The organism is Nocardiopsis sp. B62 (assembly GCF_018070675.1).
Lineage (GTDB): Bacteria > Actinomycetota > Actinomycetes > Streptosporangiales > Streptosporangiaceae > Nocardiopsis > Nocardiopsis prasina.
The window spans coordinates 115,344-230,265 of the sequence record NZ_JAGPXK010000007.1; the positions used below are offsets into that span (position 1 = coordinate 115,344).

The 114,922-nt window shown below is 71.0% G+C and carries 103 protein-coding genes, 1 tRNA gene and 1 pseudogene (2 of these 105 only partly in view); 66 read left to right on the forward strand and 39 right to left on the reverse strand.

The features are described from left to right. The 3 genes from KBX21_RS10495 to KBX21_RS10505 form a co-directional block, all read left to right on the forward strand. Positions 1-323 carry the 3' portion of a protein kinase gene (locus tag KBX21_RS10495; protein ID WP_247665526.1) on the forward strand. Its footprint begins 2,146 nt before the window's first position, so 323 of the gene's 2,469 nt are visible here — the last part of the coding sequence; its start codon lies off the left edge, out of view; it ends in the stop codon at positions 321-323. Positions 324-731: 408 nt separating this feature from the next. Next, a complete protein-coding gene (locus tag KBX21_RS10500) occupies positions 732-1,511 on the forward strand; it encodes an electron transfer flavoprotein subunit beta/FixA family protein (protein ID WP_210841784.1) in 780 nt (259 codons plus the stop codon). Between the two features lie 33 nt (positions 1,512-1,544). After that, complete coding sequence (locus KBX21_RS10505; RefSeq protein ID WP_017546010.1) at positions 1,545-2,489, forward strand: electron transfer flavoprotein subunit alpha/FixB family protein; 945 nt, start codon at positions 1,545-1,547, stop codon at positions 2,487-2,489. A gap of 312 nt (positions 2,490-2,801) precedes the next feature. Here KBX21_RS10505 and KBX21_RS10510 read toward each other — a convergent pair whose 3' ends face one another. Next, a complete protein-coding gene (locus KBX21_RS10510; RefSeq protein ID WP_210841785.1) occupies positions 2,802-4,382 on the reverse strand; it encodes a PQQ-binding-like beta-propeller repeat protein in 1,581 nt (526 codons plus the stop codon). 374 nt (positions 4,383-4,756) lie between these two features. On the opposite strand from KBX21_RS10510, the gene ligD reads away from it, so the two are divergent. Both ligD and KBX21_RS10520 read left to right on the forward strand, forming a co-directional pair. Continuing rightward, positions 4,757-5,677 carry a non-homologous end-joining DNA ligase gene (gene ligD / locus KBX21_RS10515; RefSeq protein WP_210841786.1) on the forward strand — a complete coding sequence of 307 codons (921 nt, stop codon included), beginning with the start codon at positions 4,757-4,759 and terminating at the stop codon, positions 5,675-5,677. 222 nt (positions 5,678-5,899) lie between these two features. Then, positions 5,900-6,127: a DUF397 domain-containing protein gene (locus KBX21_RS10520; protein WP_082206369.1), complete on the forward strand. Its 228-nt coding sequence runs from the start codon at positions 5,900-5,902 to the stop codon at positions 6,125-6,127. On the opposite strand, the gene KBX21_RS10525 is transcribed toward KBX21_RS10520, so the two are convergent. Then, positions 6,090-6,827: a bifunctional 2-polyprenyl-6-hydroxyphenol methylase/3-demethylubiquinol 3-O-methyltransferase UbiG gene (locus KBX21_RS10525; protein ID WP_210841787.1), complete on the reverse strand. Its 738-nt coding sequence runs from the start codon at positions 6,825-6,827 to the stop codon at positions 6,090-6,092. The genes KBX21_RS10520 and KBX21_RS10525 overlap by 38 nt on opposite strands. After that, the gene (locus tag KBX21_RS10530) at positions 6,824-7,579 is read right to left on the reverse strand and encodes a class I SAM-dependent methyltransferase (RefSeq protein WP_374225715.1); all 756 of its coding nucleotides are present in this window, start codon (positions 7,577-7,579) and stop codon (positions 6,824-6,826) included. Before KBX21_RS10530 ends, KBX21_RS10525 begins: the two co-directional genes overlap by 4 nt. A gap of 137 nt (positions 7,580-7,716) precedes the next feature. On the opposite strand from KBX21_RS10530, the gene KBX21_RS10535 reads away from it, so the two are divergent. Beyond that, positions 7,717-9,732 carry a hypothetical protein gene (locus KBX21_RS10535; RefSeq protein WP_210841788.1) on the forward strand — a complete coding sequence of 672 codons (2,016 nt, stop codon included), beginning with the start codon at positions 7,717-7,719 and terminating at the stop codon, positions 9,730-9,732. Between the two features lie 3 nt (positions 9,733-9,735). Here the strand turns inward: KBX21_RS10535 and KBX21_RS10540 are convergent, their stop codons facing one another. Continuing rightward, complete coding sequence (locus tag KBX21_RS10540; protein WP_210841789.1) at positions 9,736-11,043, reverse strand: acyltransferase; 1,308 nt, start codon at positions 11,041-11,043, stop codon at positions 9,736-9,738. Between the two features lie 157 nt (positions 11,044-11,200). Here KBX21_RS10540 and KBX21_RS10545 point away from each other — a divergent pair, with 157 nt between their 5' ends. The 5 genes from KBX21_RS10545 (at position 11,201) to KBX21_RS10565 (ending at position 15,895) form a co-directional block, all read left to right on the forward strand. Beyond that, a complete protein-coding gene (locus KBX21_RS10545; protein WP_049570785.1) occupies positions 11,201-12,121 on the forward strand; it encodes a DUF3068 domain-containing protein in 921 nt (306 codons plus the stop codon). A gap of 189 nt (positions 12,122-12,310) precedes the next feature. Beyond that, the gene (locus KBX21_RS10550) at positions 12,311-13,225 is read left to right on the forward strand and encodes a decaprenyl-phosphate phosphoribosyltransferase (RefSeq protein WP_210841790.1); all 915 of its coding nucleotides are present in this window, start codon (positions 12,311-12,313) and stop codon (positions 13,223-13,225) included. Further along, positions 13,222-14,580, forward strand: a complete 1,359-nt coding sequence (locus KBX21_RS10555) for an FAD-binding oxidoreductase (RefSeq protein ID WP_210841791.1) — start codon at positions 13,222-13,224, stop codon at positions 14,578-14,580. The genes KBX21_RS10550 and KBX21_RS10555 overlap by 4 nt, the downstream gene beginning before the upstream one ends. Before the next feature lie 45 nt (positions 14,581-14,625). Continuing rightward, positions 14,626-15,378 carry an SDR family NAD(P)-dependent oxidoreductase gene (locus KBX21_RS10560; protein ID WP_210841792.1) on the forward strand — a complete coding sequence of 251 codons (753 nt, stop codon included), beginning with the start codon at positions 14,626-14,628 and terminating at the stop codon, positions 15,376-15,378. A gap of 322 nt (positions 15,379-15,700) precedes the next feature. Beyond that, entirely contained in the window at positions 15,701-15,895 is a 195-nt protein-coding gene (locus tag KBX21_RS10565) for a DUF418 domain-containing protein (RefSeq protein WP_049574473.1), read from the forward strand. 37 nt (positions 15,896-15,932) lie between these two features. Here the strand turns inward: KBX21_RS10565 and KBX21_RS10570 are convergent, their stop codons facing one another. After that, positions 15,933-17,429 carry a DHA2 family efflux MFS transporter permease subunit gene (locus KBX21_RS10570; protein WP_234003991.1) on the reverse strand — a complete coding sequence of 499 codons (1,497 nt, stop codon included), beginning with the start codon at positions 17,427-17,429 and terminating at the stop codon, positions 15,933-15,935. 82 nt (positions 17,430-17,511) lie between these two features. Between KBX21_RS10570 and KBX21_RS10575 the strand changes: the two genes are divergently transcribed. Beyond that, complete coding sequence (locus KBX21_RS10575; RefSeq protein ID WP_049574470.1) at positions 17,512-18,168, forward strand: TetR/AcrR family transcriptional regulator; 657 nt, start codon at positions 17,512-17,514, stop codon at positions 18,166-18,168. A 43-nt stretch (positions 18,169-18,211) separates the two neighbouring features. Here KBX21_RS10575 and KBX21_RS10580 read toward each other — a convergent pair whose 3' ends face one another. The 5 genes from KBX21_RS10580 to KBX21_RS10600 all read right to left on the reverse strand — a co-directional run bounded on the left by KBX21_RS10580 (position 18,212) and on the right by KBX21_RS10600 (position 23,587). Then, on the reverse strand, positions 18,212-19,222 hold the full coding sequence (locus KBX21_RS10580; RefSeq protein WP_049574466.1) for an oxygenase MpaB family protein: 1,011 nt from the start codon (positions 19,220-19,222) through the stop codon (positions 18,212-18,214). A gap of 256 nt (positions 19,223-19,478) precedes the next feature. Further along, complete coding sequence (locus tag KBX21_RS10585) at positions 19,479-20,063, reverse strand: ATP/GTP-binding protein (protein ID WP_049574463.1); 585 nt, start codon at positions 20,061-20,063, stop codon at positions 19,479-19,481. After that, complete coding sequence (locus KBX21_RS10590) at positions 20,044-20,487, reverse strand: DUF742 domain-containing protein (RefSeq protein ID WP_049574460.1); 444 nt, start codon at positions 20,485-20,487, stop codon at positions 20,044-20,046. Before KBX21_RS10590 ends, KBX21_RS10585 begins: the two co-directional genes overlap by 20 nt. A gap of 8 nt (positions 20,488-20,495) precedes the next feature. Continuing rightward, complete coding sequence (locus tag KBX21_RS10595; RefSeq protein ID WP_049574457.1) at positions 20,496-20,957, reverse strand: roadblock/LC7 domain-containing protein; 462 nt, start codon at positions 20,955-20,957, stop codon at positions 20,496-20,498. A 2-nt stretch (positions 20,958-20,959) separates the two neighbouring features. Further along, positions 20,960-23,587: a nitrate- and nitrite sensing domain-containing protein gene (locus KBX21_RS10600; protein WP_255352577.1), complete on the reverse strand. Its 2,628-nt coding sequence runs from the start codon at positions 23,585-23,587 to the stop codon at positions 20,960-20,962. Between the two features lie 466 nt (positions 23,588-24,053). Here KBX21_RS10600 and KBX21_RS10605 point away from each other — a divergent pair, with 466 nt between their 5' ends. Then, positions 24,054-25,133 carry an RDD family protein gene (locus tag KBX21_RS10605; RefSeq protein ID WP_210841793.1) on the forward strand — a complete coding sequence of 360 codons (1,080 nt, stop codon included), beginning with the start codon at positions 24,054-24,056 and terminating at the stop codon, positions 25,131-25,133. A 26-nt stretch (positions 25,134-25,159) separates the two neighbouring features. On the opposite strand, the gene KBX21_RS10610 is transcribed toward KBX21_RS10605, so the two are convergent. The 4 genes from KBX21_RS10610 to KBX21_RS10625 form a co-directional block, all read right to left on the reverse strand. After that, positions 25,160-25,561 carry a DUF3592 domain-containing protein gene (locus tag KBX21_RS10610; RefSeq protein WP_049574448.1) on the reverse strand — a complete coding sequence of 134 codons (402 nt, stop codon included), beginning with the start codon at positions 25,559-25,561 and terminating at the stop codon, positions 25,160-25,162. Between the two features lie 41 nt (positions 25,562-25,602). Beyond that, complete coding sequence (locus KBX21_RS10615) at positions 25,603-26,253, reverse strand: TetR/AcrR family transcriptional regulator (protein WP_210841794.1); 651 nt, start codon at positions 26,251-26,253, stop codon at positions 25,603-25,605. 537 nt (positions 26,254-26,790) lie between these two features. Continuing rightward, entirely contained in the window at positions 26,791-28,863 is a 2,073-nt protein-coding gene (locus KBX21_RS10620; RefSeq protein ID WP_210841834.1) for a YhgE/Pip domain-containing protein, read from the reverse strand. A gap of 52 nt (positions 28,864-28,915) precedes the next feature. Next, a complete protein-coding gene (locus tag KBX21_RS10625) occupies positions 28,916-29,761 on the reverse strand; it encodes an ATP-binding cassette domain-containing protein (protein WP_210841795.1) in 846 nt (281 codons plus the stop codon). A 229-nt stretch (positions 29,762-29,990) separates the two neighbouring features. Here KBX21_RS10625 and KBX21_RS10630 point away from each other — a divergent pair, with 229 nt between their 5' ends. Together KBX21_RS10630 and KBX21_RS10635 are read left to right on the forward strand one after the other, a co-directional pair. Next, positions 29,991-30,794 carry a M23 family metallopeptidase gene (locus KBX21_RS10630; protein ID WP_210841796.1) on the forward strand — a complete coding sequence of 268 codons (804 nt, stop codon included), beginning with the start codon at positions 29,991-29,993 and terminating at the stop codon, positions 30,792-30,794. A 40-nt stretch (positions 30,795-30,834) separates the two neighbouring features. After that, positions 30,835-31,617, forward strand: coding sequence for an endonuclease V (locus KBX21_RS10635; RefSeq protein ID WP_210841797.1), 783 nt, complete (start codon positions 30,835-30,837; stop codon positions 31,615-31,617). Positions 31,618-31,700: 83 nt separating this feature from the next. On the opposite strand, the gene KBX21_RS10640 is transcribed toward KBX21_RS10635, so the two are convergent. After that, positions 31,701-33,140 (reverse strand): GuaB1 family IMP dehydrogenase-related protein, encoded by a 1,440-nt coding sequence (locus tag KBX21_RS10640; RefSeq protein WP_210841798.1) that lies wholly within the window; start codon positions 33,138-33,140, stop codon positions 31,701-31,703. A 246-nt stretch (positions 33,141-33,386) separates the two neighbouring features. Between KBX21_RS10640 and KBX21_RS10645 the strand changes: the two genes are divergently transcribed. Further along, a complete protein-coding gene (locus tag KBX21_RS10645) occupies positions 33,387-34,313 on the forward strand; it encodes a CDP-alcohol phosphatidyltransferase family protein (protein ID WP_210841799.1) in 927 nt (308 codons plus the stop codon). Between the two features lie 94 nt (positions 34,314-34,407). Here KBX21_RS10645 and KBX21_RS10650 read toward each other — a convergent pair whose 3' ends face one another. Continuing rightward, a complete protein-coding gene (locus tag KBX21_RS10650; RefSeq protein ID WP_049574422.1) occupies positions 34,408-35,565 on the reverse strand; it encodes an acyltransferase family protein in 1,158 nt (385 codons plus the stop codon). Positions 35,566-36,031: 466 nt separating this feature from the next. Between KBX21_RS10650 and KBX21_RS10655 the strand changes: the two genes are divergently transcribed. Together KBX21_RS10655 and KBX21_RS10660 are read left to right on the forward strand one after the other, a co-directional pair. Beyond that, positions 36,032-37,891 carry an amidohydrolase gene (locus KBX21_RS10655; RefSeq protein WP_049574419.1) on the forward strand — a complete coding sequence of 620 codons (1,860 nt, stop codon included), beginning with the start codon at positions 36,032-36,034 and terminating at the stop codon, positions 37,889-37,891. A 54-nt stretch (positions 37,892-37,945) separates the two neighbouring features. Then, a complete protein-coding gene (locus KBX21_RS10660) occupies positions 37,946-38,701 on the forward strand; it encodes a M48 family metallopeptidase (protein ID WP_210841835.1) in 756 nt (251 codons plus the stop codon). Positions 38,702-38,968: 267 nt separating this feature from the next. Here the strand turns inward: KBX21_RS10660 and KBX21_RS10665 are convergent, their stop codons facing one another. Next, positions 38,969-41,128, reverse strand: a complete 2,160-nt coding sequence (locus tag KBX21_RS10665) for an elongation factor G-like protein EF-G2 (RefSeq protein WP_210841800.1) — start codon at positions 41,126-41,128, stop codon at positions 38,969-38,971. A 180-nt stretch (positions 41,129-41,308) separates the two neighbouring features. Between KBX21_RS10665 and KBX21_RS10670 the strand changes: the two genes are divergently transcribed. The 3 genes from KBX21_RS10670 (at position 41,309) to KBX21_RS10680 (ending at position 44,864) form a co-directional block, all read left to right on the forward strand. Next, the gene (locus KBX21_RS10670) at positions 41,309-42,697 is read left to right on the forward strand and encodes a CPBP family intramembrane glutamic endopeptidase (protein WP_210841801.1); all 1,389 of its coding nucleotides are present in this window, start codon (positions 41,309-41,311) and stop codon (positions 42,695-42,697) included. Positions 42,698-42,714: 17 nt separating this feature from the next. Further along, positions 42,715-43,512: an alpha/beta hydrolase gene (locus KBX21_RS10675; protein ID WP_049574407.1), complete on the forward strand. Its 798-nt coding sequence runs from the start codon at positions 42,715-42,717 to the stop codon at positions 43,510-43,512. Positions 43,513-43,574: 62 nt separating this feature from the next. Further along, positions 43,575-44,864: an MFS transporter gene (locus KBX21_RS10680; RefSeq protein ID WP_199776604.1), complete on the forward strand. Its 1,290-nt coding sequence runs from the start codon at positions 43,575-43,577 to the stop codon at positions 44,862-44,864. Here KBX21_RS10680 and KBX21_RS10685 read toward each other — a convergent pair. The 3 genes from KBX21_RS10685 to KBX21_RS10695 form a co-directional block, all read right to left on the reverse strand. Next, the gene (locus KBX21_RS10685) at positions 44,851-45,822 is read right to left on the reverse strand and encodes a hypothetical protein (RefSeq protein ID WP_049574405.1); all 972 of its coding nucleotides are present in this window, start codon (positions 45,820-45,822) and stop codon (positions 44,851-44,853) included. The genes KBX21_RS10680 and KBX21_RS10685 overlap by 14 nt on opposite strands. Positions 45,823-46,030: 208 nt before the next feature. After that, the gene (gene def / locus KBX21_RS10690; protein ID WP_210841802.1) at positions 46,031-46,582 is read right to left on the reverse strand and encodes a peptide deformylase; all 552 of its coding nucleotides are present in this window, start codon (positions 46,580-46,582) and stop codon (positions 46,031-46,033) included. Between the two features lie 43 nt (positions 46,583-46,625). Further along, a complete protein-coding gene (locus tag KBX21_RS10695) occupies positions 46,626-47,438 on the reverse strand; it encodes a nucleotidyltransferase domain-containing protein (protein WP_210841803.1) in 813 nt (270 codons plus the stop codon). An 806-nt stretch (positions 47,439-48,244) separates the two neighbouring features. Here KBX21_RS10695 and KBX21_RS10700 point away from each other — a divergent pair. Next, positions 48,245-48,922 (forward strand): sirohydrochlorin chelatase, encoded by a 678-nt coding sequence (locus KBX21_RS10700; protein WP_049574394.1) that lies wholly within the window; start codon positions 48,245-48,247, stop codon positions 48,920-48,922. Positions 48,923-49,171: 249 nt separating this feature from the next. Then, on the forward strand, positions 49,172-50,095 hold the full coding sequence (locus KBX21_RS10705; RefSeq protein WP_049574390.1) for an aminoglycoside phosphotransferase family protein: 924 nt from the start codon (positions 49,172-49,174) through the stop codon (positions 50,093-50,095). Positions 50,096-50,098: 3 nt separating this feature from the next. Here the strand turns inward: KBX21_RS10705 and KBX21_RS10710 are convergent, their stop codons facing one another. Both KBX21_RS10710 and KBX21_RS10715 read right to left on the reverse strand, forming a co-directional pair. After that, positions 50,099-50,776 carry a response regulator gene (locus KBX21_RS10710; RefSeq protein ID WP_049574387.1) on the reverse strand — a complete coding sequence of 226 codons (678 nt, stop codon included), beginning with the start codon at positions 50,774-50,776 and terminating at the stop codon, positions 50,099-50,101. After that, positions 50,760-53,292 (reverse strand): annotated as a pseudogene (locus KBX21_RS10715) (ATP-binding protein); the annotation flags it as partial. The gene KBX21_RS10710 and the pseudogene KBX21_RS10715, both read right to left, overlap by 17 nt. Before the next feature lie 151 nt (positions 53,293-53,443). On the opposite strand from KBX21_RS10715, the gene KBX21_RS10720 reads away from it, so the two are divergent. Further along, positions 53,444-54,412 carry a hypothetical protein gene (locus KBX21_RS10720; RefSeq protein ID WP_234003989.1) on the forward strand — a complete coding sequence of 323 codons (969 nt, stop codon included), beginning with the start codon at positions 53,444-53,446 and terminating at the stop codon, positions 54,410-54,412. Between the two features lie 565 nt (positions 54,413-54,977). Then, positions 54,978-55,604, forward strand: coding sequence for a hypothetical protein (locus tag KBX21_RS10725; protein WP_210841805.1), 627 nt, complete (start codon positions 54,978-54,980; stop codon positions 55,602-55,604). Positions 55,605-55,663: 59 nt separating this feature from the next. Here the strand turns inward: KBX21_RS10725 and KBX21_RS10730 are convergent, their stop codons facing one another. Further along, the gene (locus KBX21_RS10730) at positions 55,664-57,304 is read right to left on the reverse strand and encodes an FAD-binding oxidoreductase (RefSeq protein WP_210841806.1); all 1,641 of its coding nucleotides are present in this window, start codon (positions 57,302-57,304) and stop codon (positions 55,664-55,666) included. Positions 57,305-57,321: 17 nt separating this feature from the next. On the opposite strand from KBX21_RS10730, the gene KBX21_RS10735 reads away from it, so the two are divergent. From KBX21_RS10735 to KBX21_RS10750, 4 genes are all read left to right on the forward strand, one after another. Next, positions 57,322-57,918 carry a TetR/AcrR family transcriptional regulator gene (locus tag KBX21_RS10735; protein ID WP_049574374.1) on the forward strand — a complete coding sequence of 199 codons (597 nt, stop codon included), beginning with the start codon at positions 57,322-57,324 and terminating at the stop codon, positions 57,916-57,918. A gap of 52 nt (positions 57,919-57,970) precedes the next feature. Next, positions 57,971-59,506 carry a glycerol-3-phosphate dehydrogenase/oxidase gene (locus KBX21_RS10740; RefSeq protein ID WP_210841807.1) on the forward strand — a complete coding sequence of 512 codons (1,536 nt, stop codon included), beginning with the start codon at positions 57,971-57,973 and terminating at the stop codon, positions 59,504-59,506. 181 nt (positions 59,507-59,687) lie between these two features. After that, positions 59,688-60,239, forward strand: a complete 552-nt coding sequence (locus tag KBX21_RS10745; protein ID WP_210841808.1) for an ATP-binding protein — start codon at positions 59,688-59,690, stop codon at positions 60,237-60,239. Between the two features lie 180 nt (positions 60,240-60,419). Further along, complete coding sequence (locus KBX21_RS10750) at positions 60,420-61,313, forward strand: bile acid:sodium symporter family protein (protein WP_049579846.1); 894 nt, start codon at positions 60,420-60,422, stop codon at positions 61,311-61,313. A 51-nt stretch (positions 61,314-61,364) separates the two neighbouring features. Here KBX21_RS10750 and KBX21_RS10755 read toward each other — a convergent pair whose 3' ends face one another. Together KBX21_RS10755 and KBX21_RS10760 are read right to left on the reverse strand one after the other, a co-directional pair. Next, the gene (locus tag KBX21_RS10755; protein WP_049579847.1) at positions 61,365-62,012 is read right to left on the reverse strand and encodes a response regulator transcription factor; all 648 of its coding nucleotides are present in this window, start codon (positions 62,010-62,012) and stop codon (positions 61,365-61,367) included. Beyond that, positions 62,000-63,217: a sensor histidine kinase gene (locus KBX21_RS10760; protein ID WP_210841809.1), complete on the reverse strand. Its 1,218-nt coding sequence runs from the start codon at positions 63,215-63,217 to the stop codon at positions 62,000-62,002. Before KBX21_RS10760 ends, KBX21_RS10755 begins: the two co-directional genes overlap by 13 nt. 180 nt (positions 63,218-63,397) lie before the next feature. Here KBX21_RS10760 and KBX21_RS10765 point away from each other — a divergent pair, with 180 nt between their 5' ends. The 4 genes from KBX21_RS10765 (at position 63,398) to KBX21_RS10780 (ending at position 66,949) form a co-directional block, all read left to right on the forward strand. After that, positions 63,398-64,693, forward strand: coding sequence for an ATP-binding protein (locus KBX21_RS10765; protein ID WP_307869185.1), 1,296 nt, complete (start codon positions 63,398-63,400; stop codon positions 64,691-64,693). After that, positions 64,690-65,373 (forward strand): response regulator transcription factor, encoded by a 684-nt coding sequence (locus KBX21_RS10770; RefSeq protein WP_049575528.1) that lies wholly within the window; start codon positions 64,690-64,692, stop codon positions 65,371-65,373. Before KBX21_RS10765 ends, KBX21_RS10770 begins: the two co-directional genes overlap by 4 nt. Before the next feature lie 107 nt (positions 65,374-65,480). After that, a complete protein-coding gene (locus KBX21_RS10775) occupies positions 65,481-66,194 on the forward strand; it encodes an ABC transporter ATP-binding protein (RefSeq protein ID WP_210841810.1) in 714 nt (237 codons plus the stop codon). After that, positions 66,194-66,949, forward strand: a complete 756-nt coding sequence (locus tag KBX21_RS10780) for an ABC transporter permease (protein WP_247665529.1) — start codon at positions 66,194-66,196, stop codon at positions 66,947-66,949. Before KBX21_RS10775 ends, KBX21_RS10780 begins: the two co-directional genes overlap by 1 nt. 95 nt (positions 66,950-67,044) lie before the next feature. On the opposite strand, the gene KBX21_RS10785 is transcribed toward KBX21_RS10780, so the two are convergent. Then, on the reverse strand, positions 67,045-67,551 hold the full coding sequence (locus KBX21_RS10785; RefSeq protein ID WP_210841811.1) for an LURP-one-related/scramblase family protein: 507 nt from the start codon (positions 67,549-67,551) through the stop codon (positions 67,045-67,047). Positions 67,552-67,776: 225 nt separating this feature from the next. Continuing rightward, complete coding sequence (locus KBX21_RS10790) at positions 67,777-68,658, reverse strand: DMT family transporter (protein WP_307869186.1); 882 nt, start codon at positions 68,656-68,658, stop codon at positions 67,777-67,779. Positions 68,659-68,819: 161 nt separating this feature from the next. Between KBX21_RS10790 and KBX21_RS10795 the strand changes: the two genes are divergently transcribed. Both KBX21_RS10795 and KBX21_RS10800 read left to right on the forward strand, forming a co-directional pair. Then, positions 68,820-69,764 carry a LysR family transcriptional regulator gene (locus tag KBX21_RS10795; RefSeq protein ID WP_210841813.1) on the forward strand — a complete coding sequence of 315 codons (945 nt, stop codon included), beginning with the start codon at positions 68,820-68,822 and terminating at the stop codon, positions 69,762-69,764. Beyond that, on the forward strand, positions 69,761-70,471 hold the full coding sequence (locus KBX21_RS10800) for an exonuclease domain-containing protein (protein ID WP_210841814.1): 711 nt from the start codon (positions 69,761-69,763) through the stop codon (positions 70,469-70,471). The genes KBX21_RS10795 and KBX21_RS10800 overlap by 4 nt, the downstream gene beginning before the upstream one ends. 136 nt (positions 70,472-70,607) lie before the next feature. Here the strand turns inward: KBX21_RS10800 and KBX21_RS10805 are convergent. Beyond that, positions 70,608-70,679 (reverse strand) — tRNA-Arg (locus KBX21_RS10805). Positions 70,680-70,811: 132 nt separating this feature from the next. Here KBX21_RS10805 and KBX21_RS10810 point away from each other — a divergent pair. From KBX21_RS10810 to KBX21_RS10930, 25 genes are all read left to right on the forward strand, one after another. After that, complete coding sequence (locus tag KBX21_RS10810; protein ID WP_049575506.1) at positions 70,812-71,210, forward strand: response regulator transcription factor; 399 nt, start codon at positions 70,812-70,814, stop codon at positions 71,208-71,210. Beyond that, positions 71,207-72,355, forward strand: coding sequence for a DALR anticodon-binding domain-containing protein (locus tag KBX21_RS10815; protein WP_049575503.1), 1,149 nt, complete (start codon positions 71,207-71,209; stop codon positions 72,353-72,355). The genes KBX21_RS10810 and KBX21_RS10815 overlap by 4 nt, the downstream gene beginning before the upstream one ends. Before the next feature lie 161 nt (positions 72,356-72,516). Beyond that, a complete protein-coding gene (gene lysA / locus KBX21_RS10820) occupies positions 72,517-73,902 on the forward strand; it encodes a diaminopimelate decarboxylase (RefSeq protein WP_210841815.1) in 1,386 nt (461 codons plus the stop codon). 71 nt (positions 73,903-73,973) lie between these two features. Further along, entirely contained in the window at positions 73,974-75,260 is a 1,287-nt protein-coding gene (locus KBX21_RS10825; RefSeq protein WP_049575495.1) for a homoserine dehydrogenase, read from the forward strand. Between the two features lie 219 nt (positions 75,261-75,479). Continuing rightward, complete coding sequence (gene thrC, locus KBX21_RS10830; RefSeq protein WP_199776626.1) at positions 75,480-76,538, forward strand: threonine synthase; 1,059 nt, start codon at positions 75,480-75,482, stop codon at positions 76,536-76,538. A gap of 640 nt (positions 76,539-77,178) precedes the next feature. Continuing rightward, a complete protein-coding gene (gene thrB / locus KBX21_RS10835) occupies positions 77,179-78,117 on the forward strand; it encodes a homoserine kinase (RefSeq protein ID WP_307869187.1) in 939 nt (312 codons plus the stop codon). Positions 78,118-78,555: 438 nt separating this feature from the next. Then, the gene (gene rho, locus KBX21_RS10840) at positions 78,556-80,571 is read left to right on the forward strand and encodes a transcription termination factor Rho (RefSeq protein WP_210841817.1); all 2,016 of its coding nucleotides are present in this window, start codon (positions 78,556-78,558) and stop codon (positions 80,569-80,571) included. Between the two features lie 233 nt (positions 80,572-80,804). Next, positions 80,805-82,631: an L-lactate permease gene (locus KBX21_RS10845; RefSeq protein WP_210841818.1), complete on the forward strand. Its 1,827-nt coding sequence runs from the start codon at positions 80,805-80,807 to the stop codon at positions 82,629-82,631. Positions 82,632-82,828: 197 nt separating this feature from the next. Continuing rightward, complete coding sequence (gene rpmE, locus KBX21_RS10850; protein WP_049575481.1) at positions 82,829-83,038, forward strand: 50S ribosomal protein L31; 210 nt, start codon at positions 82,829-82,831, stop codon at positions 83,036-83,038. 120 nt (positions 83,039-83,158) lie between these two features. Continuing rightward, positions 83,159-84,226 carry a peptide chain release factor 1 gene (prfA, locus tag KBX21_RS10855; RefSeq protein WP_049575478.1) on the forward strand — a complete coding sequence of 356 codons (1,068 nt, stop codon included), beginning with the start codon at positions 83,159-83,161 and terminating at the stop codon, positions 84,224-84,226. Then, a complete protein-coding gene (gene prmC, locus KBX21_RS10860) occupies positions 84,223-85,086 on the forward strand; it encodes a peptide chain release factor N(5)-glutamine methyltransferase (RefSeq protein ID WP_210841819.1) in 864 nt (287 codons plus the stop codon). Before prfA ends, prmC begins: the two co-directional genes overlap by 4 nt. A gap of 85 nt (positions 85,087-85,171) precedes the next feature. After that, on the forward strand, positions 85,172-85,957 hold the full coding sequence (locus KBX21_RS10865; protein WP_210841820.1) for an L-threonylcarbamoyladenylate synthase: 786 nt from the start codon (positions 85,172-85,174) through the stop codon (positions 85,955-85,957). Between the two features lie 12 nt (positions 85,958-85,969). Beyond that, entirely contained in the window at positions 85,970-87,136 is a 1,167-nt protein-coding gene (locus KBX21_RS10870) for an MraY family glycosyltransferase (protein WP_049575466.1), read from the forward strand. 224 nt (positions 87,137-87,360) lie between these two features. After that, entirely contained in the window at positions 87,361-87,783 is a 423-nt protein-coding gene (locus KBX21_RS10875) for a hypothetical protein (protein ID WP_017546075.1), read from the forward strand. A gap of 105 nt (positions 87,784-87,888) precedes the next feature. Further along, on the forward strand, positions 87,889-88,119 hold the full coding sequence (locus KBX21_RS10880; protein WP_026129511.1) for a hypothetical protein: 231 nt from the start codon (positions 87,889-87,891) through the stop codon (positions 88,117-88,119). A 105-nt stretch (positions 88,120-88,224) separates the two neighbouring features. Further along, positions 88,225-89,055, forward strand: coding sequence for a F0F1 ATP synthase subunit A (gene atpB, locus KBX21_RS10885; protein WP_049575532.1), 831 nt, complete (start codon positions 88,225-88,227; stop codon positions 89,053-89,055). A 125-nt stretch (positions 89,056-89,180) separates the two neighbouring features. Next, positions 89,181-89,408 (forward strand): ATP synthase F0 subunit C, encoded by a 228-nt coding sequence (gene atpE, locus KBX21_RS10890; RefSeq protein ID WP_017546078.1) that lies wholly within the window; start codon positions 89,181-89,183, stop codon positions 89,406-89,408. Between the two features lie 52 nt (positions 89,409-89,460). Next, positions 89,461-90,006 carry a F0F1 ATP synthase subunit B gene (gene atpF, locus KBX21_RS10895; protein ID WP_049575460.1) on the forward strand — a complete coding sequence of 182 codons (546 nt, stop codon included), beginning with the start codon at positions 89,461-89,463 and terminating at the stop codon, positions 90,004-90,006. Continuing rightward, complete coding sequence (locus KBX21_RS10900) at positions 90,006-90,824, forward strand: F0F1 ATP synthase subunit delta (RefSeq protein ID WP_049575457.1); 819 nt, start codon at positions 90,006-90,008, stop codon at positions 90,822-90,824. Before atpF ends, KBX21_RS10900 begins: the two co-directional genes overlap by 1 nt. A gap of 65 nt (positions 90,825-90,889) precedes the next feature. Then, the gene (gene atpA / locus KBX21_RS10905) at positions 90,890-92,530 is read left to right on the forward strand and encodes a F0F1 ATP synthase subunit alpha (RefSeq protein WP_017546081.1); all 1,641 of its coding nucleotides are present in this window, start codon (positions 90,890-90,892) and stop codon (positions 92,528-92,530) included. Positions 92,531-92,533: 3 nt separating this feature from the next. Further along, a complete protein-coding gene (locus KBX21_RS10910; protein WP_049575452.1) occupies positions 92,534-93,454 on the forward strand; it encodes a F0F1 ATP synthase subunit gamma in 921 nt (306 codons plus the stop codon). Between the two features lie 5 nt (positions 93,455-93,459). Then, entirely contained in the window at positions 93,460-94,905 is a 1,446-nt protein-coding gene (atpD, locus tag KBX21_RS10915; protein WP_017546083.1) for a F0F1 ATP synthase subunit beta, read from the forward strand. A 129-nt stretch (positions 94,906-95,034) separates the two neighbouring features. Then, a complete protein-coding gene (locus KBX21_RS10920) occupies positions 95,035-95,424 on the forward strand; it encodes a F0F1 ATP synthase subunit epsilon (protein ID WP_017546084.1) in 390 nt (129 codons plus the stop codon). 55 nt (positions 95,425-95,479) lie between these two features. Next, positions 95,480-95,935 (forward strand): DUF2550 domain-containing protein, encoded by a 456-nt coding sequence (locus KBX21_RS10925; protein ID WP_234004035.1) that lies wholly within the window; start codon positions 95,480-95,482, stop codon positions 95,933-95,935. A 62-nt stretch (positions 95,936-95,997) separates the two neighbouring features. Further along, positions 95,998-96,303: an MTH1187 family thiamine-binding protein gene (locus KBX21_RS10930; protein WP_049575447.1), complete on the forward strand. Its 306-nt coding sequence runs from the start codon at positions 95,998-96,000 to the stop codon at positions 96,301-96,303. A 99-nt stretch (positions 96,304-96,402) separates the two neighbouring features. Here KBX21_RS10930 and KBX21_RS10935 read toward each other — a convergent pair whose 3' ends face one another. The 8 genes from KBX21_RS10935 to nucS form a co-directional block, all read right to left on the reverse strand. Next, positions 96,403-96,999, reverse strand: a complete 597-nt coding sequence (locus tag KBX21_RS10935; protein ID WP_049575444.1) for a cob(I)yrinic acid a,c-diamide adenosyltransferase — start codon at positions 96,997-96,999, stop codon at positions 96,403-96,405. Positions 97,000-97,305: 306 nt separating this feature from the next. Next, positions 97,306-98,733 (reverse strand): M28 family peptidase, encoded by a 1,428-nt coding sequence (locus tag KBX21_RS10940; protein ID WP_247665576.1) that lies wholly within the window; start codon positions 98,731-98,733, stop codon positions 97,306-97,308. A 344-nt stretch (positions 98,734-99,077) separates the two neighbouring features. After that, complete coding sequence (locus KBX21_RS10945) at positions 99,078-99,758, reverse strand: DUF1707 domain-containing protein (protein WP_210841822.1); 681 nt, start codon at positions 99,756-99,758, stop codon at positions 99,078-99,080. Positions 99,759-99,836: 78 nt separating this feature from the next. Then, positions 99,837-100,475 (reverse strand): response regulator transcription factor, encoded by a 639-nt coding sequence (locus KBX21_RS10950; RefSeq protein ID WP_049575433.1) that lies wholly within the window; start codon positions 100,473-100,475, stop codon positions 99,837-99,839. A 26-nt stretch (positions 100,476-100,501) separates the two neighbouring features. Continuing rightward, positions 100,502-101,791, reverse strand: coding sequence for a sensor histidine kinase (locus tag KBX21_RS10955; protein ID WP_210841823.1), 1,290 nt, complete (start codon positions 101,789-101,791; stop codon positions 100,502-100,504). Continuing rightward, the gene (locus KBX21_RS10960; protein WP_049575425.1) at positions 101,788-102,642 is read right to left on the reverse strand and encodes an ABC transporter permease; all 855 of its coding nucleotides are present in this window, start codon (positions 102,640-102,642) and stop codon (positions 101,788-101,790) included. The genes KBX21_RS10955 and KBX21_RS10960 overlap by 4 nt, the downstream gene beginning before the upstream one ends. Next, positions 102,639-103,505 carry an ABC transporter ATP-binding protein gene (locus KBX21_RS10965; RefSeq protein WP_049575422.1) on the reverse strand — a complete coding sequence of 289 codons (867 nt, stop codon included), beginning with the start codon at positions 103,503-103,505 and terminating at the stop codon, positions 102,639-102,641. Before KBX21_RS10965 ends, KBX21_RS10960 begins: the two co-directional genes overlap by 4 nt. A gap of 83 nt (positions 103,506-103,588) precedes the next feature. Then, positions 103,589-104,266, reverse strand: coding sequence for an endonuclease NucS (gene nucS / locus KBX21_RS10970; RefSeq protein WP_049575419.1), 678 nt, complete (start codon positions 104,264-104,266; stop codon positions 103,589-103,591). A 106-nt stretch (positions 104,267-104,372) separates the two neighbouring features. Here nucS and KBX21_RS10975 point away from each other — a divergent pair, with 106 nt between their 5' ends. From KBX21_RS10975 to KBX21_RS10990, 4 genes are all read left to right on the forward strand, one after another. Next, positions 104,373-105,629, forward strand: a complete 1,257-nt coding sequence (locus KBX21_RS10975) for an MFS transporter (protein ID WP_210841824.1) — start codon at positions 104,373-104,375, stop codon at positions 105,627-105,629. 56 nt (positions 105,630-105,685) lie between these two features. Then, complete coding sequence (locus KBX21_RS10980) at positions 105,686-106,900, forward strand: 3-hydroxybutyryl-CoA dehydrogenase (protein WP_210841825.1); 1,215 nt, start codon at positions 105,686-105,688, stop codon at positions 106,898-106,900. Between the two features lie 337 nt (positions 106,901-107,237). Next, positions 107,238-107,567 carry an ATP/GTP-binding protein gene (locus KBX21_RS10985; protein WP_199776697.1) on the forward strand — a complete coding sequence of 110 codons (330 nt, stop codon included), beginning with the start codon at positions 107,238-107,240 and terminating at the stop codon, positions 107,565-107,567. Between the two features lie 16 nt (positions 107,568-107,583). Further along, positions 107,584-108,315 (forward strand): alpha/beta hydrolase, encoded by a 732-nt coding sequence (locus KBX21_RS10990; protein WP_049579840.1) that lies wholly within the window; start codon positions 107,584-107,586, stop codon positions 108,313-108,315. 303 nt (positions 108,316-108,618) lie between these two features. On the opposite strand, the gene KBX21_RS10995 is transcribed toward KBX21_RS10990, so the two are convergent. Both KBX21_RS10995 and mce read right to left on the reverse strand, forming a co-directional pair. Continuing rightward, entirely contained in the window at positions 108,619-109,914 is a 1,296-nt protein-coding gene (locus tag KBX21_RS10995) for a DivIVA domain-containing protein (protein ID WP_210841826.1), read from the reverse strand. 427 nt (positions 109,915-110,341) lie between these two features. Further along, the gene (mce, locus tag KBX21_RS11000) at positions 110,342-110,800 is read right to left on the reverse strand and encodes a methylmalonyl-CoA epimerase (protein WP_049576536.1); all 459 of its coding nucleotides are present in this window, start codon (positions 110,798-110,800) and stop codon (positions 110,342-110,344) included. Between the two features lie 85 nt (positions 110,801-110,885). Here mce and KBX21_RS11005 point away from each other — a divergent pair, with 85 nt between their 5' ends. Continuing rightward, complete coding sequence (locus KBX21_RS11005) at positions 110,886-112,073, forward strand: acetyl-CoA C-acetyltransferase (RefSeq protein WP_210841827.1); 1,188 nt, start codon at positions 110,886-110,888, stop codon at positions 112,071-112,073. A gap of 106 nt (positions 112,074-112,179) precedes the next feature. After that, positions 112,180-113,139 carry a methylmalonyl Co-A mutase-associated GTPase MeaB gene (gene meaB / locus KBX21_RS11010; RefSeq protein ID WP_049576542.1) on the forward strand — a complete coding sequence of 320 codons (960 nt, stop codon included), beginning with the start codon at positions 112,180-112,182 and terminating at the stop codon, positions 113,137-113,139. 185 nt (positions 113,140-113,324) lie between these two features. Here meaB and KBX21_RS11015 read toward each other — a convergent pair whose 3' ends face one another. Further along, positions 113,325-114,922, reverse strand: the 3' portion of a protein-coding gene (locus tag KBX21_RS11015; RefSeq protein ID WP_210841828.1) for a glycosyl hydrolase family 18 protein. The gene runs 73 nt beyond the window's last position; the window shows 1,598 of its 1,671 coding nt (coding positions 74-1,671); the start codon falls outside the window, past its right edge; its stop codon occupies positions 113,325-113,327.

Below are 114,922 nucleotides of genomic sequence, written 5' to 3' on the forward strand. Positions count from 1 at the left end.
GCCTGATCTACCTGCTGGGCGGCATCCTCGTCGGGATGGTCTACGCGAGGATCATGGACGCACCGGGGGAGGGCGCCAACTACACCGGTGCCTTCGCGGTGTTCGTGATGATCCTGCTGAGCTACCTGATGCCCAGCGGGCGTGAGGCTCGTCACCAGGCGGTCTGGCTGGTGGAGCGGGCGAGGTTCAGCAACCTCTACGTGTACGTGGGAGTGGTGGTGGCCATCCTGCTGCTCACCATGCTGATCCTGTCCATCGGGCTGACCTCGGCGCCGATCTGGACCACGGGCCCGCTCAGCGGCCCCTCCGACTGGTTCGGCTAGACGAAGAGCCACTGAGGACGCTCCTTCTCCCGCTGGGAGGGGGAGCGTCCGTCGTTCGGCGGCGGTGTGCCCGCCAACGGCGTGGAACCGGTCACTAAGGTGGGTGTGGGGACTCCGCGTCCCGCCCGGTCGGCACTGGTGAACGCCGTCCGGCGGGCCCGGCGACGGTTGCCGGACGGGTTCTGGTTAGGGTTTCCTAAGTTGAACGTGGGGGCGCGGGTTGGCCTTCAAGCTACTAGCGAGTAACATCACTGGTATGAGCACACGGGCGGGTCGGATGTAGACGTGTACACCGGACCCGCCGTCGGATGACCGAACGGCATTCGGCATTGTTGGCAGTAACGGGGCGCGCCAGCGCCCACCCGCCTGACGGCGGATATGGGAGTGCAGGGAGGTCGGCCACCGGCCATGAATATTGTCGTTTTGGTCAAGCAGGTCCCGGACACGGCGACCGAACGGAAGCTCAACGCCGATGACAAGACGCTGGACCGCGCAGCGTCCGACGGCGTCATCAACGAGCTCTGCGAGTACGCCATCGAAGAGGCGCTCCTCCTCAAGGAGAAGCACGGTGGCGAGGTCACCATCCTGACGATGGGCCCGGACCAGGCCACGGACTCGATCCGCAAGGCCCTGTCCATGGGTGCCGACAAGGCCGTCTTCGTCAACGACGACGCGCTGCACGGCTCCGACTCGATCCAGACCGCCTACGCGCTCGCGCAGGCCCTGGGCACCCTTGAGTTCGACCTCGTCGTGCTCGGCTCGGAGTCCACCGACGCCCGAACCGGCGTCGTCGGTGCCGCGCTCGCCGAGTACCTCGGCCTGCCCCAGCTCACGCTGGCCGGCAAGGTCGACATCGACGGCGGCGCCATCAGGATCCAGCGTCAGACCGACTACGGCTACGACGTCGTCGAGGCTCAGCTTCCGGCGGTCGTCTCCGTCGTGGAGAAGATCAACGAGCCGCGCTACCCGTCCTTCAAGCTGATCATGCAGGCGAAGAAGAAGCCGGTCGACAAGAAGTCCGCGGCCGACGCGGGCATCGACACCGGCAGGGTCGGTCTGGCCAACGCCACCACCGAGACCGTCGACTTCGCCGCCGCGCCGCCGCGCGCCGCGGGCACGATCGTCAAGGACGAGGGCGACGGCGGCACCAAGGCCGCCGACTTCCTCGCCGAGAAGAAGTTCGTGTAGGTCAGGCGAGAGACTCAGGAAGGTTCAAGGATTATGGCTGAGGTCCTCGTCCTCGTCGACCACGTCGACGGACAGGTCAAGAAGGTCACCACCGAGCTGCTGACCGCTGCGCGCCGCATCGGCGAGCCCGCCGCGGTGTGGGTCGGCGAAGGTGCGGAGTCGGGTCGGGCCGCGCTGGCCGAGTTCGGCGCCGAGAAGGTCTACGTGGCTCCGGCCGAGGTGAACGACTACGTCGTCGCGCCCAAGGCCGAGCTGCTCGCCAAGCTCGCGCAGGAGAAGGGCGCCGCCGCCATCCTCGTCTCGGCCACCGCCGAGAACAAGGAGATCGCCGGTCGTACCGCCGTGAAGCTGGGCTCCGGTGTGCTCACCGACGTCGTCGACGTCACCGCCGAGGTCGTCACCGAGCACAGCGTCTTCGGTGGCGCCACCGTCACCCACGCCCGTGTCACCACGGGTGTCCCGGTCGTCGCGGTCCGCCCGAACTCCGTCGTGCCGGAGGCCGCCGCCGGCGCCGCCGCCGAGGAGGCCGTGACGGTCGAGATCTCCGACGCCGCGAAGACCGCCAAGGTCGTCGAGCGCGTCGTCCAGGAGAAGGGTGCGCGCCCCGAGCTCGCCGAGGCCGCCATCGTGGTCTCCGGTGGTCGCGGTGTGGGTTCGGACGACTTCAGCGTCGTCGAGAGCCTGGCCGACTCCCTCGGTGCCGCCGTCGGTGCCTCGCGCGCCGTCGTCGACTCCGGCTGGTACCCGAACCAGTTCCAGGTCGGCCAGACCGGTAAGACGGTCAGCCCGAATCTGTACGTCGCCCTGGGCATCTCCGGCGCGATCCAGCACCGGGCGGGTATGCAGACCTCGAAGAACATCGTCGCGGTCAACAAGGACCCCGAGGCGCCGATCTTCGAGCTCGCCGACTTCGGTGTCGTGGGTGACCTGCACAAGGTCGCCCCGCAGCTGACCGAGGAGATCAACAAGCGCAAGTAGTTACGAGCGCTTCGCTGATTCGAGCCGACGCCCGGCCGGAGGAGACTCCGGCCGGGCGTCGGCTTTCGTTGTGTGAGGGCGCTTCGGGTCAGTCGCCCCATGTCCAGCGGCTGCCCTCGGGCCAGAAACATGGCGAGGAGACGGTTATTGACAGGTCTCCCTGGACGCTGACCTGGACGTGGAGTCCGAAGTCGTCTTCGGTGTCGCTGACGACGACGATGAGATCGTTGGGGCGTTCGTCGGCGGTGATCTCGTAGCCGTTGTCCTGCCAGTGTTCGGCATGGGTGGCGTCGGCTCTTTTCGTGGGGTCGCTCAGGTGAGGGGGTGGAAGACGGTACGCCCGTCGCCCTGGGAGACGCCGATGCCGTTGGCCGTGACGACCACCTCGCTGTGGTGGGCGTCGGGATAGAACCAGCTCTGTGTACTGTCCGGACCCACGACAAGCCCGTTGCCGCTCACAAGACCGCCCTCCGCCAACGACAGGCCCCTCGTGCAGCCGAACGTGGCATCCAACTTGCGCTCCCATGTCACCACGCCGTCTCGGGCGCGCACTCCCGCCGTCATGGTGGTGTCACCCTGCTTTTCGACGACCAGGACCTGTTCGTCGAGCGCCCTGTGCGACAGGTGTGACGGGCACGGTGCGAGGAAACCCCCGACCAACGCCCGCTCCGGACGGAAGCCGGACTCCACGCGCGGATCGTGTCCCTCGGGCGGATCGGAGGACCAGAGTTCGGTGCCATCGGCGTCGTAGGCGATCGTGTGGGCGTCCTCCCTGTCCGGGCTGGAGGAGACCACGGTGATCTCGCCCGCATGGACGACCTCCCCAGGGCGGGAGCCCAGCCCGGAGATCTCGGTGAGGAGTTCACCGCTGACGGCATCGTAGGAAGCCAGGTCCGTGGGGGACCAGACGGTCACCCGATCCTCGCTGAGGTGCGCTCGGATCTCAGCGTCGCCGAAGGCGTCGTTCTCGGTGTGCTGGTCGGCGGCTGAGTCCCAGCGGGCGCCATCCAGTGTGAGCGCTGCGATGAGGGAACCGTCCCCGGCGTCGAACAGGCCCCAGTCGGATTCGGGCAGGCCCACCCGGGCCACGAACCGGTCGCTCCGCACGGGGTCGGTGAGGACCTGCCGCGGCCCCTGTCGGCACCAGGCGAGTCGGCCGGTGTCTGACGTGTAGGCGATCAGTTGTGAGGGCGCGTTTGTCCTGCCGCCCCGGAAGTACTCGATCATGACGGTGTCGCCCACCTGGTGCACGTGGTTGGCGATGCCCATCGTCTCCGAGTAGTTCGGGAGTCTGGCGTCGATGTGCCACAGAACCAGCCCCTGATCGGCCGAGCGCACCACGACCCCCTCCTGGTCGATGAGGGTCACCGTGTGGTCGTGGCCCCCGATCACTCGCCCAGGGTCGTCGGTGCTCCAGTTCGCCGTGCTGGCCAGGTCGCTGACGGGCAGGTCAGCGCGGTCGGAATCGGCGTCGGTCCAACGATCGGACTCGCCGCTGGTGGCACGCAGTTGTGCGCAGGCGAGCAGGTCGGGGACGCGGTCGTCCGGAAGGAGGTACGCGAGTGCGGGGACGAGCAGGGTCAGGGCGAAGGTGGCAGCCACGAACCCGGCGACCACGGACCGGTTCGAGTCCCTGTGTCTGATCCACTGCTCCCAGAGGTGGGTGCGCAGCAGCACGGCGATCAGGAAGGCGAACAGCACCACTATGTGGGGCACGGTGGGGAGGAGCGCCATTGCGCAGAGGGCACCGAGGACGAGCATGCCCAGGTCCCAGGCCAGGATCGCCGGTACTGGTACCCGGTGCCGTCCACGTGGCCGTTCGAAGGGGCCGAGGAGTGCGAGGGCCAGCCAGCACAGCGCAACGCTGACGACCACCGTGATCAGAGGTGGCACGAGGGGCCACAGCGTCCATGGGACGGCCACCAGGATGGACGTCCGAACGGCCCACCACACAAGGACGGGCCAGCGTGGTGGTGGAGTCTGGGTTCTGCCGCCACCGTTCCCCGCGGAGGGACGGGGTGGAGGGGACCCGTGGGGACTCGGTGTCTCGGGAGGAATGGGGGATCACCTCGGGGGAGCGGTGCGCTGAGTGCGGCTGGACGTCTGATGTGACGCGCGGTGGGCGCAAAGCGTTCGCTGGGTCGTCATACCCCCTGCCGTGGCGGTGCGAAATCCCAGGTGGTTTGCGGTATATGAAAGGTTTGGTGTGGTTTTCGGAGGAAGTGTCCGGGTAGGTCCCGCGCACGACGACCTGAGGAGGCTCGCTCATGCGGACGACGGTGCGGGCGGGACGGCGCAAGGTGGAGGTCCGCCACTCCGACAAGTCGCTCTTCGGGCCCGACGGGGCGACCAAGGCGGACCTGGCCGACTACTACGCGCGGATCGCGCCGCTGATGCTGCCGCTCATCAAGGGGCGCCCCGTGGCGCTGGAGCGGTACGTCGACGGGATCGAGTCGCCGGGATTCCTCGTGCAGCACCCGGCCCACCCCCAGTGGGTCCGCACGCTCTGGACCGCCACCGGGCGGATGATGGAGTGCCACGAGGCGGCCACCCTCGTCTGGTGCGCGGACCAGGACGCCATCACCCTCCACTCGTGGTCCTCACGCACGCCCCGGCTGGGGGTGCCCGACCGGATGGTGATCGACCTCGACCCCGTGGAGGACGGGGAGGAGGCCTTCGACTCCTGCCGTGACGCCGCGTGGAACGTGCGCGAGGTGCTGTCCGAACTCGGCCTGGCCTCCTACGTGATGACCACCGGTTCCCGGGGTCTGCACGTCCACTCGCCGCTGCGGCCCGAGGTGGAGGACATGGAGGTGCGCAGACTCGCCAAGGCGGTCGCCGACAGGGTGGCGGCGCGGGCGCCCGACGAGTGGACCACCCGGGTGCGCAAGGCCGCCCGGCACGGTCGGATGTTCGTGGACTACCTGCGCAACGGGACCGGGCAGCTCGCGGTGGTGCCCTACTCGGTCCGCCCCCGCCCGGGAGCTCCGGTGGCCACCCCGGTGACCTGGGAGGAGCTGGACCAGCTCAGCACGTCGAGGGACTTCACGATCGGCATGGAACGCGAGGAGTGCCCGTTCTCCGGCATGCGCAGGCACGCGAGGTCGCCGCGCCGGGCGCTCGCGCAGCTGGACCGGGACGAGGGGCGCGCGGTGCCCAGCCCCCGAACCGGCCAGAGCCGGGGATAGACGGGCCCCATCCGGGTGCCTGCGGCCGTGGGGTCGTCACTCTCGGTAAAGGATGTTGAGGGCGGGTTTCTGGCGGCTTTATAGGGTCTGAACTGCGATATGGCTTCTGTGGCGAGATGCGTCGAGCTGGTCAGGCATTCAGGACGTTCGCCTCTGATTCCGGAGCGTGATCATGGGCAGGAGTGCGCGTAAGTCCTGCCCGCCCCCCCGAAAGGCCCTGACATGCGCCTTGCTGTCGACGAGTCCACCTTCCGCAAGTCCTCCTACAGCACCACCGCGAAGGAGTGCGTCGAGGTCGCCGACCTGCGTGCCCGTGCTGTTGTCCGTGACACGCGGAACCCGGGCCTCGGGATCCTGGCCTTCCCCCACGCGGAGTGGGCCGCCCTGCTCGGCGCGTTGGGAAGACCGGGCCTCAGCGTTTGCGCAGGACGATCAGGAGGTTCCAGGTGACGACCTCCCGCAGCAGCGGCACGTGGACGATCGGTTTGATCCACGTGGGCAGGTAGCGCGGCCGCAGGTCCACGACGTCCACGTCGGGGCGGCCCCGCACCCAACGGATCATCTCCTTGGCGTGGGCCGCGTACATGGTGCGCCCGAAGTCGTTCTTGGGGCGTCGTCCGTTCCGGCGCGTGAACCGCTCGGCCGCGTACGAACCGCCCAGGTAGTGCCAGGGCGAGGTCTCGTGCCCGCCCCAGGGCGACAGCCAGAGTGTGTACGACAGGTACACCAGCCCGCCGGGCCGGGTCACCCGCACCATCTCGTCGGCCATCCGGGTCCGGTCCGGCACGTGCTCCAGGACGTTGGAGGAGAAGCACACGTCCACGGTGCCCGTGCGCAGCGGCAGGTCGAGCGCGCTGCCCTGCACGGCGTTGGCGTCGGCGTCGCGTCCGTGCAGGGTCATCTCGTGCGCGTCCGAGTCCACGCAGAGGCAGCGGGCGCCCTCGGCGCGCAGCGCGTCGGCGAAGTAGCCCGGACCGCCGCCCACGTCGACGACCAGCCTGTCGTCCAGGGGCGTGTAGGAGCGGAGCTGGTCGACGGTGTCCCGGGCCAGCATCCCGTAGAAGAACGCCGGGTCGCTCTGCTCCTTGCGGAAGGCGGAGAACAGGCGGACGGAGCGGGCCAGGGTGGCGCGGAACGGGGTGGAGGTCATGCCCCGACCTCGATGTAGTGGCGCAGGTGGCGCCAGTGGTCCCCGCCCCAGTACTCGTCGGATGCGGCGATCCGATGGGGCAGGAGTTCGCGGATCCGCTCGGTGCTCAGGGTGTGCATCCTCATGGGCGCCGGGTAGCGCAGCACCACCCGTTGGGCCAGGGCCACGAGTGGCCAGGGCACGTACCGGAACACCAGGCCCTTGAAGGTGCGCCGCTCGGATTCGGGCACGCCGACGACCAGGGCCCCGCCGGGCCGGACCACGCGGGCGAACTCCCGGAGGTAGCCCTCGGCCAGGTCTGTGGGCAGGTGCTGGAGGACGAGGTCGGTGTAGACGAGGTCGAAGGAGTCGTCCTCGAACCGGGAGAGGTCGGGCCGCTCGTTCAGCACGAACTCGATCCGTCCCCCGGAGCGGTCCAGGCGGCGTGCCTCGTCGAGCATGGGCGCGGAGATGTCCACGCCGACGACTCGTCGGAAGTGCGCCGCCAGGGCGTTGGAGAGCCGACCGGCACCGCAGCCGAAGTCGAGGACGCGACCGCGTTCGGGCGCCAGCCCCAGTTCGTCGAGGCGGCTGACCGCCGGGTCGATCTCGGCGCGGCCGGAGGCGAGGAACTCGTCGTCGTCCCACCCGCCGCCGCGCTTGTCGGGATCGACGCAGACCGCCCACAGCGGCTCGGTGGAACCCAGCCGGGTCCAGTCTCGGCGGACCTGTTCGAGCCCCACCGGCATCACCTCCACGGCACTGGTGACCACCCAGGAACTGGAGCTTGTTCCTGTTCTGGGTTCGCGGCCCATCGGGACCTGCGACAACGGTCAGGGAAGAAAGTGGAACGTGTTGTATTCTGGCACCCATTTTCCGGGTTGGCCAACCTACGGCGGGGAGAGTACCCATGGCGCCTGATTCCCCCACGGAGCGCGGCGGGGCGGCCCCCAGCGTACGCAGGGAGGCGGAGCAGCCGGAGGAGGACCCCACCTACGGCGACGTGCTGGGCGAGAGCCTGGCGGGGTTGCGGGGCCTCCCGCGTGACCGGATCCTCCAGGTCGGGTCGCTGATCGTGCTGGCGGCGCTGGTCCTGAAGGTGTACGTCCTCAGCGAGTCGTACTTCGTGGAGGACGACTTCCTGTTCTTCGCCGCCGCGCACGCCCAGGACCTGTCGCCCGAGTACCTGCTGGAGCTGCACAAGGGCCACTTCATGCCGGGGGCCCTGTTCCTGGTGTACGTGCAGACGGCCTTCGGGCCGTTTCACTGGGCGTCGGCGGCGGGCACCATGCTGGTCGTGCAGGCGGTGGCGGTCCTGGCCTTCCTCCGCCTGCTGTGGGAGCTCTTCGGCCGCAGGTGGGCGCTGCTCGTCCCGCTGACGGTGTACGCGCTGGCGCCGCTGACGGTCCCGGTGCTGGGCTGGTGGTCGGCGGCGCTCAACGCGGTGCCCTTCCAGCTGGCGATCGTGCTGGCCCTGCTGTGGACGGTCCGCTACCTGCGCACCGGCAACATCCTGTTCTCCTGGTGGGCCGTGGGCGCGGTGGCGTTCGGGATGCTGTTCTCGGTCAAGGCGCTCTTCCTGCCCTCGCTGGTGTTCGTGGTGGCGGTGGCCTTCCTGTACCCGGGCCACCTGGTGGAGGCGGTGCGCCAGGCCTTCCGGCGCCACCGCGGGCACTGGCTGGCGATGGCGGGGATCAGCGTCGGCTACCTCGTCCTGTACCTGGCCCGGCAGCGGGCCTCCACCAGTGGTGAGGGCGCCTCGGTGCCCGAGTCCGAGGTGGTGGCGCAGCTGGTGCGGCGGATGCTGGGGGAGGTGTTCCCGACCGGCGCCCTGGGCGGCCCCTTCGAGTGGGGTCCGGTCACCCCGGCGGGCGGGCTGGTGGACCCGCTCGGCCCGGTGCTGGTCGGCGCGTGGGCCGTCCTCGCGGTGATCGTGCTCGTGAGCCTGTGGGTGCGGCGCACCTCCTGGCGGGCCTGGGCGATCCTGGTGGGGTACCTGGTGTTCGTGGACGCCGTGCCCACGGCCGTCGCACGCGGCGGCGTCTACGGCGAGGTGGGTTCCGATCCCCGCTACGTCGCGGACGCGGCACTGGTGTTCGCCCTGGTGCTGGCCCTGGCCTTCCTCGCCACCAAGGAGGAGCGCGCCCGTGAGTGGGTGGAACCCGGGCGGCGCCGCCCGATCCAGCTGCTGCGGCCCTCACGGAGCGTGTGGGTGGCGGCCGTCGCGGTCACGCTCGTCTACGCGGGTTCGGCCTCGTACTCCACGTACACCTACGCCGGGACGCTGAGCGGGGACCGCCAGCGCGAGTACCTGGCCAACGTGCGGGCCTCCCTGGAGGACGTGCCCAGGGGAGCGGGCCTGTACAGCCGGGCCGTCCCCGACGACATCGTCCTGGAGTGGAACGGACCGCGCAGGCTCAGCTCCTACGTGCTGTCCCCGCTGGCGGACCGCGAGGTGGCCGGGCGGATGTACGCGCCGGAGGAGTCCGACAGCGCCCGCGTCTTCGACGAAGAGGGGCACCTGGTGGAGGCCGCGCCGACCGCGCGCGCCAACGCGTTCCGCCCCTCGGAGGACGAGGAGTGCATGGCGAGCTGGGACGGCCTGATGTCCTGGAGCGTGTGGGAGGTCGGCGGCATCGAGCAGGTGGCCACCATCGGCTACACGTCGGAGGAGGACGCCGACCTGGTGGTGGTCGTGGGTGAGGAGGAGGTGGAGACCGAGCTGCCCGCCGCCCCCGACGGCGGGTTCTGGTACGTGCCGGTGAGCGAGCGGGACACCACGTTCACGCTGTTCACCGACGCCGGGCGGACGTGCGTCACCTGGGCCTCACTCGGCCAGCTGTTCCCGGCCAGCCAGGTGGCGGAGGAGGACGCGGAGGCCGAGGAGGGAGCCGAGGCGGTCGAGACCGAGGACGACCGGGGCTGAGCCTCAGTTCCTCCCGGTGAAGAACAGTCGTGACCAGCGTCGGCTGGGTTCCTCGACCAGGTGGTAGGTGAGCTTGCCCATCAGCACGCTGCCGATCAGCACCGGGATGATGTCCAGCCAGAACGACCCGGTGAAGATCTCCTGCCCCGTGAAGTCGCGCCACAGGTACAGCACGACGAACTGCCACAGGAACACCCCGTAGCTGATCGGCGCGAAGAACACCATGACGGGGTGGCGCATCAGGCCGTCGAGCCAGGCACCCCCGGTCCAGGTGGAGAGCGAGCGCAGACGCCGACGCGGCCCCTCGGGGGCGGGCGGGGCCAGGGCGACCGGGGCGACGACGAAGAAGGCGAAGCCGATGCTGGTGGTCGACTCGATCACTGACACCCACAGGTTGCCGGGTTCGAAGAACCGCCCCCCGGCTGCGGGCGTGGACTCCAGCACGTAGAACGCGGCGGCGACCGCCCAGCACAGTCCCGGCGACATGCCGACGGTCCGGCAGAACCGGCGCACCGGGCCGTCGGGGCCGCTCTCCCGCCAGGCCCACTCCGAGAGGGTGGCCAGCGCCATCCCGACCGCGAACATCCCCATGCAGCGCGGCAGCCAGGAGTGCATCAGCTCGCGCGGCTCCGGGAAGTACTGCGGGACCAGGGCCAGGTACGACAGCACCGTGATGACGACCAGACCGCCGATGAGCCTGCGGCCGCGCGCGTCCACGGTCGTGCCGCCCCTGGCCCACAGGCCGAGGAAGACCGCGAAGAGCGGGAGCGTGAGGTAGAAGGCCACCTCGACCGACAGGCTCCACATCTGGCCGAGCCCCTCGGGCCCCGGCCCGGCCCAGTGGGGGCTGGTGTTGAAGGGGAAGGTCAGCGTGAGCACCTCGACCCAGTGCCGTACCGAGCCCAGGTGCTCTCCCGCGTACAGGGCGAGGGCCACCGCCGCCACCACCCAGTAGGCGGGGAAGACGCGCATGACGCGTCGCCACAGGTAGGCGCGGGTGTTCGGCCCCCGCGTGCCGTCCAGCGCGGCCCGGGCCCAGGGGCGGTAGAGGAGCACCCCGGACAGGGCGAAGAACAGCGGCACCGCCAGGGCCGAGGCGCTGAGGAGCGCCCCCACCGGCCCGGGGGCCAGGGCGTCCCCGGTCTCCGTGGACACGTGGACCACCAGGACCATGAGGCAGGCCAGCCCGCGAACCCCGTCGAGCGCGTGGTGCCGACCACTCACCTGCGGCAGCAGGAGCGCGGGGTCCGCAGTGGTGGTTCGGGCGTTGCCGGAGGTGGGGTCCTCGGGCGCGGAGGAAGTGGGCGCCATGGGGCCTTCCAGAACGGGAGGGAGCCGAAACGCGTTCTACTAGAACGTGTTATAAAAATTCAGACACGCCCAGGTGACGTCGTTCACTACTGGGCAGTACTCTACCCGGAACTGAACCTAGTTCCAGATCTGGACTCTCATCCGCCCAGGAGGGCACATGCGCCGTACCGTTGCGGTTGTTCTCATCGCGCTGGGGGTCTTCTGTCTCGCCCTGGCACCCATGATGCGCACGTGGATGTCCAGCTCCCTGATGAAGACTCCGCTGGACTACTACAACCCCACCGTCAACGTCGGAGAGGTCACCTACTTCAACATCGAGGACGTCGAGCTCGTCGAGGACGCCGACGTGGAGGCGCACTCGACCATCCGGGCCGACGTGGCCTCCAGCAGTGACGACGTGGTGGTGTGGGACCAGTTCACGTGGATCAAGGACGCCGACACCGACTTCGGTATCAGCTCCACGAACCGCCGCGCCGGGCACGACCGCGTCACCGGTGAACTCGTCGACTGCTGCGACGCCATGATCAACGACTCCTCCGTCAAGCAGACCGGGCAGGGATGGAAGTTCCCCTTCCTCACCGAGCAGCGTGACCACGACTTCTTCGAGACCACCGTCGAAGAGGTCGTCCCCATGGAGTTCGAGGGCGTCGAGGAGGTCGACGGCGTCGAGGCCTACAAGTTCGTCCAGACCGTCGAGCCCACCGTCATCGACGAACGCGAGATCCCGCGCTCGGTCGCCGGGCTCGAGGGCGACGGCGACGTGGTCGGCGACGAGACCTTCTCCATCGTCCGCACCTACTGGATCGAGCCGGTCAGCGGTTCCCCCATCGACATGAGCGAGGAGCACCACCGCGTCGTCGTCGTCGACGGCGAGGAGGTCCTCACCCTGCTCAGCGGCGAACTCCGGTTCGACGACGCCACCCGCGCCGCCGCGATCGACAACACCGCGCAGGCCCGTACCGTCCTGCCGCTGCTGCACACCACGCTGCCCATCGGCGCGCTGGTGCTCGGCGCCGGGTTCGTCGGCATCGCGGTCGTCCTGCTGGTCACCGGCCGACGCACCGAGAACCACGGCTGAGACCCCCGCCCACCCGAGAACGTCACCCCCCACTCAGGGGCCGCCCCCACGTCGCCGATCCCGGCGCCCACGGCCCCGCACCGTGACGGCCGCCTCCACGGCCGCCCCGCTGGCACCAACGGCCGGACCGTCCACCCCCCTCGCGGGCGGTCCGGCTGCTCACTTCGCGATCACCAGGAGGGGGCGCGCATGCACCGCACCGGCGCCCTCGTCCGGGCGTGCCGCCCGCGCCAGTGGGTGAAGAACCTGTTGGTGTTCGCCGCACCGGCCACCGCCGGAACGCTCGGCGACCCCCGCACCCTGCTGCTGTGCGCGGCCGCCTTCGGACTCTTCTGCCTGGCGGCCAGCGGCACCTACCTGCTCAACGACGTCCGCGACGCGGATCGCGACCGCGAGCACCCGCGCAAACGGAGCCGACCGGTCGCCTCGGGCGACCTCCCCGTCCCCCTCGCCCTGTCCGTCGGAGTGGTGCTCGTGATCGCCGCCCCGCTGGCCTCCCTGGCCCTGGGCAACACGCGGTTCACCCTCGTGCTGGTCGGATACGTGCTGCTCACCCTGGCCTACACGCTCAGGCTCAAGGAGGTCGTCGTCTGCGACCTCGTGGCGGTCGCCTCCTGCCACATGCTGCGCGCCATTGCGGGCGGCTTCGTAGTCGGGGTGCCGCTGACCTCGTGGTTCGTCATCGTGGTCGCGCTTGCCGCGCTGCTCGTGGTGGTCGGCAAACGCGAGGCGGAACTGCGCGTCACCGCGCCGGTCCACCTGACTGGGAGCACCGACGCCCAAGCGGGGGAGGAGACCACGGCGCACCCCACCCGCACGGCGCTGCTGGGCTACACCCCCGGCTACCTGTCCCAGATGCGCATCATGGCCTCCGGCGCCATGATCGTCACCTACTGCCTCTGGGCCCTGGAGCAGGGCGGCGGACCGCAGTCCGCGTTCCACGCGGTCAGTATCGTTCCGTTCATCATGTTCGTGCTCCGCTACAACCTTCTCGTGGACCGGGGAGCGGGCGAGGAACCCGAGGAGATCGCATTGCGGGACCGCCCGCTCCAGCTCGTCCTCGCCTCGCTCGCCCTCCTGGTCGGACTGGGGATCCACCTGTGAGCCGCCCGACGCTCCTCACCGGCTGGGGCCGCACCGCCCCCACCGCCGCCCACGTGGTGCGCCCGCGTACCGCCGAACAGGCCGCCCGGATGCTCGCCGAGGCGGGTCCGCGCGGCGCCCTGGCCCGGGGGCTGGGCCGCTCCTACGGGGACGCCGCCCAGGTCGCGGGCGGGACCGTCCTGGACTGCACCGAACTCACCGGGCCGCCCCGCCTGGACATCGTGGAAGAGGAGCTCACCGCGCCCGCCGGGACCAGCCTGGGGCGGATCGTCGAGCACCTGCTGCGCCACGGGTACTTCCTGCCCGTCACCCCCGGGACCAGGCACGTCACGCTCGGCGGGGCGATCGCCGCCGACGTGCACGGCAAGAACCACCACGTGGACTCGTCGCTGGGCGCGCACCTGCGCTCCCTGACCCTGCTCACGCCCACGGGCGGGGTGCTCCGGCTCGGCCCCGAAGGGCCGGACCCCGACCTGTTCTGGGCCACCGTGGGCGGGATGGGCCTGACCGGGGTGATCACCGAGGCCACCCTCGGAGTCCTCCCGGTGGAGACCGCCTACGCCCGTGTGGACACCGACCGCACCCCGGACCTCGACTCGACCCTGGAGCTCATGTCCCGCACGGACCACGCCCACCGGTACTCGGTGTGCTGGGTCGACCTCCTGGCCCGGGGCGCCTCCCTCGGACGCGGCGTACTGACCCGCGCCGATCACGCCCTCCGCACGGACCTGCCCGCGCCCCAACGCCGCGACCCTCTGCGGCACCGGACCGGGCCCACGCTGGCCGCGCCGCCCTGGGCCCCGCCCGGGCTGCTCAACCGGTGGACGGTGGGTGCCTTCAACAGCGCCCACCACCGCGCCGCGCCCCTGCGGGAGCGGGGCCGGGTCCAGCCGCTCTCCGGGTTCTTCCACCCCCTGGACGCCGTGGCGGGCTGGAACCGGATGTACGGTCCGCGCGGGCTCGTCCAGTACCAGTTCGTCGTCCCCTTCGGAGGGGAGGACACCCTGCGCGCCGTGGCCGAAGGGTTGTCCCGGGCGGGCGCGCCGTCGTTCCTGGCCGTCCTCAAGAGGATGGGCGCACCCACCCCCGGGCCGCTGTCCTTCCCGCGCCCCGGCTGGTCCCTGGCCGTGGACCTGCCAGCCGGACTCCCCGGGCTGGCGCGTCTGCTGGACGGGTTCGACCAGCGCCTCCTGGCGGCGGGCGGGCGCGTGTACCTGGCCAAGGACAGCAGGGCCCGACCGGAGGCCGTGCACGCCATGTACCCGGCGATCCTCGAGTGGCGGGCCACGCGCGCCCGCGTGGACCCGGGCGGCGTACTCGTCTCGGACCTCGCCCGTCGCCTGCGCCTCGTCTGAACCACACTTCACCCGAATCCCGACCCGTTCCGGAAGGACCCGACCATGCGTGACTCGCTGGGAAGCGTGCGTACCGTCCTGTTGCTCGGCGGACGCAGCGAGATCGGCCTGGCCGTCGTCGAACGGCTGGTCCGCGAGGGCGCCCGCGAGGTGGTGCTCGCCGCCCGGGGCGGGGTCGTCGAACCGCCGGGTGTGTTCGGGGCCCTGGGCGCCGCCACGCACTCCCTGGAGTTCGACGCCGAGACCGCCGACACCCACGCCGCCACGGTGGCGGCCGCCGTGGAGCTGGTGGGCGATCTGGACGTGGTGGTGGACGCCTTCGGCGTGCTGGGCGACCAGTCCGCGTACGAGGCCGACCCGCTCTCCGCCGCCCGCGCGGCCGCCGTGAACTACACCGGCCACGTGTCCGTGGGCCTGTCCGTCGCCGCCCGCCTGCGCGAACAGGGCCACGGAGCCCTCGTGGTGCTCTCGTCCGTGGCCGGGGTGCGGGTCCGCCGGGCCAACTTCGTGTACGGGTCCGCCAAGGCCGGGCTCGACGGGTTCGCCCAGGGGCTGGCCGACTCCCTGCACGGTTCGGGCGCCCGGGTCCTGGTGGTGCGACCGGGGTACGTGGCCACCCGGATGTCGCGCCACGTGGACCCGGCGCCGTTCCCCGCGACCCCGGCTCAGGTGGCCGAGGCGGTGTCCCGGGGGCTGCGCGGTAACGCCACCACGGTGTGGGCTCCGCGTGTGCTCCGGCCGCTGTTCACCGGCATGCGGCTGATGCCGCGCCCCCTGTGGCGCCGCCTCGGGCGCTAGGAATGGGCGAAGGGAGAGGCGGGGCGGTCAGGCGGCCGCGGTGCGGCGACCCAGGTAGGCCGCGACGATCCGGCGCGGTTCCGCGCCGCCCCGGCCGGTCGAACCCCTCGTCGTCGCTGATCAGACAACCGGCGTCGGTGAGTGCCACGATCCATTTCGCCGCGCGGTGGGGGTCCACGGCCGCCTCGAAGACCCGGAGACCCGTCCCGTCGTGACGGGTTCGGCGAAGGTGGCCCCGGGTGCCCTCGTCCCTGGCCACGATCGCCCCAGCCCGGCCCCCGGTCCGGTGGTGACCGCCCCGGCCTAGGCCGGGCAGCGCTCCATGACCGGCCACCTCGCGCAGTCGCGGGTGTGGGCGGTGGTGTTCACGCCGTTCCTCCTCGACCTGTCCGGCACCCTCAGCGTGACGTCGACCGCCCTGCCGGCCACCGGGGTGTGGCTGGCCACCGTCGTCCTGGCCGACTCGATGCGCCGGGCAGGGCGACGGGCCCCTCCGAGACCCTGGTGCGGGGGGTGACCTACGGCCCGGAGCCGGGGGCCGAGTCGAAGGCCAGTCAGGGGGCGGAGCTCGGAGGCGTCCGACCGTCCGGGCCGGTCCGCCCCGGTGTGAGGTCGGGCCGGGTGCTGGGCAGGAACATCGCGGGCACCATCGCGGCGGCGGTCAGGCCGGTCATCCACGCGAAGGTGGCCTGGAAGGCGGTCTCGGGCCGCGCGGTGTCGGCGAGCAGGGACGCCAGCAGCAGGGCCAGCACGGCGGTGCCGATGGCCGCGCCCAACCGCTGGGTGACGTTCAGGGCGCTGCTGGCCCTGGGCACCCGGTCCGAGGGCAGGCCCCGGTAGGCGGTGGCCAGCATCGGCACCATCGCCGCTCCCAGCCCCAGACCCCGCACGAACATCGCGGCGGCCAGCAGGGCCGGGGAGGTGTCCGGCCCCGCGAGGACGAAGGGGGCTGTGGCGGCCGCGCCCACGAAGAGGCCGCCCACCACCAGGTAGCGCGGACCCACGTTGTCCGTCACCGATCCCATGAACAGGTTCACCAGGGCCACCCCGGCGGCCATCGGCGCCATGAGCAGCCCTGCGGTCATCGCGGAGGTGCCCTGGACCTGTTGGAAGAAGAGCGGGAGGAGGAACATGCCCGCCCACACGCAGATCCCGAACACGAACATGAGCAGCGCGCCCAACCGGAACAGCAGGTTCCGGAACAGGCGGAGGTCGATCACGGGAGGGGGCCCGCCCGGCCGCTCGCGCAGGGCGTGCACGACGAATCCGACGATCAGCAGCAGACCGACACCGGCGAACAGCGGTGCCGGACGGGAGCTTCCCAGCACTGACAGTCCGTAGAGCAGGGTCGCGATGCCGGGGGAGAGCAGGAGCAGGCCGACCACGTCGAGCCGTTCGGTGGCGCGGGGGGTGCCCCTGGGCACCCCGCGCACCGCCAGGGCGATCGCGAGCAGGATGAACGGCACGGAGATCACGAAGATCCACCGCCATCCCAGCGTGTCCAGGACGATCCCGCCCAGCACCGGGCCGAGCGCGGGCGCCAGCTGGATGGGCACGCTGATCAGGCCGATGGCCCGGCCGAGCCGCTGCGGACCGGCCGCCTGCACGAGGATCGTCATGACGAGAGGCAGGACCATGCCGCTGCCCAGCCCGGTGAACACACGGAAGACGATCAGGCTCTCGATGGACCACGCGGCGGAGCACAGCAGCGACCCCACCCCGAAGAGCACGAGGGCGGTGATCCACGTGGCCCGCTGGCCGTAGCGGTCGATCGCCCAGCCGGTCACCGGGATCACGGCGGCGGTGGAGAACAGGTAGGCGCTGGCCACCCACTGCGCCGTGGACACGGGGGCGTCGAGCTCGCGGGAGAGGTGGTCCACGGCGACGTTGACGATCGTGGTGTCGAGAAGGGCGGCCATCGAGCCGACCAGCAGGACGGCGGCCAGCTTGATGAGAGGGCGATCGAGCCGGTGGGGCGCGGTGGGGCCCGGGCCGGGCGGCTTCGGGGGGTCGGCGGACACAGCTGAGGAGTGGGGGTCGTGCTTCGCCATACCAGGTAAACTACACGGTGCAGTTTCGCTGGTGACGAGGTGCCTCCCGGACGGACGGATGCACGAGCACGAAGGACGAGGGATGACCGACACGTGCGGGGACGGGCGGGATCGCCGGTCGGCGGTCAAACGCGAGGCCATCACGGAGGCCGCGCTGCGCGTCTTCCTCAGGGAGGGCTACGCGCGGGCCAGCGTCGACGCCATCGCCGCGGACGCCGGGGTCTCCAAGCGCACCATCTACAACCACTTCGAGGACAAGCAACGGCTGTTCCTGACCATCGTCACCCAGAGCAGCGCCGTCCTGGCGGCCGACCACGCCGAGGCCACCGCCCGCCACCTGGGGCGGGCCGCTGACGCCAGGAGCGCGCTCGTCGGGTTCGAGGACGAGTGGCTGTCCCCGCTGGGACGCCGGGCCGACCACACGGCACTGGTCCGGCTGCTGATCGGTGAGGCCACGCACTTCCCCGAGGCGGCGCGCGCCTGGTCCGACAGCGGCTCGGAACTGGTGGTGCGGGCCCTGGCCGCGCACCTGCGCGCCCTGGCCGACCGCGAGCTGCTGGAGATCCCCCCGAACGGGGAGGAGGCCGCGGCCGGGCACTACCTGGCCCTGGTGCGCGGCCCCGCCAACAGCAGGTCGTTCTTCGGCGCGCTCCCGCTGCCGGAGGAGGAGCGGATCGCGATGGTCCGCTCCGGAGTGGACGCCTTCCTGCGCATCCACGGCCCGGCCCCGGGCCGGTAGGGGTGGAGGGCGCGGACCGCCCCCACCGGCTCGGCGGCGGCGGTCAGCGCTCGGTCGGCTCGGGGGCGGTGTTCGTGGCCTCGGATGCGGCGTTCGCGGTCTCGGGGGTGCGGGGCGCAGGGGCCACCGCCTGCCCGGGCGCGGGGACCTTCGCGCCGGTCGCCCCCACGTCACGCGTCAGCATGTCGTGCGGGACCGGGCAGCCCTTGGGGAACGTGCCGATGCGGTCCGGCTCGTAGCCTTCGGGGTAGCTGCGGATGTTGGGGCTCATCCGAGCCCAGCGCTGCTCCTTGCGGGGCCGCATCCGCCGCACGACCCTCGCCCGCAGCCGCAGGGCGAGGTCCCCGCCCCTGCGCCAGAACGCCGAGGGCTCCGGGTAGTCGAAGGCCTTGATCAGCGGCGGGTCCAGCAGGCCCTTGGTGAAGGGGCGCACCAGGGGGCGCTGCCAGGCCGGGTAGAAGTCGACCATCAGGTCGAGAGTGGCGTCCGAGACCGCGCGCCCGCCCTTGGTGAAGGCGAAGTGCTCCGCCTCGTAGGAGTCCATCAGCTCGCGGAACTCGGAGTAGGTCTCGGGGATGTCCTTGATCCCCATGTGCCGACCGAGCTTGCGGTAGTAGTTCGTGCTGGCCGCGATCTCGTGGTCGCTCAGGCGGCGCCATCCGTAGCCGTAGTCGTTCAGCCAGCGCACCGGCATGACGACGAAGGTGCTCAGCACGTACCGGTAGTCGTCGTTGCTGATGTCGTACGACCGGTGCATCTGGTTCATCCGGCGCAGGGCGTCACGGCCCCGGCCCGGGCCGAACCCGTGCTCCATGATGTCGTTCAGGATGAGCGCGGTGTCGTCGTAGCGGTGCTGGGTGCGCTCGGTGAACTCGTGGGTGTCCCCGAGCAGCTGGCCGATGGACGGGACCGCGTAGGTGCGGTACAGGGCCAGGCCCAGGGCCTGCTCCAGGTCCCAGGGGAACTCCAGCGTGCCCAGGATCCGCACGATCCGCTCACAGTCGGCCTCCGCGTCCAGGCCGCGGATCTCGTCGCGCCAATGGAAACGCTGCATGGAACTCCACCTTCGTCCTGGACCGCCCGGGGCGTGTGCCCCGGTTTCCTCCGCACGCGCGCCGCGATGGGGCGTGGCACGCGCCCCGCACTTTACCTGGAACCTACACGTGTACAAGGGAAGGGGCGCGTCTTCCACCTCCGACACCCCGTGCGACGCGCCCGCACACAGGAGGAGGGGCGGGTGGAGCGTGGTCCCCCGAACCCCGCTCCACCCGCCCCTCGGCGGCCGGTCGCGACCCCGCGACCGGCCACGGTCACGCCGCGACCTGCTCCGACACCCGGTTCATCAGGGCCAGCAGCACCTGCTTGGCGGACTCGCGCACACGGGCGTCGCACAACGTCACCGGAATGTCCGGGTTCAGGCTCAGCGCCTCACGGACCTCCTCCGGCTCGTACTGGTGGGCCCCGTCGAAACAGTTCACCGCGACCACGAACGGCACCCCGCGCCGCTCGAAGAAGTCGACCGCCGCGAAACAGGTCTCCAGACGGCGGGTGTCGGCGATGACGACGGCGCCCAGCGCGCCCTCGGACAGCTCCTCCCACATGAACCAGAAGCGCTCCTGGCCCGGTGTGCCGAACAGGTACAGCACCAGGGCCGGGCTGATGGTGATGCGGCCGAAGTCCAGCGCCACCGTGGTGGTGGTCTTGGACTCCACACCGGAGAGGTCGTCGATGCCGTAACTGGCCTCGGTCATCATCTCCTCGGTGCTGAGCGGGGCGATCTCGCTGACCGCGCCGACCAGGGTGGTCTTCCCGGCGCCGAAACCCCCGGCGACCAGGATCTTGAGTGCGGAGGGGACGGGGGCCTCGGGGCCCGGGTCAGAGTCTCTGGATGCCATCGAGAACCGCCTGGAGTACGTCCCGGCTCACCGGGCTCTTAGCTGTGTAGGGGGCGCGGGCCAGAGCCAGCCCGCGGTTGAGCAGGTCGCTGAGCAGGACCTTGACGACGGCCACCGGGATGTCCAGGTGGGCGGACACCTCGGCCACCGACAGGGGACGACGGCACAGCTCCAGGATGCGGAGCTGCTCCGGTTCGAGCGCCATCTCGTCGACCTCGGCCCTCTTGGCCGCGATCACCACGCTGATCATGTCCAGCTGGACGGCGTCGGCGTGGTCACGGCCCTGCGCGATCACGTAGGGCCGGACCAGCGGCCCCGCCTCCTCGCCGTCGGGCGCCGCTTCCTCGCCGAAGCCCCCGCCTGCGTCGCGGTGCGGCAGACCGTTCTGGGTGTCACCAGGATCGAACTCGTCGTGCGCATGCATACGGACCCCTATCGCGTGGCTTCCCCGGACGCCTCGCCGGCGTCCCCGTGGCGGGGAGCGGTCTCGAGGTAACGGCCCACCTGGTCGACCAGGACGTTCATCTCGTAGGCGATGAGACCGACGTCGGCGCTCTCCTCGGCCAGGACGGCAAGGCAGGCGCCGCGACCGGCGCCCGTGACGAAGAGGTAGGCGCTCTCCATCTCGACGACGGTCTGGAGGACCTCGCCGCCGCCGAAGTGGCGGCCGGTGCCCCGGGCCAGGCTCTGGAACGCGGAGGCGACCGCGGACAGGTGCTCAGCGTCCTCCTTGACCAGTTCCTTCGAGCGGCCGATCAGCAGGCCGTCAGCGGACAGGACGATCGCGTGGCGCGAACCCACGGCGCGGTCGAGCAACTCGTCCAGGAGCCAGTCGATGTCCTTCTTGCCCGCGGAGCTTCCGCTACCGCGCTCAGCGCTTTCGGTACTCGTCACGGTTACGCGTCCTTGTCGGTGTCGTTGGTGTTCTGCTTGCTCTCGCGCCGTCCACGGTCTGTTCCCTGCTGGAACGCGGACATGTTCCGGCGCAGGCGCGCCAGGCGCTCGGTGCCCTCCAGGTTGGACTCGGCGGAGGCGCCACCGGCGGCGGGCCCGAAGGTCCCCGGCTCGGCGGGATCGGTCGCCAGCTGCGGTGCCAGGTTCTCCTGCGGACGCCGCTTGGGGAGCGAGGGGCGGCCGCCGCCGGCCTCGACGGTCTCGGGCTCCTCCGGCTGCTCGGGCTCCTCCAACTTCTCGGGGGCCTCGGGCTGCGCGGTCGTCTCGGAGGGCGCCCTCGCTTCGGACAGGGCGGGCCCCCTGGCCGGTGCCTCCTTGGCGGAGTCCGGCACCGCGCTGATGCGGGGGTTGCGGGTGGGCAGGACGGGGCGGGACTCGTCCTGCCTGACGGGGGCACTGAGCAGGTCGCTCTCCGTCGCCTCCGCGTTGGTGGAGCCGGACGAGGTCTCCGGCTCCTCTACGCTCGGGGAGGTGGAGACCGAGGTCAGCACGGGCTTGCCGGGCCGGGTGGACCGGCCCGCCTCCAGCGCGACCTCGGGGGTGCGGTCGACGATCTCGCGCACCTCCCAGATGTCGCCGGGCTCCTCCGAGGAGGGCAGCGGCGAGCGGTCGCCCGAGATGAGTTCCTGCGGAAGCAGCACGATCGCCTGGACACCGCCGTACGGCGACGGGCGCAGGTGCACCCTGATCCCGTGGCGGTGCGCCAGGTGCGAGACCACGAACAGGCCGAGGCGCATCTTCTCGTTGAGACGCATCACGTCGAACTCGGGCGGGTCCGCCAGCAGGGCGTTGGTCGAGGTGAACTCGGCCTCCGTCATGCCCAGACCGCGGTCCTCGATCTCGATCGTCACGCCGTTGGGCACGTCGTCGCTGCTCAGGCGTACCTGGGTGTGCGGAGGCGAGAACATGGCCGCGTTGTCCACCAGCTCCGCGACCAGGTGGATGACGTCCGCGACGGCGGGGCCGTTGAGGTTCACCCGGGCGATGCGCTCACGCTTGACCCGCGTGTAGTCGCCGGACTCCGAGATCGCGCCGCGCAGGACGTCGATCAGCGGCATCGGGCGGTGCCAGGTACGGCCCGGGGCCTCGCCGCCGAGGATCAGCAGGTTCTCGGCGTTGCGGCGGGAGCGGGTGGCCAGGTGGTCCAGCTTGAACAGCTGGGCGAGCTGGTCCGGGTCCTCCTGCTCGCGCTCCATCTTGTCCAGCAGCCGGAGCTGTCGGTGCACCAGCGTCTGGCTGCGGTGGGCGATGTTGAGGAAGACGCGGTTGACGCCGTGGCGCAGCTCGGTCTGCTGGACGGCCTCCTCGACGGCGGCCCGCTGGGCGGTGTTGAACGACTTGGCGACGTCGCCGATCTCGTCGTCCTCCGTGCGCAGCTCGGGAAGGGAGGAGGCGATGTCCACGCGCTCACCCCGGTGCAGGCGGCCCATGATCTCGGGCAGCTTGTTCTCGGCCAGGTCCTGTGACTCCTCGCGCAGGGTGAGCAGCCGCGAGGTGAGGTTGCGGGAGGAGCGTCGGGCCAGGGTGAACGCGACCAGGATGACGGCGGCGACGCCGAGGCTGCCGCCGACCGCGAGGATCACCGCGCTGTTGGCGTCGTCGCGGGTCAGCTCGGCCGCGTACTGCGACTCCTCCGCGCCCAGCTCCGTGAGCTCGGTGATCACGTGGACGTACGCGGCGTCCCACTCGGACTCGGAGACCGGCATGGAGAGGTCGTCGACCGTCTCCGGGAGCAGGGTGACGGGGTCGGTGACCGTGGTGGACTCGACCTGGCGGTCGGTGATCCGCTCCGAGAGCCGGTTGAGGGTGGCGTACTCGGGGCTCTCCCGGACGGCCTCGTACCGCTCCAGCAGGCCTTCGCCCTCGAGGTAGGGGGCGTTGGCGTCCAGGAGGGCCTCGAAGGCGCCCATCATCCTGGTGAACTCTCGCTGGTCCTCGACGGTGAGGTCGCCGGTGGCGAAGGCGCGGGCGATCTGGGCGTCGGCCTGCGCGGCCACGTCCACGGTGCGGAAGAGGTAGATCGCGGTGAAGCCGGGGCTGACCGCGTCCCCCTCGTTGCCCTCACGGCCCTGGCTGTCGAAGCTGTCGGCGCCGTGCAGGACGAGTTCGTTGTAGTAGTCCAGGACGTCGGCGCGGGAGGCGTCACCGTCGTCGACGGTCGTGCGGACGTCGCCGATCTCCTGGTACATGTCGTACAGCATCTCGATGTGCATGCCGCCCTCGCCGGGAGCGAGGTCGGCGAAGCCCATGAGGTCGTCCAGCACGGCGCCCAGGGAATCGTCGGTGGCCTGGCGGCTCTGCTCCAGCCGCTGTGCCAGCTCGGCGTCGTCGGGGTCCTCGATGTAGGCGATCGTGGCCGAGCGCTCGGACATCGCGGAGACGAGGCCGACGGCCGCGGGGGTGACGAGGTCGTCGGTGGCCTTGGAGCGGATCAGCTGGTAGACAGCGTCGCCGCCGAGGACGATGGTGAGGATCAACCACAGTGCGAACAGCGCGGTGGTGGGGATCATGACCATGGCGCGAATACGGGCGGCGATGGTCCGCCCACGTTTCTTCGGTACTGCCTGCACGGTTCTCCTGTCGATCCGCGTCAAAGTCTTCTCAGGCACTGTCGGCGCCGGGCGGTCGCCTGGCCGCGTCCTGCGGGCCGGCGCGCGCGGACCTCCCGTCGTGTGGTCCGCGCTCGTCCCTCCAGGGGGTGGGCTCGCCGGAGAGTAACCACATGCGGGGGTTTTCGGCGTTGGGGATCGTATCTCGCCCGAGAAACGGCGGATTATCCGGGTGGTGCAGGCAGTCTGCCATGAAGTAGTGAATTGTTCACACAAGGCCTCGTATGACGTCCGCGAACCACCAGACAGGTACTGAAGGCGCTCATCGTGGGACGAACGTCACATGGGGCTCCGGGGTGTGGAGCGGGGGAGCGCGTTCGGACCCGAGGGTGGCGCCCCGCAGAGTGATATCACGGTTCCCCTCCCACACGGGCGTGGCCCGTACTAGCCTGGCGCACCGGGAACGAGCAAGGGGAACGCACACGCCATGGGGCAACCGTTCGGCGCAGGTCAGGACGCCATCGAGGTGGCGGTCGCCGCCATTCCGCTGTTGATGGTCACCGCATCCGCCCTCTACCTGCGCGGACAGCACCAGAGGTACGGGCGCCTGGCGGGCTGGCCCGGACAGCTCACCCTCGCGGCGCTGCTCACCGGCCTCGGCCTGGCCGTCTACGCCGTCTGGCCCCTGCCCGCCTCCGGGGACGGGCTGTGCGCCGTCGAACCCGCCGCCGCTCCGCCCCTGACCGTGCGCGACGCGGCCCTGGCCCTCGCGGTCTTCCTGCCGGTCGGGCTGCTGGCCCGCTCCCGGTTCCGCCGGGGAGCGCTCACCACCCTCGCCCTCGGCACCGCCCTGGCCCTCGTGGTGGTCCTGGTCCGCGCCACCGGGGTCCTCGGCCTGTATCCGTGCGCCTACAACACCGTCGCGTTCGAGACGGCCGGGGTCGGCGTCGCCGCGACCCTCCTGGGCTGGCTGCTGGCCCGGTGGGTGCCGGTGGTGTGGCCCTACGGTCCGCACCGGTCCTGGCCCTCGGCCGTCCCGGACCGGATCGCCCCCGACCTCGGCCGACGGATGCTCGGCACGCTTGTGGACCTGGGCCTGTGGTGGTTCGGCGCGGCCACGTTCGTCGCCCTGGTCGGCGCCAGCGGCTGGGTTCGCCCCGGCGCACGGGACGAGGTCCTCACCGGCGCCCTCCTGGCCCTGGCCGTGGTCTTCGCTCTGGTCCTGCCACTGTTGCGCCGCGACCGGAGCACCCCCGGGTCGGCGGCGGTCCGCCTGGCCCTCACCGAGTGGCAACGGCCCCGCCCGGCCTCCCGGCCGCGCGTCCTGGCGCGCACGGCGCTGCTGCACGTGCCGGTCGTCGTGCTGATCACCCTCGGCCTGCCGTGGTTTGCCCTCGCCGTCGTCGCGCTGCACGCGAGTACCGCGGTGGTCCGCCCGGACGGCGCGGGCCTGGCCGACCTCGTCTGCGGTGTGCGGGTCCGCACCCGGTCCAGCCTCAACGGCGAACTCCCCGGGCGCCTGGTCCGCTACGCCCCTCCTCGGGAGGAGACCCCCGCTCCGGTGTGAGCGAGGAACGGTCCACAGGACACGCGCTAGTTCTCCCCCCAGTGGAGATAACCCAGGAACAGGCCGATGAGGACCAGCACCAGTCCGAGCCCCCCGAACATGCCGCGGACCCAGTGGCTCAGCCAGGGCGCGGAGACGATCCGGGCCCGCTCGGGGACCTCCGGGTCGTAGGAGACGGTGACGATCTCTCCGGCCCGGGAGGCCATCCACCCGGTGTTCTCGTGCTCCGCGTGGATCTCCCTACCGTCCTCGGTCTGGAACTGCACGATCATCCGGGAGGCCACCGACGTCTCGTGGTAGCCGATCACCCTCCCCTTGGCGCGCACGCCGTTGCGGACCAGGAGCAGTTCGGTGCGGGTGTCCCGGGTGACCATCCACAACAGGACGGCACCGACGATCACGGGCAGCAGAGGGTACAGGTCGACCATGGCGGGGGATCCTCTCCGGGGGTTCTTCTTCGGGTGTCAGCTCAGCGCGGGGAGGCGGGGGAGCCGATGAGTCCGTCGGCCATGTGCGCCAGGGTGGTGTGGATCTCCTCGACGGGACGTTCTGGCTGGAGGGTACGCCAGTCGAGGGCCACGGTCACCACCATGCCGAACAGTGCCGATCCCGCAAGGGCCGTGTCCAGGTCCGGTCGCGTCAGGCCGCGTTCGACCATGGCGTCGAGCTGCCCGGTGATGACGCCGATGGCCTCGGTGCGGATCTGTCGGATCGTCGCGTACCAGGCCCGGTTGGTGCGCCAGGCCTCGGCCATCAGCAGCCGGGCCAGCGCCTCGTGGGTGCTGATGAACACCACGCCCGCTCGCAGCACCGTGGCCAGGGACTCCCGGGGTTCGACCTGCCGTCCGGGGTCGGGGACCGAGTCACGCAGGGTGTCGGCGAGCCGGGTGACGCCCCACTCCATCAGGGCCGCGTACAGCTCGTTCTTGCCCGCGAAATTGTAGTAGACGGTGCCCTTGGCGACTCCGGCGCGTTCGGCGATCTCGTCGACCGTGGTGGAGCCGTACCCCTGCTCGGAGATCAGCGTGACCGCCGCTTCGAACAGCTTGCGCCGGGTGGCCTCACGGCGCCCATTGCGGGGCCTGTCGGCTGCGGGGGTGCTCACGTTCATCGGTTCCATTCTTATGTGTTTACCTGGGCCTCCGCCTCGCTTCGGCCCGTGTTCTGCGCCTTCGCAGAGGGATTCGGGTTCAAGGCAACACGGCATCCTCGTCTACGCCCGGCTCGTTCCTCGCTGGCGGCTTGACTCGTCTTGCGGATCCCTCTCCGGCACCGAACGGGTACCCCTTTGTGATCAAGCTTCGCAGGCGGGCCCTCGGCTTGTGGCTGAGGCAGGTCGGGCACTCAACCGGGGCTGGGGCTCCCGATCGGTTCTTCGGTGGTGACCGAAGTGGGACGGACCGGCTTCCTCCTGTCGCTGAGGTGTGCGGGCAGGGTTCTCGGCCTGTCGCTGAGGTTGGCGGATGGGCCTTTTGCCAGGTGACGGTTGGTGGACGGGGACATCCTGGGTCTGAGGTGAGCGAGTGGGCCTCACACCTGGGGTTGCGGCTCCCGGTCGGTTCTTCGGCGGTGGCTGAGATGGATCGGGCGGCTTCATCGGGTGCTGAGGGGGCCTCGTGGGCCGGGGGCACCCACTGTGAGTGGGCGCCCCCGGACGTCAGATCTTCAGTGCCGGGTAGAGCGTGGACATCGTCCACACCCGCTTGCTGTTCACTGCCCTCCAGGTGAGCAACAGGGGCACCACGAGCCACAGGGCCATCACCCCGAAGGCCTGCGCGACCAGCATCATGTCCCCGCCGCCGATCAGGTGGCGCATGGCGGTCACTCCCCAGTGCAGGGGCAGGTACGGGCCGATCGCCTGGAAGAACGTCGGACTCGTCTCGATGGGGTAGGTGCCTCCCGCCGACGTCAGCTGGAGGACCAGCAGCGCCAGCGCGACGACCCGGCCCGCCGCGTTGAACCTCACGTTCAGGTACTGGACAGTCGTGGTGAAGGCGGCCGAGGTGAGCGCCAGGAAGGCGAGCGTCAGCGGCCAGTTCTGGGCCTGCAACCCCAGGGTCAGGTGCAGGACGGTCATCATGACCGCCACCTGCGCCCAGCCGAGCAGCAGCGGCACGACGCGTCCGGACAGCGCCACCCGCCAGGACGGCGCGGAGGAGGCCAGGGCCCGGGTTGACAGCGCGGGCAGCACCATGAACACCACCATGGCTCCCACCCACAGGGACAGGGGCACGAAGAACGGCGCGAAACCCGTGCCGTAGTTGGGCGCCTCGTTGTCCACCTCGCTGTCCAGACGGACCGGCTCGCTCATCATGTCGGTGGCGCTGACCCGGCCGTCGTCGGAGTAGGTGGGGATCTCGTCCACCCCGTCGGACAGCCCCTCGGCGAGTTCGTCCGAGCCCGAGGCCAGGTCGCCCAGGCCCTCGTGGAGGTCTCCGGCGCCGCCGCTGAGCTGGCCCAGCCCGCTGTCCAGCTCCCCGGCACCCGTGGAGGCCTCGGAGAGTCCGTCGCGGAGCGTGCGCGAACCCTCGGCCAGGTCCTCCAGACCCTCGGCGAGCTCGTCCGCCCCGGCCCTCGCGGCCTTGGCGTCCTCGACCATGGTGGGCAGGTCCTCGGACAGGGTCGCGGCCTTCTCGCTGAGCGCGGCGGCCTCGGCGGCGGTCGCGTTGATGTCCTCCCGGTTGTCGTTGACGTAACCGGCCACCGAAAGCGCGGTGTCCATGGCCCCCTGGAGGTCGGTGAGCAGCGCGTGCAGGTCGGGCTGCTCCTGTTCGAGCTCGGGGTGGTCCCGGAGGTAGGCGGACAGGCGGCCGTCCACCTCGCTCAGGGCGGTGACGTCGATCTCCTGCGGGAGGTCCTCCAGGGCCTCGGACACCCCGGCGGAGACCTTCGCGGCCTCCCCGGCGCGCTGCTGGATGTCGGGGATGTCCTCCTCCAGCTGCGGCAGCCACTCGTCGGCCAGGTCGTCGAGCTTGTCGACCTGTTCGGAGACCTGGGTGGAGGCGCTCGTCGCACCGGACGCGAGGGCCTTGGAGCCCTCGTGGAGCTCGCCGATCCCGCCGCTGAGCGTGCCGGCCCCTTCGTGGGCGCCGTCGATGCCCTCGGAGAGCTCACCGGATCCGCTCTCGGCGTCTCCGGCGCCGGTGGCGATCTGCCCGGCGCCGTCCGCCGCCTCCTCCGTACTGCCGTGGATCTCGTTGAAGCCCAGGAAGATCTGGTCGAGATAGTCGCTGATGGCCGTGGAGGCCGCGGCCGCCCGAATCTCGTTGAAGGCGCTGCCCGCGAGCTGGCGCACGACGTAGCTGTTGGAGTCGTTGTAGTTGGCGACCAACAGCGCGGGGACCGGGTCCTCTCGGTCCCGCGAGGGCGAGGTGAGGGCCTCGCTGAAGTACGTGGGGATGGTGAGGGTGACGTAGTAGGTGCCGTCCTCCAGTCCCTGGGCCGCGTCGGCGGCGTCCACCAGGTGCCAGTCGAGGTCGCCCCGCTCCAGGAGGGTGTCGCTGAGCTCGTCGCCCGCGTTGACCTCCTCGTCGTCGACCTCGGCGCCCTCGTCCGCGTTGACCAGGGCGACCGGCAGGTGCTCCATCCGGTCGAAGGGGTCCCAGAACGACCACAGGTACATGCCGGAGTACAGCAGGGGGATGAGCATGAGCGCGGCCAGTGCCGCCGTGGGCAGCGGTGACCGCAGGAAGGACCGCATGGTGAGCAGTCCGAGCCTGGGGACGGACATGAACCGGTAGACCGGTGCGTCGTCCTTCTCCCCGGCGCCCTCCTTCTTCCTGTCACGAACGCCCACGGTGTCTGCCCCCCTTCGGAGCGGGCCCGTCCCCGGACGGTGAGTCCCCGCCGGGTGGTGCGTCCGTCACGGGCTCCTCGTGGTCGAGCAGTTGGTCGATCCCGATCACTTCCTCGGTCGGCGCCTTCTCGGAGTCCTCTCCGGTGGCCGGGTCCTCGTCCTCCGTGCCGTCGTCCTGCCTGATCAGGAGGGGGCCCTGGGTGTCGGGTCCGGCCACGGCGTCGAGTTCCTGGGCGTCGGCGCAGGTGGCGATGACGGTGAGTCCCTCGTCGGTGAGGTTCCTCAGGGACCGCCACATGTCGGCCTGGTGTTCGCGGCTGAGGCCGCCGTCCACGTTGTCGACCACGAGCAGGCGCGGTTCGTAGACCAGTGCGAGGGCGACGCCGAGGCGCCGCCGCTCCAGCATGGAGAGCTCCTTGACCATCGTCCGGCGGTCCAGGCCGGCCAGGTCGGCGGCCTCCATCGCCTGGTCGGTCACGGACCGTGCGGCGGGGCGCATGCGCAGCAGGCGGGCCTCGGAGAGGTGTTCGCTGACCCGCAGGCGGTCGTCGAGGGCGTTGACGTCGTCCATCAGCCCGAGTGAGCTGATCCGCCTTACCCGTCGTGCCTGTTGGGGCAGCGAGTACCCGTCGACGTGCAGGCTGCCCGCGCTCGGCTTCATCCGGCCGGACAGGGTGAGCAGCAGTGCGCTGCGTCCGCCCCCGGAGTCGGCCTGGAAGACGGTGAGCGTTCCCGGCCGGGCGGTGAAGTCGACCCCCGTGTAGACGGGTCCCTCTCGGGTGGTGAGTGTGACGCCCTCGGCGTGCACACGAGCTCCGGTGGCCCGACGCATTCTTGCGACCTCCCCATTTTTGAACTGACCGGTCAGTACAAATTCACGGCTCCACGGTACTGCTCCGGGGTGGTGCTCCCGAGCGTTCGGGTCTGTGTCCTCGGGCACAACGCGACGCTCCATGGGCGGGAGGATCGGCGCGCGAAATTGAGGGGTGCTTTCCGGGGGTCGATGTGATGTACGTTGATACGTAATTACGTACTAAGGGATCGATTCCAGGGAGACCAGCATGCGCGGCATCCTCACGAACCTCGGCGGACCCCTGCTGGTGGTGTACTTCGCCTACGCCGCCGCGGCCATCGCCTTCGACCTCGCCCTGGAGCCGCTGCTGCCCCTGCTCCTCCTCGCCGGGGTGTTCCTCGTCGGGCCGCGACTGTGGGCCCGGAAGCCCTCGGAACAGGCCATGGAGGACGCCACCGTCGAGGTGGCCCCGCCGGTCGCCGGTGCATGGGTGGGACTCAACAGCCCTGCGGACCGGGTGCCCAGCCACGGCACCCACCAGTACGGGCAGACCTACGCGATCGACGTCTACGTGGACGAGGGCCGACCCCCGGGCCGCAGCTACTGGTGGCCCCTCTCGCGCCGACCCGACGACGGGTACCCGGCCTTCGACCAGCCGCTCCTCGCGGTCGCCGACGCCACTGTCGTGCGCGTACGCGACGGCCAGCGCGACCACCGCAGCCGTGACACCTGGCCCGCGCTGGCCTACATGTTCCTCGAAGGCGTCGTCCGGAGTCTCGGCGGTGCGCGCCGGGTGGTCGGCAACCACGTCGTCCTCGACCTCGGCGACGGCGTGTACGCCGCCTACGCACACCTGAGGAGGGGGTCGGCCGAGGTCCGGGAGGGCGACCGGGTCACCGTCGGACAGCGGATCGGGCGGTGCGGCAACTCGGGCAACTCCAGCGAGCCCCACCTGCACTTCCAGCTCATGGACCACGCCGACCTCAACCGGGCCACCGGCGTCCCCTTCCGTTGGACCGGGGCCGGAGTCCCCGCCTCCGGGCAGACCTTCACCGGCCTAGACTGCGCCTGAGAGCCCGGACGGGGAGCGGACGAGGAACCGAGGAACACACGTGAGCGACGTCGCGCAGCGGGCGGCCCAGGCACTGGACGACCCCGAGAACTGGCCGAGCGATCCCAAGGAGGCGGTGGCCCGGCAGCGCCTGTTGGCCGACCGGGTCCGCACGGAGGCCCTCGACCCGGACGCGGTGCGCTACGTGGCGGGCCTCGACGTCAGCTACGGCGTGGGTGACAAGGAGCTCGCGGCCGCCGCCGTGGTCCTGGACGCCCGCACCCTGGAGGTGGTGGACACCTCCCTGGTCGCCGACACCCCGTCCTTCCCCTACATCTCCGGACTGTTCGCCTTCCGGGAGCTGCCCCCCGTGCTCCGCGCCATCGAGGGCCTGTCCGTCACCCCGGACGTGTTCGTCTGCGACGGCTTCGGCCTCGCCCATCCCCGCCGCTTCGGGATCGCCAGCCACCTGGGGGTCCTCATCGACGCCCCCGTGGTCGGCTCCGCCAAGTCCGTGCTCTACGGCCGCAACTCCCTACCGGGGGAGGAGCGGGGCTCGTGGACGCCCATGGTCGCCGGGCGCTCCGAACTGGTCGAGGACACCGAGACCCTCGCCTCGGAGGGTGCCGAGGTCATCGGCCGTGTCCTGCGCACCCGCGCCCGGACCAAGCCCGTCTACGTCTCCGTGGGCCACCGCGTGGACCTTGAGGGCTCCGCCGACCTCATCCTGCGCGTGTCCCCCAAGTACCGCGTCCCCGAACCCATCCGGCACGCGGACCGCCTCTGCGGCCAGTACCGCAAGGAACACGTGGCCGCCCAGGGCGGGACCGCCGGACCCGCCTAGCGCGAACCGGCCCCGGACACACGGAAGGGGAGGGGCCCGAAGACCCCTCCCCGTCACCGAGGTCCCGCGAGGGACCCCGTCGTCTACCAGCCGTTCTCCACGGGACGGCCCTCGTTGTACCCGGCGGCGCTCTGCACGCCGACCACGGCGCGCTCGTGGAACTCCGCCAGCGAGGTGGCGCCCGCGTACGTCATGGAGCTGCGCACACCCGCGATGATCTGGTCGATCAGGTCCTCGACCCCGGGGCGCTCGGCGTCCAGGTACATGCGGCCGGTCGAGATGCCCTCCTCGAACAGCGCCTTGCGGGCCCGCTCGAAGGGGGAGTCCTCGGACGTGCGCAGACGCACCGCGCGCGCCGAGGCCATCCCGAAGCTCTCCTTGTACTGGCGCCCCTGGGCGTCACGCATGACGTCGCCGGGCGACTCGTAGGTACCGGCGAACCAGGAACCCACCATGACGTTGGAGGCACCGGCGGCCAGGGCCAGGGCGACGTCGCGCGGGTGGCGCACACCGCCGTCCGCCCACACGTGCCCGCCCAGCTCACGGGCGGCGGCCGCGCACTCCAGCACGGCGGAGAACTGGGGACGGCCCACGGCGGTCATCATCCGGGTGGTGCACATCGCGCCCGGGCCCACGCCGACCTTGACGATGTCGGCACCGGCCTCGATGAGGTCCCGGGTGCCCTGCGCGGTCACGATGTTGCCCGCGACGATCGGCACGTTCGGCGACAGCGCGCGGACCGTGCGGATCGCGGAGATCATCTTCTCCTGGTGACCGTGCGCGGTGTCGATCACCAGGGTGTCCACCCCGGCCTCGAGCAGCTCGGCGGCCTTGCCGGACACGTCGCCGTTGATGCCCACCGCGGCCGCGACGCGCAGCCGGTTCCGGTCGTCCACGGCGGGCCGGTACAGGGTGGAGCGCAGCGCGCCGGTGCGGCTGAGCACGCCCACCAGGGCGCCCTTCCCGTCGACGACCGGGGCCAGACGGTGCCGGTTCTCGTGGAGTATCCCGAACGCGGCCTGCGGCTCGGTGCCCTCGGGGATGGTCAGCAGCTCGGCCGACATCACGTCGCGCAGCTGGGCGAACCGGTCGGCTCCCGCACAGTCCGCCTCGGTGACCACACCGACCGGGCGGCGCGCGTCGTCGACCACGATGACGGCGTTGTGCGCCCGCTTGGGCAGCAGGTTGAGCGCCTCACCGACGGTGCTGGTGGGGTTCAGGGTGATGGCGGTGTCGTAGACCAGGTCACGTTGCTTGGTCCAGGAGATGACGTCGGAGACCACCTCGAAGGGGATGTCCTGCGGGATGACGGCGATGCCGCCCCGGCGGGCGACCGTCTCGGCCATCCTGCGGCCCGCCACCGCGGTCATGTTCGCGACGACCAGCGGCATGGTGGTGCCGGTGCCGTCCGGGGAGGACAGGTCGACGCTCAGCCGGGAACCCACGGCGCTGCGGCCCGGGACCATGAAGACGTCGCTGTAGGTCAGGTCCTGGCTGGGAACCTGGTCGTTGAGAAAACGCAATGCCTCTACCTCGGTCAAGACCGAAGGGGGTGGACCACTCCGCCCGGCTGCGCGCGGGCGGCACCCTGTTGATCCCCCTCTTACCTGTCAAGTATGCCGTCACCGATTAGGTTGGGGGTACCCCCGTCTGGCATGATGACTCGATTCCCGCCCCAACCCGGTCCTCGCCCCTGCCCTCGAACGGTGCCGATTCCGCCGCGCCGTAGGCGTTCACGGGTTTAACAGGGCCCTCCAGGAGAACCCCGCATGTCGCGTTTCACTCTCGCGCAAGTCAAGGAAGAGACCTACAAGGCGAAGGACGCCTGGTGGACGGTCTTCCTGGTCGATCCGCTCGCGGGTCGCATGGTGGTGTGGACGGCGAACCGGACCAACATCACACCGAACCAGCTCACTCTGGGCGCGGGCGTGCTGGGCCTGCTGTCCGCGATCTGTTTCGCCGCGCCGATCTGGGCCGGTCCCCTGGGCTGGGCCTGGCTGCTCGCCGGCGCCCTGCTGTTCCACCTGAGCTTCGTCCTGGACTGCATGGACGGCAAGATCGCCCGCCTGAAGGGCACCGGGTCGGTCTTCGGGAGCTGGGTCGACTTCGTCTTCGACCGCATCCGCTTCTTCGGCTGCGTGATGGCCCTGCTGATCGGCCAGTGGCTGGTCACGGGGCAGGCCGCGTACCTGATCGTCGCGCCGGTGGTGGTCTTCTTCGACCTCCTGCGCTACCTCAACGGTTCGCAGGTCGCCAAGACCCGCAAGACCATGAAGCAGGCGCTCGCCGTGGCCGCGGGGGACACCGACCGGCTGCGTGACGAGGCCACCAACCCCGACGTGTCCGACCCCGAGGACGACGAGGTGTCGGAGACCCCGGCCAACGCGGACGCCCCGGCTCCGCGCGGCCTCTACCCCCGGGTGCGCAACGCGCTGCTGAGGCACCGGGTGCGTCCGCACCTGTTCAGCGGCATCGAGTTCGAGATGTTCGTGTGCGTGGTGGCGCCCGTGACCGTTCTGGTCGCGTTCTTCACCCCGCTGAACAGCCTGATCATCCCGGTGGCGGTCTTCTCCTGCCTGGCGCTGGGCTTCTTCGAGGTGGTCCTGGTGGCCCGCCTGTGGAAGGAGTCCCGCCGCTTCGAGGTGCGCCGCCGTGAGCTGGCCGCCGTGACCCCGGCGAGCGCGGGCGGCAGCTGAGCCCGACCCGGGGCCGGTGCCCGAACGAGGGAGGGGGCGCTTCCGCGAGATGCGGAAGGCGCCCCCTCTTCCCGTCTGTGGACGTGCGGTCCGCCTAGACGGAGGCACGCTCCCTCTCGGCCGTCCGCTTCCTCGCGTCGGCCTCCTTCCTGGCCAGGCCCTTGTCGTCCTGGCGCAGGAACCAGGTGGGCTGTGGTTCGACCGCCCACCGCATGCACGCGCGCACCCACGGGGTGCACAGCAGGAGGGTGAGCCCCAGGCCCAGCGACAGGGTGGTGGCCAGGGCCACGGGGCCGGACATCAGGTCGTACCAGGGGGTGTTCTTCAGCAGGATCAGGAACACGGAGTGGCCCAGGTACACGTAGAGCGTGTAGGCGCCCAGCGACGTGTACCAGGTCTCCCTCTTGGGGGTGAGCGCCAGGACCGCGATGGTCATGACCAGGGCGATGGCCATGAAGGCCAGCCGGAGACCGATGCTCGGCATCAGCGGGTCGATGTCGCGGTCGGTGAGGCTCTCCTTCCAGAAGAGCCAGTCCCTGCTCAGGCGGTCCGAGACCGGCACGGCCAGGACGGCCGTGACGCCCAGCACCAGCACGGAGCCGATCCGCACCCAGAGCCGGTCCAGGTGGGCGAAGTGCTCGCGGCGCAGGCTCAGCCCCAGCACGAAGAACGGCAGGAAGCTGAGCACCCGGCCGATCGAGAGGGTGCTTCCCAGGTCCGCCGTGGTGGCGAACAGGGAGATGACCACGGCGATCGCCACGGGCCAGCGCAGCCGCTGCCAGACCGGAACGGTGAGGCGCCACAGGAACAGGGCGACCAGGAACCACAGGGTCCAGGTCGGCTTGAGCACGGACAGGGTGTCCGGGAGCCCACCGCGCTCGACCGTGTAGATCGCCTGGTGAATGGTCCAGAAGACGAGGTAGGGGACGGCCAGCGTCAGGACCAGCTTCTCCACCCGCATCGACGAGGAGTCGAAGGAACGGGAGAGATAGCCGCTGATCATGATGAACGCGGGCATGTGGAAGAAGTAGATCCAGTAGTAGAGGGCACTGGCGGGCCCGTAGTCGGAGAGCGGCTCGATCGCGTGGCCGACGACGACCAGGGCGATGAGGACGAACTTGGCGTTGTCGAGTCGGGCGTCACGGCCCGGCGGTCGCGCTGCCGCAGGGGCCTTGGCCCCCGGGGCCGGGGCGGCGGCGCCGTCTCCGTTCTCCGCGGACTGGGGTGCCGGACTGGTCGTGGATGAGGCCACTAGGGACTCCGAGATCACTGATTTCTGGGGCTTGGTATGTCGGTCCCGCGACCCTCCGTGCGGGATTGGGGTCGACCTTCGGTCAGGGGCAGTGGTCCGATGGCGTGGTGCCGCGTGGCGCGCGAGGGGGGCACCGGTGAACACATTGCGCGAACACAGTTCCGTTACCTTACTGAGACATACTGCGGTATGCCAGTAGTTCGCACAAATCAGGTAAAAGTTCCCAGAGGCGCGCCGGGTCCCGAGGAACCGGGACCCACGTGGGCGCGCGCACCCGCGGAAACGGGTGTGGGATGGCTTACCGTGTGCAGACCCTAACCCATGGGCACCACAGAGGGGCACCAAGGCACACCGCGGCACGAACGTGTCGGTGTGAACCGGCGACGGACACGCCGATAGGCTGCCCCCAGGCGGCAGAACCCCCAGTCAAACTGTCACTGCCCGCCAGTCGAGAACGAAGAAGGCGGTGGAAACCGTGCCGCACGCGGTGGACCCCAACCGTGCAGCCCAGCACGGAAGCGTGGTCATGCGACTCCTCGACGAGCTCTTCCCGCTCGTCGAGGGGGTCTACGTCGACCTGCACAAGAACCCGGAGCTCTCCCACTCCGAACAGCGCACCGCCAGCGTCGTCGCGGAATGGCTGAACCGAACCGGCTACGAGGTCCACCGGGGCGTCGGCGGCACCGGCGTGGTCGGCATCCTCCGCAACGGCCCCGGCCCCACGGTGATGCTGCGCGCGGACATGGACGCCCTCCCCCTGGAGGAGAAGACCGGTCTGCCCTACGCCAGCACGGCCAGGGCCGAGGGTCCCGACGGCGCCGAGGTGCCCGTCATGCACGCCTGTGGCCACGACGCACACACCGCCTGCCTGATCGGCGTCGCCGACCTGCTCTCGGAGACCCGCGAGGAGTGGGCCGGGACCATCATGATCGTGGCGCAGCCCGGTGAGGAGAGCCTCGACGGCGCCCAGGGGATGATCGACGACGGCCTCTACGACCGCTTCGGCCGCCCCGACGTCATCCTCGGCCAGCACCTGGGCTCGCAGCCCGCCGGGCTCATCTCCCACCGGGCCGGGATCATCCTCGGCGCGGCCAGCGCCTACCGGGTGCGGATCTTCGGTGAGGGCGGACACGCCTCCCAGCCGCACACCACCGTGGACCCGGTCCTCATCGCCGCCAACATCGTCACCCGCCTCCAGGGCGTGGTCTCCCGAGAGATCAGCCCCAGCGAGATGGCGGTGCTCACCGTCGGCAGGATCCAGGCGGGCACCAAGGCCAACATCATCCCTGACGAGGCCTACCTGGAGATCAGCACCCGGGCGCTCAACGAGAACGTCTCGGACCAGCTGGAGCAGGCCATCGAGCGCATCGTGCGCGCCGAGGCGGCCGCCTCGGGCGCCAGCCGTGAGCCCGAGGTCGAGCGCTTCCAGAGCAGCGGGGTCACCCACAACGACCCGGCCAGCACCGCCGACGTCGCAGCGGCCCACCACGCCTACTTCGGCGGCGACTACGTCATCCACCTGCCGGACCCCTCCCCGGCCACCGAGGACTTCTGCCGCTTCGGACTGCCCGAGGACCCGCAGCCCATCCCGTACGTGTTCTGGTTCGTCGGCGCCACGCCGCACGACGTGTGGGACAGGGCCCCCGGTGACACGCCCTACGAGAAGATGGGCAACGTCCCGAGCAACCACTCGCCGTTCTTCTCGCCCGACCGCGAACCGACTCTGCGGGCCGGGCTCGCCGCGCTCACCATCGCCGCGCTGTCCTACGTGGGCAGCGACAACCCCAACCCCGCCGCCCTGGCGCCGGCGCCCTCCGCGGCCCCCGTGGGTTCGGCCTTCCCGGGCCCGGCGCCCACCGACACGGCGGACCCGCGCGGCAACACCGACACCGGCGGCTACTCGGCGCGGACCGCGACCCCCTCGGAGGGGCCCGGGAACTCCTTCTCCGACCCCCTCACCGGCCCGCGCCCGGCCGAGCCGAGCTTCTCGGACGAGGCCAACGACGCCTACGACAGCGCCTTCCTGGCCGCCTCCTCCGCCTGGGCGGAGGAACCCGGCAAGTCCACCCACGACACCGACATGCAGTCGGTGATGGGCCGTCAGGACCAGGAGATCCGCGACGAGTGGCACAGCGAGAAGGCCGAGGAGTCGACCCTGTCCACCGACATGGCCGCGATCATGGACGAGGACGAGGCCCCCGCGCCGCCGCCCGGCCCGCCCGCCGGACCGGCCTTCGGGGGACCGCCGCCGAGGGGCAGCGCCCACTCCGCGCCACCGCCCCCCGGCCCGGACGACGACCTGCCCGACGCCCAGTACCGGCTCTGACCGCACGTGGGGGCCAGCCTCTGGCGATGGGGTGACCCCCGCGTCCGCCGCTCCCTGCGCCACCACCGGGAGACACCCCTCTTGGCGGGATGCGTCGCCGTCACGGTCCTCGCCGTCGTGGGGGCGGTCAGCCGGGCGCTGTCCGGCGACCCCAACGAACCCCTGCTGCTACTGAGCATCCCCCTGCTGGTGTTCTTCGTGCGCGGTCAGCTCTACGCCCGACAGAGAGTCAACGGCGTACGCATCACCGAGGCGCAGTTCCCGGAGGCGTACCGGATGGTCGCCGACGCCGCCCGCTCCTTCGGGATGAGCCAGGTGCCGGAGGCCTACATCGTGCTGGGCAACGGCGTCATCAACGCGTTCGCCTCCGGGCACGGTTTCCGCCGCTACGTGGCCGTCCACAGCGACCTGTTCGAGGTCGGGCACCGCCTCGGAGACCCCGACGCGCTGCGGTTCGTGATCGGCCACGAGGTGGGCCACATCGCCGCCGGGCACACCTCGTTCTGGCGCCAGTTCGCGGTCTCCATCGCCCAGGTGATCCCGGGGGTGGGCAGCACCCTGGGCCGAGCGCAGGAGTACACCGCCGACAACCACGCCTACGAGTTCTGCCCGGAGGGCGTACCGGGCATCCGCGTCCTGGCCGCGGGCAAGTACCTGTACCCGGCCGTGGACTTCGACGACATCGCCGCGCGCGCCCACACGGACACCGGCTTCTTCGTGATGCTGGTCAACCTCCTGTCCAGCCACCCGGTGAACACGTTCCGCTTCGCCGCGTTGGCCGACCGGTCCACGCCGGGGCGGGTGTTGTAGCTGTGTTCTTCCTGGGTTTCCGCTTCCTGTTCGGCGCCTTTGCAGAGGAACCTTCGGTGTCTTCGGTGTGATGGCTCGTTCCTCGCGATCTCCGGCGCCGAACCAAGCACCCCCCTTGCGGCCGGGGCGTACGGGCGGGGCTCACGCCTGTGGCTGAGGTGCCGAGTTGGCCCTCTGCGTGTGGCTGGGACGTCCTGCTACGGAATCCCCGGTGGCTGCGGTGTGATGGCTCGCCTTTCCGGTTGAGGTGCCCGGTTCGCGTCGCGCCTACTGGTGTCCCAGACGGTGGCTCAGTTGGGCGGGCAGCGGCTCGTGGCGCAGGTAGTCGCGGGTGAACAGCCCGGTGCCATGGGAGACCGAACGCAGCTCCACCGCGTAACGCACGATCTCCTGCTCGGGGACCTCCGCCCGGACCACCACCCGGCCGCCGGGTGCGGCCTCGGTTCCCACCACGCGACCGCGCCTGGCGGACAGGTCGCTCAGGACGGCGCCCAGGTGGGTGTCGTCGACCTCCACCGTCACCGCGTCCACCGGTTCCAGGACCGCCAGCTTCGATGACGCGGCGGCGTCCCTCAGCGCGAGCCTCCCGGCCTTCTGGAAGGCCGCGTCGGAGGAGTCCACCGAGTGCGCCTTGCCGTCGTAGAGCGTCACGCGCAGATCCACCAACGGGTGCCCGTCGCCCACGCCCTCGGCCATCTGCGCGCGGACGCCCTTCTCCACCGAGGGCACGTACTGACGGGGGACCACGCCGCCCACGATCCGGTCCACGAACTCCAGCCCCGCGCCGGGCCCCAGCGGTTCCACCCTGATCCGACAAACCCCGAACTCGCCGTGCCCGCCGCTCTGCTTGACGTTGCGGCCCGTTCCCTGGACGGGGACGGTGAAGGTCTCCCGCAGCGGGATCAGGACGTCCTCGGTCTCCACGCGGACGCCGTAGCGGTGTTCGAGCCGGTCCAGGGAGGCGTCCAGATGGGCCTCGCCCAGGCACCACAGGACCAGCTGGTGGGTCTCCGGGTTCACCCGCACCCGTAGCGAGGGATCCTCGGCCAGGAGGCGGGCCAGCGACTGGGACAGCTTGTCCTCGTCGGAGGCGGAGGCCGCGTGGATCGCCACCGGCATGGTGGGTTCGGGGAAGTGCCAGGGCGACACCCGGAGCGGCATCTCGGGCGAGGAGACCGTGTCTCCGGTCCGGGCCTCGGGCAGCTTCGACACCAGGCACAGGTCACCGGCGATCACCTCGCCCACCGTCCGCGCCCTCGCGCCGAGCGGGACCGAGAGCGACCCCAGCCGCTCGTCGTCCCCGGAGCGGTCCAGCTCCACCGGGTCGTGCGGTCCGGTGTGTACGCCGTGGCCGTGCAGGTGCGCCTCGGTGTCGGGCCGCAGTGTCCCGGAGAACACCCGGACGAGGCTGACCCGGCCCACGTAGGGGTCGCTGGTGGTGCTCAGTACCTCGGCCACCAGCGGACCGTCGGGGTCACACGACAACCCCTCCACCGGTCGGCCGTCCGGCCGGGCGACCGACGGGAACGGGCGCCGGGTCGGGTCGGGGCAGGAGAGCGGGAGTTCGCGCAGGAGCTCCCGTACGCCCACGCCGTGGGTCGGGCTGAGAGCCAGCACGGGGTGGAAACCGCCCGCCGCCACCGCCTCCTTGAGGTCCGCGATGAGCAGGTCCGGGTCGAGTTCCCCGCCCTCCATGTAGCGCTCCATGAGCGCCTCGTCCTCGCTCTCGGTGATGACCTCCTCGATGAGGGTCTCCCGAAGCGGGCCCGCCTGTGCACGCAGCCAGTCGGGGGTCGCGCCCGGGACGGGCGCGGAGCCCGGACCGCCTCTCTCCGAGTAGTCGTGGTAGCGCTCCGAGACCAGCCCCCAGAGCCCCACCAGGGTGCGCTGATCCCCGGAACCCCGCATGGCGGGCACGTACGCCGGGTGCACGCCGGGGCCGAACGCCTCCTGGCAGCGCGCCACCACCGCGTCGAAGTCGGCGCGCGGATGGTCGATCTTGGTGACCGCCACCGCGCGCGGCATGCCCACGGCGGCGCACTCCTCCCACAGCATGCGGGTGCGCCCGTCGACGCCGTCCATGGCCGAGATCACGAACAGGGCGGCGTCGGCGCCGCGCAGCCCGGCGCGCATCGCGCCGACGAAGTCGGCGTAACCCGGGGTGTCCAGCAGGTTGACCTTGACGTCGCCCACCATGACCGGGTTGACGGTCAGGTGCACCGACCTCCTCTGGCGGACCTCGACCTCGTCGTGGTCGCTGACGGTAGTGCCCTCCTCCACGTTGCCGGGGCGCCTGATCTCCCCGGCGGCGAGGAGCAGCGCCTCGACCAGACTCGTCTTGCCCGCGCCGGCGGGTCCCACCAGCGCGACGTTGCGGATGTCCTGGGGCCTGTCGGCCCCGGGTACGGCTTCGGCTCGATCAACCATCCTCGTCTACCCAGCCCTTCCGGGTCCGGGCGGTGGCCGAACAGGACCACCGCTTGAGTGACCTGCGACACCCTCCACCGTCGCTCTTCACGGCTCCGACCACAAGGGGTACGCCGGTCGACTTCCGTCATGGGCGCTTGTGTGGCTCTATGACCCGGGTCGTTCTTCTAGGCTGTGCCCGTGCCATGGTCGGAGAGTCTCCCTCAATTCAGTCTCGCCGGGACCCTTCTGACGGTCCTGCTGCTGTTCTTCGCGGCGTTCGGCGAACCCCTGCTCGGACGGCGCGCGTTCGCGTGGCTGTCACGCCGTGAGAACGGCGACGAGCGCGCCCTCGGGCTGCTGTACGCGGTGACGATGGCGATCCACGTGCTGTGGGGCCTGCTGGTCCTCGTGGTGCTGCTGCTGTCGCCCAACCTGAACCTGGTGGACCTGGGTCTGCGTACCCCGGACGCCTTCGGGCCCATCGTGGGCGCCGCGATCGGCGGCACCATCGCGCTGGCCGCCTTCTGGGTGCTGGTCAACGGCCTGCCCACCCGGGACCGCCTGCCGATCCCGTCCCGGCGCTCCCGGCGCGGAGCCGAGGCCGAGGGCGGGCGCCGGGGCCGCAAGGCGCACCGGGGACGCCGGAGCGCCCCCAAGCCCATGACCCTGCCGCAACCGGGCCACAGGCAGTACCTGCTGCTGCCGCGCACCGGTCGCGAGAGGGCGCTGGCCGCCGGGATGGCGGTCACCGGCGGCGTGTTCGGTGAACTCCTCTACCGGGGCCTGTTCATCACCCTGGTCGCCAGCATGGACGTCCCGCTGTGGATCGCGGCGGTGCTGTCCGTCGTGCTCTTCTCGCTGGCCCACGCCTACCAGGGCTGGTGGGGACTGCTCAGCGCGGGCTTCTCCGGCACCCTGTTCACCGTGCTGTACCTGGGCACCGGCAGCCTGGTCGTCCCGGTGGTGGTGCACGTCGCGCTGAACCTGCGCTCGGTGGTCTTCCCCCCGGCCTCGGAGCGGGAGGCCGCCGAGGAGGCCCTGCGCCTCGACGACTACTACGACGACGAGTACGAGGACGAGTACGCCGACGACTACGCGGACGACGAGTACGGCCGCACGGGCGAGTTCGAGGCGGTCGACCAGGAGGCGGAGCCGGTGGGCCGGGAGCCCGCCGACGCCCAGGCGCCGCCGCGCGGCCTCCCGCCCCAGGGACCTCCGGACCAGGGGCCGCCGGTGACCGGTGGGCAGCACGCGGGTACACCCCCCTACGGTTCGGTGCCGCCGCACGCGAACCCCCACCCGTACCCGCCGCAGCCGCCGCGCCCGCAGGGACCGCCTCCCGGGTACGGTCAGGGGCACCCGCAGGGGCCGCAGCCCCAGGGGCCGCCCCCCATGGGGCACCCGCAGGGGCCACCGCCGGGCTACCCTCCCGGCCCGGGTCAGCCCCAGCAGAGGCCGTTCCCGCCGGGACCGTCACACCAGGCACCGCCACATCAGCCACCGCCGCCCCAGGGGTTCACGGGCCACCCCCCGGGCCACGGGGCCGGGGGCGACACACCGGGGCCGCACTCCCCGTACCGGGACTGATCGTGCACGATGGAGTGGTGTCCGACGCCATTGACCACTCCATCGCCCAGCCCCAGGAGAACCGTTTCTGGTTGACCACCTCGGACGGGGTGGGCATCGACGCCGTGCTGCTGCGCGCCGCCGCGCCCCGAACGACCGTGGTGGTCCTGGCCAACGGCTTCACCGGGACCTACCGGAGCCCCCACACACGCGCCGTCGCCGAGGGCCTGCTGTCCGTCGGCGACGTGATGACCTTCGACTTCCGTGGCCACCACGGGTCCGGCGGACGCAGCACCGTGGGCAACGCGGAGATCCACGACCTCGAAGCGGTCGTGGGCCGTCTGCGCGCCCTCGGCTACACCCGCATCGCCACCCTGGGTTTCTCCATGGGCGCAGCCGTCGCCATCCGGCACGCCGCCATCTTCGGTGGGGTCAGCGCCGTGGTGTCCGTGAGCGCCCCCAGCCGCTGGTACTACCGGGGGTCCCGCTCCATGCGCCTGCTCACCTTCGGGGTGGGCCGCAGCTTCGGCCGCGCCTTCCTGCGGCGCTTCCGCAAGGTCCGCGTCACCGACCAGCGCTGGAACCCCACTCCTGCCGAACCGCGGGAGGTCGCCGGGGAGGTCGCGCCGGTCCCGCTCCTGGTCGTGCACGGCGACACCGACAGCTACTTCCCCGTCTCGCACGCCACCGCCATCCACGACGCGGCGCACGAGCCCAAGGACCTCTGGATCATCCCGGGGATGGGCCACGCGGAACGGGCGGTCACCCCCCAGCTCGTGGACCGCCTGCGCGTCTGGCTGGGGGAGCGGCTGCCCCAGCCGCAACAGCCGGGCTAGGGGACCGGAGGGGTGGGACGAGCCGTGTCGACAGTGCGCCACGGCTCGGTTAGAAAGGACGGATGATCCGATCTGGTTCCCCCTCGGCCGCGAGCGGTGCCCCCGCCCCCAACGGCGACGACCTTCCCGGGCTCCGGGGGCGGGGCTTCGGCCTCCTGATCATGGCCACCGCCGTCAGCCTGTGCGGGTTCGCCGCCGTCCTCCCCCTCGTGCCGCTCTGGGCCAGCCGGGGCGGCGCGGGCGAGTTCGGCGCGGGCGGCACCACCGCTGCCTTCATGCTCACGACCGTCCTCACCCAGCTGGCCATGCCGTGGCTCCTGGACCACGCGGGCGGGTACCGGTGGGCCTTCCCGGTGGGCTCCCTCATCATGGGCCTGCCCATGCCGCTGTTCGCCCTCACCACGGACCTCGGCCCGCTGGTGGCGATCTCGGCGGTGCGGGGCGTCGGCTTCGGGATGGTGACCGTGGCCGGAACGGCTCTGGCCGCCCGGCTGGTGGTCAGGGAACAGGTCGGCAGGGCCACCGGTTTCTACGGCCTGGCTGTCGGCCTGCCGCAGATCGTGATCCTGCCCGGAGGGGTGGCGCTGGCGCTCAGCCTCGGGTTCGACACCGCCTTCTGGCTCACCGGGATCTGCGGCGTGGTTGCGGCGGTGCTCGCCTCCGGCATCTGGTTCGCCGACGGTGGCCGCAACCGGGCGGCGCTGCGCGGAGCGGGACACGACGAAGTCGGCACGGACGAGGCCCCGGCCTCCCCGCGCGGACTGACGCTGATCGTGGCCCTCGCGGCGCCGCTGGTGATCATGCTGGCGGTGTCCTCGGCCGCCAGCGGCGTGGTCACCTTCCTGGCGATCCCGCTCGAACGCGCGGCCTGGCTGGTCGGCTCGCTGCTGGCCGCCTACGCGCTCGGCGTCGTCGCGGGGAGGTGGACCGCCGGTGTCCTGTACGACCGCCACCGGCGCACCGTGCTGCTGATGCCGGGAACGCTGGCGGCGGCTGCGGGCGCGGGCCTGCTCACCGCCGGGCTGTGGGCCAACGGGGACGGGACGCCCGGCCTGGGCGTTTCCCTGCTGGTGCTTGGCGGCTCGGCGCTGTTCGGCCTCGGGTTCGGCGCCGTCCAGAACGAGACCGTCACGGTGATGCTGGGCCGCGCGGGGCCGACCGGCTACGGCCGCGCCAGCGCGGCCTGGAACATCGGGTTCGACGCGGGCACCGGGGTCGGGGCGGTCGGCCTCGGCCTGCTCATCCAGCTCACGGGGTACGGCCCCGCGTTCGCGGTGGTCGCCGTGGCCCTGGTCGCGGTCCTGCCGCTCGCACGGGCCCGGGCGCCGCGCCGCAGGATCAGTACGAGCTGATGTGCACGTGGTCGTAGTGGTTCTGGGTCAGGTCGCCCCGGTCGTTCATCCAGGTCCACTGGCGTGACGTCGACTGCCAGATCTGCTGTTCCCAGATGATGTACTTGATGCCCAGACGGTCGGCGTTGGCGATGCCGTAGTCCGAGATCTGCTGGCCGAGGGCCTTGTTCTCGGCTGAGGGCGGGGCGCCGTTCGCGCTCATCATGAAGTCGCAGGCGGTACCGGTGCCGTGGTCGTCGTTGCTCGGGCGCCAGCAGCCCACCGGGTAGGGCGCGCCGAACTGCATGATGACCTCGTCGCGGATGGCCGCCATGCGGGGCGTGGTCTGGTCCCAGCCGCCCCCGCGCGCGCTGTCGGGGATCGACCCGTTGCCCGGGTTCTCCGGCGCCTCGGGGACCTGCTCGGCCTCGTACTCCTCGATGCGCTTGGTGACCTCCTCGCGCTGCTCCTCCAGCTCGTCGATCAGCTCTGAGGCCTCCGACATCTCGTCCTGGAGCTGGCCGGTGAGCTCGGCCTGCTCGTCGCGGAGCGAGATGAGCTCGGCGATCTGCTCGGCCTGGCTCTGGCCCAGGTAGTCGACGGTCGCGGCGTCCGCGAACATGTCCTCGGGCTGGCTGGAGAACACGATCTGCAGGGTCGGGTCGAAACCGTCGCCCTTGTACTGGGCGGCGGCGATCGCCGACACCCCGCCGCGGGACTTCTCCAGGCGCTCGTCGAGCTCCTCCAGGTCCGCCTCGGCGGTCTCCACCCGGTCCTTGATCTCGGTGTACTGGAGCAGCTCGCCGTCGTAGGTCTCCTCCAGCTCCTCGGCCCGCTGGTTCAGCTCGTCGATGTCGACGTCGTCGTCCGGGTCGGCGTGGGCCGCACCGGGCAGGCCGACGAGGACGAGTGCGGTCATGGCGGCGACTGACGCCGTGAACCGGCCGCGACGAGAGGCGTTACGAGGAGTGGATGTCATTTCTGCTCCGTGGATGATCCGAGAGCATCCGCTGCGCCGGGGGGACGGCTACGCCGTCACGGGAGGGGAGTTGCTCAGCGGACCATACGAGGTCTCGGTGATACGTGCACAGTGAGTTGACTCGCGTTGCTGTGGGGGTTGAGCGGGGGTCTGTCCAGAAGATACCCGGAGCGGGTGACCACCCCGAACGTCCGGTACCGGGTGGGTGTCAGCCGCCGAACGCGCTGGGCAGACGGACGGAGGTCGAGGGTGCGGGCTTCTCCGAGGGCAGGAACCAGTCAGAGCGGCGGATGTCGCGCAGGGCCCGCTTGCGGGTCTCGGCGTCCAGCCGGTCGATGTAGAGCATGCCGTCCAGGTGGTCGGTCTCGTGCTGGAGGCACTGCGCCATCAGACCGGTTCCCTCGACGGTGACCGGCTCGTTGCGCAGGTCGACGCCCCGGACCACGGCCCGCTGGGCGCGGCGGCTCTGGTACCAGAGGCGGGGGATCGACAGGCAGCCCTCGTCGCAGTCCTGGAGCTCCTCGGAGAGCTCGACGATCTCGGGGTTGATCACGTATCCGGTGCGGCCCTCGACGTCGTAGCTGAACACGCGGGAGCCGACCCCGATCTGGGTGGCGGCCACCCCCGCGCGCCCGGGGGCGTCGACGGTGTCGAGGAGGTCTCGGACCAGCTTCTCCGTGCGCTGGTCGAAGGTGGTCACGGGTGTGGTCCGGGTCACGAGGACGGGGTCGCCGAAGCGGACGATGGGGCGCATGGTCATGCCCCCAGATTAGTTGCCCGGTTCGGTGGGCCGACCGGCGAGGTCAGGTGGCCAGACCCGGACGCAGGGACTCGTCCAGGACCATCTCGATGTAGTCGAGGGCGGCACGGCGCCGGGCCAGGGCGCTCTCGTACAGGGAGGGAGCCTGGGCGCCGCGCCGGACGCGCAGGCACTCGTTGACGATGCGCTGCCAGCGTTCGGGGAAGGCGTGCAGGGCGTACAGGCCCGCGCCGGACTTGGAGGTGATCTCGCCGGTCCTGAGGGTGAAGTGCAGGCGGCTGACGCTCAGCACGCTCCAGGAGGGGGCCAGCGACCCGAGGACGGCCAGGCCGCGCGGGGTGACCAGGCGTCCGGCCTTCTCCCGCCAGCGGCTCCAGTGCTCGTCGAGGGAGCCGAGGGACCAGGTGCGCAGGCTCTCGGGCTCGTCCCACACGTCGAGTTCGGAGGGGTGCGGGCCGCGTACGGTGACCCCCCGGTCGGCGAGGACGTGCCAGGTCACCGGATTGACGTCGACGGCGGCGCGGTCACGGAAGCGGCCGTTCGTGACGGAGGGGACCGGACCGCAGGCCGAGGGGTCGCGGTTGAGCTCGTCCCAGGTGACGTGGATGCCGTTGAACTGGGGGCGGGGGACCTCGCCGCGCGTGCGCGCGTGCGCGCGGCGCAGGGCGTCCAGGTCCTCCGGCTCGGCGCGGCGGCCGGTCACGATGACGAAGTCGACGTCGCTGGTGTGTGGGCGGAAGTCGCCGAGTGCGACCGAACCGGTCAGGTAGAGGCCCTGGACCAGGCCAGGGGCCTCCTGGTCGGCGTTGGCGAGGAAAGCCTGGGTCAGCGTCTGCACCCGAGGGTGGACGGCCATGCTCAACTCCAGTCTGGGACGGTTCGGTGGTCTTCGGTGGTGTTGTCCGTGTGGCGGGGTGGGCGGCCCCGTCGCGCTGTGGGGAGTCCCCTCCGACTCGTGCCGGGTGGGACAGCGGGACGTTGGTGGGACCCGAGGTCCCTGCCCATTTGGTTCCCAGTGTGCTGCCGGTGCGGGGGTATCGCAAGTGATCACGCCGGACTCGCACCCTGTCTCCCCACGTCAGGTGGTGTGTGGTTCTGCCGTAGAGGGGGAGTGCGCACCCTTGACAACAGGTGTCCCGGTGTGGCAACGGAGGGCGTCGCGGGCGCGTCTCCGTCAGGCCGGGCCCCCATCCTCCGCGTGTTCGGGAACGTGCGCATTCCGTGGCACGTGCATACGGCCCGTGCATTCGCCACGGTCGCTTATTCGCAAGGGATTTCTCTGGAGAGGTCGGGAGAATTCTTCGGGGGGCGTGTCCCGGAGGTAGCAAAGAATCGGGACCCGGTACCCACGGGCGTGGCGCGGCCTTCACTTGTCAGGATATTCGCATGTTCCACGAGGTCATCGGTGTCACCGCGAAAATCCCCGAGATTCACGGGAGTTCCCCCGTCTTCGGTCGGAGACGCACGCCACTCTCAGTGGAAGTGGACACGCCGACGTTCGTGGTGGATTGTTATGATTCACCAAGACTTCCCCAGGTGATAACCACCACAGCCATTGTCTGCTGTTTTCCTCCGCGTAACACTGGGGTGCTTTCCAGAAATCCCACGTGCCTACGCTCGGTGGACCATGGCAGACGCCTCAGCGATCCCAAGGAGCCGATCATGGTCCCCACGATGGTTCTCGTAGCCGACGACTCCCGAGACGCCCACCGACGCGAGGCCCTGTGCGGGCTGGCCGAGGCGGTGGCCGCACGCGGCGAGGCGCCCGTATCAGCGGCCTTCGGCAGCCCCGACGAGGTCAGGGCGGCGGTCCACGCCGTCCGTGGCCCCAAGGTGGTGGTGCCCGCCTTCGTCGCCGGGGGCGACGTCGCCAGCGCCCACCTGCTCACCCGTCTGGACCTCGGCCGCATGGAGGACTCCTGCCACACCCCGCCCCTGGGAGCGGTCCCGTCCATCGTCGCCGACCTCGCCGCACGGCTCGCGGACTCCGGTCGCAGGCCCGACGACGGCGTGGTCCTGGCGGCCGACGGCACGACCGGAACCGAGGAACGTCAGGTGGTCATGGACGTGGCCCGGATGCTGAGCCGACGCCTGTCCTCCCCGGTCCAGGTCGGGTACCTGCGCACCTGGGCTCCCTCCGTCATCGACGCCGTCGAACGGCTGCGCCGCGACGGCCGCGACCAGGTCGCGGTGGCGGCCTGGAGGCTGGTCGACGGACCCGACTTCGACCTCCTCCGCCGCCTGGACACCACCGCGATCACCGCGCCGCTGTGGCCCTCCGAACTGGTCGTGGACACGCTCCTCGCCCAGCACCGGGCGGCCAAGAGGCGCCTGGCCTGACCTGCCGGGGCCGGTGCCCCTTTCGACGGCACCGCCACGAACAGCCACGACGCCGTTACCACCGCCGCGAGGATGGGTATGTGCCTCACGGGCGGGAACTCCCCGCACCCGCGACGCGGTCCCCGCCGTCGCCTCGACGCCCTCGCGGCGCGGCGACGGTGCGGCCACGGCCCCGAGGTACCCGAACGTCAACCCGGTGCGCGGTCCCTCCACGGCGGGCATCGGCGTGAGCGAACCGAAGGTGGATGTATGAACGACGGCACAGCGCAGTTCGTCGACGCCCAGCAGCGTCGCCGTCTGGAGAGGCGCTTCGGGGGACACGTCACCGAGTGGCTGGCGGAACTGCCCGCGATCGTCGAGAAGCTGGCCTCCGAGTGGCGGCTGACCGTCGAGGGCCCCGCCCCGCACGGGCGCACCTCCGTCGTCCTCTACGTGCGCAGAGCGGACGGTGGCGAGGGGGTCCTCAAGCTCTCCCCGGACAGCTGGCTCTCCGTATCCGAGGCCGACCTCCTCCGCATGTGGGCGCCCTCCCGGCGCGTGCCCGACGTGTGGGGTGTGGACCCCGACAGAGGCGCCTTCCTGATGGAACGGGTCGAGGGCGACACCGTGGCGGCCAGCGGTGTGGTCCCGTCCATGGAGACCATCGGCGGCCTCATCGCCGAACTCCACTCGGTTGAGGTCAGCCAGGCCGAACGCATGGAACTGCGCCCGCTCAGCGCCCGGGTGCAGTTCGTGTTCGAGATGTGGGGCCGCGAACGGGAGGAGGGCGCCGCGGCGGACACCGTCCCGGCCGCCGCGATGCACCGCGGCGCGGCCAAGGCCCGCGACCTGGCCCACGGTGACGTCGACGTCGTCCCGCTCCACGGCGACCTCCACCCCGGCAACGTCATCGACGGCGGCGCACGCGGACTGGTGGTCCTCGACCCCCGCGCCTGCCTGGGCGACGGCGCCGCCGACGCGGTCGACTGGGCGGTGTGGAGGGCCGCAGACGTCGCCGAGGTGGAACGCCGCGTGGACGTGCTCTCCCGGACGATGTCCGTGGACCCCGACCGGATGATGGAGTGGGTGCGCGCCTTCGCCCCGTGCTTCGCGGTGGCCAAGGCCAACCGAGGGCAGACCGACTCGGTGGAGTTCGACCTGATGATGGACCTGTGCGGAGCGGTCACCCAGTGATGCTCAGCCCTCCCTCTCGAAGCGGTAGCCGCGCCCGGCCTCGGTGATGAGGTGGCGCGGGTGTGAGGGGTCGGGTTCGAGCTTGCGGCGCAGCTGGGCCAGGTAGACCCGCAGGTAGTTGGTCTCGTTCTGGTAGTTGGGCCCCCACACGTCGTGCAGGAGCTGGCGCTGGCTGACCAGTTGACCGGCGTTGCGGGCCAGCAGCTCCAGGATGTGCCACTCCGTGGGGGTGAGGCGCACCTCCTCGCCGCCCCGGGTCACGCGCTTGGCGCCCAGGTCCACGTCGAAGGAGTCGGTGTGCACCACCGGGGCCTCCTCCGCCTGGACCGCGCGGCGCTCGGCGGCCCGCATCCGGGCCAGGAGTTCGTCCATCCCGAACGGCTTGGTGACGTAGTCGTCCGCGCCCAGGTCCAGACATCGCACCTTCTCCCCGGCGGAGTGCCGGGCCGAGAGCACGATGATCGGCACCTGCGACCACCCGCGCAGCCGCTGGATCACCTCCACCCCCTCCATGTCCGGCAGCCCGAGGTCCAGGAGCACCACGTGGGGGTGGCGCTCCGAGGCCAGGCGCAGCGCGCTCTCGCCGTCCGGGGCGGTGTCCACGTCGTAGCCGCGCGCCCTCAGGTTGATCCGCATCGCCCGGATGATCTGCACGTCGTCGTCGACGACCAGGACCCGCATGCCGCTCCTCATTTGTCTGCCTCGTCCACCGCACGCAGGGTGAACACCATGGTCAGCCCGCCCCCCGGGGTGTCCTCGGGGGCCAGGGTGCCGTGCATCGCCTCAACGAAACCACGCGCCACCGCCAGGCCGAGCCCCACACCGGTTCCCTGGGGTGCGTCGCCCAATCGCTGGAAGGCCTCGAACATCCGCTGTTTGGCCTCGTCGGAGACGCCCGGCCCGCGGTCCACCACCCGCAGCTGGACGCTGTCGCCGTGCGCGCTGGCCGCGACCAGCACAGGGGTGCGCGGATCGGGGTTGTAGCGCACCGCGTTGGTGACCACGTTGGCCACGGCCCGGTCCAGCAGCCCCGCGTCCACGCGCACCCGGGGCAGACCGTCCGGGACGTCCACCACCACCGCGTCGCCCGGTACCCCCAGCAGCGTCGCCGGGAGCACCTCCTCCAACGCCACCGCCCGCAGTTGCGGCCGCACGCTGTCGGTCTGCACCCGGCTCATGTCCAACAGGTTCCCGATGAGCCGGTCCAGCCGGTCCGCCGACTCCTCGACGGTCTCCAGCAGTTCGGCGCGGTCCTCCTCCGAGAGCTGGATATCCGTGGCGCGCAGGCTGGACACGCTCGCCTTGATGGAGGTGAGCGGTGTGCGCAGGTCGTGCGAGACCGCGGCCAGCAGCGCCGTGCGGATGCGGTTGCCCGCGACCTGGCCGCGCGCCTCGGCGGCGTCCCAGGCCAGCCGCTGGTGCTCCAGGGCGATCCCCACGTGCGTGGCGAAGGCCTCCATCACCCCGCGGTCGGCGGCGGGCAGCACCCGTCCGCGCAACGCCAGGGCCACGGAATCGGAGACCGACACCAGGGCGTCCGCCTCGTCGGGGGCCTCGCACGCCGGTGCGCCCACACTGTGCACGGGGTACCAGCGGCCGTCGTCCAGGCGTTCCAACAGGGTCGCCGAGCGCTGCCCGAAGGTCTCCCTGATCCGCCGCAGCAGCGCCTGGAGCGGTTCGTTCCCGGACAGCACGCTCGCCGCCAGCAGGGCGACCGCGTCCGCCTCGGCGCGGGCTCGCAGGGCCTGCGACGACCGCCGGGCGGCCATCTCCACCATGGTGGCCACCAACCCGCCCACCAGGATGAACGCCGTCATCGACAGGAAGTTGTCCAGGGACACCGATGGTCGGCCGTGCAGGGGTGAGAGCAGCACAGTGAGCAGGACGGCGCTCCACAGCGCGGAGGCAAGAGCCGGGCGCAGACCGCCCACGGCCGCCGTGGCCACGGTGATCAGCAACAGGAACAGCGGGTCCGCGGCCGGACCGACCTCGGAGAACACCGGCAGCGCCAGCACCAGCGTGACGAACGGCGGCGCCATCAGGGACAGCGTCCACCCCCACAGCCGCCGGTGCTCGTTCAGGCCGCGTCCCGGAGGGGGCAGCGGCCAGCGCCCCCGGCCCACCTCCTCGTGCGTGACGATGTGCACGTCGATGTCGCCGGACTCCCGGGCCACCACCGTGCCCACGCCGGGGCCGAAGACGTACTGCCAGGTCCGCCTGCGCGAGGAACCGAGGACGATCTGCGTGGCGTGGGCGCCGCGCGCGAACTCCAGCAGCGCCGAGGGCACGTCGGCGCCGACCACCTGGTGGTAGGTGCCGCCCAGCTCCGCCAGCAGGTGCCGCTGCCGCAGCAGCTCCCCGGTGGGACGTTCACCGATCCCGCTCGGCGGCACCACGTGTACCGCCAGCAGATGGCTCGGCTGGGGGCGCCCGCCGCGCGAGCGGGCCGCCACCCGGGCGGCACGGCGGATGAGGGTCTCGCCCTCGGGCCCGCCGGTCAGGGCCACCACGACCCGCTCACGGGCCTCCCAGGTGTCGCGGATCTCGTGCTCGCCCAGGTAGTGGCTGAGCCCCTCCTCGACCCGGTCGGCGGTCCAGAGCAGGGCGAGTTCGCGCAGGGCCGCGAGGTTCCCCTCGCGGTAGTAGTCGGCCAGCGCGGCGTCCACCCGCTCGGCGGGGTGCAGGTCGCCGTGGGCCATCCGGCGGCGCAGCTCCTGCGGGGTGGCGTCGACGAGCTCGATCTCGGCCGCGGCGCGCACCACCCGGTCCGGGACGGTGTACTCGGGCCGGACCCCGGTGATCTGGTGGACGACGTCGTACAGCGAGTCCAGGTGGTGGACGCCCACGGTGGACAGGACGTCGATCCCGGCGGACAGGAGTTCCTCCACGTCCTGCCAACGGGTGGGGTTGGGGGACCCTGGTCCGTTGGGCCGGGCGAGGTCGTCCACCAGGACCAGCCGGGGCGCGCGGGTGATCACCGCGGCGGTGTCCACCGAACCGGTGGGCAGCGGAGGGACGGTCTCCAGGCCCTCCAGCAGAGCCGAGGTCTTGGCGCGGCGGTGGGTGTGGACCGCGCCGACCACGACGTCGGTCCCGCGTTCGGCCCGGCGTCTGGCCTCGGCCAGCGCGTGGTGTGTGCTCCCGACCCCGGGGGCCGAGCCCAGGTGGATACGGAGTGTTCCTTTCACGTGTCCCATTGTGGGTGCGCGAGGACGCGGACGCCCTCGTCGGGGTGTGATCCCGACGACGGAAGGTGACCGGAAGAGGACGCGGGGAGATTCTTCACGTCCGGTGTCCGGTAGAACTTGAAGGGCCCGATTTCTACAGATCAGACCACGAGGTAGCCCCATGGGACAGCCCCCGCCCCCGAACGGCCCGCAGGGCCCCTACCCCGGCCAGCAGCCCCCTCAGGGCCCGCCGCCCGGGTACGGCCAGCAGCCGCCGCAGGGGCCGCCGCCCGGGTACGGCCAGCCGCCGCAGGGTCCTCCTGGCCAGTTCCCCCCGCAGGGCCCGCCGCCCGGATACGGGCAGCAGCCGCCGCAGGGGCCGCCCGCAGGTTTCGGTCAGCAACCTCCGCAGGGTCCTCCCGGCCACTTTCCCCCGTACGGCGCCCCCGGGCAGTACCCGCCCGGCCACGGCCCGCAGGGTGCTCCCAAGAAGAAGACCGGTCTGATCGTCGGGGCGGCGGTCGGCGCCGTGGTGCTCGTCGCGGCCCTCGGCGGGGTCCTGATCGCGGTCAACTCCAGCTCGGTGTACACGTCCATGCCCAACAACTGCGCCGACGCCTTCGACAGCGACGTCCTGAGCCCCGTCTTCGAGGGGTCCGTCCCCTCGCTGTCCGGTGAGTTCGACCCGGAGTCCAACGGCATCGGCGAGTCGTACGGCACGCTGTCGTGCTCGGGCGAGGCGAACGGCGTCAGCGTCGAGGTCTACGCGGAGCTGTTCGACCCCGAGGACCAGGTGGCGCTCCAGGAGGTGGACGAGGTCTTCACCGAGGAGGAGGTGACCGAGGACTTCCTGGACGAGCCCGCCGAACCCGGCGAGATCTCGGACATGGACCCCGGGTACGGCACGACGGGGCAGGTTCTGTGGAACTACACGTCGGTCGGGGACCAGGGCGTCGCGGTGGCCACCACCGCCGAGGGCGGTGGCGACACCTACGGCTTCGCCATGGGCGCGTTCGTCACGGACAACATCGCGGGCGGGATCGTGGTCAGCGACACCGAGAACGCTCGTGAGGTGCAGGAACTGTTCAACTCCGTCGAGTCGGTCAGCGGTGACCTCGCCCGCCAGTTCAAGCGGTCGGCCGAGAAGTAGGCGGTCGGCTCCGACCCCGCACGGGACGGATGCGGGGTCGGAGCGCGCCGTTCCGGAATGGCCGGGAGCAGACAGACGGCGCCCGTGACCGGGTGCGCGGGGTCGGTGCCGGGTAGAAGTGAGGGGGTTACGCATCCCCCTTCCGAAGACACCTGTCTTCCAGTGACACGGATCACGAGGCACCTCCATGGGACAGCCCCCGCCCCCACACGGTCCACACGGAGCACCGGGCTCCCACGGCTCGCCCGACCCCTTCCCCGGGCAGCCGGGGCAGCAGCCGTTCCCGGGGCGGCCCGGTCCGCATCCCTTCCCGGGCCAGCCGGGGCGGCATCCCTTCCCGGGGCAGCCGGGGCAGGCGTGGCAGCCTCCGTTCCCGGGCCAGCCCGGTCAGCAGCCGTTCCCGGGTCAGCCCGGTCAGGGTCCCTTCCCTGGGCAGCCGGGCCCACCCGGTCCACCGCCGTCGGGGCCCCGGCCCACCGGCCCAGGCCATCCCCGACCGGGCGGGGGACCCCGTCGCAGGTGGGGGCCGATCCTGAGTGGCATCGGGACGGTCGCCCTGCTTCTGGTGTCCACGGGGGTGGTGGTGGCGTCCCTCTCCGGAGGCGACGGACCCTACGCCTCCCTGCCGGGGTGCGGGACCGTGCTGCCGCGCGAGATCACCGACGAGATCCCCGGCGTCCGGAGCCCGAGGGCGACCGGGCAGTACCGGGACTTCCAGGGCAGGCGGGAAGACACCGGGGGAGGGGACCCCGAGGTGCTCGGCCTCCTGTCCTGCCAGGTGAGCGACCGCGACGACCGCGAACCACTGTGGCTCACCGTCTGGTTGTTCGAACCCCACCCGCAGGACGCGCAAGCCGCCCGCGAACTCAACGAGTTCGTCGTCGAGCTGGTGCAGGAACGTCGCCTGAACTGGGAGGGCGGCGGCACCTTCGACGAGGAACTGGGCCGGGATGTGCTCGACTGGCGCGAGACCAGGGTCGGGGACGCGGGGACCGTCGCGATCCTGGAGGACTCGGGCAGTGCCGACCGGGCCGCCCTGGCCAACTTCGACTTCGTCACTGCCAACCTTCGTGTCTGGGGCGGCCACAACCTCTACGGCCACTACGACGAGGCGGAGACCCTCGACTACGTGGAGCGGCTCTCCGAGCAGCTGTACCGGCAGGTCTCCCGGGAGGCGGAACCGGCCATCTGAGCGCCCGGACCGGCGCGGACCCCCGACGGGTCCGCGCCCCTTCTCCCTCCGCCGAGCGCTCAGGCCTCCGGGATGAGCTTGCCCGGGTTGAGCACGCCCTCCGGGTCCAGCGCCGACTTCACCGCGCGCAGCACCTCGCCGCCCAGCGGGCCGAGTTCCGCCTCCATCCACGGACGGTGGTCGGTGCCCACGGCGTGGTGGTGCGTGATGGTGCCGCCGTTGGCCACGATCGCGTCCGAGGCCGCCCGCTTGGCACGGTCCCAGCGCGCGGCGGGGTCCGTGCCGGCCCCCGTGGCCACGGTGAAGTACAGGGAGGCGCCGGTGGCGTAGGTGTGCGAGACGTGGCACTGCACCACGGCCCCGCTCTCCTCGTCGTCGAGGGCGCCGGTCAGCGCCTCCGTCACGGCCGTGTACAGGGGCAGCAGGTCACTCCAGGACGCGGCGGTCTCCAGGGTCTCGGCGAGGACCCCCGCCGACAGCAGGGTGTCGCGCAGGTACGGCGCGTGGAAGCGGGTCTCGCGCCAGTGCGCCACCGGGTCCGGGCCGAGCGGGGTGCCGCCCGCAGCCTCCATGACCCGTCGGACCACGGCCGAGCGAGCCCCGACCTCGGTCCCGGTTCCCTCGAACCCCAGCACCGCCTGGCAGCCGGGCACGGCCTCACGCCCGCCGAGGGCGGCGTTCACGAAGGTCTCGGTCTCGTCGGACAGACGGGCCATGGTCGGCCGGGTGTCCGACTGGGCCAGGGTGCGCAGTGCCTCCACCCCGGTGGTGTAGTCGGGGAAGGACCAGGCCTCGTCCAGGACCCGTTCGGGCCTCGGGCGCACGCGCACGGCCACCTCCGTGATGACGCCCAGCGTGCCCTCCGAGCCCACCAGCAGACGGCGCAGGTCGGGCCCGGCGGCGGAGGCCGGGGGACCGCCCGCGTCCAGGGTGCCGCGCGGGGTGGCCACCCGCAGGCCCACCACCATGTCCTCGAACCGGCCGTAGCCCGCGGAGGCCTGGCCGCTGGAGCGGGTGGCCGCGTATCCGCCGATGGTCGCGTACTCGTAGCTCTGCGGCACGTGCCCGAGGGTGAGCCCGTGCCCGGCCAGCATGGCCTCGGCGTGCGGGGTGCGCACCCCCGCGCCGAGGACGGCGGTCAGGGACGTCGAGTCCAGGGAGACGAGGCGGTTCAGACGGCGCAGGTCCAGGGTGACCACCGCGCGGAAGCCGCCGTCGACGGGGGAGACGCCGCCCACCACGCTGGTGCCGCCGCCGAAGGGCACCACCGCGACGCGCTCGGACGAGCAGAGCGCCAGGACCCGCTCCACCTCGTCGTGGTCGGCGGGATAGAGAACGGCGTCGGGGGCGGGGGCCCGCCCGGCGCGGCGGGCGAGCAGGTCCGGGGTGCTCTTGCCGCCCGAGTGGACCAGGCGGGCGGCGTCGTCCACGATGACGTGCTCGGCCCCGAGGACCTCGGTGAACCTCGCGGTCAGCGGACCGTCCAGACGGGAGGCGGGCAGTTCCACGTCCTCCGGGGCCACCGGGGGCATGTCCCTGGTCCTGGCGCGCAACACCTGGGAGACCAGTTCACGCAGCCCGGGTTCGAGCTCCTTCGCCTTGGCGGGGTCGCCCCAGGCGTACCAGCTCATGTCCGGAGCGGTGCCGACGGTGTCGGCGAGGCTGACGGGGGCGTGTTCAGTGCGCGCATCGTGGGTCATGCTCTACAGTTTTACACATGGCGTCAAAACGTAACGTAGAGGACGACATCCTCGACGCGGCCCGCGCCTGCGTCGAGGCCTTCGGCGTCCGCCGCACCACCCTGACCGACGTGGCCCGGCGCGCGGGCGTCAGCCGCCCCACCGTCTACCGGCGCTGGCCCGACGTGACCGCTCTGGTCGCGGACCTGCTCACCCGCGAGCTCCGGCGCATCCTCGTCGCCGAGGAGGTGGGCACCGGCGGGACCAACAGATCGGACGGCACGGAGAGCATCCGCACGCAACTGGTCCGGCACGCCGCCAGGGTCGCCCGCGCGATGCTCGCCCACCCGCTGGTCACCCGCATCGTGGACACCGAACCCGAACTCCTGGCCACCTACACCTTCCACCGGCTGGGCAGCAGCCACCTGGCCGCGCTCGAACTCCTCGAACCGGCCGTCGCCGAGGGGCAGGCCGACGGTTCTGTGCGCGGGGGAGACCCCGCCGTCCTCGCTCACCTGTTCATGGTCACCGTGCAGAACACCGTGACCTCCCACCGCCTCCTCGCCGAGGTCCTCGACCACGACGGCCTGGTCGACGAACTGTCCACGATGCTGGACGGCTACCTGAGGCCCTGACCCACTGTTCCCGGCCCCTGCTCCGGCCCACCTCATCGGAAAGGACGCCCCGATGCGTCAGCAGCAGACCCGGTCCGCATCCCTGAACGCCGCCCGGCGCGCCGCCGACCTCGCCGAACTGGAGGCACGTCCCGAGGTGGACGTCCTGGTGGTCGGCGGGGGAGTCACCGGCGCGGGGGTGGCCCTGGACGCCGCCTCGCGCGGACTGTCCACGGTGCTCGTCGAACGCGAGGACCTGGCGTTCGGCACCAGCCGCTGGAGCTCCAAACTGGTCCACGGCGGGCTGCGTTACCTCGCCAAGGGGCAGGTCGGCATTGCCTACGAGAGCGCCCGCGAACGCGACGTCCTCATGCGCGTCACCGCGCCCCACCTGGTCCGACCCATGCCCATGGTGGTGCCCGTCTTCCGAGACTCCGGCCTGGCCCGCTCCCTGTTCGTCCGCGCGGGTATGGGTCTGGGCGACCTCCTGCGCGTGCTCTCCGGGACCCCGTCCTCGGTGCTGCGCGCCCCCCGCCTCCTCAACGCCCGCCAGACCACTCGCCTCCTGCCCGGGGTGCGGACCGAGGGGCTGCTCGGCGGCATCCTGTCCTTCGACGGCCAGCTGGTCGACGACGCCCGCCTGGTCGTGGGCATCGCCCGAACCGCCGCCCGCGAGGGTGCCCGGATCATCACCCGCTGCTCCGCCGAGAGCGTGAGCGCGGACGGGGTGGTCCTGCGTGACGAACTCACCGACCGGATCATCCCGGTCCGGGCGCGCGGGGTGGTGAACGCGACCGGTGTGCACGCCGACGCCCTCGACCCCGGTATCCGGCTCAGCCCCAGCAGGGGAACCCACCTGGTCCTGGACGGGGCGAGCCTCGGCCACCCGACGGCCGCGCTCACCGTCCCGTTGGAGGGGAGTGTGAGCCGGTTCGTGTTCGCGCTGCCCCAGCCCGACGGCCGGGTCTTCGCAGGGCTCACCGACGAGCCCGTGGACGGCCCCGCAGTCCGGGTCCCCGAGGTCCCCGAGGAGGACGTGGACTTCCTGCTCACCCAGTTCAACCGGGCCCTGAGGGCCAAGTTGACCAGGGCGGACGTCATCGGTTCCTTCGCGGGGCTGCGGCCGCTGCTCCAGGGCGACGACACCAGCGCCAACCTCTCCCGTGAGCACTCGGTCTCGGTCGCGCCCAACGGGACGGTGACGGTGGTCGGCGGCAAGCTCACCACCTACCGCGCGATGGCGGAGGAGACCGTGGACGCGCTCGTCGCGGCGCACCGTCTCCCCGCGAGCGCCTGCCGCACCCGCGCGATCCCGCTCGTGGGCGCCGCTTCCCACGAGGAACTCGACGCGTTGGACGCCCCGCGCCACCTGGTGGCCCGGTACGGGACCGAGGCGCTCGACGTGGTCGCCGAGGCCGGAGGGGATCCGGCGGCGCTGACGCCCGTCGCCCGTGGCATCACCCCCGCCGAGCTGCGCTTCGGCGTGCGGCACGAGGGAGCTCTGAACGTCGGGGACCTGCTGGAACGCCGCAGCAGGCTGGCCCTGGTCGACACCGACCGGGAGCGCGCGGAGGGCGCGGCCAAGGCGGCGCTGGCCCTGGCGGAGTGAGAAAAGGGAACGGATGCGGTGAATTCGGGAACTCACCACACCGGGATCCCCTGTTCCGCGACGATGTGATCGCGTAAGGTCATACCGGTTCGAGCCCTCCCCCTCCCCCCTCGGACGCTCCCGCAGCCGCCCCCGTTCCGGCGCGCCCGTCCACTGTGCCGCCCCGCCGAAGGAGTCAGTCATGCCCACGCTCGTTGCCGTGCCCACCCTCACCAGGAACGAGGACGGTGTTCTCGCGAGGGTCCCGGACGAGTACCGGCACTACTTCAACGGGCGTGTTCCGGTCCCGTTCACCAAGCGCCGGTGGGAGTTCGCGGGTGAGCCCGTCAGCGTGCCCATGGTCCGCGCCTTCCTGGACACCTGTGCGGCCGGTCGGGACTCGGACTACCAGTACGTCCTCACCCTGCTCGGCGCCGAGCTCGCCACCAACGCCATCCGGCACAGCAGGTCGGGTGAGCCGGGTCAGAGCTTCGTGATCCGCGTGGACCGCGGGCCGAACGGGCTGACGGTCACGTGCAGGGACAACGGGACCCCGGTCAACGCGCTGAGAGGCGAGGGGGGTCAGCTGTTCGCGTCGCCCCCCGAGGAACGCCTCACCGCCGAGGACGGCCGGGGGCTGGCGCTGATCGACAGCTTCGCCACCACGTGGGGGGACAACGGGCACCCCAGCATTCGCAAGGTGTGGTTCCACCTGGCCTATGACATGACCGGGAGCTCCTGGCCCGCCGCCTGACCTGGCGTGGAGGGGCTTCTGGTCTTGTCAGTCGGGGTGACGCGTGCCACTATTTCCTACCTGTTAGTAGCTTTGTGGCGTAGGTCACCGCATCGTGCCGTTCCGGTACACCCTGGTCACGCGACCACCCCGACCGCCCCTCCGCCGCCCCCAGCGGCCCTTCCCCCAAGGTGCCCCCCCATGGACTCCGCGCTCACGACGATCGGCCTGCCGCTCGCCCTCGGCATCATCATGCTCGGCCTGGGACTCTCCCTGACCGTCCGGGACTTCACCCGGCTGCTCTCCATGCCCTGGACCATCGTCCTGGTCCTGGGCTGCCAGATCGTCCTGCTACCGCTCTTCTGCCTCGGTCTGGTCCTGGTGTTCGTCACCCACTTCGACCTCTCGCCCCTGCTGGCGGTGGGCATGATGATGATGGCCGCGTCCCCGGGCGGCACCACCGCGAGTCTGTACAGCTACCTGTTCAAGGGCAACGTCGCGCTCAACATCTCGCTGACCGCGATCAACTCGCTCACCGCCATGGTGACGCTGCCGCTGATCACCGGGTTCTCGCTCGGCTACTTCACCGAGGGCGGGTCCATCGGCCTCCAGACCGACAAGATGGTCCAGGTCTTCGCGGTCATCCTCATCCCCGTCGCCATCGGCATGCTCGTCCGCGCGAAGCTGACCGCCTTCGCGGAGCGCATGGAGAAGCCGGTCAAGCTCGGTTCCATCCTCGTGCTGGTCGCGGTCATCGTCGGGGCCATCGCCGCCGAGTGGGCCAATCTGCCCGAATACATCGTCTCGGTCGGCCTGATGGTCCTGGTCTTCAACGTGGTCAGCCTCGTGATCGGATACTGGGCGCCTCGCCTGGTGGGCACCGAGCGCCCCGAGGCCGTCGCGTCCTGCATGGAGATCGGCCTGCACAACACCACGCTGTCGCTCACCATCGCCGTGACCGTCCTGAACAGCACCGAGATCGCCATCCCCTCGGCGGTGTACGGCGTGCTGATGTTCTTCACCGCGGCCGCCGCCGGTGCCCTGCTCAACCGTCGCGGGGCCCGAGAGGACCGGGCCGGGGCGCGGGCCGCCTGACCCGCACGCCGCCGAGCGGCACACCCCGGCCCGCCAGCTGGCCTCGGGGGCTCAGACCCGGTGGCTCAGGTAGGCCAGGACCGCCCGCACCCTGCGGTGGCCGCTGTCCGTGGGCGCCAGGTCCAGCTTGTGGAAGATGTTGCCGATGTGCTTGTGGACCGCGTTGGTGGTGACCACCAGCCGCGCCGCGATCTCGCCGTTGTCGTGCCCCTCCGCCATGAGGGCCAGGACCTCGCGCTCCCGGGCGGTCAGGGTCTCCAACGGGTCCCGCCTGCGGGAGGTGAGCAGCTGCCGGACGACGGCCGGGTCCATCACGGTGCCGCCCCCGGCGACCCGGTCCAGGGCCTCCACGAACTCGCTCACCCGACCCACCCGGTCCTTGAGCAGGTAGCCCACCCCGCCCTGGCCGTCGGAGAGCAGCTCGCCCGCGTAGTCGCGCTCGACGTACTGGGACAGCACCAGAACGGGCAGCCCCGGGTGGGCGGCGCGGGCCGCGATGGCCGCGTGGATGCCCTCGTCGCGAAAGCTCGGCGGCAGGCGCACGTCCACCAGGGCGAGGTCGGGGCGGTGCCGGTCCACGGCCGCGGCGAAGGCGGGCACGTCCTCGGCCACCGCGGCCACCTCGTGTCCCCGGGTGGACAACAGCAGCTTGAGGCCCTCGGACAACAGCACGTTGTCCTCGGCGATCACGATCCGCACGGCAGTTCCACCCTGAGCGTCGTCGGTCCCCCGGCGGGGCTGTACACGGTCACGTTCCCGTCCAACGCGGCCGCCCTGCGGCGCAGCCCCCGGACCCCGCTTCCCGCGGTCTCGTCCACACCGCCGTGCCCGTCGTCGGACACCTCGACCCTCAACAGGTCGTCCTCGCGTTCCAGGCGGACGGAGATCGTCTCCGCGCCGCTGTGCCGGACCGCGTTGGTGACCGACTCGGTGACCGCGTAGTACGCGGCGGTCTCCACCGCCACCGGCAGGGTGCCCGGGTCGGTCACGTCCAGCCGCACCGGCAGGGTGGTCCGCCCGGCCAGAGCGGTGAGGGCGCCCGGCAGGCCCCGGTCGGCGAGGATGGGCGGGTAGATGCCCCGGATGACGTCGCGCAGCTCGGTCATGGCCTCCTCGGTTCCCGTGTGCGCCTGTTCGAGCAGGGCGGCGACCGCGGGGTCCGATGCGGCCTCCTTCGCCACGCCCAGCTGCATGGCGATCGCCACCAGCCGGGCCTGGGTGCCGTCGTGCAGGTCGCGTTCGATCCGTCGCAGTTCCGCGCCGTGCGCGTCCACCACCCCGGCGCGCGTGCGCTGGAGTTCGTCCACGCGGTGGGCGAGCACCTCCTGCTCGGAGGGGGCCAGGGAGCGGACGCACATCCGGGCGTGCGCGTCGCACATCGGCACCGTCACCCACCGCAGGATCGCCACGCCGACCGCGAACTGGAGGGCGGCGGAGATCACGGCGGCCCCCCAGCCGTCCACCGCGAACCCGAGCTGCTCGGGCTGGAACCCGGCCGGGTACGCCCACCACAGGAGTGAGTCGACGGTGTTGACCAGCATGCCGGGGCCGATCAGGGCCAGGCACCCGAGCAGGATGCTCACCACCGAGAACAGCGGCATCCACAGGAGCACCCGGTGCGTGGCGGGTGCGCCCACCAGCGCACGGAAGCCGTGGTCGGGCGGTCGCGGCAGGTCGGGGACGTCGACCCCGAGCCACCCTGCGGCACGCAGCCGGTTCCAGTCGGCCCAACGCGTCACCAGCCGCACCCACCGGGACGCCAGGAACGTCCCCACCCCGCTGAACGGGAGCGCCAAGGCCACCACCAGGGTCAGGGGTGCCATCACGAGGGTGATCATCCCGAAGACCAGCGCCGCCAGCAGGCGGCCGCACGCCCGTAACGGCCGATCCCACACCTTCCGCATTCCGTGCTCCTCAGCCAGGTTCCTCGACGGCGTCGATCCGCCGACTCGCACCAGTCTGGGGTACCTGAGGGGGCCGGGCACTACAGCTGGCTACCGGAACCGGCCACCGCACGCTCCACCGGGCCCTGTCCGGCTACCGTGAGGACCCCGCCACGCGCCGACACAGGGAGGCCGCCCCTCGTGAGCCGCACCCACCACTGGACCGCCATGGGCGGGACCGGAGGGGCCACCTCCGCCAGGTACGCCTTGGACGTCGTCGTCGCCCTGGTGTACTCGATCGTGGACCCGTCCACGTGGTGGCGTCTCACGTCGCCGGACCGGCTCGGCGCCGACCCATGGGAGTGGTTTGGGCTCGCGCTGCTCGTGGTGGTACCGGTGGGGATGGTGCTGCGCTGGAGGTACCCGGCGGGTGCGTTCGCCACGGTCCTCGCGGCCAGTGTCCTGACACTGCTCGGCGGTTGGGGCGTCGCCCCGCCCCTGGCCGCCGCCTGGACCCTGTACCCCCTGGCGCTGACCTGGGAGGGGAGGGCCCCGCGTCCACGGCCGACCCGCCTGGCCCTCGCCGCGGGTGCGCTCTGCGCCGTGTTGGTCGGCGCGACGCTGTGGATCCCCGAGCCGGTGTACGCACACGTCGCCGACCTCTCGCCCCTCGCCCTGCTCGCCCCGATCGTGTTCCTGGCCCCGTTCGGGCTGTCGTGGCTGCTGGGGCGTGTGGTGCGCGAACGCCATCTGCGCGAAGTCCGCGAGGCCGAGGACACCCTCGCGCGCACCCAGAACCTGGAACGACTGCGGGTGGCCCGGGAGGTGCACGACATCGTCTCGCACACCCTGGGCGGGATCGGTGTGCGCGCCGGTGTGGTGCGCCACGTGCACGGCGACGATCCACGCGCGCTCGCCGAGGCCCTCGCCGAGATCGAGCGGGCCAGCCGGGCCGCCACTGACGAACTCCGTCTCGTGCTCGGGGTACTGCGCCAGGGGGACACCGCGCCACTGGCACCCCAGCCCGGACTGGCCGATCTGCCCTCGTTGGTGGAGACCGCGCGGGCCGCAGGAGTGGAGTGCGCGCTCCACACCCACGGGACCGAGGGGCTGCCCGTGACCGTGGCGGCCGCCGTGCACCGTGTCGTCCAGGAGTCCCTCACCAATGTCGTCCGGCACGCGCCGGGCGCGAACTGCACGGTCACGGTCACCGCTGACGACGGGGCGGTGGAGGTGAAGGTCCTCGACACCGGCCGGGCCAGGCTCCCGGGTGCGGGTCAGGACCCGGCCTGGGCCACACCCGCGACCACGACTCCTCTGACCGGCAGTGGGACCGGCCTGATCGGCATGCGCGAGCGAGTGTCCCTGCACGGGGGATCCCTCCACACCGGCCCCCGCCCCGGTGGCGGACACCGGGTCCACGCGCGGCTGCCCCTGGACCCGCGCTCCACCAGGACCCCACCGGCCCACCCCCGCCCCACGGAAGGGCAACGATGATCGACACCCGGCGCGATCCCGTCCGCGTGCTCATCGCCGACGACCAGGAGCTGCTGCGCGGTTCCCTGCGCATGCTCGTCGACAACGACCCCGGCATGACCGTGGTCGCCGAGGCCGGAACCGGTCGGGAGGCCCTCGACCTCGTCGCGCACACGGCACCCGACCTCGTCCTCATGGACGTGCGCATGCCCGACCTCGACGGACTCACCGCCACCCGGCACATCTGCGCCAACTCCGACACCACCCGTGTCATCGTCCTCACCATGTTCGACCTCGACGAGTACGTGTACGGGGCACTGCGGGCCGGTGCCAGCGGGTTCCTCCTCAAGAACACCCGCCCTGAGGAGCTGCTCCGCGCCCTGCGCCTGGTCGCGGACGGGCAGGCTCTGCTCGCTCCGGAGGTCACCGGGCGCCTCATCGCCGACGTCGTCCGCTCCGGCGGGCCGCGCCTCGAGGCCGCGCCCTGGCGGGTTGACGCCTCCGGCCTGACTCCGCGCGAGAGGGAGGTCGTCACGCTGATCGGCCGGGGGCTCTCGAACACCGAGATCGCCGGGGAGCTGACCCTGAGCCACTCCACCGTCAAGACCTACGTGAGTCGCCTGCTCGCCAAACTCGACGCGCGAGACCGGGCCCAACTGGTCGTCTTCGCCTACGAGAGTGGCCTGGTGCGGGTCGCCTGACCACCGCCGACACGCTCGGTGAGGACCCGTGTGTCCCCCAGGGTTGACGACCGACTGTCCACCACGGGCCGATGTGCCGAGCCACCCCCGAAGACGACCATGGGTCCATGATCGAGATACGCGGACTCACGAAACGTTACGGTGCCCACACAGCCGTCGACGGACTGACCTTCACCGCTGCTCCCGGCCAGGTCACGGGGTTCCTCGGACCCAACGGGGCAGGCAAGTCCACCACCCTGCGCATGCTGTTGGGCCTGGACCGGATCGACGCCGGAACCGCCACCGTCACCGGGGTCCCCTACACCTCGTTGCGACGACCGGCCAGGGTCGTCGGTGCCCAGCTCGACCTCGGGGGCGCCCATCCCTCGCACACCGCACGCGCCCACCTGGCGTGGATCGCCCGCGCCAACGGGCTTCCGCTGGGCCGCGTCGACGAGTCGCTGCGCCGGGTCGACCTGGAGCGGGCCGCCCGTGCCCGGGTGCGCACCTTCTCGCTGGGTATGGGACAGCGGCTCAACCTCGCCGCAGCCCTGCTGGGAGATCCACAGGTGGTGATCATGGACGAGCCGGTCAACGGGCTCGATCCGGCGGGCATCCGGTGGATGCGGTCCTTCACCCGCGGATTGGCCGAGGAGGGACGCACCGTGCTGCTGTCCAGCCACCTCATGGACGAGATCTCCCGAATCGCCGACCACCTGGTGGTGATCCACCGTGGGCGGATGGTCGCGCGGGGCGGCCCGGACCAGTTGACCGTCGGCCACGACTCCCTGGAGGACGCGTTCTTCGCCCTCACCTCCGGCACGAGGGAAGGTGCGTCCTGATGCTGCTCGTGCGCTCGGAGGGGCGCAAACTGGCCACCCTGCCGGTGGTGCCGTTGTCGATGGTGGCGACCCTCGTGGTCACCGTGGGGCTCGCGGCCATCGCGAGCTGGACGATCGCCGGACTTCTGGACGACGACCCCGCGCGGGCCGGGCTGGACTTCACCCCGGTCGGTGAGGGGTTCCAGGCCGTCTACTTCGGTCAGGCCGGAATGGTGGTGCTGGGGGTCCTGGCGGTCAGTGGTGAGTTCGGCGGCGGGCGGGTGCGCACGTCGCTGCTGGCCGTGCCCGGGCGGTTGCGCTTCCTGGCGACCAAGGCCACCGTGGTGGCGCTGTTCTCCGCCCTGGTGGCGCTGGTCACCGTGCCCTCGGCCTTCGTGGCGGCCCAGCTCGGTCTGGGAGAGCACGGGCTGCCGCTCTCGGAGGTGTTCGACGGCGCGATCCTCGCCCCCATGGCCGGGGCTGTCCTGTACTGGGTGCTGCTGTCCCTGCTGGCTGCGGGTTGCGCGGTGCTCGCACGGAGCGCGGTGGCCCCGCTGACGATCCTGGTGGCGCTGGTGCTGGCCCTGTCGCAGTTTCTGTCCATGGTCACCGACCTCGCCGACCTGCTGCCGGACCGCGCCGGTTCGCTGATGTACCTGGAGTCCCGGGAGAGCGCCTACGGGCTGGGCGCGGCTCAGGGCGGACTGGTGATGGCCGCCTGGGTGGCGGTCGTGTGGCTGGTGGCCGCGGTGCGGTTCGTCCGCAGGGACGCCTAGACACCGGGGCGCACACCCGAGAACCGGGAGGGCGCGCGGGGACGGCGGGCGTCCTCCCGGGCCGGGGCGGCGGGGTCGCCCCGGCCCGTTCGGGGTCAGTCGTCGTCACCGTCGTCGTTGGTCAGGGCGTCCACGGCGACGGCGACCGCGATCACCAGGGCGGGGTCCCCGGCGAGGTCGCGCCGGTGGGTGTTGACGTCCACGGCGTAGGTGTCGCGCATCCGGAACCACTTGCGGGACACGACCGCGACGGTGCCCTCCTTGTCGCTGATCGAGTACTCCTTGTCGAAGAAGCTCCCGATCACCTCCCAGTCCCCTCCGCCCTTGATCTCGACGTTGAGCTTGTCGCGGACCGGGTTGAAGAGCCGCTTGCGGACGGTGGCGACGGTCGAGCCGTCGTGCTCCACGCGCATCTGGTCGCGGACCTTGAAGAGCTTCTTGCGGATCACCATGAGGACCTCGCCCTTGGGGTCCTTCAGCTCGAAGGTGGTGCGCAACCTCAGGGCCTTGCCGTCCACCCAGAACACCTTGGTGCCCTGTTCGTCCGTCACCCAGAAGTCGTCGCCGATGTCGAACACGCGTTCACGTACCAGAAACTTCATGCCCCGACGCTAATGGACGGGTTCGCCGCCCACCAGGGGCGGGGAGCGCTCACGCCGCGCCCCGGTCGGTCGCCGGGGGTGCCGGGTTCGGGCGGGGTCCGCACATGGCCCCCACGAGCGGGGCGAGCCCGGGGGTGCCGACGGCGTCCAGGATCTCGCTGGCCGTCTCGACCCGGGCCCGGGTCGTCGCCCGGCGAGTGGTCGAACGACTCGGTGCCCGCGTTCTCAGCGCCGCTGGCGCTGGGACAGCCAGATCGCCAGGACCACCAGCACGCAGCCGCCCAACTGCACGGGCGTGACCCGCTCACCCAGGAAGACCGCGCTCATGGCCACCGCCAGCACCGGCGGCAGCACGAGGATCGCGGCGCCGGTGCTGGCGGTCAGCCGGGGCAGGGCCGACCCCACCAGCAGCCAGGTCAGCACCTGCCCGGTCAGCGCCAGCATCGCCAGCCACACCCACGCCATGGTGTCCAGCGAGGCCAGGTCGATCCCGCTCCACAGCGCGCCCAGCACTCCGGCGGCCAGCGCGGCCGAGGCGGTGGAGACGCACACCGGAGTCACCGTGTGCCCCTGGCCGCCGCCGAGCCGGGACAGGAAGAGGTAGCCCGCGTAGGTCACCCCGGCCGCGCAGCCGTAGGCCAGGCCGAGCCACGGATCACCCTCGGAGACGGCGCCCGCGCCCGGACCGACCACCCCGGCTGTCAGGGCCACCCCGACCAGCATCACCGGCACCGCGAGCAGGAACCGCAGAGGCGCGCGGTCGCCCAGGAACACCCACGCCAGCAGCGGGAAGACCACCACCTGGACGTTGAGCAGGACGGTCGCCATCCCCGCGCCGACGTGCTGGATGCTCGCCACCCAGAACACGTAGTCCACACCCAGCAGCAGACCCGCCACCAGGTCCAGCCCCACCAGGCGCAGCGCCCGCGGTCCCACCCGGCGGAGCTCCACCAGGGCCATCGGGACGAGAACGAACAGCGCCAGCGCGCACCGCAGGAAGGCGGCCGTCCCGGTGTTGGCGCCGGACAGCTTCACGAACACCCCCGTGGCGGAGGTGGTGGCCGATCCCACGATCGCCAGCACCACGGGGTTGGCCCGGTCCAGCACCGACCCCCGCTCCGTCCGTCTCGTGTCCGTTCCCGACACTGGTTCCGCGCCCCCTTCACCGCCGTCCGCCCCGCCGCGTGCGAGCCACAGGACCAGGTTGCCGCCTCCGACCCTGAAACAAAAGCGATGATTTGTCGCCGGTGATCAGTAGTGTTGCTTACGTGTTCAGCATGGAACGACTCACGGCGCTGGCCGCCGTACGCACCCACGGCTCCATCGCGCGTGCGGCCAGGGTCCTGCACGTCACCCCGTCGGGCATGTCCCAGCAGCTCGCCAAACTGGAGCGGGAGGCCGGGCAGCGCCTGCTCGAACCCGACGGACGCACCGTGCGGCTCACTCACGCGGGCCGGGTCCTGGCCGCACACGCGGACCGGGTGCTGGCCCAGGTCAGCGAGGCGCAGACCGACCTCGCCGCCCTTGATCGGCAGATCCTCGGCCCCCTGCGGCTGGGCGGTATGGGCAGCGCCGTGCGCAACCTGCTCCCCGGCGCCCTGTCCGACCTGCTCACCGAACACCCCCGGCTGGTCCCCACGGTCCGTGACGGCGAGGTGGTCTCCCTGATCCCCCCGCTCCTGCGCGGGGAACTCGACCTGGTCCTGGCCGAGAGCTGGTCCAGCCGCCCGGTCGCGCTGCCCGCCGGAGTGCGCACGGTGGAGCTCCTGGAGGAACGGGTGTGCCTCGCACTCCCGCCGGGCCACCCCCGCGCCGAACCGTCTCCGGTCGACCTCGCCGCACTCGCGGAACCCGGCGGTCTGCCCTGGGCCAGCTGTCCGGCGGGCACCGAGCCCTACGAGGCGATCCTCCAGGCCCTGCGGTCCCGGGGCGTCGAACCCGACATCAGGTACACACTCGCCGAGATCCCCTCCCAACTGGAGCTGGTGGCCGCCGGGCTGGCCATGGCGCTCGTCCCCGACCTCGGCCGCCGCACCGCACCGGAGGGAGTCCTGTTCCTGCCCACCGACCCACCCCTGCGAAGGACGATCAAGGCGGTGTGGCGGGCCGACGCCGAGACCCCGGCGATCCGCGCCTGCGTCACCGCGCTCACCGAACACACCGACCCACCCCCCGGCCATCCCACCGAACCGAGCACACGAGGAGACACGTGAACACCCCCTGGCACACCCGGCCCATGGCCGCCTTCGACATCGAGACCACCGGCCTGGACGTGGAGGGCGACCGGATCGTCACCGCGGCCCTGTGGCGTATCGACCCCACCCGCAGGACCAAGGACGTCACCACCTGGCTGGCCGACCCCGGCATCGAGATCCCGCAGGAGGCCACCGACATCCACGGCGTCACCACCGAACACGCGCGTGCCGAGGGGCGCCCGGCCGCCGAGGTGGTCAACGAGATCGCCGCCGCCCTGGAGGAGGTCATCTCCGACGGGGTGCCCGTGGTGGTCTACAACGCCCCCTACGACCTCACCCTCCTGGACCGCGAACTCGCGCGCCACCGCCCCGGCCGGCCCCTGACCGCCCAGCCGCTGGTGGTGGACCCGCTGGTCCTCGACAAGCAGGTGGACACCTTCCGGCGCGGTTCCCGCAAGCTGGTCGACGTCTGCGCGCACTACGAGGTCCCACTCGCCCAGGAGGAGGCACACGGTGCGGCCGCCGACGCCCTGGCCGCCGCACGCCTCGCCTGGCGGATCGCGGCCACCCACCCGGAGATCGCCGCGTACTCGGCCGAGGAGCTGCACGCCGCACAGGTCAAGTGGAAGGGGGAGCAGTCCGCCAGCTTCCAGGAGTACCTGCGCCGCCGGAACCCCGAAGCGGTGGTCGACGGTTCCTGGCCGCTGATCGCGTCACCAGTGTGAGGTCCGATGTGAGGGCCGGTACGAGCCCCGATGCGGGCCGGTCCGTGACGGCCGGTGGACGGCCCCGAGGGGACGTCGCGGCCCGGGAAACGCGAAAGACCGGCGGGACGTGGTCTCCGCCGGTCTCTGCTAGCTGTGCCCCCTGCAGGATTCGAACCTGCGCACCCGGCTCCGGAGGCCGGTGCTCTATCCCCTGAGCTAAGGGGGCGCGCTGCTGCGAGAACAACTGTAGCAGGGGTTCCGGGATGGTTGGCCACCCGAGCGCCGGGCCCGCCGCGGCCCCCCGCGGATACTGGATTCCAGTGGTGCGGCCCGGCTCGGCGGCGGTAGTGTCACGGGCGTGAACGCCCTTCCCGCACGGGTTCTCGTCGTCGAGGACGACGAGGTCATCCGCGAACTCATCCGCCTCAACCTCGAACTGGAGGGGTTCGAGGTGTTCACCGCCATGGACGGTCAGGACTGCCTGGACCGCGTCGGCCACGTCGAGCCCGACGTCATCACCATGGACGTGATGATGCCCCGCCTCGACGGCTGGTCCACGGTCGAGCGGCTGCGGTCCGACGGCTTCACGCGCCGCATCGTCATGGTGACCGCCCGCGCGCAGACGGAGGACCGCAGACGCGGTGAGCGGATCGGTGTCGACGAATACCTGACCAAGCCCTTCGACCCCGACGAGCTGGTCGACCTGATCCGGGCGCTCCTCGGGGAGGGCGACGGCGGGATCGGGGGAGCGGCGTGACCCCACTCGAACTGGAGACCCTCGTCCGAAGGGCGGCCGTGGGCGCCTTCGGGCTCGGCGACGCCGACGTCCCCTTCGTGTGGCCGCGCGCCGACCACGCGGACGAGGGCGCCGACGCCGCGATCGCCCTGGCGCCCCGCCTGGTCGGACGCCTGCGCGAGGGGCTCCCCCGTGGCCGTGAGGACTCCCACCGGCTCACGGTGTCCGGACGCATCGTCGCCCGGATCGCCGCCATGGCCGACGAGGGCGAACCCGACACGGGCTTCGCGCACGTCCACACGGACCAGCGCGGCTTCGCCAACTTCACCTTCACCTGCGAACAGCGCCAGAGCCTCCTCCAAGCGGCGGCGGACGGCCCCCGCTACCTCACCGGCCGGTCCTGGACCGGGACGGGGGAGTGGCCCCACTCGGACCTGCACGAGGCCGGTCCCCTCGCCCAGGCCCGCCGCTACGCCCGCGCCGACGCCCGGGCCCGCATCGCCATGGCCGTGGACGGCGGTCCCCCGCCGCCGAGCCCCGGAGGCGAGGTCTCCTGGCGCGACCGCTATCTGGACACCGACCAGTCCGCACTGTTCACGCCCTCGGGCCGCGCGCTCGGCCGGATCGGCGAGGCCAGCGCCCGGGTCGCGTTCTGCCGCTCGGTCCCCGAACGTCCCCGGGAGAACGAGACGACCGGCCGCGACCTGCCGGTGCTGCCCTCCGCGGACAACCCCGGATCCTGGGCCCGGCTCACCGACGCCAACCCCGCCTTCCGGCTCCGCTACGCCCACGCGCACGCGCTGAGCAGCACGCGCTGGGCGGCGGATCAGCGGGCGGCGGATCAGTCGGCCGCCACGGGGCGAACAACCACGCGGGCGCGCTGCCACCACGAACACGGCGCGAAGGTGCGCGGACTCCTCTTCGACGGCCCCAGCGTCCTGGACACGGCGGCGCGTCGAGAGGAACCCCATATCCTGGTGAGATACCTGGAGGCGCTGACCAGTGCCTACGATGAATGGCGGACCGGTTCCACCGCCGGAGCCGAACCGGCCACGGAGCCGGAACCGACCTGGGCCGCGCTCGACCCCGCGCTGCCCGCCGCCGTCGCCGGTGTGGTCGGCACCGGCCTCTTCCTGCTCGGGGTGTCAGCGCCCACAAGGCTGTAGACACCCGCGGCCGCGAACCCGGTGGGGCCAGCCCAACCCCTGTGTTCCGATCGGCTTGGTGGACAATGGGGCGGAGCGAACCGTCCCGACCCGCCCGGAACCTCCCCCGCGCAGAACACAGCACCGCCCAGACGTACCGCAGTCCCAGCCGAAAGACCGCCATGAGCCGCTACGCCCACCCCGCCGGATCCCGCCACGCGGAGGTCCTGCCGGAGGAGAACCCGCCGCTGCCGCCGGAGGACCTCAACGCCCTGAACCCGCGGGTCTGGCCCGCCACGGCGCGTCGCTCCGAAGGTGAGCTCACCATCGGCGGCGTCGGTGTGCGCGCCCTCGCCGCCGAGTACGGCACCCCGCTCTTCGTCATGGACGAGGAGGACTTCCGCGCCCGCGCCCGCGCCTACTCCACGGCCTTCGCCGACGCCGACGTCTACTACGCGGGCAAGGCCCTGCTCACCAGGGCCGTCGCCCGCTGGGTGGTCGAGGAGGGGCTCAAGCTCGACGTCTGCTCCGGGGGCGAGTTGGCCGTCGCCCTGGCCGCCGGGGTCCCGACAGACCGCGTCGCCATGCACGGCAACAACAAGTCGGTGTCCGAGCTGCGCCGCGCCGTGGAGGCCGGTGTCGGCCGGATCATCCTGGACTCCTTCGACGAGATCGACCGCCTGGAGGCGGTGGCCGCCGAGTCCGGCGCCCGCCCCCGGGTGCTCATCCGGGTCACCACCGGGGTGGAGGCGCACACCCACGAGTTCGTCGCCACCGCGCACGACGACCAGAAGTTCGGCTTCGCGCTGAGCACCGGCGCCGCCGGCGAGGCGGTCCGCCGCGTCCTGGCCGCCGACCACCTGGAGCTGGTGGGGCTGCACTCGCACATCGGCTCGCAGATCTTCGACACGTCGGGCTTCGAGGTCGCCGCCCGCCGCGTGACCCGCTTCCTCACCCGGATCCACGAGGAGCTGGGCATCACCCTCGCCGAACTCGACCTCGGCGGCGGCCTCGGCATCGCCTACACCGCCGGGGACGACCCGCTCGACCCCGGCACCATCGCGGCCAGCCTCACCGAGATCGTGCGCCGTGAGTGCGAGGACGCGGACCTGCCCATGCCGCGCATCGCCGTGGAGCCCGGGCGCGCCGTGGCCGGTCCGGCCGGGATCACCGTGTACGAGGTCGGCACCGTCAAGGACGTCGAGGGCATCCGCACCTATGTGAGCGTGGACGGCGGGATGAGCGACAACATCCGCACCGCCCTCTACGGCTCCGAGTACACGAGCCAGCTGGTGTCCCGGGAGAGCGACGCCGAGCCGATGCTCTCCCGCCTGGTCGGCAAGCACTGCGAGAGCGGTGACATCATCGTGCACGACCTCCACCTGCCCGCAGACCTGAGGCCGGGCGACCTGGTGGCGGTCGCCGCCACGGGCGCCTACTGCTACTCCATGGCGAGTAACTACAACCACCTGCCCCGTCCCGCCATGGTGGCGGTCCGGGACGAGAACGCACGGGTGATCGTGCGCAGGGAGAACGAGGAGGACCTCCTCCGTCTCGACGTAGGCTGAACAGTCCGCCCCGCGGGCGCCGCACCGGTGCCCGGCAGTTCGGACACGAGAGAAGTGGGAGTCACGCCCAAATGGCGATGAAGGTGGCGCTGCTCGGATGCGGCGTTGTGGGTTCGGAAGTCGTCCGCCTGGTCAACGAGCAGTCCGAGGAACTGGCCGCGCGGATCGGCACGCCGATCGAGATCGGCGGTATCGCGGTCCGTCGGCTGGACCGCGACCGCGGCGTCGACCCGGCGCTGCTGACCACCGACGCCACGGCGCTGGTCACCCGCCCGGACATCGACGTCGTGGTGGAAGTCATCGGCGGGATCGAACCGGCCCGTTCGCTGATGCTCGCCGCGATCAAGTCGGGCAAGTCCGTGGTGACGGCCAACAAGGCGCTGCTCGCCGAGGACGGCCAGACGCTGCACGCGGCGGCGCGCACGGCCGGGGTCGACCTCTACTACGAGGCGTCCGTGGCCGGGGCCATCCCGCTGCTGCGACCGCTGCGCGACTCCCTGGCCGGTGACAGGGTCAACCGGGTCCTGGGCATCGTCAACGGGACCACGAACTACGTGCTGGACCGCATGGACTCCCTGGGCTCGGGTTTCACCGAGTCCCTGGAGGAGGCCCAGACCCTCGGGTACGCGGAGGCCGACCCCACGGCGGACGTCGAGGGCTTCGACGCCGCGGCCAAGGCCGCGATCCTGGCCCGGCTGGCCTTCCACACCCAGCGGGTGACCGCGGCCGACGTCCACCGCGAGGGCATCACCGCGGTGTCGGCCGCCGACATCGCCAGTGCCCGCGCGATGGGCTGCGTCGTCAAACTCCTGGCCATCTGCCAGCGCTCGGAGGACGGGGAGTCGGTGGGCGTGCGCGTCCACCCGGTGATGCTGCCGGTCGGACACCCCCTGGCCAGCGTCAAGGAGGCCTACAACGCGGTGTTCGTCGAGGCCGAGTCCGCCGGGCGCCTCATGTTCTACGGTGCCGGGGCCGGGGGCACGCCCACCGCCAGTGCCGTCCTGGGCGATCTGGTGGCGGTGGTCCGCAACCGCCTGGCCCACACGTCGGTGCCTGAGGGCGCCCACGACACGGGCCTTCCGGTGCACGACATGGGCCACACCATCACCAGCTACCACGTGGCGCTGGACGTGGCCGACCGCCCCGGTGTGCTCTCCAAGGTCGCCGAGATCTTCGCCGACCACGGGGTGTCCATCAAGAACGTGCGTCAGGAGGGGACGGGGGACGACGCCCAGCTCGTGCTGGTCAGCCACCCCGCGCCCGACGCCGCCCTGAGCAGCACCGTCGAGAAGCTCAGCGCGCACCCGATGGTCCGCGACGTCGCCAGCGTGATGCGCGTGGAGACCTTCCAGGAGTAGCCCCGTGTCCCGGGGACGCGCCCTCGCGCGCCCCCGGGCGGGGTGTCCACATGGTGAGAAACACCTTCCCGAGATGCAAGACAGCTCGGGCTGGGTCATAGACTCGTAGCAGGTGGGGCCGATCGCTCCCGCGACGCCCCGCCCGCATCCCCACGCGCGCCGGGTACGGCCGCGCGTCCAGCGCAACAGCATCCACCCGAAAGGGACACCGTCGTGAGCATGGCACGGGCGTGGCGAGGCATCGTCGAGGAGTACCGCGACCGCCTTCCCGTCAACGAGAACACCCCCGTCGTCACCCTCCAGGAGGGCGGCACCCCGCTGCTGCCCGCCACGCGCGTATCCGAGCTCACCGGATGCGAGGTCCTCCTCAAGGTCGAGGGCCTCAACCCCACCGGTTCCTTCAAGGACCGGGGCATGACCATGGCCATCACCAAGGCAGCCGAGGACGGCGCCAAGGCCGTCATCTGCGCCTCCACCGGCAACACCAGCGCCAGCGCCGCCGCCTACGCCATCCGCGCGGGCATGACCTGCGCCGTGCTGGTGCCCCAGGGCAAGATCGCCATGGGCAAGCTCGCCCAGGCACTCGTGCACGGCGCCCGCCTCCTCCAGGTCGACGGCAACTTCGACGACTGCCTGGAACTGGCCCGCAAGCTCAGCGTCGACTACCCGGTCGCGCTGGTGAACTCGGTCAACCCCTACCGCCTCCAGGGACAGAAGACCGCGGCCTTCGAGATCGTGGACGCCCTCGGCGACGCTCCGGACATCCACTGCATCCCGGTCGGCAACGCGGGCAACATCACCGCCTACTGGATGGGCTACACCGAGTACGCCGGGGACGGCGTCTCCACCAAGGCCCCGCGCATGTTCGGCTTCCAGGCCAGCGGCTCGGCGCCCATCGTCGACGGCGCCCCGGTGACCAGCCCGAGCACCATCGCCACCGCGATCCGAATCGGCAACCCCGCCTCCTGGAAGCTCGCCGAACAGGCTCGCGACGAGTCCGGCGGCCTCATCGACAAGGTCACCGACCGGCAGATCATGGCCGCCTACAAGCTCCTCGCGGCCGAGGAGGGCGTGTTCGTCGAACTCGCCTCCGCCGCCAGCGTGGCCGGACTCCTCCAGGCCGCCCAGGCCGGTCTGGTCCCCAAGGGCAGCCGCATCGTGTGCACGGTGACCGGAAACGGCCTCAAGGACCCCGACTGGGCGCTGGCCGGAGCCTCCTCCGCCACCACCGTGCCCGTCGACGCCCTGGCAGCCGCCAGGGCCCTCGACCTCGCCTGAGCCTCGACCTCGGACCCGCGGGAAGGGCAGCCCCGGAGCCGACCGCCCCGGCGGCGGTCGGGGACCTGAGCGCGCACCCGCGCCAGGGGCGAACGGTTGACCGGGTGTCCCAGAGTGTCGGTTCGGCGGGACGCCCGTCCGCCGCCACTGGACCAAGACCCGGCCGCGCGCCCGCGCCAAGGCGGAAGCCGGACTGGGTATGTCAGCCTCCAGGACCGTCCGCTCGGCTGAACGCCTGTCCGCTCGCAGCGGAGCGGACCTGAACCGCTTACCCGCGCCAAGGACGGATCGGCCGACCGGGTGTCCCGGTCGCGTGGAGTGTCCGTTCGGCCGGGACGCCCAACCAGCCTCAGCCACGAGGCGACAGCCGACCGTCCACCCGAGCCTCGGACGAGAGCCCGCTTGTGTACGCCCCGGCTCCAAGGGGGCTTGGTTCGGCGTCGGAGAGGGTTCCGGAGGTGGTGGAGGTGGGATCGCGAGAACGAGCCGTCACACCAGGCCCCGAAGGTTCACCGCGAAGGCGCGGGACACGGGTCGAAGCGAAGCCGAACCCCAAGAAGGCGCAGCGAACACGGGCCGAAGCGAACCGGCAAGGCCCAAAGAGATAGGAATCGAAGTGACCCCACCACGTCCCGACCGGGTGTCCGTCCGGGCCCCGGCGACCAGCGCCAACCTCGGGCCGGGCTTCGACGCGCTGGGTCTGGCCGTCCAGCTGTACAACGAGTTCCACGTGGCGACGCGCGCCGACGGTGAGGTCCGTATCCGGGTCGAGGGGGAGGGCGCGGGCGAGGTGCCGTTGGACGGGCGCCACCTCGTCGTCCGTGCCATGCGGGAGGCCTTCGAGCGGCTCGGGGAGAAGCTCCCCGGGCTGGACCTGCACTGCGTGAACGGGATTCCGCACGCGCGCGGGCTGGGTTCGTCCTCGTCGGCGATCGTGGGCGGGGTCGCGGCGGCCTCGGCGCTGCTGGGCCGGACCGGCCCCGGGGGAGGCCCGGACCGGGACTGGATCTACCAGGTCGCCGCGGACATCGAGGGCCACCCGGACAACGTGGCGCCCTGTGTCCACGGCGGCTACACCGTCGCCTTCCGCGACGGCGACTCCTGGGGCGCCGCGCGGCTCACGCCGGACGAGCGGCTGCTGCCCGTGCTGTGCGTGCCGGGGTGGCGGCTGTCCACCGAGCGCGCGCGGGGCCTTCTGCCCGAGACCGTCTCCCACGCGGACGCGGCCTTCAACGCGGGACGCGCCGCGCTGATGACGGCGGCCGTTTGTGGCCAGACCGAATCCCTGTACGCGGCCACGGAGGATCGGCTACATGAGGCGTACCGGGCCCCGGCGATGCCGCGTACCCTCGAACTCATCCGTGACCTGCGTCAACACGAGAAACTCCCGGCGGTGGTGTCCGGTGCGGGACCCACGGTCCTCGTTCTGTGCTCTGTTCCAGGGGGCCGGGCGCAGGAGGATTCGCCGGAAATCATCCGACAGGTTGATTCGATTCGTCGACGGGCGGGTAATGATTGGGACATACGCCCCCTGCACATCGAGCCGGCGGGGGTGCGGACCCCATCTCCCCATCCGTAGCATCTGTGTCGAGGAATAGCCGTGGCCTCTGGTGATGTTAGGCTTGGTGAAGCACCAGATGCCCCGTTGCGGGGCGTGTGCTCATCCGCCACAACGGCTTCCGCGTCCCATACTCCGGCGGTCCGATCTCTCGACCTGTTGGAAGCGGTGGCCCAAGTGTCGATCCAGCGGATTTCCCGCTGTGCCCACGTCTCCCGAGTACGCTCCTCCGTCATGGTCGGGCGTGTCCTCAGGGTAGACAGGCAAAACCTCCGAGCCACCCGCCCCGACGTCTGGCTGTACCCAGAGCCCGCCGCGATTGGGTAGGGGACCGTCTTCGCCGGTTTCCGACATCCACGTGGGGCACGCCCTACCCGGCCCCTGCCGGTTCGCACCACCGGGCCGGCCGCTCATGCAATCCGCTGACGGCCGAAGCCCGCTCCTTGGGAAGGACCCTTAGTGAGCGACACCACCGAACTCCGAACGGACGCGGCGGTCGACAGCAAGAAGAGCACCGACGCCTCCTCGGAGGCCGGGGAGGCCACGACCACGCGGCCTCGCACGGCCTCGCGCGGCACCGGGCTCGCCGCCCAGAAGCTCCCCGAGCTCCAGAAGCTCGCGTCGAGCATGGGCATCACCGGTACGGGGCGCATGCGCAAGAGCGACGTCATCGCCGCGATCGAGGCCAAGCAGGGCGGCCCGGTCGGCGGTCCCGCGTCGGCCAAATCCGGAAAGAAAGCCGACACCGCTCCCAAGGCCGGTAAGGTCGAGGCAACTGACGGCCCGGCCGAATCCCAGTCTCCCGCCAAGTCGGGCACGGACGAGGCACCGCGCAGGAGCGCCGGTGAGCGGTCGTCCGACCAGGCCGTGACCGAGACCCAGGGTGGGAAGGGTGACAAGCCCTCCCGTAACCGCCGCTCGTCCCGCAGGCGCGGCGACGAGTCCGGTGACCAGACCCGCTCGGTGGACGGCACCGACTCCTCTACCTCCGCGAGCAGCGTGACCAAGACATCCAGCACCCCCCAGAAGAACGGCCCCGACTCCGAGGACCGTGACACCAGGTCCGGGCAGGGTCGCGAGCGCCAGCGCAACCGTCGCAACCGCAACCGCGGCGGTGACGACCAGAACGCCAACAACAACTCCGACCGTCAGCAGGGCGGCGGCGGTGGTGGCGGCGGCCAGAACCCGAACCAGAACCAGGGCCGCGGCAACAGCGGGAACAACAACGACGACGACGACTTCGGTGGCGGCCGCCGCCGCGGACGCCGTCGGGACCGCCGGGACCGCCGTGGCGGACGCGGGGCAGGCCAGGAGCCGGAGCCGGTCATCGGCGAGGACGACGTCCTGCTGCCGGTCGCGGGCATCCTGGACATCCTGGACAACTACGCCTTCGTCCGTACCACCGGCTACCTCCCCGGGCAGAGCGACGTCTACGTCTCCCTGGCCCAGGTGCGCAAGCACGGCCTGCGCAAGGGCGACCACATCATCGGTGCGGTCCGCCAGCCCAAGGACGGCGAGCGCCGCGAGAAGTTCAACGCGCTGGTGCGCCTGGACTCGGTCAACGGCATGTCGCCGGACCAGGCCAGGGGTCGTCAGGAGTTCTCCAAGCTGGTTCCGCTCTACCCCCAGGAGCGTCTGCGCCTGGAGACCGAGCCGAACATCCTCACCACACGCATCATCGACCTCGTCGCGCCCATCGGTAAGGGCCAGCGCGGTCTGATCGTCTCGCCGCCCAAGGCCGGCAAGACGATGGTGATGCAGTCGATCGCCAACGCGATCACCGAGAACAACCCCGAGTGCTACCTGATGGTCATCCTCGTGGACGAGCGTCCCGAGGAAGTCACCGACATGCAGCGCACGGTCAAGGGCGAGGTCATCCACTCGACCTTCGACCGCCCGGCCGAGGACCACACGGTCGTCGCCGACCTGGCGATCGAGCGTGCCAAGCGGCTCGTGGAGATGGGCATGGACGTGGTCGTCCTGCTCGACTCCATCACCCGCCTGGGCCGTGCCTACAACCTGGCCGCCCCCGCCAGCGGACGCATCATGTCCGGTGGTGTGGACTCCACCGCCCTCTACCCGCCGAAGCGCTTCTTCGGTGCGGCCCGCAACATCGAGGGCGGCGGCTCGCTGACCATCCTGGCGACGGCGCTGGTCGAGACCGGCTCGCGCGCCGACGAGGTGATCTTCGAGGAGTTCAAGGGCACCGGCAACATGGAGCTCAAGCTCAACCGGTCCCTGGCGGACAAGCGGATCTTCCCGGCCGTGGACGTGGACGCCTCCAGCACCCGTAAGGAGGAGATCCTGATGTCGCCGGAGGAGCTGAACGTCGTCTGGAAGCTCCGCCGGGTGCTGCACGCCCTGGACACGCAGCAGGCGATCGAGCTGCTCCTGGACAAGATGAAGGAGTCCAAGAGCAACGCCGAGTTCCTCATGCAGATCCAGAAGACCACGGTGGGCCCCGAGCGATCGTGATCGTTCCGGAGCCCCGCGCGACCGCGGGGTGACGGCGCGGCGGCCCCCTCCCCGGGTTCGGGGAGGGGGCCGTTCGTGTGTCCGGGGTCGGCGTCCTCGTTGGTGTTTCCGGAGCGCGGAAGCCGATGATCACCAATGTGTCTCGGATCACATTGGGGGGCTGGTGGGTGTTCGTCCGTAAACGTAGGGTCACGCGGGCCGGAGTGCACACCCCCTACCAGGGAGCCGCCTGGATGGACAACCTCGCCCTGCTCAGCCTTCTCGCGCTCACCCCGATCCTGGTCGTCGGAGTCCTGCTCGTCGGGTTCCGTGTCCCCGCCATGTACGCGATGCCCGCCGGATACGTCGTCGTGGTCGCGATCGCCGTCCTCTTCTGGCGGACCGAATGGACGGCCGTCGCGGCCTCCACACTCCAGGGCCTGATCCTCGCCGCGGGCCTGCTCTACATCATCTTCGGCGCGCTGCTCCTGCTCTCCACGCTCACCAGGAGCGGGGCCATCGCCACCATCCGCCGCACCTTCACCGACATCACCCCCGACCGCAGGATCCAGGCGATCATCATCGGCTGGCTGTTCGGCAGCTTCATCGAGGGGGCCTCCGGGTTCGGCACCCCCGCCGCCGTGGTCGCCCCCCTCATGCTCGCCCTGGGCTTCCCCGCCATGGCCGCCGTCATGGTCGGGATGGTCATCCAGAGCACCTCGGTCAGCTTCGGCGCGGTCGGAACCCCGATCCTCGTCGGCGTCGGAGGCGGCCTGGACGGCGGGGGAGGGGTGGCGGCCCGCGCGTCCGAACTCGGCATGAGTTTCCCCGAGTACGTCACCGAGATCGGCTTCCAGACCGTCCTGCTGCACTCGATCACCGGAACCCTCGTCCCGCTGCTGATCTGCTGCATGCTCTGCGGCTTCTACGGAGAGAACCGGCGCTTCTCCGACGGCCTCGCGGTGTGGAGGTTCGCTCTGTTCAGCGGGCTGGCCCTGACCGTCCCCTCGCTCCTGTACAACTACTTCCTCGGGGTCGAGTTCACCAGCCTCCTCGGCGGACTGACCGGCCTCGTCATCGTCGTGCTCGCCGCGCGCAGGGGCTTCCTCATGCCGAAGCAGGTCTGGGACTTCCCGCCCAGGGAGGACTGGCTGGCCCGTTGGACCGGGCGGATCGAGTCCGGCAACGGCGACCAGCCGTCCGACACCGGACGCCGAGTCGGGTTCCTCAGCGCGTGGGCCCCCTACCTCCTGGTCGCGGCCCTGCTCGTGGCCACCCGCACCGTGGAGCCGGTCAAGGAGTGGCTGTCCGGCGTCACCGTGGGCGCCAGCGACATCCTCGGCACCTCGATCGGGGACTCCGTCGCCCCCCTCTACTCGCCCGGGGCCACGTTCATCCTGGTCTGCCTCGTCACCTACGGGCTGCACCGCATGCGGGCCAGGGAGATCGTCGACTCCTGGCGGATGGCCGGTTCCCAACTGGCCGGGGCCGCCGTCGCCCTGCTCTTCGCCGTCCCCCTGGTGCGGGTCTTCATCAACACCGGGTCGGAGTTCGGCACCACCGCCCTGGAGAGCATGCCGCTCACCCTGGCCACCGGGGCCGCCGAGCTCGGCGGGCACAACTGGCCGCTGCTGGCACCCTGGATCGGAGCCCTCGGCGCCTTCGTGGCCGGGTCCAACACCGTCTCCAACCTCATGTTCTCCCTGTTCCAGCACTCGACCGCCGAACGCATCGGCGTCCCGCCGGAGAACGTCGTCGCGGCCCAGGCCGCCGGCGGCGCCGCGGGGAACATGATCACCGTGCACAACGTGGTGGCCGCCTCCGCCGTGGTCGGCCTCGCCGGGAGGGAGGGCGACATCCTCCGCCAGACCGTGGTGCCGCTGACCTACTACCTGCTGATGGCCGGTTCGCTGGCGTACCTGTTCATCCACGGACCCGGAGCCAACGCCGGTCTGCTCATGCTCTGCCTCACCCTCGCGGCCACCGCCGCCACCCTGTGGTGGCTGTGGCGCAACGATCGCCACAAGCCCCTCCCGGGCACGACGAGCGGCTCGCGGGCGCCGAAGGAGGGTCGGGAATAGGTACTGGTCCCGGCATGGTTGATGGTCTGGCAAACTGGTATCAGGGAACGGACGTCCTCCCGAGGGGGAGTGCACGCCGCCCTCTTACCTGGATCGCCGCGACACCGGTTCGCGCATGGTCAACGAACACCGCCCCACCTCCGACGGTGGTGCGGTCGTCATGCGTCCGGCGGTCGCGCACTAGCAAGGAGACACACATGCAGGCCGAAATCCACCCCGAGTACGTCCCGACCGAGGTGACCTGCACCTGCGGGGCCCAGTTCGTGACGCGCAGCACCGTTACCGAGGGCAAGATCCGCGCCGACGTGTGCTCCGCGTGCCACCCCTTCTACACCGGCAAGCAGAAGATCCTCGACACCGGTGGCCGGGTCGCCCGCTTCGAGAAGCGCTTCGGCAAGCGCAGCTAGCGCTGCCCGTCGCCCGGCGGTGCCGCCCCTCCCAGGAGCGGGCGGCGCCACCGGGTATCCAGGCGGTTCCCCTCACGGGGCGGACGGACAGGGCGAGCGACAAGACGGGAACGTGGGAAAGTGAAGCTGGACGACCTCCTTGGGGAGTACTACGAGCTGGAACAGCAGCTCGCCGACCCCGAGGTGCACGCCAACCAGGCCAAGGCGCGCACGCTGGGCAAGCGCTACTCACAGCTCACCCCGATCATCGAGGCCTACCGTCAGCTCAAGGAGGTCGAGAACGACATCGACGCCGCCCGTGAGCTGGCCGCCGAGGACTCCTCCTTCGCGGAGGAGGCCGACCGCCTGACGGAGGAGGCCGAGCAGCTCACCGAGCGCCTGCGCGTCCTGCTCGTCCCGCGCGACCCCGCCGACGACAAGAACCTCATCATGGAGGTCAAGGCCGGCGAGGGCGGCGAGGAATCCGCCCTGTTCGCGGGAGACCTGGTCCGCATGTACCTGCGCTACGCCGAGCGCCAGGGGTGGAAGACCGAGGTCATCAACGCCACCCACTCCGACCTGGGCGGGTACAAGGACATCACGATCGCCTTCAAGAACAGGGGCACTCCCGAGCCCGGCTCCGGCGTGTGGCCCATGCTCAAGTTCGAGGGCGGCGTCCACCGGGTCCAGCGCGTCCCGGTCACCGAGTCCCAGGGGCGCATCCACACCTCCGCCGCCGGTGTCCTCGTGGTCCCCGAGGCCGAGGAGATCGAGATCGTCATCAACGACAACGATCTGCGCATCGACGTCTACCGCTCCTCCGGGCCCGGCGGACAGAGCGTCAACACCACCGACTCCGCCGTCCGGATCACCCACCTGCCGACCGGCATCGTGGCCTCCTGCCAGAACGAGAAGAGCCAGCTCCAGAACAAGGAGCAGGCCATGCGCATCCTGCGCGCCCGCATCTTCGCCGAGGCCCAGGCCAGCGCGGACGCCGAGGCCTCCGCCGAGCGCAGGAGCCAGGTCCGCACCGTGGACCGCTCCGAGCGCGTGCGCACCTACAATTTCCCGGAGAACCGCATCTCCGACCACCGCGTCGGCTACAAGGCCTACAACCTCGACCAGGTCCTCGACGGGGAACTGGACGGGGTCGTCAAGGCCCTGGTGGACGCGGACACCAAGGAGAGGCTCGAAGCCGCCCAATCATGAACTTCCTGCTCGACGAGGTCGCCCGCGCCACACTGAGGCTCGCGGAGGCGGGCGTGGCCTCACCCCGTACGGACGCCGAGGAACTCGCGGCGTTCGTGCACGGTGTCCGTCGAGGGGAACTCCACGCCGTCTCCGACGCCGACTTCGACGCGCGCTACTGGGAGTGCGTCTCCCGCCGGGAGGCGCGCGAACCCCTCCAGCACATCACCGGCCGCGCCTACTTCCGCTACCTGGAGCTCCAGGTGGGGCCGGGGGTCTTCGTTCCACGTCCGGAGACCGAGATCATGGTCGACTGGGCCATCGAGACCCTGCGCGCCATGGACGTGGCCGATCCCCTCGTCGTGGACCTCGGCTCCGGCTCGGGCGCCATCGCGATCTCCATCGCCCAGGAGGTCCCCCGCTCCCGGGTGCACACCGTGGAGATCGACCCCGGCGCCCTGGCGTGGACCCGCCGCAACATCGAGGCCACGGGGCACGTCGACCGCGTCACGTCCCACGAGGGCGACATGCGCACCGCCCTGCCCGAGCTGAACGGCCGCGTCGACCTGCTCATCAGCAACCCGCCCTACGTCCCCACCCAGGAGGCGGGCCTGATCCCGCCCGAGGTGCGCGACTACGACCCGGCGCCCGCCCTGTGGTCCGGCGAGGACGGGCTGGACATGATCCGCGAACTCGAGGCGGTCGGCCGCAGGCTGCTCCGCCCCGGCGGCGCCATGGCCGTGGAACACCATGACGGCCAGGGCATCGACATCCCCCGACTCTTCCCCGAGGACCGGGGCTGGCGCGACGTCCTCAACCGCAAGGACATGGCCCGGCGCGACCGCTTCGTGGTCATGCGCCGCGCCGACGGCGACGGTTAGCCCCCGTGGCCGCCGAACCACACCCCCCATCCCCACCGCAGGACCGGCAAGCAGGTCCGGTCGACCGAGATTGAGGTGAACGCTGGTGAGCCGCATCTACGACTGCGCGGACGAGACCGCCCGCAAGGACGGCATCGCCGACGCCGCGTCCGCGGTACGCCGAGGCGAACTCGTGGTGCTGCCCACGGACACCGTGTACGGCATCGGGACCGACGCCTTCAGCCCGAAGGCAGTGGCCGGCCTCCTGGAGGCCAAGGGCCGCGGTCGGGACATGCCGCCGCCGGTCCTGGTGGGCTCCATGCGCGCGGCCACCGCGCTCATCGAGGACCTGGGCAACCACGGCCGCGACCTCATGGAGGAGTTCTGGCCCGGCCCGCTCACGCTGGTGTGCACCGCCACCCCCAGTCTCTCCTGGGACCTGGGCGACACCAAGGGCACCGTCGCGGTGCGGATGCCGATGGACCCGGTCGCGCTGGAACTGCTCAAGGAGACCGGTCCCATGGCGGTGAGCAGCGCCAACAAGTCCGGTCAGCCCGCCGCCGCCACGGCGGAGGACGCGATCGAGCAGCTCGGCGACGAGGTCGCGGTGTACCTGGACGGCGGTGAGGCGGAGAGCCCGGTGGCCTCCACCATCGTCGACCTCACGTACGCGGTCCCCCGGGTGCTGCGTTCCGGAGCGATCTCCATCGAGCAGCTGCGCTCGGTGTGCGGCACCGTGATCGGGGAGCTGCGCAAGGGCCGGACCAAGCCGAAGAAGGCGCAGGAGGAGTCCGAACCCGAAACCGAGGCGGCAGCCGAACCGCCGGAGCCGGGGACGACGACCGAGCCGGAGGCCGAAGCCTCCAAGGACACCGACCGCTCCGAGAGCTAGAGGGATCAGGCAGTGCGGGAGTACGCGCTCACCTTCGTCATCGCCGCCGCGGTGACCTACCTGCTGGTCCCGCTGGTACGCCGACTGGCGATCGCCTTCGGCGCCGCGCCCCCGGTGCGCGACCGCGACGTGCACACCGAACCCATCCCACGGCTGGGCGGGTTGGCGATCTACGGGGGGTTCGCGGCCGCGCTGCTCATCTCGGCGCAGCTGCCGCACCTCCAGAACGTCTTCGTCGCCAAGACCTGGATCGGTCTGCTGCTGGCGGGCGGCCTCATCACCGTCATCGGCGTCATCGACGACCGGTGGGGGATGGACGCGCTCAGCAAGCTGGCCGGTCAGGTCGCGGCCGCGGGCATCCTCGTCTGGCAGGGCGTCCAGCTGCTGTGGCTGCCCCTGCCGGGTACACAGCTGTCACTGGGGCCGTGGCTCGGGGCCATGGTCTCCATCCTGCTCATCGTGGTGACCATCAACGCGGTCAACTTCGCGGACGGTCTGGACGGCCTCGCGGCGGGCATCGTCGGCATCTCGTCGCTGGCCTTCTTCGCGTACTACTACGTGGTGGCGGTGGAGCAGGGCTTCGTCCGCCAGTCCTACCCGGCGATGATCGCCATCATCCTGGCCGGGACCTGCGTGGGCTTCCTCTTCCACAACTTCCACCCGGCCCGTGTGTTCATGGGCGACACCGGCTCGATGCTGCTCGGCCTGCTGCTGACCTCCATCACCATCACGGTCACCGGCCAGTTCGACGCCAACACCGCGAGGGAGGAGTTCAACTCCTCGGGCCTGGTGGTCTTCCTGCCGATCGCGCTGCCGTTGCTGGTGATCGCCCTGCCCCTGTCGGACCTCGTCCTGGCCGTGCTGCGCCGGACGCTGGCGGGCAAGTCCCCGTTCGCCCCGGACCGGGGCCACCTCCACCACCGGCTCCTCGACATGGGGCACACCCACACCCGCGCGGTGCTGCTCATGTACCTGTGGGCGGGGATCGTGGCCTTCGCCGCCGTCTCGCTGTCGATCTTCGACTCGGCCCTGATCGTCCTGACGGTCACCGTGCTGGTCGCCACCTGTGCGGTCGGTCTCATCGCGCTCCCGCGGCTGCGCCGCCGAGGACTGCTGCCGTGGGACCGCGGGAACAGGCCCGCCAGGAGCGCAGATCACCATCGGTCAACCGATGGATAAATGCGGGGTCACGTTCGGGACCGAGGTCCCGACAGCCGTTCCGAATGTGCGCTGGCGTGAAGCTCGCGGCAAGTGTGGGCAAGGTGACACAAGTTCCGAAGACGCCGCCGAACGGGGCTTTCGCGAGGCGTTAAGACCGCGTTAAGGGCACCCTGGATTTGGCACCAAAAACCTTGTGATAGCTTTCACGAGCAGGTACTCACTGAACCCCACGGAGCTTCGTCATGCAGGAACACGACGCCCGGATTCTCCGCGGCGCCGCGCTTCCGAGCGCCGCGTGCGGGGTCCTGGCCATCGCGGTCTCGGGCCTTCTCGCGGGAGCGGCCGGAGCTCTCAGCTCGGCCTTGGCGGTCGGCATCATCCTGGCCTGTTTCGGCCTGGGGCAGTGGGCGGTCATGATGGTCACCCGGAGGAACAGGGACCTGTTCCTCGCCGCGAACCTGCTCGGTTTCGTCGTCAAGATGGCGCTGCTGGGCATTCTGTTGGTGACCCTGGGCCGGAGCCCCCTCATCACGGACCTCAGTAGCAACGCCTTCGTCTACAGCGCGTTGGCCGTCGTACTGGCCTGGCTGGGTGGGCAGACCTGGGCCACTTCCAGGGCGAAGATCCTTCACGTGGACCCGAGCGAGAGCTCGGAGAACACGTGATGGGGTGCCCCGCCGCGACCCGTCGGAACGGGCGTAATAACCTGTTCCAGGGCAGCCGGGCTGCCAAGTCCCAGCCGAGCCCCACATGCTATATTCCGGAGCGAGATGAGCAGCGAACCAGCCAGGAAGAAGGGCTCCAGTGCGCCTCCAGCACCGCGAGAGTCCGACGGTTGGGCGCTCTTCTCCACTCTGCTCGCGGGTGTGCTCGTGTGGAGTGCGATCGGCTGGGGTGCGGACAGGCTCCTGGGATTCCAGGCCCTCTTCCTGCCCATCGGGGCCGTTCTCGGCATGGTCGGCTCGATCTATCTGATCGTCGCCAAGACACGCCACCTCTGAGCTCCCCGCAGTTCCGCGTCGCCCATCTCGCGACGACGCTTGCAGTCACAACCATCAACGAGGCTTTCTTGCGTCACGACGAAAGGATTCGCCGTGAGTGCTGACGTGCGCATTCTCGCGGCCGAACCGGGTTGCCATCTCTTCGGCGACAACGGTTGCGGGTTCACGGCCCCCACTATCGGGATGTTCTTCCCCGAACCGTGGTTCGCCAACATCCCCGGCAGCGCGGGCATCGACCTGTACCTGGTTCTGTTGCTCGTCGCGGTCGGTGCCGTCCTGCTTCTGTGGTCGTGGTTCAGCAAGAAGCTGAGCCTCGTCCCCGGCCGCAGGCAGAGTGTCGGCGAGCTGCTCATCCTGTTCATCCGGGACAACATCACCCGGCCGACCATGGGTGAGAAGGGTGACAAGTTCATCCCGTTCATGACGGGCATCTTCTCGCTCATTCTGGCCATGAACTTCACCGGCCTGATCCCGGGCATGCTCCCGGTCAACAGCAACCTCGCCTTCACGGTGATGTTCGCGCTCACGATCTACGTGATGACGATCGTGATCGGCATCAAGCACCAGGGCGGCTGGGGCTACTTCCGGAACCAGATCTTCCCCCCGGGCATGCCCAAGTGGATCTACGTCCTGGTCACCCCGATCGAGATCCTCTCGGTCTTCCTCATCCGCCCGGTGACGCACGCCCTGCGTCTGTTCGCGACCATGTTCGCGGGCAGCCTGCTGCTGGCCGTGTTCGCCTACGGCGGCTGGTACATGCTCAACCTGACGGCGGAGCCGATGCTCGCCGCGGTCTCCGTGTTCTACTCCGGTGCCGCGCTGCTCGGGTACATCGCCTTCTTCGTCTTCGAGATCGCGATCATGCTGATCCAGGCCTTCGTGTTCACGCTGCTCGCGAGCCTGTACCTCAACCAGTCGCTCGAAGCGGCTCACTAAAGACCCCCTCCACGTTCCCCCGATCCCCTGATCGGACCAGGACGCGGAGTGCTGAAGACCCGTCCAAACCGGCGAACTGACCAATCGCAGAACGCGACGCCGGACGTCGAGTAAAGGGAAACACCATGGACATCGCTGCGATCACCGGCAACATCAACACCATCGGTTACGGCATCAGCGTCATCGGCGCCGGTATCGGTGTCGGTATCGTCTTCGGTCTCGGTATGCAGGCCATCGCCCGCCAGCCCGAGGCCCGCGGCCCGCTCCAGACCAACATCTACCTCGGCTTCGCCCTCATCGAGGCCCTGGCCATCCTGGGCTTCGTTCTCGCCTTCGCGGCTCCCGGCGCCTAATCGGAATCGCCAACCGTTTTCTGATGGCAACTGACGCGAAGGAGGGCTGACCATGCTGTTGGAGTTGGCAGCCGAACCAAACATTCTGCGGATCGACTGGGTGAAGTTCACCTTCGGCGCGATCGCGCTCGCCGTGGTCTACTTCTTTGTGGTCCGCAAGTCGGTCCCCAAGGTCATGAAGGTCCTCGACGAGCGTCACGACGCCATCGAGGGCGGCATCGAGCGGGCCAAGAAGGCCGAGGCCGAGGCCGAGGAGATCCGCCAGCAGTACCGCGAGAAGCTCGAAGAGTCGCACCGCGAGTACGCGCAGGAGCTCGAGAAGGCCAAGGAGCAGCGCGCGGCGATCATCGCCGAGGCTCGCGAGGAGGCCCAGGTCGAGGCCCAGCGCATCATCGACTCCGCCAAGGCGCAGATCGAGGCGGACCGGCAGCAGGCCTTCGTCCAGCTCCGTGGCGAGATCGGCACCCTGTCCACCGAGCTCGCGAGCCGCATCGTCGGCGAGACGCTCAGTGACAGCGCCGCTCAGACGCGGGTGGTGGACCGGTTCCTCGAGGAGCTGGGCCAGGACGAGAGCGCGAAGCAAGCCGAGGTGCGCTGATGCGTGGTATCAGCCGTAACTCCCTGGCTGAGGCGATCCGGCGCCTGGACGAGAACGTCCTGGCGTCGGCCGGCGCCGGGAACGCGGTCTCGCTGGGCGGCGAGCTCTTCGAGGTCGTCGCCCTGGTCAGCGGTGAGCACTCGCTCCGCCGCTGGCTCGCGGACCAGGCCAACGACCCCGAGAAGAAGACCGCCCTGATCGGTCAGATCCTCGAGGGCAAGGTCTCGCCGTCCACGGTCATCGTGGTCAGCGACGTCGTCTCGCAGCCGTGGTCCACCGGGCGCGACATGCTGGACGCCCTGGAGCGGACGGCGGTCTACGCGACCGTCGCCTCCGTCGAGGGCACCCGGCTGGACGAGCTCGAGGACGAGCTGTTCCGCTTCCAGCGGATCGTCGTCGCCGAGCCCGCGCTGCGCTCGGCCCTCACCCGTGAGGGTGTGGCCGACGCCCACCTGAACGCGCTGATCGAGAACCTGCTCTCGGGCAAGGTGAGCGCCGCGACGCTGGCTCTGGTCAGCCAGGCGGTCACCCACCCCCGGGGTCGTACCCTGGAGCAGGCGCTCGACAACTTCGGACAACTGGTGGCCGAGCGCGCGAAGCGCTTCATCGCCGTCGTCCGTACCGCCCACGCGCTGACCGAGACCCAGCAGACGCGCCTGCGCACCCTGCTGAGCCGCAAGTACGGCCGTGAGATCCACCTGAACATCGAGGTCGCCCCGGAAATCCTGGGTGGACTCTCCATCCAGGTGGGTGACGAGGTTATCGACGGCACGATCGCCGGGCGCATCGCTGAGGTCCAGCGCCGCCTGGCCGGCTGACGCGAAGACAAGCAAGCACGCACGGCGCCGGCCCGGCGCCATTTGAGAGCAAGGACAACGTAGAGATGGCGGAGCTGACGATCCGGCCGGATGAGATCCGGGACGCGCTACAGCGCTTCGTCCAGTCGTACGAGCCTGACGCCACCCGCGCTGAAGAGGTCGGTACCGTCACCTACTCCGGTGACGGCATCGCCCGCGTCGGTGGCCTTCCCTCGGCGATGGCGAACGAGCTGCTGGAGTTCGAGGACGGCACACTGGGCATGGCCCAGAACCTTGAGATCGGCGAGATCGGTGTCGTGGTGCTGGGTGACTTCACCGGTATCGAGGAGGGGCAGAAGGTGCGTCGCACCGGCAAGCTCCTCTCGGTCCCGGTGGGCGACAACTTCCTCGGCCGTGTGGTGGACCCCCTGGGTAGCCCCATCGACGGCAAGGGCGAGATCGAGACGAGCCAGACCCGCGAGCTTGAGCTCCAGGCCGCGACGGTCATGGAGCGCCAGCCCGTTGGCGAGCCGCTCCAGACCGGCATCAAGTCGATCGACACGATGACCCCGGTCGGCCGTGGCCAGCGCCAGCTGGTCATCGGTGACCGGCAGACCGGCAAGACCGCGATCGGTATCGACGCGATCATCAACCAGAAGGCGAACTGGGAGACCGGCGACCCCACGAAGCAGGTGCGCTGCATCTACGTCGCGGTGGGTCAGAAGGGCTCGACCATCGCCAGCGTGCGCGGCGCCCTCGAAGAGGCCGGCGCGATGGAGTACACCACCATCGTGGCCTCCCCGGCGTCCGACCCGGCCGGCTTCAAGTACCTCTCCCCGTACACCGGTTCCGCCCTCGGGCAGCACTGGATGTACGAGGGCAAGCACGTCCTCATCGTCTTCGACGACCTGACCAAGCAGGCCGAGGCCTACCGCGCGGTCTCCCTCCTGCTGCGCCGCCCGCCGGGGCGTGAGGCCTACCCGGGTGACGTCTTCTACCTCCACTCCCGTCTCCTGGAGCGTTGCGCCAAGCTCTCCGACGAGCTGGGTGCGGGTTCGATGACGGCCCTGCCGATCATCGAGACCAAGGCGGGCGACGTCTCGGCGTACATCCCCACCAACGTCATCTCCATCACCGACGGTCAGGTCTTCCTGAACTCGGACCTGTTCAACCAGGGCCAGCGTCCGGCGATCGACGTCGGTGTGTCCGTCTCCCGTGTCGGTGGCGCGGCCCAGACCAAGGCCACCAAGAAGGTGTCCGGCACGCTGCGTCTGAGCCTGGCCCAGTACCGCGAGCTCGAGGCGTTCTCCGCCTTCGGTTCGGACCTGGACGCCGTCTCCAAGCAGCAGCTGGAGCGCGGTGCGCGCATGATGGAGCTGCTCAAGCAGGGTCAGTACTCGCCGTTCTCCATGGAGAAGACGGTCGTCTCGATCTGGATGGGTAACACCGGCCTGATCGACGAGGTCCCGGTCGAGGACGTCCGCCGCTTCGAGGAGGACTTCCTGTCCTACCTGGACCGCGAGCACAAGGCCGTTCTCGACACGATCCGGGACACCGGCAAGTTCGAGGACGACAGCCAGAAGACGCTCCAGGCCGCCATCGAGAAGTTCAAGGTGAGCTTCCAGACCTCCGCCGGTACCCTCCTGGGCACCGAGGCGGAGACCGAGGCGCTCGCCGAGGAGAAGGTCGGCCAGGAGACCATCAAGGTCGCCAAGGGCGGGAAGTAACCCATGGGTGCACAGCTTCGCGTCTATCGCCGGAGGATCCGAGCGACGAAGGCGACGTCGAAGATCACCCGTGCGATGGAGCTGATCGCCGCCACGCGCATCACCAAGGCGCAGCGCGCGGCCGAGGCTGCCGGACCCTACGCACGGGAGATCACGCGGGCGGTGTCTGCCCTGGCCAGCCGGGTGACCGATCACCCGCTGCTGACCGAGGCCGAGAACCCCACCCGCGCGGCCGTCCTGGTCGTCACCAGTGACAAGGGTCTGGCCGGCGCCTTCTCGACCAACGTCATCAAGGAGGCCGAGGCCCTCACCCAGCTCCTGCGGGAGCAGGGCAAGGAGGTCCTCACCTACATGGTGGGTCGCAAGGGTGCGGCCTTCTACAAGTTCCGCGACCGCCCGGTCGAGGAGTCCTGGGAAGGCATCACCGAGCGTCCGACCTACGCGCACGCCCAGGAGATCGGCACCGCTCTCATGGAGCGGTTCTCCCAGGACACCGCCGAGGGCGGTGTCGACGAGATCCACGTCATCTCCACGGAGTTCGTGTCGATGCTGACCCAGCGGGCGGGGGCGGTCCGCGCCCTCCCGCTGGAGGTGGAAGAGGTCGACGCAGAGGAGCTCGAGCAGAGCGTCGGTGGCGAGGCCCTGCCGCTCTACGAGTTCGAGCCCTCTGCGGAGGAGGTCCTGGACCAGCTGCTCCCGCAGTACGTGGTCAACCGGATCTACGCGTCCCTCCTGGAGTCGGCCGCCTCCCAGCAGGCGTCCCGTCGGGCGGCCATGAAGGCCGCGACCGACAACGCGGAAGAACTCGTCAAGAACCTGACCAGCCTGGCCAACCAGGCTCGTCAGGCCGAGATCACCAATGAGATCAGTGAGATTGTCGGCGGTGCCGATGCGCTCTCTGGGTCCAGCGCGGGAAGTGAGTAACAGAAGTGACTGCGACAGTTGAAGGTACGGCCGGCGCTGGCACCGCCACCGGCCGCATCGCCCGGGTCACCGGCCCGGTCGTCGACGTGGAGTTCCCCGTCGGCTCCCTGCCCGGCATCTACAACGCCCTGCACACCGACGTGAGCATCGGTGGCACGGAGAAGGTCGTGACCCTGGAGGTCGCCCAGCACCTGGGTGACAACCTGGTCCGCGCCATCTCCCTGGCCCCGCAGGACGGCATGGTCCGTGGCGCCGAGGTCCGCGACACCGGCGCGCCCATCAGCGTGCCCGTCGGCGACGTCGTCAAGGGCCACGTGTTCAACACCCTGGGCGAGTCCATGGACGTGCCCACGGCCGAGCTCGGAGTGACCGAGCGCTGGCCGATCCACCGCAAGGCTCCGGCCTTCGACCAGCTCGAGTCCAAGACCGAGATGATGGTCACGGGCATCAAGGTGATCGACCTCCTCACCCCGTACGTGCGCGGTGGGAAGATCGGTCTCTTCGGTGGCGCGGGTGTGGGCAAGACGGTGCTCATCCAGGAGATGATCACCCGAATCGCCCGTAACTTCGGTGGTGTGTCCGTGTTCGCCGGTGTCGGTGAGCGCACCCGTGAGGGTACGGACCTCTTCCTGGAGATGGACGAGATGGGCGTCCTTCCGGACACCGCCCTCGTCTTCGGCCAGATGGACGAGCCGCCCGGCACCCGTCTGCGCGTGGCGCTCTCGGCTCTGACGATGGCGGAGTACTTCCGTGACGTCCAGGGCCAGGACGTTCTGCTCTTCATCGACAACATCTTCCGTTTCACCCAGGCGGGTATGGAGGTCTCCACGCTGCTGGGCCGTATGCCCTCGGCCGTGGGTTACCAGCCCAACCTGGCTGACGAGATGGGTCAGCTCCAGGAGCGGATCACCTCGACGCGTGGTCACTCGATCACCTCGATGCAGGCGATCTACGTGCCCGCGGACGACTACACCGACCCGGCGCCGGCGACCACCTTCGCCCACCTGGACGCGACGACCGAGCTCTCCCGCCCGATCTCGCAGAAGGGTATCTACCCGGCGGTCGACCCGCTGGCCTCCACCTCCCGCATCCTGGACCCGCAGTACGTGGGCGAGGAGCACTACCAGGTGGCCCAGCGCGTCAAGGAGATCCTCCAGCGCAACAACGACCTCCAGGACCAGATCGCCATCCTCGGTATGGACGAGCTGTCCGAAGAGGACAAGATCATCGTCAACCGGGCTCGTCGCCTGGAGCGCTTCCTCTCGCAGAACATGTTCGTGGCCGAGAAGTTCACCGGCACCCCGGGTGTGTTCGTTCCGCTTGAGGAGACCATCGCGTCCTTCAAGGGTCTGTGTGACGGCGAGTACGACCACCTTCCCGAGCAGGCCTTCCTCGATGTCGGCAACATCGACATGGTCGTGGAGAAGGCCAAGAAGCTGCAGGAAGGCTAGTACTGCGCGTCAGTGTCCCCCCGCTCCGAGAGCGGAGGGCGACGGGCGGGGCTAGACCCGAGGCGGGGCCGAGTATCCATTCGTACTCGGCCCCGCCGAACCCACCCGCTAGCCGAGGAGTTTGTGGCAGTGTCGAAGAAGCTTTTCGTCGAGATCGTCTCTCCGGACCGCGAGGTCTGGGCGGGCGAGGGCGACATGGTCATCGCGAAGACCGTCGAGGGCGAGATCGGCGTCCAGCCCGGGCACGTCCCGGTGCTGTCGCTTCTGGCCGAGGACGCGGTCGTTCGCGTTCTGGGCGCGCGTGAGACCGGCGAGATCCGGGCCGCCGCCCACGGTGGGTTCGTCTCGGTTTCGGGTGAGGGCCGTATCTCGATCCTCGCCGAGACCGCCGAGCTCGCCGAGGACATCGATGTGGACCGTGCGCGCCAGGCGCTGAAGGACGCGGGCGAGTCGGGGGACAACCCGGCCGCCGCCCGTGCCCGCAGCCGCCTGCGTGCTGCTGGCGAGGAAGTCGCCTAGCGAAGCCGGGAGGCGACGAGACGTGGGTGTGGCACCGCTTCAGGGAACGCCGTGGTTGGAGTCCTTGTTGTGGGTGGTCCTCGCCGTCGTCCTGCTCGTCGTGCTGGTGCTCGGCACCGGCTGGATGCGACGGTTCGTGCTGCTGCGCAGCGGCGGGGCCGTCGAGTGTTACCTGCGTGCACGTGGGGAGAAGGGGCGTCGGGGTTCCTGGCGGATCGGCTTCGGCCGTTACGGCTCGGGTGACCTCGGGTGGTTCCCCGTCCTCTCCCTCAGACCGCGGCCGACAGTGCGACTGTCGCGCCGCGGTCTCGTCGTTGTGGGGCGTCGTGCCCCCGGATCCGAGGACGCCCCCCTGCCCGCCGACGTCACGGTCCTGGAGATCGGCTGGGCGGGTGCGGACGGCAGTGACCCCGGTGAGGCGACCCTGGAGGTCGCGATGGGCGAGAGCGCGCTCACCGGGTTCCTGTCCTGGATCGAGTCGATGCCCCCGGGGACCCAGTGGCAGGCCTGACCGCCGCGCGGTAGGCGCCCCTGAGGTTCACAGGGGCGGTGCCCGTGTGTTTGCATGGGCCCATGAGTACCATCGTGGCTTTCTCAGTGTCCCCGCTCGGTAGCGGCGAGTCCGTCGCCCCGGCCGTGGCCCGTGCCGTCAGGGTCGTGCGTGAGAGCGGTCTGCCCAACGAGACCTCCGCCATGTTCACCACCGTCGAGGGCGAGTGGGACGAGGTCATGGACGTCGTCAAGCGTGCCGTGGAGGCCGCCGGTGAGGGTGCCGGGCGGGTGAGCCTGACCCTGAAGGCGGACGTCCGTGACGGCGTGACCGACGGCCTGCACAGCAAGGTGGAGGCCGTCGAGCGCGAACTCGGCGACCTCCACTGACGTCGTTTCCGGCGCCCCCGTCGGGCGCCGGAAAGGCCGGGATCAGCTCACCGCGGGGTCTCCCGTCGTCGCGAAGCGGGCCTTCGCGCTCTGGGCTCCCTAACGATCGCCGCCGGGCTTCCACAGGACCTCGTCGCCGTCTCCTGCGACGTGGCGGCCGAGGATGAACAGCAGATCCGAGAGTCGGTTGAGGTACTGCGCCGTGAGCGGGTTGACGCCGTCCCCGTGCTCCTCGATGGCCGCCCACACGGAGCGTTCGGCGCGGCGGACCACGATGCGGGCCGTGTGCACCAGGGCGACGGTGGGGGAGCCGCCGGGCAGGATGAAGCTGCGCAGGGTCGGCAGGTCCGCGTTGTAGGTGTCGCAGGCCTCCTCCAGCCGGGTGACGTACTCCGGCAGGACGCGCAGCGGCGGGTACTCGGGGTCGGGCACGATCGGGGTGGACAGGTCCGCGCCCAGGTCGAAGAGTTCGTTCTGCACCCGCAGCAGGAGGACGCGCACGTCCTCGGGGAGGTCTCCCAGGGACAGAGCCACGCCGATCGCGGCGTTGGCCTCCTCGGCGTCCGCGTACCCGACCAGGCGGGTGTCGTTCTTGGAGGTCCTGCTCATGTCGCCGAGCGCCGTCGTGCCGGCGTCCCCGGTACGCGTGTAGATCTTCGACAGTACGACCGGTTTGTCCGTGTCCCTTGTGCTCATGGCCCTCAGCCTAGGCGAGGGCGTGGCACCGGGCCCGTGGAGGGGCCCGAGCACGGGCGAGTCACGGAGGATAACTGTTCAGTATCGGGGGGTGAAGGTGATGTGGCTCACTGATACCTTGAGGCACGAGGGAGCTACACAACGTAGTTGCCGGCGGTGTTCACGCGCGGACACCCGGGCGGGACTGAGGGGGGTCGCCCGGAGGACCGTACGAGGGGGAGACATCGCGAGGGGCGGGTGGCGTGGGACCGGGGGGTTCACGCCACCCGCCCTCCAGCTTCTCCGGATCAGCGGTGGATCACGCGTCTAACGGAGCCAGGCGTCACCCTTGCGGGGCAGGTCCACCGTCACGGCGGACATCGACAGCACGCCGTTGACCGGGAGGGTGCTCTCGGCGAAGAACTCCACGCCGTGCGCGCCCGCCGCCGACAGCTCGGCCACCGAGTCCCAGTTGACGTTCTCCAGGGTGTCGTCGGCCGTGTGGTAGTACGGGTCGAACGCCTCGCCCGCCGTGCCGCCGTACCACTGCGCCTGCTCCTGCGACTTCACGCCGTCCGCGCCGCTGAACAGGCCACCGGAGGGCACGCCGGCCTGCATGAAGGCGAAGTAGTCGCTGCGGCCGCTGAGCACACCGGGCTCGCTGACCTGGTCCTGAGCCTCGAAGTAGTCCTCGAAGACCTTCGCGATCGCACCGGAGCCGGAGGGGGCCCCGCCGGACTCCGGCAGCTCCATCCGGCCGTCGAGCACGAACCGGCCGTAGTTGTGCGAACCGATCATGTCGAAGTTCAGGTAGAGCGCGAGGTCGTCGAGCTCCCGCTCGTCCAGACCGGCGACGTACTCGCTGGAGCCGACCAGGCCGGACTCCTCGGTGCCCCAGAAGGCGAAGCGCACCTGGTTGTTCGGGTCGGGCTGTTCGGCCAGGCGGATCGCGGTTTCCAGCAGGAAGGCGGTGCCGCTGCCGTTGTCGTTGATGGCCGGACCCTCCTCGACCCCGTCGAGGTGGGCACCCACCATCACCACGTTGTCGTCACGTCCGCCGGGAGTCTGCGCGAGCACGCTGTAGGAGCTCTCCTGGCTGACCTGCGCGTCCACCGTGACCTGGAGCTCCAGGTCCGGGATCGACAGCAGGTCGGCGCCGACCAGGCCGGAGACGCCGACGGCCGGGATGGCGGACGGCTCGCCCACGGTGCCGAGGAAGACCTCGTCCTCGTTGTTGACGACCAGGGCCGCCGACGCGCCCGCGTCGGCGGAGTTGGTGACCTTGTCCTCGAACGGGCAGCTGCCGCGCACCGTGATGGCGACGGCGCCCTCGGGGAAGTCCGCGAAGTCGTCCGGCGAGCAGCCGCTCGCCGCGCTGTCGGGGGCGACCGCGACCGCAGGGGCGGACACGTCGCCGGAGCCCGAGTAGCTCATGGTGACGAAGTCCTGGTCGAGCTCGTACGGGTGCTGCTTCGGCGCGGTCTGCGCGAGTACGGCGGGCGTGTTCTCACGCCAGGCCTCGTAGTCGTACTCGTGGCGGTAGGGCTCGTACCCCGCCCGCTTGAGCTGGTCCTCGACGTACAGTGCGGCCACGTCGTACCCGGGGGTGCCGCTGGCGCGGTTGCCCCCGTTGTAGCGCGCGATGGTGTCGAGGTTGGCCATGTGGGCCTCGATGGCCTCGGTCGAGACGAGGTCGGAGAGCGCTGCCTGGTCCGCGTGGGCTGGTGCGCCCGCCAGGGTGCCCGCGGTCATCATGAGGGCGGCGAGACCGGCGGTGGCGGCGGTGCGCCGCCTGGGGGAGGGAGACACGGCCGCTGTGTCGCGCGGGCTCCCATGGGTGGTCGGTTGCACGGACTTCCTCCGGTTCACGGGGGCCCATCGTGCCGTGGTGTGGGGGATGGACACCTGGGGTGGGCGAGGTACCGGAGAAGCCTCGCAGGAGGTTCCGGCCGCGGCAAGACATGGCGCGTGACATTGCCACAATCAGCCACAGACCTTACGGGAAGGTGCGCACTGTGGTTTGATGGACGGCCCGAAGGGCCCGGATCGTCGAGGTGAGCGGCGTTACGAGGCGCGGGACGGGCCCATCGCCCGCCCGGTCAGCCCTCGGTCTCCTCGCCCTCCTGGTGCTTGCGCGCACGGTAGCTGACCCCGACGCCGCCCATCAGGGCGACGCCCCGGATGTGCACGATCGGGGCGCCCGGATCGACCACGCTGGGGGTGTCGCCCTCGATCCCGAAGCCACCCATGATCGGGAGCCCGTGCAGGCGCACCTGGATGTCGTCGGGGACGATGACGCCGATGCCGCCCATGACCGCGCCGATCCAGATGGTGGTCTCGCGCTGGGTGAACCGGGCCTCGCGCAGGTCGAGTTCGACCCCGCCCATGGTGGCCACGGCGAAGAACCGGCGGGGGAGCACCCAGTTGCCGGAGCGGTCCGCCCCGCCCAGGAGGGCGATCGCCGCGTGACTGGTGGCGGGCTGGTCGCCGATCCGGCTCGCGCCGTACACGGGGCGCGGCGAGCGGAAGTCGGCCGGCGCCGGAAGACGGGCGGCCGCAGCCTCTGAACCGGGCAGGTCCTCGGTGAGGGGGACCAGTTCGCCGACGGTCTTGGCGCGGTACACGGAGTCCAACCGGTCGCTGTGTTCGTCCGGGTCCAGGCGTCCCTCGGCGAGGGCCTCCCGGAGCAGGTGCGCGACCGCGTCCCGGTCGGCGTCGGACGCGCGCATCCGGCCATTGCCGTCCTCGTGGGGGGTGATGTGGCTCATCTGTTCCATCATATGCCGATTCTGCCCTCCGCGGCGGTCCGCGGAATCGGGGACGGCCCCGGAGATGACCCTGAGACGGGCCCCGCTGGCCTACTTCTCGGGAAGAAGGCCCCGGCGCATCGCCTGGGACACCGCGGCGGTCCGGTCGCCCACACCCAGCTTCTCGTAGACCCGCATGAGGTGGGTCTTGACCGTCGTGGCGCTGATGTGCAGGGCACGGCCGATCGCCGCGTTGGTGAGCCCGTCCGCCGCCAGCCGCAGCACCTCGACCTCCCGGGGGGAGAGCGCGGGCCCCTCCGGCTCCGTGTTCCGCTGACGCACACCGGTCAGCAGTTTCCCAGCCAGCCGACCGCTGAGCACCGTCTCGCCGCGGGCCGCCGAGCGCACCGCGTCGGCCAGCTCGGCCCTCGGGGTGTCCTTGAGCAGGTAGCCGGTGGCGCCCGCCTCGACCGCGCGCAGGATGTCGGTGTCGGTGTCGTAGGTGGTGAGCACCAGCACGTGGACGCCCGGGTACTCGGCGCGGATGCGTTCGGTGGCCTCCGCTCCGTCGCCGCCGGGCATGCGCAGGTCCATCAGGACCACGTCGGGGAGCAGGGTCGCCACCCGGGCCACCGCCTCCGGGCCCGAGCCGGCGTCGCCGACGATGTCCAGGTCGGGCTCGGCGCTGAGCATGCCACGGATGCCCTCGCGGACCACGGGGTGGTCGTCCACCAGCAGGACACGGATCATGGGACGGCTTTCCTCTCCGGGACGGATCATTCGTCCGCGTCGTCGTGGGGGATGGCCAGGCGGACGGTGGTGCCCCCTCCGGGGGAGCTCTCCAGCTCAAGCACCCCGCCCACCGACTCCGCCCGGTGGCGCATGTTGGCCAGTCCGTTGCCGTGGGCGGGCAGTGAGGTGTCGAAGCCGAGCCCGTCGTCCTCGACGGTCAGCCGCACGCCGACGTCCGTGTAGGCGAGGGTGACCGTGGTGGTGCGGGCTCCGGCGTGCTTGCGGACGTTGGCCAGGGCCTCCTGTGCGGTGCGCAGCAGACAGATCTGGAGGTCGTTGGCGAGTTCCTCCGGTGCCCCGGTGACCTCGGCGTTCACGGAGATGCCGAGTTCCCGTCCGAGGCGTTCGCAGATGCGCCGGACCGACGCGTCCAGGCCCTCGTCGTCCAGCCGGAGCGACTGGCGGGCGGCCACCATGGCCCGGGTCTCGGCGAGGTTCTCCGCCGCCGTCTCGCGCATCAGCGCCAGGTGGCGGCGGGCGGTCACGGGGTCGCTGTCCAGCTCCGACTCCACCGCCTGGGTCAGGGTGATGATGCTGGTGAACCCCTGGGCCAGGGTGTCGTGCATCTCGCGGGCCAGGTGCTCCCGCTCGGCCAGGGCACCGGCCTCCTCGGACAGCCGGGACACCTCCTCGCGGCTGTGCCGCAGCGCCTCGATCAGCTCGTACCGTTCCGCGCTCTGCACCACGATCCGTTCGATCCAGGTCCCGAACCACAGGGCGTAGCCCAGGATCGCGCCGTTGATGAGCAGGCTGACACCGACCGAGGACCAGTCCTCCCAGCCGAGCAGGCCGTCCAACAGCGTCGGGAAGAGCAGGATCACGCCCACCGTCGCGACGGCGAGAACGCTCCCCACCGTCATGAAGCAGACCGGGGCGATCGCGATCAGCGCGAACACCAGGGTCGGGTTGATGATCACGGCGGGCACGCTGGGCAGGAGGAACAGCCCCATCAGTCCCAGGGCCCGGCCCGCACTCGGGAAGTCCTTCTCCGGGCTGATCAGCGGCCGGGCGAAGACCAGGTAGACCAACACCACCACGACCATCAGCGCCGCTGTCAGCCAGCGCCACTCCGGGGGGCCGGTGACCAGGGCCAGCACGATCACCGCCGCCATCGCGAGGGTGAAGGCCACGTGCCACCAGACGCCCATGTTCCACGCGTGCCGCTCGTCCCGGCCGGAGGACGGGTCCGGTCCGGTCGGGTCCGACCGGGCGGGGTCGGACCCCGAGGGCGCCGTCGTGTCCGGCCCCGGGGCCCGGTCCGTCGTCATCGTCATCCGTCCTTGCGTGTCTTCCATCGGAAGGTCAGAAGGGTCAGGACCAAGCCCACCACACACCAGCCCCCCAGGACCAGGGCGACCATGTGCAGGTCCCAGGCGCCGGACATCTCCATGACGGCCATCTCGTCCGGGAAGAACGCGGCCCGCATGCCCTGTGCCATCCACAGCAGGGGGAAGAGGGCGGCGCCGGTCAGGATCCAGTCCGGCATGAGGTGCACCGGGACGAAGATCCCGGAGGTGAACTGGAGCAGGAGGAAGGGGATGACCACCACGGCGGAGGCCGTCTGGGCGGTGCGGGCCAGCGAGCTCATGGCGATCCCCAGGAGGGAACAGCCGACCGTCCCGAGGACGAACACCCACGCGATGGTGGACCAGGCGGCCAGGGTGGACGGCATGGTCCCGCCGAAGAACAGGGCCGCGACGGCGAGCAGGAGCGCCATCTGGCCCACGGCGAGGAAGAGCACGAGGAGCGTCTTGCCGACGAAGTAGGCGCTGGGCGGCATGGGGGTTCCGCGCAGTCGGCGCAGTGCCCCCTGGTCGCGTTCGACGGCGATCGCGATGCCGAGGGTCTGGAAGCTCACCGACATCAGGCCCATCGCGATGAGCCCGGGCAGGTAGTAGTCGACCGCCGCCATCTCCATGTCGAACATGCCGTCGAAGATCGCCGCGAACATGACCAGGATCAGGGCGGGCAGCGAGAACGTGAAGATCAGGCTCTCCCACTCGCGGGAGAAGGTGCGGATCTCCATCCACCCCCGGGACAGGCCTACGCGCACGGCACCGGGCGGACGGCCCGGAGCGTCGGGGGCGGGGGTCGCGGCGGTCTCCGTCACGGTGTCGGTGCTCATGCCGCGCCTTCCTCGTTGGCCTGGTCGTCCTGGATCATGTCGAGGTAGATGTCCTCCAGCGTGGGGCGGTGCACGCTCAGCTCCGGGATCTCCCCGGGGATGCGCGCGCTCAGCTCGGACACCAGCCGGGTGGGGGTGTCGGTGCGCGTCTCGTGTCGGCGCCCGTCCTCCGTCCAGGAGACGGTGGCCTGGGCGGAGGCGCGGCCCCCCAGCTGCCCTGGGGCGTCCACGGCACGGATGCGTCCGCCCGCGATCACGCACACCCGGTCGGCCAGGAACTCGGCCTCCTCCAGGTAGTGCGTGGTGAGCACGATGGTGGTGCCCTGCCGGGCCAGGCCCTGGATGAGTTCCCAGAACTCGCGGCGCGCCCGGGGATCGAAGCCGGTGGTGGGCTCGTCGAGGAAGAGGAGTTCGGGGCGGCCGATGATGCCCAGGGCGACGTCGAGGCGTCGCCGCTGGCCGCCGGAGAGCGAGTCGGGAAGTGCCGTGGCCTTCTCCGTGAGGCCGACCATCTCCAGGACCTCGTCGGCGCTCAGCGCCCGGGGGTAGTAGCCAGCGAAGTGCCGGAGGACGTCGCGCACCCGCAGCTTGGGGACCATGGTCTCCTTCTGCCACACGATTCCGATCCGGGAGCGCCAGGCCCGGCCCGCCCTCCCGGGGTCCTCACCCAGCACACGGACGTCGCCGCCGCTGCGGGTGCGGAAGCCCTCCAGGATCTCCACGGCCGTGGACTTGCCCGCGCCGTTGGGCCCGAGGAAGGAGAAGACCTCGCCCCGGGGGACGCTCAGATCGATCCCCGCGACCGCGTGGGTGTCGCCGTAGCGTTTGGTGAGGCCCTCGACCTCGATGACTGTTGCGCTCATACCCCCAGCGTCCCGTGGACGCGGCGCGGAGGGTGTCCCCCGGGGGGACCGACCGCTGTCCTCCGAACGGAGGACAGCGGGGGTCAGAACAGGCGCAGGGTGTCGGGCTCGATGCCGCGCAGCTCGTCGTAGTCGAGGACCACACAGGTGATGCCCCGGTCCTCGGCCAGGACCTTGGCCTGGGGCTTGATCTCCTGGGCCGCGAACACACCGGCCACCGGGGCCAGGGAGGGGTCGCGGTTGAGGAGTTCGAGGTAGCGGGTGAGCTGCTCCACGCCGTCGATGTCCCCGCGGCGCTTGAGCTCCACCGCCACGGTGTTGCTCCCGCCGTCGCGACAGAGGATGTCCACGGGACCGATGGCCGTGGGGTACTCGCGGCGGATGAGCGTGTAGCCGTCGCCCAGCGTGGTGATGTGCTCGGCGAGCAGTTCCTGGAGGTGGGCCTCGACGCCGTCCTTCTGGAGGCCGGGGTCCTTGCCGAGCTCGTGCGCGGAGTCGTGCGTGACCTCCTCGATGGTCAGCACGAGCTTCTCACCGGACTTGCTGTGCGTGACCGTCCACACGTCGGGACCGTCCTCGACCGTCTCCTCGCGGAGTTTGCACGGCGGGTTCATCCAGTTCAGGGGTTTGAACGCCCGGTCGTCGGCGTGGATGGACACGCTCCCGTCGGCCTTGATCAGGATCAGGCGGGGAGCCATGGGCAGGTGGGCGGTGAGTCGGCCGACGTAGTCGACGCTGCACCGCGCGATGACGAGACGCACGGGACGTCACGTTACCGTCTCCGCCGCGCCCGCGAACCCGCTTCCGGGGAGGGACCACGCCGGGGCGGGGATGGGGGCCGGGGCCGGTACTGCCTAGGGTGGCGGGATGCTCGTGCGCAATCGTTGGGTCATCCTGTCGGTCAGCATGGTGGCGCAGGTGGCCAGCGTCTCGGTGATGTTCGGGGTGCCGGTCGTGCTCCCGCAGCTGCGCGAGGCGTTCGGAGTCTCCACGGCCCAGGCGGGGATGCTCGCCGGGCTGCCTTCGTTCGGCCTGCTGCTCACCCTCCTGGCCTGGGGCGTGGTCATCGACCGCGCAGGGGAGCGGGCGACGATGGCGCTCAGCCTGCTTCTGACGGCGGGTGTGCTCGGGCTGCTCTGGACGGTGACGGACCTGTGGGGCGCGGCGGTGGTCCTGCTGCTGGCGGGTGCGGTCGGCGGCCCGGTCAACGCGGCCAGCGGGCGTCTGGTCATGACCTGGTTCGAACGCCGCGAACGCGGGTTGGCGATGGGGATCCGTCAGTCAGCCCTGCCCCTGGGCGTGGGCCTGGCCGCCCTGGTACTGCCCAGGGCGGCGGACGCGTGGGGGTTCGTCGGTGCGATGACGCTTCCGGCCGCGCTCGCGCTGGTGGCGGTCCCCCTCGTGCTGGCGATGGCCTCGGCGCCCCCGGAGGGGCGGGAAACCCCTGACGCTCCCGCCCCTGCCACCCCCGCCGCCCCTGCCGCCCCTGTCGCAACTGCCGCCCCGGCCGAATCAGCCGAACCCGCCGAACCGACAGAACCGGCGGCGTCCCCCTACCGAGGGTGGGCCATCTGGCGGGTGCACGGCGCGAGCATGCTCCTCGGGGTCCCGCAGGTCACGCTCATGGTCTACACGGTCATCTACCTGGTCCAGGAACAGGGGTGGGGTCCGCCCGCCGCCGGTGCCGTGGTCGCGGCGGCGCAGATCCCCGGGGCGGTCGGACGGCTGCTGCTCGGGGCCTGGTCGGACCGGACCGGGAACCGCATGCGCCCGGTCCGGTGGCTGGCCGTGGTCTCGGGGGTGGCGCTGGTCCTGCTCACCGTTCTGCCGAACGTGTGGGGAGGGGCTGCCGTCCCCCTGGTCCTGGTCTGCCTGGTGCTGACCATGTGGCACAACGGCCTGACCTTCCTCTCCGTCGCGGAGATCGCCGGGACCGCCTGGGCCGGGCGGGCGCTGGCGGTGCAGAACTGGCTCCAGTCGGTCAGTACCACCCTCACCCCCGTGTTGATGGCCGCCGTGATCACGCTCGCGGGACTGCCCACCGTGTTCGCGGTGAGCGCGGTGTTCTCCGCGTTGGCCGTCGCGGTGGTGCCGATCCGGCCGCATCGCACTACCGACCAGTAGTAAAGATCTGGTCCCGGTGCGTCGGCGGGGCGCCGGGGAGGTCTAGGGTGGGGCCCATGGTGCAGGAATTTGACAAGGTCGGCGTCGTAGGACTGGGCACGATGGGTGCGGGCATCGCTGAGGTGTTCGCCAGGGCCGGGTTCAACGTCGTCGGGGTCGAGATCGACCAGGCCGCCCTCGACCGCGGCCGTGGCCACGTGGACAAGTCCCTCTCGCGCGCGGTGAGCAAGGGCAAGATCACCGAGGGGGAGCGCTCGGAGATCGACGCCCGTCTCACGTTCAGCACGTCCCGCGAGGACCTCTCGGACGCCGACTTCGTCGTCGAGGCCGTCCCCGAGCGCATGGACGTCAAGCGCGACGTGTTCGGCGACCTCGACCGGATCTGCCCGCCCGGCACGATCCTGGCGACCAACACCTCCTCGCTTTCGGTCACAGAGATCGCGGCGCTGACCGACCGCCCCGAGAAGGTCGTCGGCCTGCACTTCTTCAACCCGGCCCCGGTCATGAAGCTGACGGAGGTCATCACCACCATCTCCACCAGCCCCGAGACCGTCGACATCGTCACCGAGGTCGCCAAGCGCGTCGGCAAGACCCCGATCGCGGTGGGCGACCGCGGCGGTTTCGTCGCCAACGCCCTGCTGGTGCCCTACGTCAACGACGCCATCCGCCTCTACGAGCGTCGGATCGCCACCCGCGAGGAGATCGACGAGGCCGTCAAGAAGGCCGTCGGTCTGCCGATGGGCCCGCTCGCCCTCGCCGACCTCGTGGGTCTGGACGTGTGCCTGGCCGTCATGGACGTCCTCTGGGACGAGTTCCGCGACCCCAGGTACGCCGCCACCCCGCTCATGCGTCGCATGGTCGCCGCGGGCCGCCTCGGCCGCAAGACCGGCCAGGGCTTCTACGGGACCGGTGACGAGGCTCCCGAGCCCCGCCGCACCGGGCGCCTCGCCGAGATGGTGCGCGAGGAGGAGACCCTCGACCTGGGCGAGATGCTCATCGCGCCGCAGATCGACGACGCCCTGCGCATGGTCGGCGACGGCTACGCCTCCGCCAAGGACATCGACACCGCCATGCGGTTCGGCTGCGGCTACCCGAAGGGCCCGACCGAGCTTCTGGAGGAGCGCGGCGCGGAGTCCGTGATCACCACGCTGGTGGCCATGTCGGAGTACGGGCTCACCACCATCGCGGTGCCCGCTCCGCTCCTCATGGACCTGCTGCCCGACGCCGAGGAGAGCGCCTCCCACGGCGGAGGCTGCGCCTGCCACGGCTAGGGCCTGTTTTTCTGGATGCTTTCGCTCGTGTCGGCGGAGCCGACATCGATGCGAGCGGCCGTCTCCCCTGCTGTGCGCTGCTACGCAAGCTCCGCAGCCTCGCACAGCGGGGGCCCGGCAATCTCTCGCCAGGCGATGAGCGAGGTCAGCCTGGGTTGGCTGTCCGAGTGACATCGGCGCATCGAGAGACCCGCCTGGTGGTAACGCGAGGACACCGCGCCGCAGGCGTCCGTTGAGGGTGGTGGCGGGCGCCGCTTCGCCCGGCCCGGCACCCCAGCCGCCGCCACACCCCCCGGTGTGGCGGCGGCCACTGTTCGTCCTCTCCTACCCTTGGAGGGTGAGCCCGCGCCGTAACAGCCCCCGCCGTAAGACCGCCCGGGGCAAGAACCCTCCTGGAGGCCCCCCGGACGAGGACGCCCTCATGCTGCGCGTCACCGGAGGGCAGCGCCGCGAGACCGGCCCCGACGGCGAGTGGGTCACGCGCCGGATCAGCGGCGCCGCCGCGACCAAGGTCTACCGCTGTCCCGGCTGTGCTCAGGAGATCCCCACGGGGATGCCCCACGTCGTCGCCTGGCGCCCCTACGGCGACGGTGGCGACCGAAGGCACTGGCACTCCTCCTGCTGGGACCGGCGTTCCCACCGCTCTCCCAGGGCCCCCAGATACTGACCTGACGAGAGGACCCATGGAGATCCGAGCCACCACGGTGCTGCCCGCCGTTCGACGGCCCATCACCCTGCACACCGCCGACGGACTGGAACTGGTCGGCGAACTGGCCCTGCCCGAGGGCCGCAGGCCCGTCGCCACTCTGGTCTGCCTGCACCCCCTGCCCACCGCCGAGGGCATGATGGACAGCCACGTCCTGCGCAAGGCGTCCTTCCGTCTGCCCGCCCTGGCCAACGTCGCCGTGCTGCGCTTCAACACGCGCGGTACCACCTCACGCCACGGCACCAGCGAGGGCGCGTTCGGTGAGGGCGAGACCGAGCAGCACGACGTCATGGCCGCCATCGAGTTCACCGAGTTCGAGGACCTGCCCGACCCCTGGTTGCTGGGCTGGTCGTTCGGTACCGAGCTGGCCCTCAAGTGGGGCTGCGACCCGCAGGTCAGGGGCGCACTGCTGCTGTCACCGCCGCTGCACCGCGCCGACGAGTCCGACATGCGGGTGTGGGCGGAATCCGGCAAGCCCGTCGTGGCGCTGGTCCCCGAACACGACGACTACCTCAGGCCCGAGGAGGCCCGGGAACGCTTCGCGCCCCTCACCCAGGCCGAGATCATCGGGGTCGACGGCGCCAAGCACCTGTGGGTGGGCGAGCCCTACGTGCGCCGCGTCCTCGACGAGATCGTCAGGCGCGTCAACCCCGAGGCGTACCCGCTACCCACCGAGTGGGACGGGCCCTGGGAGAAGGATCAGGGCTAGCTCCGCTGTGTCTCCTCGCGCCCGCGCTTCGGTGCGTGTGCGTCGCCTTCGCGGAGGATCCTTCGGTGTCCGTGGGGGTCCCCGAGGAGCGGGCCATCACACCCCGCCACTCCCGGAGCCTCCCTCCGGAACCGAACGAAGGCACCGGTGTGTGAGCGGGGCTCGCCGCCGGGGTTGAGGTGGGCGTGCGGATCTGCGCCCGTGGCTGTGGTGTGGTCCGGACGAGCGAAGGGCCCGGTCCCGGGGTGAACCCCTGGGAACGGGCCCTTCGTCGTCTCAGGACGACTCAGCCGAGGCCGGTCGTTACTCCTGCCACCAGTCCTCGTCGTCGGAGCCCTTGCCGGAGTGGGCGGGCTGCTTGGGCTCCTCCACCGCGGGGGCGGGGGCGGCCGGGGCGGCCTCCTGCTGGATCGCGGCGGGGGCCGGAGCGGCCGGAGCAGCCGGGGCGGGGGCGCCACCGCCACCACCGAGCAGCTGACGCAGCTGCTGGAGGTGCGACTGGATGCTGTCCCGCTGGCGGTTGAGCTCGTCGACCTCCTTCTTGGCGGCCGTCATGATCCGGTTGGCCTCGGACTTGGCGTCGCCGAGCTGGTGCTCGGCCTTGGACTTGGCCTCGGTCTCGATCTGACCGGCGTTCTTCTTGGCGTTGCTGACCAGCTGCTTGGCGTGGTTCTCGGCGTCGCGGCGGGTCTGCTCGGCCTGCTGGCTGGCCTTGGTGGCGCGCTGCTCGGCGCTGGAGGCGCGCTCCTCGGCCTCGTTGACCATCTTCTGCGTGGCGGCCTGGGCGGCGGCCAGACGCTCGGCGTCCTGACGCTCGGCCTCGGCACGGCGGTCGGCCAGCTGGAGCTCGAACTGGTCCTCGGTCTCGGTGCGGCGCGCCTCGGACTCGGCGTAGGCCCGCTCGGCGTTCTTGCGCAGCTCCTCGGCCTGGCTCTTGGCCGACTGGATCGTCTCGTCGCGCTCACGCTTGGCGGCGGCGCGGGCCTGTGCGCACTCACGCTCGGTGGTGGTGCGCAGCTTGGCGATCTCACCCTCGAAGGTGGCGCGCTTCTCGGCGATCTCGTGGTCGACGGCCGAACGCTTCTTCTGCACTTCGCGCTCGGTGGTCGAGGCCAGCTCGTCGGCCTCGCGGCGGGCGGTGGTGCTGATCTCCTCGGCCTCGGACTCGGCGCCCTGGCGCTGCTCGTCGGCCTCACGCTGGGCCAGCGTGCGGACCTCGGTGGCCTCCGACTCGGCGGCCGCGCGCATCTCGGCGGCCTCGATCTGGGCGGCCGAGCGGATGTCGTTGGCGTCGATCTGGGCGCTCTGCACCAGCTCGTTGGCCTGCTCCTCGGCGAGGCGCAGCAGCTCCTCGATACGGGAGCCCAGGCCGGAGTAGGAGGGGCGCTCCCGCTCCTGGAGCTGGCGGTTCTTCGCGTTCAGCTCGGACTTGGCCTTGTCGAGCTGCTTGTTGGACTGCTTGACCTCGTTGCGCAGCCCGTCCAGGTAGTCCTGCACCTGGGTGCGGTCAAAGCCACGCAGCACCACGTCGAACTCTGGCGGGGTGTTGTCTTCGTCGAAGATGTTGTTGAGCTGGGTGTCAATGTTGTTTGACGACATGTGGCGGAATCCTGAACGGGTGCGAGACGGCTACTTGCAAACTGCCGGGGGCGGCAGGAGGGCGGCTGCTGTGCCCCCGGGGGGCGGGTTTTCGCCCGGAGGGCGCGAGCCGGGACGCGGGCGGCCCGGTGCGACGGGGCTCCGAGCTCCCGTGATGACCCTGACCGCCTCCGACGGTCGCATGGATGTGGTGGACACCCGGATGCGACCGTCCCGGCTCACTGACCGGACTGCAAGACATGGACCACGCCGGATGCGAACACATCCGGCAGCTAGCCGACTTTATCAAGCAGGACACCCCTGGGAAGGGGGTTTCGGGCAACTTCCGGTGGGGTCCGTGGTCAACCGAGCCACGGGAACTCAAGCTGTGATGAGTCCGGAACTTTCCCGTGATGTGAATCGGCCGACCACTTCCCTCAGCATGGCGCTAGTGGGCGCTCTGCACCAACTCGGTGAGGACACCGCCGCAGTCCTTCGGATGGAGGAACACGATCCGCGAACCGGCGGTACCGGAGCGCGGCTCGGCGTCGAGCACCCGTACCCCCTGTTCGGCCACCCCGGCCGCGCTCGCGGCCACGTCGCCGGTGCCGAACGCGATGTGGTGCACGCCCTCACCGTTGCGGGCCAGGAACTTCGCCACGGGGGAGTCCTCCCGTGTGGGCTCCAGGAGTTGCAGGTACGTGGCGCCGCCGTCGTCCGTGCCGTTGATCCGGAGCATCGCCTCTCGGACGCCCTGCTCCTCGTTGACCTCCTCGTGCTCCACCTCGAACCCGTACGTGGTCCGGTAGAACTCGACGGACGCGTCGAGGTCGCGGCAGGCGATCCCCACGTGGTCCAACCGGGTCAGACCCGCGAATGGGCCGGTGGGGCTGGGTGCGTCACTCACTGGCGAACCTCCCGAACGTCGCTGGGACCTGTGTGGGTATCGTTGCAGACCAGCTGAGACACCCATCACTTGGAGGCCAGTTAAGATGCCCGGTTCCGTCATCGTCGGTGGGGCCCGGACCCCGACCGGCCGTCTCCTCGGCTCCCTCGCCGGGTTCTCCGCCGCCGACCTGGGCGGCTTCGCTGTCAAGGCGGCGTTGGAGCGCGCCGGGATCAGCGGAGACCAGGTGGGATACGTGGTCCTGGGACAGGTCCTCCAGGCGGGCGCCGGGCAGATCCCCTCCCGCCAGGCCGCCGTGAAGGCGGGCATCCCCATGGACGTCCCGTCCGTGACCATCAACAAGGTCTGCCTTTCCGGCCTGGACGCCATCGCCCTGGCCGACCAGCTCATCCGCGCGGGCGAGTTCGACATCGTGGTCGCGGGCGGCATGGAGTCCATGACCAACGCCCCCCACCTGCTGCCCAAGTCCCGCAAGGGCTACAAGTACGGCTCCGTCGAGGTCCTGGACGCGACCGCGCACGACGGCCTCACCGACGCCTTCGAGGGCGACTCGATGGGCGCCTCCACCGAGCGTCACAACGGCAAGCTCGGCATCGAGCGCGCCGAGCAGGACGCCTTCGCCGCCCGCTCCCACCAGCGCGCCGCGGCCGCTGCCGAGCAGGGCCGGTTCGACGCGGAGATCGTCCCCGTCGAGATCCCGCAGCGCAAGGGCGACCCGGTCGTGTTCTCCCACGACGAGGGCGTCCGGCCCGACACCACCGTCGAGAGCCTGGGCCGACTGCGTCCCGCCTTCGACAGCGACGGGACCATCACCGCGGGTTCCTCCTCGCAGATCTCCGACGGCGCCGCCGCCGTGGTCGTGATGAGCCGTGCCAGGGCCGAGGAGCTCGGCGCCCCGATCCTCGCCGAGATCGGCGCGCACGGGAACGTCGCCGGCCCGGACAACTCCCTGCACTCCCAGCCCTCCAACGCCATCAGGCACGCGCTCACCAAGGCGGGCAAGGAGGTCGGGGACCTGGACCTCATCGAGATCAACGAGGCCTTCGCCGCGGTCGGCATCCAGTCCACCAAGGACCTCGGTGTCTCGGAGGACATCGTCAACGTCAACGGCGGCGCCATCGCGATCGGTCACCCGATCGGCGCCTCCGGAGCGCGGATCGCCCTCCACCTGATCCACGAGCTGCGTCGCCGCGGCGGCGGGCTCGGCGCGGCCGCGCTGTGCGGCGGCGGTGGCCAGGGCGACGCCCTGCTGTTCACGGTGCCCGGGGAGTAGCACCGCTCCGGTCCGTGCGCGGGCCGGTCGGGAGTGAGATCGTACGGGGCGGGGGCGTCGGGCCACCGCCCCGACACATGTCCGCAGGTCGAGGTCGAGGAGTCGCATGAACGCCCCCCAGCTGGTCGAACGGGTTCGCGGGGGTGACCGCCGGGCGCTGGCCCGCGCGATCACCCTGGTCGAGAACGGTGCCGCCGAACTGCGCGAGATCATGGCCGGGCTGGCGCCCCACACAGGCCGGGCCCGCGTGGTCGGCTTCACCGGCTCGCCTGGGGTGGGCAAGTCCACCACCACCAACGCCGTGGTGCGCGCGGTGCGCGCCCGCGGCCTGTCGGTCGCGGTCCTGGCGGTGGACCCCTCCTCGCCCTTCACCGGCGGCGCCCTGCTCGGTGACCGGGTGCGGATGCAGGAACACGCCACCGATCCGGGCGTGTACATCAGGTCCATGGCCAACCGCGGGCATCTGGGCGGACTGTCCTGGGCGACCCCGCACGCGCTGCGTGTGCTGGACGCGGCCGGGTTCGACGTGATCCTCGTGGAGACGGTCGGCGTGGGGCAGGCCGAGGTGGAGATCGCCGGTCTCGCGGACACGACCGTCGTGCTGAGCGCCCCCGGCATGGGCGACGGGGTGCAGGCCGCCAAGGCCGGGGTGCTGGAGGTCGCCGACGTGTTCGCGGTGAACAAGGCGGACCGGGACGGGGCCAGGGTGACCCTGCGCGAGCTGCGGCAGATGGTCGCGATGAAGGACCGCTCGGACGACGAGTGGAAGCCGCCGATCGCCATGACGGTGGCTGCCAAGGACGAGGGGATCGACGAACTCTGGGGGCGGGTGGAGGAGCACCACGCGCACCTGGAGAAGTCCGGGGAACTCGTGTCGCGGCGCCGTCGGCGCGCCCGCGACGAGGTGGAGGCGATCGTGCTGGACCTGCTGCGCGCCCGGATGGGTGGTGTCGGCTCCGAGCACGGCCTGGACGAACTGGCCCGGGAGGTCGCGGCCGGTGAGCGCGACCCCTACGCCGCCGCCGACCTGCTCCTGAAGGAGCTCGGCGCCGACACGGGGGAGTAGCGCGGCCCCTGGTGGGTCGCCGGGGTTCCCGCCCGAAGTACCGGAACGACCCCCGGACATGAGGCGGCCGGGACGGACCGTCGCACGTCGGTCCGCCCCGGCCTGGCGGCGGTGCTCCCCGGATCAGAGCACCGACGCCGCTGGTTCCCGCCACCGGCCTGGACCGGAGGCGGGGGTCCTCGGTCCTAGTCGCCGAGCGCCGTGTCGATGGCGGCCATCAGGCTGCCGTCGGTGTCGTCGCCGTCGATGGACCAGATCATGACCCCGCCGAGGCCGTTGTCCGTCACCCAGTCGGTCTTCTGGGTCATGGCGGTCTCGTCGTCGAAGGTCCAGAAGGTCTCGCCGTCGTAGAGCCATGCCGTTCCGAGGTCGTCGGAGCGGAACAGGTCGTAGCCGGGAAGCTCCTTGAGGTTGCGGTACTCCTCGCTGCCGTCGGCGTAGGTGCCGGGTGCGGGGCCCGCGGCGGGCTGGAAGAGCCCGTCACCCTCGGGGCCCGGTTCCACGCCGGTCCAGCCCTGCCCGTAGAAGGGCACGCCCAGGACCAGCTTGTCGGGGTCGACGCCGCGGTCGAGGTAGGCCTGCATGGTGGTCTGGGTGGAGATCACGTCACCGGGGTCGCGCGGGTCGGGCACCAGGTTGGACTGGTGGTTGGTGACCGACTCCCAGGTGCCGTGGTAGTCGTAGCCCTGGACGGTGATGTAGTCCATGTTGGGCATGATCTCGTCCAGCTCGAACCCGGTGTCGATGCGCCAGGGACCGGCGGGCATGAACGCGCTGATCTCGTAGTGGCGGTCGGTCTGCGCGCCGAACTCGTCCAGCTGGTCGCGGAACTCCTGGACCAGGGCGGTGAAGTTCTCCCGGTCCTCGGGACGGACCACGTTGTGCGGGTTGCCGTCGGAGGCCGGCCACTCCCAGTCGAGGTCGATGCCGTCGAAGACGCCGTAGCCGACGCCCTCGCCGCCCGCCCCGTCGATGACCGGGAGGTTCCCCTTCAGGTACAGGTCGACGCAGGAGCTGACGAGCCGCTCACGGGACTCGGGGGTGAGCGCGGCGTCGGAGAAGTGCTTGGACCAGTTCCAGCCGCCCAACGAGATGTTGACGATCAGGTTGGGGTACTGCTCCTTCAGTTTGCGGAGCTGGTTGAAGTTGCCGCGCAGGGGCTGGCCGGGGCCGTCGGCGGCGCCGTCGACGCTCTCCGAGGCGGGGACGGCCCGGCCGTAGTCCGCTCGGGCGTCGCCCTCCTCGGGCTCGTTGGTCATGAAGCACTCGCCGTCGGGTCCCACGTTGCCGAACGCGTAGTTGATGTGCGTGAGCTTCTCGGCGCTGCCCGAGTCGACGAGGTCGCGGACGCCGTAGCCGCGTTCCTCCACGCCCCACTGGGTGAAGTAGGCGATGCTGCGGCTGCCGTGCAGGGGTCCCTCATGGGGCTCCCCGGCGCACGGGGCACCGTTGACGGTGCAGTCGAGGAGGTGGCTGTTGCCGCCGGTGTGGACGCCGTTGAAGCCGAACTGGTAGGTGCCGCCGGCGGGGATCGCGGCGCCCCAGTTCGGCGGGGTCACGGTGTAGCCGTCCTGGGCGGTACCCGCGAGGGTGGCGTTCCACAGCTGGTGGACGCTGCTGCCCTCGGGGAGGTCGAACTCCAGGGTCCAGTCGGTCAGGTCCGCCCCGGAGGCGTTGTGGACGGTGATCTCGCCGGTGTAGCCGGTGTTCCAGCGGGCCGACTCGACGTAGGTGACCGTGAGGCCGGAGGGCTCGGCGCTCTCGGCGGCCACGGGCGGGACGA

Coding starts and splice junctions, on each gene's coding strand:
- KBX21_RS10730 (WP_210841806.1), bottom strand. CDS start 57,304: ATGACCCACGATGCGCGCACTGAACACGCCCCCGTCAGCCTCGCCGAC.
- atpF (WP_049575460.1), top strand. CDS start 89,461: ATGCTGTTGGAGTTGGCAGCCGAACCAAACATTCTGCGGATCGACTGG.
- KBX21_RS10975 (WP_210841824.1), top strand. CDS start 104,373: ATGCTCGTGCGCAATCGTTGGGTCATCCTGTCGGTCAGCATGGTGGCG.
- KBX21_RS10610 (WP_049574448.1), bottom strand. CDS start 25,561: ATGGTCGACCTGTACCCTCTGCTGCCCGTGATCGTCGGTGCCGTCCTG.
- ligD (WP_210841786.1), top strand. CDS start 4,757: ATGCGGACGACGGTGCGGGCGGGACGGCGCAAGGTGGAGGTCCGCCAC.
- lysA (WP_210841815.1), top strand. CDS start 72,517: ATGAGCCGCTACGCCCACCCCGCCGGATCCCGCCACGCGGAGGTCCTG.
- KBX21_RS10825 (WP_049575495.1), top strand. CDS start 73,974: ATGGCGATGAAGGTGGCGCTGCTCGGATGCGGCGTTGTGGGTTCGGAA.
- KBX21_RS10945 (WP_210841822.1), bottom strand. CDS start 99,758: ATGATGGAACAGATGAGCCACATCACCCCCCACGAGGACGGCAATGGC.
- KBX21_RS10615 (WP_210841794.1), bottom strand. CDS start 26,253: ATGGAACCGATGAACGTGAGCACCCCCGCAGCCGACAGGCCCCGCAAT.
- meaB (WP_049576542.1), top strand. CDS start 112,180: ATGAACGCCCCCCAGCTGGTCGAACGGGTTCGCGGGGGTGACCGCCGG.
- KBX21_RS10645 (WP_210841799.1), top strand. CDS start 33,387: ATGTCGCGTTTCACTCTCGCGCAAGTCAAGGAAGAGACCTACAAGGCG.
- thrC (WP_199776626.1), top strand. CDS start 75,480: ATGGCACGGGCGTGGCGAGGCATCGTCGAGGAGTACCGCGACCGCCTT.
- KBX21_RS10625 (WP_210841795.1), bottom strand. CDS start 29,761: ATGCGTCGGGCCACCGGAGCTCGTGTGCACGCCGAGGGCGTCACACTC.
- def (WP_210841802.1), bottom strand. CDS start 46,582: ATGACCATGCGCCCCATCGTCCGCTTCGGCGACCCCGTCCTCGTGACC.
- KBX21_RS10570 (WP_234003991.1), bottom strand. CDS start 17,429: ATGGCGAAGCACGACCCCCACTCCTCAGCTGTGTCCGCCGACCCCCCG.
- KBX21_RS10775 (WP_210841810.1), top strand. CDS start 65,481: ATGATCGAGATACGCGGACTCACGAAACGTTACGGTGCCCACACAGCC.
- KBX21_RS10685 (WP_049574405.1), bottom strand. CDS start 45,822: ATGACATCCACTCCTCGTAACGCCTCTCGTCGCGGCCGGTTCACGGCG.
- KBX21_RS10700 (WP_049574394.1), top strand. CDS start 48,245: ATGGTCCCCACGATGGTTCTCGTAGCCGACGACTCCCGAGACGCCCAC.
- KBX21_RS10545 (WP_049570785.1), top strand. CDS start 11,201: ATGCGCCGTACCGTTGCGGTTGTTCTCATCGCGCTGGGGGTCTTCTGT.
- KBX21_RS10575 (WP_049574470.1), top strand. CDS start 17,512: ATGACCGACACGTGCGGGGACGGGCGGGATCGCCGGTCGGCGGTCAAA.
- KBX21_RS10560 (WP_210841792.1), top strand. CDS start 14,626: ATGCGTGACTCGCTGGGAAGCGTGCGTACCGTCCTGTTGCTCGGCGGA.
- KBX21_RS10740 (WP_210841807.1), top strand. CDS start 57,971: ATGCGTCAGCAGCAGACCCGGTCCGCATCCCTGAACGCCGCCCGGCGC.
- KBX21_RS10695 (WP_210841803.1), bottom strand. CDS start 47,438: ATGGCCGTCCACCCTCGGGTGCAGACGCTGACCCAGGCTTTCCTCGCC.
- KBX21_RS10770 (WP_049575528.1), top strand. CDS start 64,690: ATGATCGACACCCGGCGCGATCCCGTCCGCGTGCTCATCGCCGACGAC.
- KBX21_RS10520 (WP_082206369.1), top strand. CDS start 5,900: ATGCGCCTTGCTGTCGACGAGTCCACCTTCCGCAAGTCCTCCTACAGC.
- KBX21_RS10630 (WP_210841796.1), top strand. CDS start 29,991: ATGCGCGGCATCCTCACGAACCTCGGCGGACCCCTGCTGGTGGTGTAC.
- KBX21_RS10960 (WP_049575425.1), bottom strand. CDS start 102,642: ATGAGCACCGACACCGTGACGGAGACCGCCGCGACCCCCGCCCCCGAC.
- KBX21_RS10965 (WP_049575422.1), bottom strand. CDS start 103,505: ATGAGCGCAACAGTCATCGAGGTCGAGGGCCTCACCAAACGCTACGGC.
- KBX21_RS10710 (WP_049574387.1), bottom strand. CDS start 50,776: ATGCGGGTCCTGGTCGTCGACGACGACGTGCAGATCATCCGGGCGATG.
- KBX21_RS10680 (WP_199776604.1), top strand. CDS start 43,575: ATGATCCGATCTGGTTCCCCCTCGGCCGCGAGCGGTGCCCCCGCCCCC.
- prmC (WP_210841819.1), top strand. CDS start 84,223: ATGAACTTCCTGCTCGACGAGGTCGCCCGCGCCACACTGAGGCTCGCG.
- KBX21_RS10760 (WP_210841809.1), bottom strand. CDS start 63,217: ATGCGGAAGGTGTGGGATCGGCCGTTACGGGCGTGCGGCCGCCTGCTG.
- KBX21_RS10995 (WP_210841826.1), bottom strand. CDS start 109,914: ATGTCGTCAAACAACATTGACACCCAGCTCAACAACATCTTCGACGAA.
- KBX21_RS10565 (WP_049574473.1), top strand. CDS start 15,701: ATGACCGGCCACCTCGCGCAGTCGCGGGTGTGGGCGGTGGTGTTCACG.
- KBX21_RS10745 (WP_210841808.1), top strand. CDS start 59,688: ATGCCCACGCTCGTTGCCGTGCCCACCCTCACCAGGAACGAGGACGGT.
- KBX21_RS10940 (WP_247665576.1), bottom strand. CDS start 98,733: ATGATGACCGCGGGCACCCTGGCGGGCGCACCAGCCCACGCGGACCAG.
- KBX21_RS10875 (WP_017546075.1), top strand. CDS start 87,361: ATGCAGGAACACGACGCCCGGATTCTCCGCGGCGCCGCGCTTCCGAGC.
- KBX21_RS10845 (WP_210841818.1), top strand. CDS start 80,805: ATGGACAACCTCGCCCTGCTCAGCCTTCTCGCGCTCACCCCGATCCTG.
- KBX21_RS10620 (WP_210841834.1), bottom strand. CDS start 28,863: ATGTCCGTCCCCAGGCTCGGACTGCTCACCATGCGGTCCTTCCTGCGG.
- KBX21_RS10665 (WP_210841800.1), bottom strand. CDS start 41,128: ATGGTTGATCGAGCCGAAGCCGTACCCGGGGCCGACAGGCCCCAGGAC.
- KBX21_RS10785 (WP_210841811.1), bottom strand. CDS start 67,551: ATGAAGTTTCTGGTACGTGAACGCGTGTTCGACATCGGCGACGACTTC.
- KBX21_RS10735 (WP_049574374.1), top strand. CDS start 57,322: ATGGCGTCAAAACGTAACGTAGAGGACGACATCCTCGACGCGGCCCGC.
- KBX21_RS10910 (WP_049575452.1), top strand. CDS start 92,534: ATGGGTGCACAGCTTCGCGTCTATCGCCGGAGGATCCGAGCGACGAAG.
- KBX21_RS10950 (WP_049575433.1), bottom strand. CDS start 100,475: ATGATCCGTGTCCTGCTGGTGGACGACCACCCCGTGGTCCGCGAGGGC.
- KBX21_RS10780 (WP_247665529.1), top strand. CDS start 66,194: ATGCTGCTCGTGCGCTCGGAGGGGCGCAAACTGGCCACCCTGCCGGTG.
- rpmE (WP_049575481.1), top strand. CDS start 82,829: ATGCAGGCCGAAATCCACCCCGAGTACGTCCCGACCGAGGTGACCTGC.
- KBX21_RS10535 (WP_210841788.1), top strand. CDS start 7,717: ATGGCGCCTGATTCCCCCACGGAGCGCGGCGGGGCGGCCCCCAGCGTA.
- KBX21_RS10590 (WP_049574460.1), bottom strand. CDS start 20,487: ATGCATGCGCACGACGAGTTCGATCCTGGTGACACCCAGAACGGTCTG.
- KBX21_RS10980 (WP_210841825.1), top strand. CDS start 105,686: ATGGTGCAGGAATTTGACAAGGTCGGCGTCGTAGGACTGGGCACGATG.
- KBX21_RS10930 (WP_049575447.1), top strand. CDS start 95,998: ATGAGTACCATCGTGGCTTTCTCAGTGTCCCCGCTCGGTAGCGGCGAG.
- KBX21_RS10580 (WP_049574466.1), bottom strand. CDS start 19,222: ATGCAGCGTTTCCATTGGCGCGACGAGATCCGCGGCCTGGACGCGGAG.
- KBX21_RS10605 (WP_210841793.1), top strand. CDS start 24,054: ATGGGGCAACCGTTCGGCGCAGGTCAGGACGCCATCGAGGTGGCGGTC.
- KBX21_RS10585 (WP_049574463.1), bottom strand. CDS start 20,063: ATGGCATCCAGAGACTCTGACCCGGGCCCCGAGGCCCCCGTCCCCTCC.
- KBX21_RS10720 (WP_234003989.1), top strand. CDS start 53,444: ATGGGACAGCCCCCGCCCCCGAACGGCCCGCAGGGCCCCTACCCCGGC.
- KBX21_RS10900 (WP_049575457.1), top strand. CDS start 90,006: ATGCGTGGTATCAGCCGTAACTCCCTGGCTGAGGCGATCCGGCGCCTG.
- KBX21_RS10705 (WP_049574390.1), top strand. CDS start 49,172: ATGAACGACGGCACAGCGCAGTTCGTCGACGCCCAGCAGCGTCGCCGT.
- KBX21_RS10990 (WP_049579840.1), top strand. CDS start 107,584: ATGGAGATCCGAGCCACCACGGTGCTGCCCGCCGTTCGACGGCCCATC.
- atpA (WP_017546081.1), top strand. CDS start 90,890: ATGGCGGAGCTGACGATCCGGCCGGATGAGATCCGGGACGCGCTACAG.
- KBX21_RS10550 (WP_210841790.1), top strand. CDS start 12,311: ATGCACCGCACCGGCGCCCTCGTCCGGGCGTGCCGCCCGCGCCAGTGG.
- KBX21_RS11005 (WP_210841827.1), top strand. CDS start 110,886: ATGCCCGGTTCCGTCATCGTCGGTGGGGCCCGGACCCCGACCGGCCGT.
- KBX21_RS10500 (WP_210841784.1), top strand. CDS start 732: ATGAATATTGTCGTTTTGGTCAAGCAGGTCCCGGACACGGCGACCGAA.
- atpE (WP_017546078.1), top strand. CDS start 89,181: ATGGACATCGCTGCGATCACCGGCAACATCAACACCATCGGTTACGGC.
- KBX21_RS10540 (WP_210841789.1), bottom strand. CDS start 11,043: ATGGCGCCCACTTCCTCCGCGCCCGAGGACCCCACCTCCGGCAACGCC.
- KBX21_RS10955 (WP_210841823.1), bottom strand. CDS start 101,791: ATGACGATGACGACGGACCGGGCCCCGGGGCCGGACACGACGGCGCCC.
- KBX21_RS10880 (WP_026129511.1), top strand. CDS start 87,889: ATGAGCAGCGAACCAGCCAGGAAGAAGGGCTCCAGTGCGCCTCCAGCA.
- KBX21_RS10935 (WP_049575444.1), bottom strand. CDS start 96,999: ATGAGCACAAGGGACACGGACAAACCGGTCGTACTGTCGAAGATCTAC.
- KBX21_RS10750 (WP_049579846.1), top strand. CDS start 60,420: ATGGACTCCGCGCTCACGACGATCGGCCTGCCGCTCGCCCTCGGCATC.
- KBX21_RS10525 (WP_210841787.1), bottom strand. CDS start 6,827: ATGACCTCCACCCCGTTCCGCGCCACCCTGGCCCGCTCCGTCCGCCTG.
- KBX21_RS10505 (WP_017546010.1), top strand. CDS start 1,545: ATGGCTGAGGTCCTCGTCCTCGTCGACCACGTCGACGGACAGGTCAAG.